This window comes from Nocardia sp. GP40, assembly GCF_050434125.1.
Classification (GTDB): Bacteria; Actinomycetota; Actinomycetes; order Mycobacteriales; family Mycobacteriaceae; genus Nocardia; species Nocardia albiluteola.
This window is the reverse complement of sequence record NZ_JBNPVW010000006.1, coordinates 55,991-167,804: the sequence shown is the minus strand read 5'-3', so window position 1 is coordinate 167,804 and position 111,814 is coordinate 55,991. Positions and strand designations below refer to the sequence as shown.

111 protein-coding genes and 4 pseudogenes (2 of these 115 cut by a window edge) are annotated in these 111,814 nt (G+C 68.0%); 54 read left to right on the top strand and 61 right to left on the bottom strand.

Annotated elements, in window-relative coordinates; genetic code table 11:
- From ABH933_RS19690 to ABH933_RS19670, 5 genes are all read right to left on the bottom strand, one after another.
- Positions 1–862: the 5' portion of a LacI family DNA-binding transcriptional regulator gene (locus ABH933_RS19690; protein WP_429423648.1), read on the bottom strand. It extends 209 nt beyond the left edge of the window; 862 of the gene's 1,071 nt are visible here — the first part of the coding sequence; it begins with the start codon at positions 860–862; its stop codon lies beyond the left edge, outside the window.
- Between the two features lie 86 nt (positions 863–948).
- The gene (locus tag ABH933_RS19685) at positions 949–1,857 is read right to left on the bottom strand and encodes a cyclase family protein (RefSeq protein WP_429423647.1); all 909 of its coding nucleotides are present in this window, start codon (positions 1,855–1,857) and stop codon (positions 949–951) included.
- Positions 1,858–1,867: 10 nt separating this feature from the next.
- The gene (locus tag ABH933_RS19680; protein ID WP_429423646.1) at positions 1,868–2,341 is read right to left on the bottom strand and encodes a VOC family protein; all 474 of its coding nucleotides are present in this window, start codon (positions 2,339–2,341) and stop codon (positions 1,868–1,870) included.
- 8 nt (positions 2,342–2,349) lie between these two features.
- Positions 2,350–3,129, bottom strand: coding sequence for an SDR family NAD(P)-dependent oxidoreductase (locus tag ABH933_RS19675; RefSeq protein ID WP_429423645.1), 780 nt, complete (start codon positions 3,127–3,129; stop codon positions 2,350–2,352).
- 31 nt (positions 3,130–3,160) lie between these two features.
- Positions 3,161–4,498, bottom strand: a complete 1,338-nt coding sequence (locus ABH933_RS19670) for a class-II fumarase/aspartase family protein (RefSeq protein WP_429423644.1) — start codon at positions 4,496–4,498, stop codon at positions 3,161–3,163.
- Positions 4,499–4,679: 181 nt separating this feature from the next.
- On the opposite strand from ABH933_RS19670, the gene ABH933_RS19665 reads away from it, so the two are divergent.
- From ABH933_RS19665 to ABH933_RS19635, 7 genes and pseudogenes are all read left to right on the top strand, one after another.
- On the top strand, positions 4,680–5,621 hold the full coding sequence (locus ABH933_RS19665) for a thiamine pyrophosphate-dependent dehydrogenase E1 component subunit alpha (protein WP_429423643.1): 942 nt from the start codon (positions 4,680–4,682) through the stop codon (positions 5,619–5,621).
- The gene (locus ABH933_RS19660) at positions 5,614–6,588 is read left to right on the top strand and encodes an alpha-ketoacid dehydrogenase subunit beta (protein WP_429423642.1); all 975 of its coding nucleotides are present in this window, start codon (positions 5,614–5,616) and stop codon (positions 6,586–6,588) included. Before ABH933_RS19665 ends, ABH933_RS19660 begins: the two co-directional genes overlap by 8 nt.
- Positions 6,589–6,644: 56 nt before the next feature.
- Positions 6,645–7,934 (top strand): MFS transporter, encoded by a 1,290-nt coding sequence (locus tag ABH933_RS19655; RefSeq protein ID WP_429423640.1) that lies wholly within the window; start codon positions 6,645–6,647, stop codon positions 7,932–7,934.
- 28 nt (positions 7,935–7,962) lie between these two features.
- Positions 7,963–8,262 carry an antibiotic biosynthesis monooxygenase family protein gene (locus tag ABH933_RS19650; RefSeq protein WP_429423639.1) on the top strand — a complete coding sequence of 100 codons (300 nt, stop codon included), beginning with the start codon at positions 7,963–7,965 and terminating at the stop codon, positions 8,260–8,262.
- 23 nt (positions 8,263–8,285) lie between these two features.
- Positions 8,286–8,594: pseudogene (locus ABH933_RS19645) on the top strand (ABC transporter permease); the annotation flags it as partial.
- A 119-nt stretch (positions 8,595–8,713) separates the two neighbouring features.
- The gene (locus ABH933_RS19640) at positions 8,714–8,851 is read left to right on the top strand and encodes a hypothetical protein (RefSeq protein WP_429423790.1); all 138 of its coding nucleotides are present in this window, start codon (positions 8,714–8,716) and stop codon (positions 8,849–8,851) included.
- Between the two features lie 369 nt (positions 8,852–9,220).
- A complete protein-coding gene (locus ABH933_RS19635) occupies positions 9,221–9,916 on the top strand; it encodes a GntR family transcriptional regulator (RefSeq protein ID WP_429455056.1) in 696 nt (231 codons plus the stop codon).
- A gap of 49 nt (positions 9,917–9,965) precedes the next feature.
- On the opposite strand, the gene ABH933_RS19630 is transcribed toward ABH933_RS19635, so the two are convergent.
- Both ABH933_RS19630 and ABH933_RS19625 read right to left on the bottom strand, forming a co-directional pair.
- The gene (locus tag ABH933_RS19630; RefSeq protein WP_429423637.1) at positions 9,966–10,277 is read right to left on the bottom strand and encodes a hypothetical protein; all 312 of its coding nucleotides are present in this window, start codon (positions 10,275–10,277) and stop codon (positions 9,966–9,968) included.
- A 94-nt stretch (positions 10,278–10,371) separates the two neighbouring features.
- A pseudogene (locus tag ABH933_RS19625) lies at positions 10,372–10,752 on the bottom strand (amidohydrolase family protein); the annotation flags it as partial.
- A 26-nt stretch (positions 10,753–10,778) separates the two neighbouring features.
- On the opposite strand from ABH933_RS19625, the gene ABH933_RS19620 reads away from it, so the two are divergent.
- Positions 10,779–11,042 carry a winged helix-turn-helix transcriptional regulator gene (locus tag ABH933_RS19620; protein ID WP_429423636.1) on the top strand — a complete coding sequence of 88 codons (264 nt, stop codon included), beginning with the start codon at positions 10,779–10,781 and terminating at the stop codon, positions 11,040–11,042.
- Between the two features lie 36 nt (positions 11,043–11,078).
- Here the strand turns inward: ABH933_RS19620 and ABH933_RS19615 are convergent, their stop codons facing one another.
- The gene (locus tag ABH933_RS19615) at positions 11,079–12,347 is read right to left on the bottom strand and encodes an MFS transporter (protein ID WP_429423634.1); all 1,269 of its coding nucleotides are present in this window, start codon (positions 12,345–12,347) and stop codon (positions 11,079–11,081) included.
- 286 nt (positions 12,348–12,633) lie between these two features.
- Here ABH933_RS19615 and ABH933_RS19610 point away from each other — a divergent pair, with 286 nt between their 5' ends.
- From ABH933_RS19610 to ABH933_RS19600, 3 genes are read left to right on the top strand one after another with little or no spacing between them, the layout of a single operon-like run.
- A complete protein-coding gene (locus ABH933_RS19610) occupies positions 12,634–13,080 on the top strand; it encodes a GntR family transcriptional regulator (RefSeq protein ID WP_429423633.1) in 447 nt (148 codons plus the stop codon).
- Between the two features lie 23 nt (positions 13,081–13,103).
- The gene (locus ABH933_RS19605; RefSeq protein ID WP_429423632.1) at positions 13,104–13,358 is read left to right on the top strand and encodes an FCD domain-containing protein; all 255 of its coding nucleotides are present in this window, start codon (positions 13,104–13,106) and stop codon (positions 13,356–13,358) included.
- Between the two features lie 55 nt (positions 13,359–13,413).
- Positions 13,414–14,229 (top strand): COG4705 family protein, encoded by an 816-nt coding sequence (locus ABH933_RS19600; RefSeq protein WP_429423630.1) that lies wholly within the window; start codon positions 13,414–13,416, stop codon positions 14,227–14,229.
- A gap of 82 nt (positions 14,230–14,311) precedes the next feature.
- Here ABH933_RS19600 and ABH933_RS19595 read toward each other — a convergent pair whose 3' ends face one another.
- Together ABH933_RS19595 and ABH933_RS19590 are read right to left on the bottom strand one after the other, a co-directional pair.
- Positions 14,312–14,650 (bottom strand): DUF4387 domain-containing protein, encoded by a 339-nt coding sequence (locus ABH933_RS19595; protein ID WP_429423628.1) that lies wholly within the window; start codon positions 14,648–14,650, stop codon positions 14,312–14,314.
- Entirely contained in the window at positions 14,643–16,016 is a 1,374-nt protein-coding gene (locus ABH933_RS19590; protein ID WP_429423627.1) for an acyclic terpene utilization AtuA family protein, read from the bottom strand. Before ABH933_RS19590 ends, ABH933_RS19595 begins: the two co-directional genes overlap by 8 nt.
- A 235-nt stretch (positions 16,017–16,251) precedes the next feature.
- Here ABH933_RS19590 and ABH933_RS19585 point away from each other — a divergent pair, with 235 nt between their 5' ends.
- Complete coding sequence (locus tag ABH933_RS19585) at positions 16,252–17,121, top strand: transposase (protein ID WP_429455055.1); 870 nt, start codon at positions 16,252–16,254, stop codon at positions 17,119–17,121.
- Between the two features lie 537 nt (positions 17,122–17,658).
- Here the strand turns inward: ABH933_RS19585 and ABH933_RS19580 are convergent.
- Positions 17,659–18,036, bottom strand: coding sequence for a DUF2784 domain-containing protein (locus ABH933_RS19580; protein WP_429423626.1), 378 nt, complete (start codon positions 18,034–18,036; stop codon positions 17,659–17,661).
- Between the two features lie 224 nt (positions 18,037–18,260).
- On the bottom strand, positions 18,261–19,754 hold the full coding sequence (locus tag ABH933_RS19575; protein ID WP_429423625.1) for an SDR family NAD(P)-dependent oxidoreductase: 1,494 nt from the start codon (positions 19,752–19,754) through the stop codon (positions 18,261–18,263).
- Between the two features lie 325 nt (positions 19,755–20,079).
- On the opposite strand from ABH933_RS19575, the gene ABH933_RS19570 reads away from it, so the two are divergent.
- Together ABH933_RS19570 and ABH933_RS19565 are read left to right on the top strand one after the other, a co-directional pair.
- Positions 20,080–21,225, top strand: coding sequence for an acyl-CoA dehydrogenase family protein (locus ABH933_RS19570; RefSeq protein ID WP_429423779.1), 1,146 nt, complete (start codon positions 20,080–20,082; stop codon positions 21,223–21,225).
- A 43-nt stretch (positions 21,226–21,268) separates the two neighbouring features.
- Positions 21,269–21,922: a TetR/AcrR family transcriptional regulator gene (locus ABH933_RS19565; protein WP_429423778.1), complete on the top strand. Its 654-nt coding sequence runs from the start codon at positions 21,269–21,271 to the stop codon at positions 21,920–21,922.
- Between the two features lie 140 nt (positions 21,923–22,062).
- On the opposite strand, the gene ABH933_RS19560 is transcribed toward ABH933_RS19565, so the two are convergent.
- From ABH933_RS19560 to ABH933_RS19540, 5 genes are all read right to left on the bottom strand, one after another.
- Positions 22,063–23,118 carry a DNA polymerase domain-containing protein gene (locus ABH933_RS19560; RefSeq protein WP_429423624.1) on the bottom strand — a complete coding sequence of 352 codons (1,056 nt, stop codon included), beginning with the start codon at positions 23,116–23,118 and terminating at the stop codon, positions 22,063–22,065.
- 76 nt (positions 23,119–23,194) lie between these two features.
- The gene (locus ABH933_RS19555) at positions 23,195–24,280 is read right to left on the bottom strand and encodes an ATP-dependent DNA ligase (protein WP_429423623.1); all 1,086 of its coding nucleotides are present in this window, start codon (positions 24,278–24,280) and stop codon (positions 23,195–23,197) included.
- A 121-nt stretch (positions 24,281–24,401) separates the two neighbouring features.
- The gene (locus tag ABH933_RS19550; protein WP_308166753.1) at positions 24,402–24,794 is read right to left on the bottom strand and encodes a cold-shock protein; all 393 of its coding nucleotides are present in this window, start codon (positions 24,792–24,794) and stop codon (positions 24,402–24,404) included.
- A gap of 38 nt (positions 24,795–24,832) precedes the next feature.
- The gene (locus ABH933_RS19545) at positions 24,833–25,948 is read right to left on the bottom strand and encodes an SPFH domain-containing protein (protein ID WP_429423622.1); all 1,116 of its coding nucleotides are present in this window, start codon (positions 25,946–25,948) and stop codon (positions 24,833–24,835) included.
- A gap of 15 nt (positions 25,949–25,963) precedes the next feature.
- Complete coding sequence (locus tag ABH933_RS19540) at positions 25,964–26,200, bottom strand: hypothetical protein (protein ID WP_215919713.1); 237 nt, start codon at positions 26,198–26,200, stop codon at positions 25,964–25,966.
- Between the two features lie 227 nt (positions 26,201–26,427).
- Here ABH933_RS19540 and ABH933_RS19535 point away from each other — a divergent pair, with 227 nt between their 5' ends.
- Complete coding sequence (locus ABH933_RS19535) at positions 26,428–27,966, top strand: DHA2 family efflux MFS transporter permease subunit (RefSeq protein ID WP_429423777.1); 1,539 nt, start codon at positions 26,428–26,430, stop codon at positions 27,964–27,966.
- A 105-nt stretch (positions 27,967–28,071) separates the two neighbouring features.
- Here ABH933_RS19535 and ABH933_RS19530 read toward each other — a convergent pair whose 3' ends face one another.
- Complete coding sequence (locus ABH933_RS19530) at positions 28,072–29,613, bottom strand: MFS transporter (RefSeq protein ID WP_429423621.1); 1,542 nt, start codon at positions 29,611–29,613, stop codon at positions 28,072–28,074.
- Between the two features lie 53 nt (positions 29,614–29,666).
- On the opposite strand from ABH933_RS19530, the gene ABH933_RS19525 reads away from it, so the two are divergent.
- Entirely contained in the window at positions 29,667–30,407 is a 741-nt protein-coding gene (locus ABH933_RS19525) for a TetR/AcrR family transcriptional regulator C-terminal domain-containing protein (RefSeq protein WP_429423620.1), read from the top strand.
- Positions 30,408–30,421: 14 nt separating this feature from the next.
- On the opposite strand, the gene ABH933_RS19520 is transcribed toward ABH933_RS19525, so the two are convergent.
- The 7 genes from ABH933_RS19520 to ABH933_RS19490 all read right to left on the bottom strand — a co-directional run bounded on the left by ABH933_RS19520 (position 30,422) and on the right by ABH933_RS19490 (position 40,367).
- Positions 30,422–32,020, bottom strand: a complete 1,599-nt coding sequence (locus ABH933_RS19520) for an NRAMP family divalent metal transporter (protein ID WP_429423776.1) — start codon at positions 32,018–32,020, stop codon at positions 30,422–30,424.
- Positions 32,021–32,220: 200 nt separating this feature from the next.
- Complete coding sequence (locus tag ABH933_RS19515) at positions 32,221–33,552, bottom strand: magnesium transporter MgtE N-terminal domain-containing protein (protein WP_429423619.1); 1,332 nt, start codon at positions 33,550–33,552, stop codon at positions 32,221–32,223.
- 172 nt (positions 33,553–33,724) lie between these two features.
- Entirely contained in the window at positions 33,725–35,059 is a 1,335-nt protein-coding gene (locus ABH933_RS19510; protein WP_215919719.1) for a nitrate/sulfonate/bicarbonate ABC transporter ATP-binding protein, read from the bottom strand.
- Between the two features lie 13 nt (positions 35,060–35,072).
- A complete protein-coding gene (locus tag ABH933_RS19505) occupies positions 35,073–36,809 on the bottom strand; it encodes an ABC transporter permease (protein WP_429423618.1) in 1,737 nt (578 codons plus the stop codon).
- Between the two features lie 37 nt (positions 36,810–36,846).
- A complete protein-coding gene (locus tag ABH933_RS19500; RefSeq protein WP_429423617.1) occupies positions 36,847–37,560 on the bottom strand; it encodes an MgtC/SapB family protein in 714 nt (237 codons plus the stop codon).
- 196 nt (positions 37,561–37,756) lie between these two features.
- Positions 37,757–38,404 carry a TetR/AcrR family transcriptional regulator gene (locus ABH933_RS19495; RefSeq protein ID WP_215919725.1) on the bottom strand — a complete coding sequence of 216 codons (648 nt, stop codon included), beginning with the start codon at positions 38,402–38,404 and terminating at the stop codon, positions 37,757–37,759.
- Positions 38,405–38,495: 91 nt separating this feature from the next.
- Positions 38,496–40,367 (bottom strand): Na+/H+ antiporter, encoded by a 1,872-nt coding sequence (locus ABH933_RS19490; RefSeq protein WP_429423616.1) that lies wholly within the window; start codon positions 40,365–40,367, stop codon positions 38,496–38,498.
- A 538-nt stretch (positions 40,368–40,905) separates the two neighbouring features.
- On the opposite strand from ABH933_RS19490, the gene ABH933_RS19485 reads away from it, so the two are divergent.
- Positions 40,906–42,297 carry an FtsW/RodA/SpoVE family cell cycle protein gene (locus ABH933_RS19485; protein WP_429423775.1) on the top strand — a complete coding sequence of 464 codons (1,392 nt, stop codon included), beginning with the start codon at positions 40,906–40,908 and terminating at the stop codon, positions 42,295–42,297.
- A gap of 145 nt (positions 42,298–42,442) precedes the next feature.
- On the opposite strand, the gene ABH933_RS19480 is transcribed toward ABH933_RS19485, so the two are convergent.
- The 5 genes from ABH933_RS19480 to ABH933_RS19460 all read right to left on the bottom strand — a co-directional run bounded on the left by ABH933_RS19480 (position 42,443) and on the right by ABH933_RS19460 (position 48,673).
- Complete coding sequence (locus tag ABH933_RS19480; RefSeq protein ID WP_429423615.1) at positions 42,443–43,783, bottom strand: pyridoxal-phosphate dependent enzyme; 1,341 nt, start codon at positions 43,781–43,783, stop codon at positions 42,443–42,445.
- Positions 43,783–45,309, bottom strand: coding sequence for an alanine racemase (locus ABH933_RS19475; protein ID WP_429423614.1), 1,527 nt, complete (start codon positions 45,307–45,309; stop codon positions 43,783–43,785). The genes ABH933_RS19480 and ABH933_RS19475 overlap by 1 nt, the downstream gene beginning before the upstream one ends.
- Complete coding sequence (locus ABH933_RS19470) at positions 45,306–46,598, bottom strand: heavy-metal-associated domain-containing protein (RefSeq protein WP_429423613.1); 1,293 nt, start codon at positions 46,596–46,598, stop codon at positions 45,306–45,308. The genes ABH933_RS19475 and ABH933_RS19470 overlap by 4 nt, the downstream gene beginning before the upstream one ends.
- Entirely contained in the window at positions 46,595–47,842 is a 1,248-nt protein-coding gene (locus ABH933_RS19465; RefSeq protein WP_429423612.1) for an aminotransferase class V-fold PLP-dependent enzyme, read from the bottom strand. The genes ABH933_RS19470 and ABH933_RS19465 overlap by 4 nt, the downstream gene beginning before the upstream one ends.
- 303 nt (positions 47,843–48,145) lie before the next feature.
- Positions 48,146–48,673, bottom strand: coding sequence for a DUF2599 domain-containing protein (locus tag ABH933_RS19460; RefSeq protein WP_215919732.1), 528 nt, complete (start codon positions 48,671–48,673; stop codon positions 48,146–48,148).
- Positions 48,674–48,801: 128 nt separating this feature from the next.
- Between ABH933_RS19460 and ABH933_RS19455 the strand changes: the two genes are divergently transcribed.
- Positions 48,802–49,896, top strand: coding sequence for a TerD family protein (locus tag ABH933_RS19455; protein WP_429423611.1), 1,095 nt, complete (start codon positions 48,802–48,804; stop codon positions 49,894–49,896).
- A gap of 92 nt (positions 49,897–49,988) precedes the next feature.
- Here the strand turns inward: ABH933_RS19455 and ABH933_RS19450 are convergent, their stop codons facing one another.
- Complete coding sequence (locus ABH933_RS19450) at positions 49,989–51,710, bottom strand: GMC oxidoreductase (protein WP_429423610.1); 1,722 nt, start codon at positions 51,708–51,710, stop codon at positions 49,989–49,991.
- A gap of 152 nt (positions 51,711–51,862) precedes the next feature.
- On the opposite strand from ABH933_RS19450, the gene ABH933_RS19445 reads away from it, so the two are divergent.
- The 4 genes from ABH933_RS19445 to ABH933_RS19430 all read left to right on the top strand — a co-directional run bounded on the left by ABH933_RS19445 (position 51,863) and on the right by ABH933_RS19430 (position 56,463).
- Complete coding sequence (locus tag ABH933_RS19445; RefSeq protein ID WP_429423609.1) at positions 51,863–52,573, top strand: TetR/AcrR family transcriptional regulator; 711 nt, start codon at positions 51,863–51,865, stop codon at positions 52,571–52,573.
- Positions 52,574–52,628: 55 nt separating this feature from the next.
- The gene (locus tag ABH933_RS19440) at positions 52,629–54,557 is read left to right on the top strand and encodes an LCP family protein (protein ID WP_429423608.1); all 1,929 of its coding nucleotides are present in this window, start codon (positions 52,629–52,631) and stop codon (positions 54,555–54,557) included.
- Positions 54,558–54,602: 45 nt separating this feature from the next.
- On the top strand, positions 54,603–55,262 hold the full coding sequence (lexA, locus tag ABH933_RS19435) for a transcriptional repressor LexA (RefSeq protein ID WP_429423607.1): 660 nt from the start codon (positions 54,603–54,605) through the stop codon (positions 55,260–55,262).
- Between the two features lie 139 nt (positions 55,263–55,401).
- Positions 55,402–56,463 carry an alpha/beta hydrolase gene (locus ABH933_RS19430; protein WP_429423606.1) on the top strand — a complete coding sequence of 354 codons (1,062 nt, stop codon included), beginning with the start codon at positions 55,402–55,404 and terminating at the stop codon, positions 56,461–56,463.
- A gap of 82 nt (positions 56,464–56,545) precedes the next feature.
- On the opposite strand, the gene ABH933_RS19425 is transcribed toward ABH933_RS19430, so the two are convergent.
- From ABH933_RS19425 to ABH933_RS19415, 3 genes are all read right to left on the bottom strand, one after another.
- A complete protein-coding gene (locus ABH933_RS19425; protein ID WP_429423605.1) occupies positions 56,546–57,892 on the bottom strand; it encodes a family 1 glycosylhydrolase in 1,347 nt (448 codons plus the stop codon).
- A gap of 224 nt (positions 57,893–58,116) precedes the next feature.
- On the bottom strand, positions 58,117–59,427 hold the full coding sequence (locus tag ABH933_RS19420; RefSeq protein WP_429423604.1) for a delta-60 repeat domain-containing protein: 1,311 nt from the start codon (positions 59,425–59,427) through the stop codon (positions 58,117–58,119).
- A gap of 232 nt (positions 59,428–59,659) precedes the next feature.
- On the bottom strand, positions 59,660–60,265 hold the full coding sequence (locus ABH933_RS19415; protein ID WP_215919743.1) for a TetR/AcrR family transcriptional regulator: 606 nt from the start codon (positions 60,263–60,265) through the stop codon (positions 59,660–59,662).
- Positions 60,266–60,564: 299 nt separating this feature from the next.
- Here ABH933_RS19415 and ABH933_RS19410 point away from each other — a divergent pair, with 299 nt between their 5' ends.
- The gene (locus tag ABH933_RS19410) at positions 60,565–62,007 is read left to right on the top strand and encodes a carboxylesterase/lipase family protein (protein WP_429423603.1); all 1,443 of its coding nucleotides are present in this window, start codon (positions 60,565–60,567) and stop codon (positions 62,005–62,007) included.
- Between the two features lie 70 nt (positions 62,008–62,077).
- Here ABH933_RS19410 and ABH933_RS19405 read toward each other — a convergent pair whose 3' ends face one another.
- Together ABH933_RS19405 and ABH933_RS19400 are read right to left on the bottom strand one after the other, a co-directional pair.
- A complete protein-coding gene (locus ABH933_RS19405; protein ID WP_429423774.1) occupies positions 62,078–64,099 on the bottom strand; it encodes an ArnT family glycosyltransferase in 2,022 nt (673 codons plus the stop codon).
- A 91-nt stretch (positions 64,100–64,190) separates the two neighbouring features.
- The gene (locus tag ABH933_RS19400; protein ID WP_429423602.1) at positions 64,191–64,673 is read right to left on the bottom strand and encodes a hypothetical protein; all 483 of its coding nucleotides are present in this window, start codon (positions 64,671–64,673) and stop codon (positions 64,191–64,193) included.
- A 225-nt stretch (positions 64,674–64,898) separates the two neighbouring features.
- On the opposite strand from ABH933_RS19400, the gene ABH933_RS19395 reads away from it, so the two are divergent.
- Entirely contained in the window at positions 64,899–65,255 is a 357-nt protein-coding gene (locus ABH933_RS19395) for a hypothetical protein (RefSeq protein WP_429423601.1), read from the top strand.
- A gap of 515 nt (positions 65,256–65,770) precedes the next feature.
- Positions 65,771–66,880, top strand: coding sequence for an alanine dehydrogenase (gene ald, locus ABH933_RS19390; RefSeq protein ID WP_215919747.1), 1,110 nt, complete (start codon positions 65,771–65,773; stop codon positions 66,878–66,880).
- A gap of 62 nt (positions 66,881–66,942) precedes the next feature.
- Here the strand turns inward: ald and ABH933_RS19385 are convergent, their stop codons facing one another.
- Positions 66,943–67,440, bottom strand: a complete 498-nt coding sequence (locus ABH933_RS19385) for an Lrp/AsnC family transcriptional regulator (protein WP_245401409.1) — start codon at positions 67,438–67,440, stop codon at positions 66,943–66,945.
- Between the two features lie 116 nt (positions 67,441–67,556).
- Here ABH933_RS19385 and ABH933_RS19380 point away from each other — a divergent pair, with 116 nt between their 5' ends.
- The 3 genes from ABH933_RS19380 (at position 67,557) to ABH933_RS19370 (ending at position 70,986) form a co-directional block, all read left to right on the top strand.
- A complete protein-coding gene (locus ABH933_RS19380; protein WP_429423600.1) occupies positions 67,557–68,012 on the top strand; it encodes a MarR family winged helix-turn-helix transcriptional regulator in 456 nt (151 codons plus the stop codon).
- A 24-nt stretch (positions 68,013–68,036) separates the two neighbouring features.
- Entirely contained in the window at positions 68,037–69,440 is a 1,404-nt protein-coding gene (locus ABH933_RS19375; protein WP_429423599.1) for an MFS transporter, read from the top strand.
- Positions 69,441–69,807: 367 nt separating this feature from the next.
- A complete protein-coding gene (locus ABH933_RS19370; RefSeq protein WP_429423598.1) occupies positions 69,808–70,986 on the top strand; it encodes a damage-control phosphatase ARMT1 family protein in 1,179 nt (392 codons plus the stop codon).
- A 126-nt stretch (positions 70,987–71,112) separates the two neighbouring features.
- Here ABH933_RS19370 and ABH933_RS19365 read toward each other — a convergent pair whose 3' ends face one another.
- The 3 genes from ABH933_RS19365 to ABH933_RS19355 all read right to left on the bottom strand — a co-directional run bounded on the left by ABH933_RS19365 (position 71,113) and on the right by ABH933_RS19355 (position 73,236).
- Positions 71,113–72,150, bottom strand: a complete 1,038-nt coding sequence (locus ABH933_RS19365; RefSeq protein WP_429423597.1) for an LLM class flavin-dependent oxidoreductase — start codon at positions 72,148–72,150, stop codon at positions 71,113–71,115.
- A complete protein-coding gene (locus ABH933_RS19360; RefSeq protein WP_429423596.1) occupies positions 72,147–72,656 on the bottom strand; it encodes an SRPBCC family protein in 510 nt (169 codons plus the stop codon). The genes ABH933_RS19365 and ABH933_RS19360 overlap by 4 nt, the downstream gene beginning before the upstream one ends.
- 79 nt (positions 72,657–72,735) lie before the next feature.
- Complete coding sequence (locus tag ABH933_RS19355) at positions 72,736–73,236, bottom strand: winged helix-turn-helix transcriptional regulator (RefSeq protein ID WP_429423595.1); 501 nt, start codon at positions 73,234–73,236, stop codon at positions 72,736–72,738.
- A gap of 289 nt (positions 73,237–73,525) precedes the next feature.
- On the opposite strand from ABH933_RS19355, the gene ABH933_RS19350 reads away from it, so the two are divergent.
- Positions 73,526–74,128, top strand: coding sequence for a dihydrofolate reductase family protein (locus tag ABH933_RS19350; protein ID WP_429423594.1), 603 nt, complete (start codon positions 73,526–73,528; stop codon positions 74,126–74,128).
- Between the two features lie 94 nt (positions 74,129–74,222).
- Here ABH933_RS19350 and ABH933_RS19345 read toward each other — a convergent pair whose 3' ends face one another.
- The gene (locus ABH933_RS19345) at positions 74,223–75,971 is read right to left on the bottom strand and encodes a sensor histidine kinase (RefSeq protein WP_429423593.1); all 1,749 of its coding nucleotides are present in this window, start codon (positions 75,969–75,971) and stop codon (positions 74,223–74,225) included.
- Between the two features lie 206 nt (positions 75,972–76,177).
- On the opposite strand from ABH933_RS19345, the gene ABH933_RS19340 reads away from it, so the two are divergent.
- Entirely contained in the window at positions 76,178–76,669 is a 492-nt protein-coding gene (locus ABH933_RS19340) for a pyridoxamine 5'-phosphate oxidase family protein (protein WP_429423592.1), read from the top strand.
- On the opposite strand, the gene ABH933_RS19335 is transcribed toward ABH933_RS19340, so the two are convergent.
- Positions 76,657–77,304, bottom strand: coding sequence for a response regulator transcription factor (locus ABH933_RS19335; protein ID WP_429423591.1), 648 nt, complete (start codon positions 77,302–77,304; stop codon positions 76,657–76,659). The two genes, ABH933_RS19340 and ABH933_RS19335, sit on opposite strands and share 13 nt — an antisense overlap.
- A 248-nt stretch (positions 77,305–77,552) precedes the next feature.
- Positions 77,553–77,885 (bottom strand): hypothetical protein, encoded by a 333-nt coding sequence (locus tag ABH933_RS19330; RefSeq protein WP_429423590.1) that lies wholly within the window; start codon positions 77,883–77,885, stop codon positions 77,553–77,555.
- A gap of 612 nt (positions 77,886–78,497) precedes the next feature.
- Here ABH933_RS19330 and ABH933_RS19325 point away from each other — a divergent pair.
- Positions 78,498–79,997 (top strand): flavin-containing monooxygenase, encoded by a 1,500-nt coding sequence (locus ABH933_RS19325; protein ID WP_429423588.1) that lies wholly within the window; start codon positions 78,498–78,500, stop codon positions 79,995–79,997.
- 121 nt (positions 79,998–80,118) lie between these two features.
- On the top strand, positions 80,119–80,541 hold the full coding sequence (locus ABH933_RS19320; protein WP_215919770.1) for an organic hydroperoxide resistance protein: 423 nt from the start codon (positions 80,119–80,121) through the stop codon (positions 80,539–80,541).
- A 97-nt stretch (positions 80,542–80,638) separates the two neighbouring features.
- Here ABH933_RS19320 and ABH933_RS19315 read toward each other — a convergent pair whose 3' ends face one another.
- Complete coding sequence (locus ABH933_RS19315) at positions 80,639–81,970, bottom strand: glycoside hydrolase family 1 protein (RefSeq protein ID WP_429423587.1); 1,332 nt, start codon at positions 81,968–81,970, stop codon at positions 80,639–80,641.
- A gap of 163 nt (positions 81,971–82,133) precedes the next feature.
- Here ABH933_RS19315 and ABH933_RS19310 point away from each other — a divergent pair, with 163 nt between their 5' ends.
- Together ABH933_RS19310 and ABH933_RS19305 are read left to right on the top strand one after the other, a co-directional pair.
- Entirely contained in the window at positions 82,134–84,410 is a 2,277-nt protein-coding gene (locus ABH933_RS19310; protein ID WP_429423586.1) for a molybdopterin-dependent oxidoreductase, read from the top strand.
- A gap of 352 nt (positions 84,411–84,762) precedes the next feature.
- Complete coding sequence (locus ABH933_RS19305) at positions 84,763–85,452, top strand: TetR/AcrR family transcriptional regulator (protein WP_429423585.1); 690 nt, start codon at positions 84,763–84,765, stop codon at positions 85,450–85,452.
- Here ABH933_RS19305 and ABH933_RS19300 read toward each other — a convergent pair.
- Positions 85,440–85,811 carry a hypothetical protein gene (locus tag ABH933_RS19300; protein WP_429423584.1) on the bottom strand — a complete coding sequence of 124 codons (372 nt, stop codon included), beginning with the start codon at positions 85,809–85,811 and terminating at the stop codon, positions 85,440–85,442. The genes ABH933_RS19305 and ABH933_RS19300 overlap by 13 nt on opposite strands.
- 64 nt (positions 85,812–85,875) lie before the next feature.
- Complete coding sequence (locus ABH933_RS19295; RefSeq protein ID WP_429423583.1) at positions 85,876–86,343, bottom strand: MarR family winged helix-turn-helix transcriptional regulator; 468 nt, start codon at positions 86,341–86,343, stop codon at positions 85,876–85,878.
- 203 nt (positions 86,344–86,546) lie between these two features.
- Between ABH933_RS19295 and ABH933_RS19290 the strand changes: the two genes are divergently transcribed.
- From ABH933_RS19290 to mgrA, 3 genes are all read left to right on the top strand, one after another.
- The gene (locus ABH933_RS19290) at positions 86,547–86,867 is read left to right on the top strand and encodes a DMT family transporter (protein ID WP_429423582.1); all 321 of its coding nucleotides are present in this window, start codon (positions 86,547–86,549) and stop codon (positions 86,865–86,867) included.
- A gap of 50 nt (positions 86,868–86,917) precedes the next feature.
- Entirely contained in the window at positions 86,918–87,334 is a 417-nt protein-coding gene (locus ABH933_RS19285) for a DMT family transporter (RefSeq protein WP_429423581.1), read from the top strand.
- A gap of 109 nt (positions 87,335–87,443) precedes the next feature.
- Entirely contained in the window at positions 87,444–88,487 is a 1,044-nt protein-coding gene (gene mgrA / locus ABH933_RS19280) for an L-glyceraldehyde 3-phosphate reductase (RefSeq protein WP_429423579.1), read from the top strand.
- Between the two features lie 24 nt (positions 88,488–88,511).
- Here the strand turns inward: mgrA and ABH933_RS19275 are convergent, their stop codons facing one another.
- From ABH933_RS19275 to ABH933_RS19265, 3 genes are all read right to left on the bottom strand, one after another.
- The gene (locus tag ABH933_RS19275; RefSeq protein WP_215919779.1) at positions 88,512–88,679 is read right to left on the bottom strand and encodes a hypothetical protein; all 168 of its coding nucleotides are present in this window, start codon (positions 88,677–88,679) and stop codon (positions 88,512–88,514) included.
- A 392-nt stretch (positions 88,680–89,071) separates the two neighbouring features.
- Entirely contained in the window at positions 89,072–90,283 is a 1,212-nt protein-coding gene (locus ABH933_RS19270) for a site-specific integrase (protein WP_429423578.1), read from the bottom strand.
- A gap of 296 nt (positions 90,284–90,579) precedes the next feature.
- A complete protein-coding gene (locus ABH933_RS19265; protein WP_215920368.1) occupies positions 90,580–90,900 on the bottom strand; it encodes a YbjQ family protein in 321 nt (106 codons plus the stop codon).
- 249 nt (positions 90,901–91,149) lie between these two features.
- Here ABH933_RS19265 and ABH933_RS19260 point away from each other — a divergent pair, with 249 nt between their 5' ends.
- Positions 91,150–91,710 (top strand): ArsR/SmtB family transcription factor, encoded by a 561-nt coding sequence (locus ABH933_RS19260; RefSeq protein ID WP_429423577.1) that lies wholly within the window; start codon positions 91,150–91,152, stop codon positions 91,708–91,710.
- Between the two features lie 23 nt (positions 91,711–91,733).
- Positions 91,734–93,170: an alpha/beta hydrolase gene (locus ABH933_RS19255; RefSeq protein ID WP_429423575.1), complete on the top strand. Its 1,437-nt coding sequence runs from the start codon at positions 91,734–91,736 to the stop codon at positions 93,168–93,170.
- 71 nt (positions 93,171–93,241) lie between these two features.
- Here the strand turns inward: ABH933_RS19255 and ABH933_RS19250 are convergent, their stop codons facing one another.
- Positions 93,242–94,615 carry an FAD-dependent monooxygenase gene (locus ABH933_RS19250; protein ID WP_429423574.1) on the bottom strand — a complete coding sequence of 458 codons (1,374 nt, stop codon included), beginning with the start codon at positions 94,613–94,615 and terminating at the stop codon, positions 93,242–93,244.
- Positions 94,616–94,650: 35 nt separating this feature from the next.
- Here ABH933_RS19250 and ABH933_RS19245 point away from each other — a divergent pair, with 35 nt between their 5' ends.
- Positions 94,651–95,337 carry a TetR/AcrR family transcriptional regulator gene (locus tag ABH933_RS19245; protein WP_429423573.1) on the top strand — a complete coding sequence of 229 codons (687 nt, stop codon included), beginning with the start codon at positions 94,651–94,653 and terminating at the stop codon, positions 95,335–95,337.
- 128 nt (positions 95,338–95,465) lie between these two features.
- Positions 95,466–95,795, top strand: a complete 330-nt coding sequence (locus ABH933_RS19240; RefSeq protein WP_429423572.1) for a hypothetical protein — start codon at positions 95,466–95,468, stop codon at positions 95,793–95,795.
- A 19-nt stretch (positions 95,796–95,814) separates the two neighbouring features.
- On the opposite strand, the gene ABH933_RS19235 is transcribed toward ABH933_RS19240, so the two are convergent.
- Positions 95,815–97,026 carry a pyridoxal phosphate-dependent aminotransferase gene (locus ABH933_RS19235; RefSeq protein WP_215919798.1) on the bottom strand — a complete coding sequence of 404 codons (1,212 nt, stop codon included), beginning with the start codon at positions 97,024–97,026 and terminating at the stop codon, positions 95,815–95,817.
- A gap of 93 nt (positions 97,027–97,119) precedes the next feature.
- On the opposite strand from ABH933_RS19235, the gene ABH933_RS19230 reads away from it, so the two are divergent.
- Positions 97,120–97,698, top strand: coding sequence for a winged helix-turn-helix transcriptional regulator (locus ABH933_RS19230; RefSeq protein WP_429423571.1), 579 nt, complete (start codon positions 97,120–97,122; stop codon positions 97,696–97,698).
- 54 nt (positions 97,699–97,752) lie between these two features.
- Here the strand turns inward: ABH933_RS19230 and ABH933_RS19225 are convergent, their stop codons facing one another.
- The 4 genes from ABH933_RS19225 to ABH933_RS19210 all read right to left on the bottom strand — a co-directional run bounded on the left by ABH933_RS19225 (position 97,753) and on the right by ABH933_RS19210 (position 99,655).
- Positions 97,753–98,607 carry a class I SAM-dependent methyltransferase gene (locus ABH933_RS19225; protein WP_429423570.1) on the bottom strand — a complete coding sequence of 285 codons (855 nt, stop codon included), beginning with the start codon at positions 98,605–98,607 and terminating at the stop codon, positions 97,753–97,755.
- Positions 98,600–98,956 (bottom strand): VOC family protein, encoded by a 357-nt coding sequence (locus ABH933_RS19220; protein ID WP_429423569.1) that lies wholly within the window; start codon positions 98,954–98,956, stop codon positions 98,600–98,602. Before ABH933_RS19220 ends, ABH933_RS19225 begins: the two co-directional genes overlap by 8 nt.
- A complete protein-coding gene (locus tag ABH933_RS19215) occupies positions 98,953–99,132 on the bottom strand; it encodes a ribbon-helix-helix protein, CopG family (protein WP_215919804.1) in 180 nt (59 codons plus the stop codon). The genes ABH933_RS19220 and ABH933_RS19215 overlap by 4 nt, the downstream gene beginning before the upstream one ends.
- A gap of 76 nt (positions 99,133–99,208) precedes the next feature.
- Positions 99,209–99,655, bottom strand: a complete 447-nt coding sequence (locus ABH933_RS19210) for a nitroreductase family deazaflavin-dependent oxidoreductase (protein ID WP_429423568.1) — start codon at positions 99,653–99,655, stop codon at positions 99,209–99,211.
- A gap of 107 nt (positions 99,656–99,762) precedes the next feature.
- On the opposite strand from ABH933_RS19210, the gene ABH933_RS19205 reads away from it, so the two are divergent.
- Genes ABH933_RS19205 through ABH933_RS19195 form a run of 3 tightly spaced genes read left to right on the top strand, consistent with a single transcriptional unit; the run spans position 99,763 to position 101,014 of the window.
- Positions 99,763–100,383, top strand: a complete 621-nt coding sequence (locus ABH933_RS19205; protein WP_429423567.1) for a TetR/AcrR family transcriptional regulator — start codon at positions 99,763–99,765, stop codon at positions 100,381–100,383.
- Positions 100,384–100,412: 29 nt separating this feature from the next.
- Positions 100,413–100,772, top strand: a complete 360-nt coding sequence (locus ABH933_RS19200) for a hypothetical protein (protein ID WP_429423565.1) — start codon at positions 100,413–100,415, stop codon at positions 100,770–100,772.
- On the top strand, positions 100,769–101,014 hold the full coding sequence (locus ABH933_RS19195; protein WP_429423564.1) for a hypothetical protein: 246 nt from the start codon (positions 100,769–100,771) through the stop codon (positions 101,012–101,014). The genes ABH933_RS19200 and ABH933_RS19195 overlap by 4 nt, the downstream gene beginning before the upstream one ends.
- A 6-nt stretch (positions 101,015–101,020) precedes the next feature.
- On the opposite strand, the gene ABH933_RS19190 is transcribed toward ABH933_RS19195, so the two are convergent.
- Positions 101,021–101,908: an alpha/beta fold hydrolase gene (locus ABH933_RS19190; RefSeq protein WP_429423562.1), complete on the bottom strand. Its 888-nt coding sequence runs from the start codon at positions 101,906–101,908 to the stop codon at positions 101,021–101,023.
- A 152-nt stretch (positions 101,909–102,060) separates the two neighbouring features.
- On the opposite strand from ABH933_RS19190, the gene ABH933_RS19185 reads away from it, so the two are divergent.
- Positions 102,061–102,627, top strand: a complete 567-nt coding sequence (locus ABH933_RS19185; RefSeq protein ID WP_429423561.1) for a dihydrofolate reductase family protein — start codon at positions 102,061–102,063, stop codon at positions 102,625–102,627.
- 74 nt (positions 102,628–102,701) lie between these two features.
- Here the strand turns inward: ABH933_RS19185 and ABH933_RS19180 are convergent, their stop codons facing one another.
- Together ABH933_RS19180 and ABH933_RS19175 are read right to left on the bottom strand one after the other, a co-directional pair.
- Positions 102,702–102,944, bottom strand: coding sequence for a hypothetical protein (locus tag ABH933_RS19180; protein ID WP_429423560.1), 243 nt, complete (start codon positions 102,942–102,944; stop codon positions 102,702–102,704).
- Positions 102,945–103,053: 109 nt separating this feature from the next.
- Positions 103,054–103,302, bottom strand: a pseudogene (locus ABH933_RS19175) (recombinase family protein); the annotation flags it as partial.
- A 321-nt stretch (positions 103,303–103,623) separates the two neighbouring features.
- On the opposite strand from ABH933_RS19175, the gene ABH933_RS19170 reads away from it, so the two are divergent.
- The 4 genes from ABH933_RS19170 (at position 103,624) to ABH933_RS19155 (ending at position 106,863) form a co-directional block, all read left to right on the top strand.
- The gene (locus ABH933_RS19170; protein WP_429423559.1) at positions 103,624–105,171 is read left to right on the top strand and encodes a serine hydrolase domain-containing protein; all 1,548 of its coding nucleotides are present in this window, start codon (positions 103,624–103,626) and stop codon (positions 105,169–105,171) included.
- Positions 105,172–105,266: 95 nt separating this feature from the next.
- Positions 105,267–105,848 (top strand): hypothetical protein, encoded by a 582-nt coding sequence (locus tag ABH933_RS19165; RefSeq protein WP_429423789.1) that lies wholly within the window; start codon positions 105,267–105,269, stop codon positions 105,846–105,848.
- Positions 105,764–106,060, top strand: coding sequence for a CPBP family glutamic-type intramembrane protease (locus ABH933_RS19160; RefSeq protein ID WP_429423773.1), 297 nt, complete (start codon positions 105,764–105,766; stop codon positions 106,058–106,060). The genes ABH933_RS19165 and ABH933_RS19160 overlap by 85 nt, the downstream gene beginning before the upstream one ends.
- Before the next feature lie 17 nt (positions 106,061–106,077).
- Positions 106,078–106,863, top strand: coding sequence for a MerR family transcriptional regulator (locus ABH933_RS19155; RefSeq protein WP_429423558.1), 786 nt, complete (start codon positions 106,078–106,080; stop codon positions 106,861–106,863).
- 7 nt (positions 106,864–106,870) lie between these two features.
- Here ABH933_RS19155 and ABH933_RS19150 read toward each other — a convergent pair.
- Positions 106,871–107,200: pseudogene (locus ABH933_RS19150) on the bottom strand (Tn3 family transposase); the annotation flags it as partial.
- Between the two features lie 252 nt (positions 107,201–107,452).
- Here ABH933_RS19150 and ABH933_RS19145 point away from each other — a divergent pair.
- The 4 genes from ABH933_RS19145 to ABH933_RS19130 all read left to right on the top strand — a co-directional run bounded on the left by ABH933_RS19145 (position 107,453) and on the right by ABH933_RS19130 (position 109,468).
- A complete protein-coding gene (locus tag ABH933_RS19145) occupies positions 107,453–107,881 on the top strand; it encodes a Mu transposase domain-containing protein (RefSeq protein WP_429423557.1) in 429 nt (142 codons plus the stop codon).
- A gap of 136 nt (positions 107,882–108,017) precedes the next feature.
- A complete protein-coding gene (locus tag ABH933_RS19140) occupies positions 108,018–108,428 on the top strand; it encodes a nuclear transport factor 2 family protein (protein WP_429423556.1) in 411 nt (136 codons plus the stop codon).
- 142 nt (positions 108,429–108,570) lie between these two features.
- Positions 108,571–108,861 (top strand): hypothetical protein, encoded by a 291-nt coding sequence (locus tag ABH933_RS19135; protein WP_429423555.1) that lies wholly within the window; start codon positions 108,571–108,573, stop codon positions 108,859–108,861.
- The gene (locus ABH933_RS19130) at positions 108,854–109,468 is read left to right on the top strand and encodes a TIGR03086 family metal-binding protein (RefSeq protein ID WP_429423553.1); all 615 of its coding nucleotides are present in this window, start codon (positions 108,854–108,856) and stop codon (positions 109,466–109,468) included. The genes ABH933_RS19135 and ABH933_RS19130 overlap by 8 nt, the downstream gene beginning before the upstream one ends.
- Positions 109,469–109,704: 236 nt before the next feature.
- Here the strand turns inward: ABH933_RS19130 and ABH933_RS19125 are convergent, their stop codons facing one another.
- On the bottom strand, positions 109,705–110,379 hold the full coding sequence (locus ABH933_RS19125) for a dienelactone hydrolase family protein (protein ID WP_429423552.1): 675 nt from the start codon (positions 110,377–110,379) through the stop codon (positions 109,705–109,707).
- Positions 110,380–110,488: 109 nt separating this feature from the next.
- A protein-coding gene (locus tag ABH933_RS19120; RefSeq protein ID WP_429423551.1) for an MFS transporter crosses the window boundary here: on the bottom strand, positions 110,489–111,814 show its 3' portion. 135 nt of this gene lie beyond the right edge of the window; only the last 1,326 of its 1,461 coding nucleotides appear in the window; the start codon falls outside the window, past its right edge; the stop codon is at positions 110,489–110,491.

Genomic DNA, 111,814 nt, shown 5'->3' with positions numbered 1-111,814 from the left:
GGGGCATGTCGTGCACGGCGATGACAGAGATGTCCCGGGGGACGGAGAGTCCTCGTTCGTGGATGGCGTGCAGCGCGCCGACTGCGGAGGCGACGTTGGCGACGAATACCGCGGTGGGGGGTTGCGGGGCCGAGAGCAGCTCGTCCATGGCGGTGGCGCCGCCCGCGGGTGTGTAGTCGGCGTGGGAGATCAGGTCGGGGGTGGTTGCCAGCCCCGCGGTGGCCATGGCGGACAGGTATCCGGCGCGTCGTCGGTGGGCGGTGTCGGCGCCAGCCGGTCCGGCGAGGTGGGCGATGCGGGTGTGTCCGAGGGAGACGAGGTGGTCGACCGCGATGTGGCCGGCGCGTTCGTCGTCGAGGATGACGTATCGGCGTGAGCCCTGGGTGCGTCTGTTGACCAGTACCCAGGGGATGTTCGAGGCTCGGAGTTGTTCGAGTTCGTGTCCGGTTTCTTCGCCGGCGAACAGCAGTCCGTCGACGCGGCCCTGCCCGATGAGTTCGAGGTAATGGGGCAGGGCGAACCGGACACCGGCCGAGCTGGCGGTCATCAGTGCGTAGCCGAGTTCGCCGGCGGCGCGTTCGGCGCCGGTGATGATCTCGGCGTAGACGGGGTTGGCGAAGTCGGGGATGAGCAGGCCGAACATGTAGGCGCGGGCGGTGCGCAGGCTGCGTGCGGCGGCGTTGGGGCGGTAGCCGAGCCTGTCGATGGTCTGCTGGACGCGCAGGCGGGTTTCGGGGCGGATGCTGAGGTTGGGGTCGTTGTTGATGATGCGGGAGACCACGGATCGGTCGACCCCGGCCAGGTGGGCGACGTCTTTGAGCGTGACTTTGGGTGGCCGTGCCGTTTTCGGCGTCTCGGGCATACCCTGCCTTTCGTCCCACTGGTCGGGTACTGCCCACCCTAGAGCAGCAATTCCGTACCGCCGGTAGTCAGGTTGCCGGGTTCGGGTCAGAACAGGCACAGGGGGTTGACCGGGCAGCCGGTGGCTCCGCGGATGCGCAGCGGCGCGACGGTCAGCAGGAATTGGGTGGTGTGCAGTTCGCCGCAGACTTCGACGAGTTCGGTGAGGCGGGGACAGTCCAGCAGCACCAATCCCATTGCCACCAAACCGATTTGGTGTAGCGGGAGAGGGACCGCGGTGCTGGGGTAGGGGATCCGTTCGACGCAGTCGCCGCTGTAGACCGCCACTTCGCGATCGTGCAGCCAGGGCAGGCAGTCGGCGTGCAGGCCGGCGCGCACGGCGGGGTTCTCGGTGCCGTGCTCGGCCTCGCGGCGTTCGAGCCCGACGTGGACGAACACCGCGTCCCCGCGGGTGACGGTGGTTCCGGTCAGTTCCTCGGCGGCGGTGAGCTCGGCGGCGGTGACCGTCTCCCCGGGGTCCAGGTAGGCGGCGCCGCGCACGGCGGTGATGTCCAGGAGCACACCGCGGGTGACGATGCCCTGGCGTTGGGCGTATATCGAGCCGGCGCGCAGCCCGTCGGGGCGCATCACATGCTCGGCGCGACGGCCGTTGTAGGCGTTGCCTTCCCAGAACACGTGGGTGACGGCGTCGAGGTGGGTGACGGCGAAGCCGTGTGTTGCCAGTTCGATGCTGTCCAGTGCCGAGGTCGGTGGGGTGGCGTCGAACAGCATCCGGTGCCGCAGGGGGTCGGTGTTGAGCTGGTCGGCGACGGTGGACATATCGCGCCCGATCGATACGCTGCGGCCGTGGGTGACCAGGGCGGCTGCGGCGGCACGGGTGTCGTCGGTGATGTAGTTCAGGGTGCCGAGTTCGTCGTGAGGGCCCCATTTTCCGGTGTTCGAGCAGCGGTCGAACAGGGCGATGAGTTCGTCGTCGGTCATGGTCGGGCTGGTCATGGCCAGGTCCTCATTTCGGTAGCCGGTGTGCGGGTGGTTGCACCATTTCGAGCACGATCTGGTCGGGATCTTCGAAGTAGCAGGTGTATCCGCCGGTGTTGACCCCAGCGGTGATGTCGTTGGGCGGGGAGTAGAAGGTGACTCCCGCTGCGGTCAGCGCCTGATAGCGGGCGTGGATGTCGTCGACTGCCACGGCCAGATGCGCGGCGCCGGGGTTGCAGATCTCGGCCTCGCCACGACTGCCGACGGGCTGCAGGTACTGCACCAGTTCCAGGTCGTGGCTGGACAGCCCGCGGGGCTGACCGGGCACGACCAGCTGGGCGATTCGCAGGTGCGCGTCGGGGTAGCCGACCAGGCGGCGGGTGTAGTCGTTGCTCTGTTCCTGGGTGAGGATCAGCTCGAATCCCAGGTGGCCGGTGTAGAAGTCGATCGAGGTGTCCAGATCGGCGACGGTGAAGCTGAAGTGCCAAACTCCGTGCAACATGGTGTCCCTCAATTCATTTCCAGGCCGCCGCAGACGTTGAGGGCCTGCCCGGTGATGGTGGATGCCGCGGGTGAGAGCAGAAACGCTGCGGCCTCGGCGATTTCGGTGGGAGATACGATGCGGCCCAGCGGGATCTGGGCTGCCTGCCGGGCGAAGGATTCCTCGGCCGTGATGTGGTTGATCTGGGCGCGGCGCTCGTGGATCGCCCGGGTCATCTCGGTGTCGACCACGCCCGGGCAGACGGCGTTGACCGTGATCTGGGACGGCGCCAGCGCCAGCGCGGCGGACCGCACGAGGCTGATGACACCGGCCTTGCTGGCCGCATAGTCCGCGGCGGTGGGTCTGCCGCTGCGGCCGGCGATCGAGGCGATCGCGACCATGGCCCCGCCGCCGTGGTGTTGTGCTCGTCGCGCGACGGTCTGGAACAGCAGGAAAGTCCCCTTGAGGTTGACCGACATCGTTGTGTCCCAGCCGGTTTCGTTCAGTTCGAGGAACGGCTGATCGCGGATTATGCCGGCCGCGGATACCGCCAGGGTGATCGGTCCGAGATCGTCCTCGGTGCGGGCCACCGTGTCGTGCACCTGCTGGCTCGAGGTCACGTCCATCGCGTAGGCGCGGGCGAGCCCGCCGGCGGCGGTGATCAGCTCCGCGGTGGCGCGGGCGGGTTCACGGGCGATGTCGGCGACCGCGACGCGGGCGCCGTGGGCGGCGAGCAGGGTCGCGCACGCGCGTCCTATTCCGCCGCCCGCGCCGGTGACGAGCACGGTCTTTCCGGTGAAACGGTCCACCGAACCTCCTTGTTCTGGGGCTGATCGAGGGTCACGGGCGGGTATGCCACAGGCCCAAGGCTGCTTCCACGGCCTGGTAGGGCTGACCGAGGTAGGAATCGGGGGTCAATTCTTCGACCGTATCGGCGATGTCGGCGGGCAGTTCGGCACGTATCGCACTGTGCAGGGCCTGCCCGGTACTGCGGCATCGGGCCGCGGCCAGATAGACGATGTCGTGTGCTTGTTCGCGGCCGATGCGTGGGGCCAGGTTCATCATGTAGGCCTCGGCCAGCACCAGCCCGCCGTCGGCGTTCAGGTTGGCGCGCATCGCGGTGGGAAATACCTGCAGGCCCGTGGCGATCGACGTGGCGGTGCGCAGCGCGGCGGCGCCCAGGCACACCAGCTGCGGCAGGACCTGCCATTCGGCCTGCCACTCCCCGGCGGCACGCTCGTGGCCCGCCTCCATGATCCGAAACAGTGCCGAACTCAGCGCGCCGGCGGTGATGGCGGCGCCGATCACCGCCTCGGACTCGATCGGATTGGCCTTCTGCGGCATCGTGGACGACGCCCCGCGGTGATGGCCCGCCGCCTCGGCCACCTCGCCGATCTCGGTGCGGGACAGGTCGACCACCTCGCGCGCGAACCGCGCACAGGTGCCCGCGAGCAGCGCGCAGACCGCACCGAATTCGGCGAGCCCGTCCCGGGCGACATGCCAGGCAACCTCGGTGGTCGAGAGCCCGAGCCGTCGTGCGACCGCGGCGCGTAACCCGGTCGCGTGCTCGCCGTAGGCGGCGGAGGTACCGGCCGCGCCGAACAGCGACACGACCGCTGCCCGCGTTCGTGCCGCGGCGAGGCGGTCCCGATGCCGGGCGAGCTCGGCCAGATAGGTGGCCAGTTTCGCCCCGAGCGTGGACGGCACGGCCTGCATCGCGTGGGTGCGCCCGGCGATTACCGTGCCCGCATGTGCCTGGGCCAGTCGTGCCAGTGCGTCACCGAACTCGCCGAGCAACACACCCAGCCGTTGTGCGGCGGCGTCCAGTTGCACCGCGAGCCCGGAGTCCATGATGTCCTGGGTGGTGGCACCGTAATGCACACGACCCCGATGAGCGTGCGGCAGCGCGGCATCGATCTGACGGACCAGCGACAGGATCGGATATCCGACGGTGCGGGTCTCGTTCCAGAGCCGATCGCGATCGATCGTGTCGAGCTTCGCGGCGGCGGCGATCGCCTGCGCGTCGGCGGGTTCGACCACGCCGAGATCGGCCTGGGCGGCGGCGAGCGCCACCTCGACCCGCAGCCACGACCGGATCGTTTCCTGCTCGGAAAATATCCGGGTCATCGGCTCGTCGCCGTACAGGCCCAGCAGCATCTCGAACCGCTGCGTATTCATCACACTCCTTCGATCACCACGTAGTCAAACGATTGACTAAACGTACGTCGTCCAAGTATGGACTGCAAGGGTTAATGGGAGTTCAAATCAGACATTGCGTTTCGCGAAGCCCTGTGTTTAGGTAGGTCAATCGTTTGACTTGCAATGTGCGGTTGCCGTCGTTCACCCAGTGGAGGTGCCTGTGACCAACAATCAACTCTCGGCCGATCTGCACGCGATGTGGCGGATCAGAGCGTTCGAGGAGAAGATCCAAGCCCTGCACAAGGCTGGTGATGTTCCCGGTTCGGTGCACCTGTGCATCGGCCAGGAAGCCGGTCCCGTCGGAGCCTGTGACGCACTCGGCGCGGCCGACGCACTGTTCGCGACCTATCGAGGCCACGGATGGGCGATCGCTCGCGGAACCCCGTTACGGCCGCTGTTCGCCGAATTGCTAGGTCGCGCGACCGGAGTGAACGGCGGCCGCGGCGGTTCGGCGTACTTCAGCGCCCCCGAATACGGGTTCTACGGGGAGAACTCCATCGTGGGAGGGGGCGCGTCGCACGCGGTCGGCGCGGCGTTGGCTGGCCGCTACGACGGTACCGGCCGCCTAGCGATGTCGGTATTCGGTGACGGTGCCATGAATCAGGGCGCGGTGTACGAGGCGATGAACTTCGCGGCCGCCTCCGGTCTGCCGGTGCTGTTCATCTGCGAAAACAACCGGTACTCGGAGCTGACGCCGATCCGGGAGATGGTCGCCAACGAGCAGTTGACCGACCGGGCGACCGCACTGGGAATCCGTGCTCGCCGCATCGATGGCAACGATCCGGCAGTGATCCGGGCCACGGTCGCCGAGTTCGCCGCTACCGCGCGTGACGGCGGCGGGCCGGGCTTCATCGAAACCGTCACCCAGCGGCTGGTCGGTCACTACATCGGGGATGTGCAGCAGTACCGCCCACCCCGAGAACTCGACGCCGACGCCCTGATCGAGCCCATCGCTGTCGTGACCGCCGAACTCGTCCGCACCGGCATCGATGCCGCCGCCATCGAGCGCGCCGCACGCGAGGAAGTCGACCTCGCCGCCGGGCAGGCACTCACAGATCCGGTCGCCGACCCTGCCACCGCGAAGGAGCACCTTTATGCCTGAGCTCACCTATGCCGGTGCGGTGAACGCCGCGTTGCGCCGCTGCCTGCAAGAGATCCCCGAAACCCTGCTCTACGGCGAGGACGTCGCCAAACCCGGCGGCGTGCACGGAGTGACCCGCAGATTGTGGAAAGACTTCGGCGACCGCGTGTTCGACACCCCGATCAGCGAATCGGCGATCCTGGGCTCGGCGGTCGGCGCCGCCATGATGGGCCGCCGGCCCATCGTGGAGATCATGTGGGCCGATTTCTTCTTCGTCGCGTTCGATCAGATGATCAACCAGGCCGCCAACGTTCGCTACATCTCCGAGGGCCGCCTGACCGCACCCCTGGTGGTGCGCACCCAGCAAGGGAATTCGCCCGGTGCGTGCGCGCAGCACTCGCAGAACATCGAGGCACTGATCACCCACATCCCGGGCCTGCGAGTCGCGATCCCATCCACACCACAGGACGCGTTCGACCTCATGATGTCGGCCGTGCACTGCGACGACCCGGTCGTCGTCATCGACAACCGCACCCTGTACCTGGGCGAGAAGCAGCAGGTCGTCACCGACGGGCCGGTGCGCCCGATCGGCGGAACCCGGCTGCATCGCACCGGTTCGGCCGCGACGATCGTGACCTGGGGCGCCATCACCCACCAGGTGCTCGCCGCCGCGGACCGGCTGGCCGCGGACGGCACCGCGGTGACTGTGCTCGAGACACCGTGGCTGAACCCGTTCGATCACGACGCGGTCCACCAGATGCTGGACGGCACCGGCGGCAGACTCGCTGTCGTCCACGAGGCGAACACGACCGGCGGATTCGGCGGTGAGGTGATCACCCGCGCCCTCGAAGCGGGCGCCCTGTCCGGCCGGGCACTGCGGATCGGCGCCGCCGACACCCGCATCCCCGCCGCCCGCCCACTCGCTGCGGCACTGATCCCCGGCGCCGACCGGATCTACACCGAGCTCGCGCATTTCACCGCCGCCTGACACCGCCGGCGGCCTTTTCCGCGGGTCCATCCCGCACGTTCTACCTGGAGTCGACGATGACGACCATCCGCTACCGCGTGTTCGCGATGAACTTCACCGCCAGCCTGATCAACTACGGGGATCGAGTCGCCTTGTCGGTGGCCGCGCCGTTCATCCTGGCCGAATTCCACTTCGCGCCCGCATTGTGGGGCGTCATCCTCAGCGCCTTCTTCTGGACTTACTCACCCTTCGCGCTGCTGGGCGGGTTCATGGTGGACCGGATCGGCCTCCGCAAGGCGTACACGATCTGCATGCTCGTATGGTCACTGACCATTCCCCTGACCGCTGCCGCATGGAACGCCTCCTCGCTGATCGTGGCCAGGTTGCTGTTCGGCGCAGGCGAAGGCCCACAGGCTCCGATCAGCACGACCCTGACCGCGAACTGGTTTCCCAAACGGCAGACCTCGACCATGCTGAATCTGGCGCAGTCCGGAACCACGATCGGACCGATCATCGCCACCCCGTTGGTCGTGTGGTCCAGCACCACCATGGGGTGGCGTCCGACCTTCGTCATCCTCGGCGGATTCGGCGTGCTGTGGAGCGTGGCCTGGTGGTTCATCGCCCGCGACCGCCCCGCCGATCACCCCCGCGTTGATACCGCCGAACGCGCCTACATCACCGCCGACCATGACGTCACAGAAGCCGCGACATCCGGTCCGGACAGCACGCCACGATTCTGGTCACTGCTGCGCCAGCCGCACGTGCTGGCGTTGTCGATCGCGTTCTTCGCCTACTCCTGGGTGCTGTTCATGTTCCTCACCTGGTATCCGACGTACCTGGTCAGCGCCCGCGGAGTACGCAAGACCGACCTCGGCGCGATCGCCACGATCCCCTGGATCGCCGCGACGGCCGGACTCATCCTCGGAGGCCTCGTCGCCGACCGGCTGGTCATCCGAACCGGCAGCCTTGTGCAACCACGCAAATGGATGATCATCGGCTGCCTCATCGCGGTCGCGGTATGTTTCGGGCCCTCACCATTCGTGCGCTCGCCGACCCTCGGCCTGGTGCTGGTCTGCGTCGCCATCTTCTTCCTGCTCGCCAGCTACCAGTACCAGGCACTGATCGTCGCCCTGACCGCCCCCGGCTACACCGGCCGCCTCGCGGGCACCATCCAAATGTGCTCCACACTGGCCGGCATCCTGGCACCGATCGTGACCGGCGCCGTGGTCCAGACCACCGGAAGCTACACACCAGCCTTCCTGATCGGCGGGGCCCTCGCGCTCGCCGGAGCCCTCGCCGTACTGATCCTGCTGCGCCGGCCACAACTGGATCCCGCGCCGCTGGCCCACACCTCGGCGATGGCATAACCCCGACCCCGCACACCCGGAAGAAGCCATGACAGTTCTGGAAATTGCCGTCATACCCGTGAACACCGACGCGGGCGAACAAGCCACACACGCGATCATCACGGGAGCCGAACTCGTCAACAGCGATCACCGCTGCCACAGTGTGACGGTCGTCCGGGGCGTCGAAGAGCCCGGCAAGATCATCCTGCTCATCGAATGGGCCAGCATCGAGGCCCATAACGCATTCCGCGCCAGCGACACCTACCGGCAATACCGGGCAGCGATACAAGACCACCTATCGGGAACCCCGGCCTTCAGCCACTACGAAACCCTCGCCCAACTGACCTGATCGACTCGGCCACGGCCCGCCGGGGCGTCGATCTGGTGCAGCGCCTGGTCGTCCCGCGGATCGCGGCGATGATGCTGGTCGCTCCGCTGCTCAACATCCTGATCGTCGTGGTCGGCATCGTGGCGGGTTTCGTCGCGGCCGTGGCGGCGCTGAATGTCACGCCGGGCAGCTATTGGGCGTCGTTCGGCGCCTTCACCACGCCGCTGGATATCTGGGTGTCGGTGATCAAGGCGCTGATCTTCGGTTTCCTGGTGGTGGTCATCGCCTGCCAGCGTGGACTGGAGGCCAAGGGCGGTCTGCGCGGGGTCGCCGACGGCGTCAACGCCGCGGTGTTCTGGTGCGGCACAGCAAGCATCCTGAAGCAGGAATCATCGAGTTTTCTCCCACCTCCTGGCTGGCGTTCCTGCACGAGGTTCGGTTGGGCGCGGGCAGCCGAAACGGCAGCGCCAGCGTGACATTCGATGGCACCGACGCACTCGTCGAAGCGCCCGCGACCGGAGTGTGCCTTCAATTCGACGAAGGTGAGTGGACCGCGTTCGTCGCCGGGATCGCGCGCGGTGAGTTCGACACCGCCCGTTTCGGGCAGTAGCGGCTCATGTAGGGTCGCAAAACTCGTGGCGGAATCTCAGAAGGTTTGGCGGTGGCGTGGCGGTTCCGCCGCGATTCTGAGATTCCGCACTCTTCGCTGGCAGATCGGCACGCTCGGTCGGGTTCCCTTCTGGCAGTTGTCATCTGCCCTATGAGTTCGCCGACCCGAAGGCGCCGTGGTTCGCTCATCGACCCGCGCCAGCTCAGCGCATGCTGGCGAACTGCAGTACTTGTTCGGCGGCGGCTACTCCGACGGTCGGCTGGATCCGGCACGGCAAACTCCGCGCACATCGACGGCCACGTAGGCTATAGCAAACAGCGGTACGAGGTGATGGGAAGTGGGTGGTGGTCGGTGAATGCGGAGTCGGAGATGGTGGCCCTGCCTCGGGTGGGTTCGTTGGCCGATCGGGCGTATGAGTCGCTGCGTGAGCAGATCGCCACGGGTGGTCTGGCGCCGGGTGAGCGGGTGACCGAGCGGGGGCTGGGGATGCGGCTGGGGGTCAGTGCGACGCCGATCCGGGAGGCGTTGCGCCGGCTCGAGCAGGAGCGTCTGCTCGAGCGGATCTCCGCCCGTGAGGTCAGGGTGGCCGAGCGGTCCGAGGAATCATTGCGTGAGCTGATGTATACCGAGGCCGTATTACGTGCTGCGGCAGCACGTTTCGCGACCATGAAGATCACCGATGACACCCTCGAGGAGATGGACCGCTTGGTCACCGAACTCGAGCACGAGCCGCGCCGCGGCGACCCTGATCATCAGCTGGAGCTGGCCCGCCGGTTCGACAGGCTGCTGATCGCCGCGGCGGGCAACGATGTCGTGGCCGGGTTCCTCGATACCGTGGCAGTGTTCGGATGGTCGGCGCGAGTACGGACGGTGCGGGCGATGCACGCCGAGGATCCGGGCATCGGCCTGGGCCGGATCCGCGATCACCGCGAGATCCTCACTGCGCTGCGGGCCCGCGACCCCGACGCGGTGGAGACCCTGGTGCGGGGTCATCTGGTCGCCGCGATCGACTACCTGCTGGCCCATGCCATGGATATGGATACAGCGCGCGTACCCCAATTTTGATAGGCACCGGCCGATCGCTGCAGACCTGTGGCGATGTGTCGGCGATGATTCAGTGGTGATGGGTTGTGTCCGGCCCGGCGAGCGAGCGGATGCTCGCGGTTCGGGCGGGATCGGAGCCTGCGCCGGTTTCGGAGAAGCCCTGTGCCCACAGGTGGCCGTGCAGGGCCAGTTCGTGGGCCATCCGCGCCATTTCCCCGGCGGTATAGGGTGTTCCGGCTTCGAGCCACCACATCATGAGGTTCAGAATCTGTCCCGTCCAACTGCGCGCCACCACCTGAAGCGGGATGCGGGCGTGGGCGTCGAGGCGTTCGACGCGAGCGGTGAAGATCCGCTCGGCGGTGTCGGCGGCCTCGTCCAGCAACGCGCGTAACGGACCGCCGTCGCCGGTTCCACGCAGGACGACCCGGCCCGAGCCGGTCCAGGGTCTCGACCGTGCCGGGGAACCCGGACATACCGGCGTGGATGGAGATGGGCAGCCCTAGTTCGCGGGCGAGTTCGAAGTCGCGTTCGGTCTCCTCGGGTGTGCTGAACGCCGGGCCCCGCAACGCCAGGCCCATGCGCAGCCGTCCGGCGGTGTGCTCGGCGAACCGTTCCCGGTGGATGCGGCGAGCGTCGGCGCTGTAGCCGGTGAAATCCTGCGGGCCGCCGTGCAGGAATATCCCGCGGATCCCGGAGTCCTGCAGGGCCTGCACGTTCGCGTCGGTGTGTACGGGACTCGGGAGGTTGTGCGACCAGTCGGCGACGGTGGTGATCCCGGCGTTCAATGCCTGCAATGCACCCCACAAGGTCCCGGCATAGACGTCGTCGGGACCATAATGCGGCGCGAGGTCCCGCAGGACCGCCGAGACATATCCGGCCAGAGTTGCATCGCACGACCGAGGGGATCACCCATCGCATGCTCGCCAGCACGCTGCGATACCTCGAGCGCGATGGGCTGGTGACCAGGACCGTGTATCCGACCGTTCCGCCGCGAGTGCAGTACGCATTGACCGGCTCCGGGCGGAGTCTGCACGACATCCTCGAGCACCTGGTGCAATGGACCCAGGACAACATGGACCTCATGCTGCAGGCCCGGGTCCAGTACGACGCGAACGCCGAATCCCAGGACCAGGTGCACCTCACGTGACAACTCGTCGGAAATGCGTTCGAGCGCGGTGTCCGGTCAGATGGTGTCGAGTGAGGCGTTGTTGGTCCGTGGTCCCAGAATCCGGACGGTAATGGTCATGACGACGAGCAGTACTGCGAAGGCGCTGTACAGCCCGCCGGGACCGATCGCCGACATGAGTGTGAGCGCGGCCAGCGGTAGTACACCGGCGATCAGCCGCGACGCCGAATAGGGGATGCCGATCGAGGTGCTGCGGTTGGCCGATTCGAACAGTTCGGCCTGGTAGATATGGGTGACGTTGGATTGGACGACCGAGCTCAGGGTGGTGGCGAATCCGGCCACGAGGACCAGAGCCGAGGTGCTGGCGAAGCCGAATGCCAGGCCGGATGCGGCGAACACCAGCGAGCTGGCGATGAGCAAGGCGCGGCGCTCGAAGCGTTCGGTGAGATACACCGATACCAGTGAGCCCAGGGGGTAGCCGATCGCGCTCAGCGCCGAGTAGGTCAGGGAGTGAGCGACGTCGTATCCCTTGGCCAGCAGTACAAGCGGTGCGATCGTGGCGAACCCGTAGAACCCGATCGGCCCGAGGGTCTGCATCACCCAGACCAGGATCGCGCGAAGTCGGTAGGTCGCCGGCGAAAGTGGGGCCGCGGCCGCCTCGGCCGCGGTCAGTACCACCTCGGGGGGCGCGGGGAGTGGCCGGTCGGCGGTGACGTGCAGCTCGATTTCGCGCAGGGTGCGCTCGGCCTCGGAGGCGCGGCCGATGGCGGCGAGCCATCGTGGTGATTCGGGGAGGTGGCGTCGTGCCTGCCAGACGGCAAGCCCTCCCAGTGCGGTCATGATCAGCAGCCAGCGCCAGCCGTCCAGGCCGGCGATCGTGCCGTGGGCGAACTTGGCCAGCACGCCGGCGATCGGCACCGCGAGCATGCCGAAGGTGTAGCTCCAGGCGATGCTGCGGCCCCGGGATCGGGCGGGCAGCAGTTCGGACAGGTAGGTGTCAACCAGGGTCAGCTGCGCGCCGAGCCCGACACCGGCCAATACCCGCAGTACCAGAAATACCGCAAGGTTCGGCGACAGCGCGGTGGCGAGTGAAAAACCGCAGTAGACAAGCAGATTGAGCTGGAACATCCGGCGACGCCCCAGCCGGTCGGCCAGCGGCGCCAGCAGGCTCGAGCCGAACATCTCACCGATGAATACCGATCCCGCGACCAGGCCCAGTTGCGTGGTCGACAGCGACCACTGGTGTTGCAGCAGAACCCCGAAGAAGCTGCCGAGCGCGACCTCGAACAAGTTGAAGAACGAGCCCAGCCCGATCAATAACACCATCCGGCGATGCCACCGGGACATCGGCAATCGATCCAGGCGTGCGCCGATATCGAGCACGAGGCTATACGGCGCTGGTGGAGGAGCGGGTTCTGTCGCATCATCGATCGACCTTTCCATGACATACATGCTATAGCAAATAGCTCCAGGGATCCTGGCGGCATCCTGAGAATCGCTCGGGCTCGGCCCGCGCATCCGTCGCCGGGTCGGCAGGAGAGACGCCCGATCGAGAGATGCTATAATCTATAGCAAATAGCGAAGGCTGCGATGGATCGAAAAGGCGGTAGGCGTGGCGGCGGAGGCGGAGATGACGGCCCTGCGGCGGATTGAGTCGTTGGCCGAGCGTGCATACCGGGCGCTGCGTGAGCAGATCGCCGTGGGCGGGCTGGCGCCGGGGGAGCGGTTGACCGAGCGAGGGCTGGGGATGCGCCTGGGGGTCAGCGCGTCTCCGATCCGGGAGGCGCTGCGCCGCTTGGAACAAGAACGCTTGGTCGAGCGCGTGTCCCCGCGTCAGGTTCGGGTCGCCGAGCACTCCGAGGAGTCGTTGCGGGAGTTGATGTATGTCGAGGCTCTCTTGCGGGCGGTGGCGGTACGGTTCGCGACCACGAAAATCGCCGCGCGCGCGCTCGAGGAGATGACTGTGCTGGTCGACGAGCTCGAACACGATCCTCGCCGCGTCGATCCGGAACGTCAGCTGGTGTTGGCGCGCAGGTTCGACGAGTTGACGAGTTACTGACCGGCGCCGCAGGTAACGACTTCGTGGCCGGCTTCATCGACACCGTCTCGGTGTTCGGCTGGGCCGCGTGGGTCGAAGCGGTGCGGGCCATGCACACCGACGACCCGGCGATCGGGTCGCGCCGGATCCGCGATCACCGCGAGATCCTCGCGGCGCTGCGGGCCGGCGACAGCGACCAAGTCGAGGCATTGATGCGCCGGCATCTGATCGGCGCGATCGATTACCTCACCGCGCACGCCCGCGTGAGCGGCGCCGCCGGCGACGGGGCGCCCTCATGACCGGTCGGCAACACCTGCCCCCGGCCCCCCTTCCTATCACTGCTGGAGCCCTGCGATGAACCCTTCACCAATCAGTTCTACCGACTCGGTCGTGCCCGGGGCCGACTCGGTCCGGGCTGGGCTGAGCAAAGTACCCGAAATCACCGCGCTGTTCTGGGTGATCAAGATCCTCACCACCGGTATGGGGGAGACCCTTTCGGACTTCCTGCTGACCCAGCTGACCAGCACGATGTCGATGCGAGCGGTTGCGATCGGAGTGTCGGCGCTGATACTCGCGGTCGCGTTGATCGTCCAATTCCGTCGCAGCAGGTACGTGATCGGGGTCTACTGGTTCGCGGTCGTGATGGTCAGCGTGTTCGGCACGATGATCGCCGATGTGGTCCATGTCGCGCTCGGTGTGCCCTACGCGATCTCGGCTCCGGTGTTCGCCGCGGTGCTGGCAGGGGTCTTCGTGTGGTGGCATGCCGCGGAGAAGACACTGTCGATCCACACCATCACCACCCGGCGCCGTGAAGGGTTCTACTGGGCCACGGTGATGGCAACCTTCGCTCTCGGTACCTCCGTCGGAGACCTGACCGCCACCACCCTGCATCTGGGCTACCTGTCATCGGGGGTGTTGTTCGCGGTCGCGATCGCCGTGCCCGCAATCGCCTACCGCTGGGCCGGGCTGGGCGCGATACCGGCGTTCTGGTCCGCCTACGTCCTGACCCGCCCCTTGGGCGCCTCGGTCGCCGACTGGATGGGTACGCCCCCGAGCCGCAGCGGCCTGGGCTGGGGAACCGGGCCGATCAGCCTGGTCTGGGCCGCAGCGATCCTCGCACTGGTGATCGTCCTGGGGCGAGCCGGCAAGCGCCGCAGCCCACAATCCTGACCGTCAGCGCCTGAGCGCGCGCGGTCTACAGGGGAGGAGGGCCGGGCAACCCGGCCCTCCTCCTCGATTGCGGGCGGAGTACTTATTTGTTCCCTACCGGTGCGAGCGCCAGGTTGGCCAGGGGCAGCGGTTGCTGCCCGGAGTGCATGTCTCGATCGGCGAAGCTTCCCTGCACCACCGGGCGCGGGAAGGACACCTTGATCACCCGCAGCGTGGGCAACCGGTAGAGGTTGATGTCCTCGGGGTCGATCTGGTAGCAGTCGGCGACCATCTCTGCGGTGAGCGCTCCGGGTGCGGCGGCCCGCTGGTAGTCGGAGTCGTTGGCGAAGAAGACATCCAGGGTCAGCCAGAACGGGCCGGCGTTCTTCGACCGCATCAGATGGGCCAGCTCGCCCAGGGTGGGGGTATCGGTATCAGGCATGGTGCACCTCGCTGTATTCGGTGCGGAACAGTTCCGCAGGTGTATCGACATCGACGGCGTGGTTGAGGACGAATTCATAGACGACACCGCGCTCGATCTCGGCGGGCGAGGTAGAGAACGCATACGTGGGCAGGTATTCCATCCCGGGTAGCGGCAGATGTAGCAGCAGCGGGTTGGCGATCTTCGCGATGCTGGTGGATGTTTCCTGATCGGCCGCGCGCACACGTAACTGGACTCCGACCTCGCGGGGAGCAGTGTGCTGCGGCTCGAGCGGCCCGAGGATGGCGTCGGCGCCGTAGCAGCGTATTTCGCTGTTGTAGGCGTCGGTATCCAGGCCGAGCGTGTCCTGAACTCGTTGGGCGAGAACCTTTTCCAGTAATGCGGTCCACGTGGACAGGTCGGCCAGGATCTTCGGGTCGCGGATGCCGACCAGGGACATCGTCTCGAACCCGGCGGGCGCGCTGCCTTCGAGTTTGATCGTGTACTGCTCGTCGCGGAATTGTGCCCCTTCCACGCGCACCCGCCGCTCGTCCAGGGCGGTGTAGGTGGCCGGCGAGGTGTCCAGCGTGCCCGAGGGCTCACGCAGCCGGAACGGGTCGAAATTCTCGTACAGCATGTGCGCGGCAACCGAGGTGGGTGTGGTCGCGGAATGCTCATCGAGCGACTCGATGGTGAACCCGTCCCGGTCGATGTCTACGAGCACTCCCACCAGTGGATTGAGGGTGCACAGTCCGCCGCACTCGGTGGTTTTGGCCGCATGCAAGGCCGGCCCCGGCGGCAGGTTTCGCAGTAGTGCCAGCGCCGTGAGCGGCGTGGTGTCGGTTGCACGCCCGGTCAGCACGACCTGCGCGCCGTCGCGGATCGCGTCGGCGATCAGCTCGCGGCCCAGCATGCCGACGACGTGCGCACACGAGCGCAGCGTGTCGGCCTGCAGCGGGCCCTGCGGAGGCAGCGGCTTGATCCGGCCGGCATCCAAAGCCGAGAGCAGCACATCGATGTTCTGATCGCTGTAGATCTTGGCCAGCCGGAACGACAGCCGCTCGGCCGCGGCGATATCGGTCACCATGTCCGCGACCCAGTCCACCCCGGCGTCGGTGCCGCCGGTCCCGCACGAGCTGATGATCAGCGGTATCCCCGCGCCCACCGCGGCGGTCAGCAGAACCTCCACATCGCGGCGCACGGCCGCAGCGCTGGTCTTGGCCACCCCCGCCCCCAGGTAGTACGGCCCGGAATCGGTGGAACCAGCGTCCACGACGATCGCGTCGGCGCCCGATTCGATGCCGCGAGTGATCGACTCGACCGGAAAGCCGCCACCGAGCATGCCGGTCGGCACGATCACCCGCAGACGGTCACTGGTACTGCTCACGATGGACCTCTTTCGTCGCGCTCTTCGCTGTCGACCCCATCCTACTATTTGCTATTTGCTATAGCGACTGGCCGTCGCCTGGGACAAGATGTCAGGCTTCGAGATTGCCAGTGGCGCTCCGGACCGCTGATGAGCCCTTGGCAACGATCACCCCGACATCCGAGCCGGATAAACCGGATCAGAGCAGGTCGCTGCTATATCCGACCGAATCGTCAGTGCTACCGGAACCCCCCGAGTGGAAGGCACCGGCGCCTACGGTGCGGGATTGGCCCGCGTGCTGCGCGAGCACCACATTCCGGTGGTAGAAGTCGATCGTCCCGACCGCAAGACTCGCCGCTTCCAGGGCAAGTCCGATCCGATCGACGCCCTCGGGGCCGCACGCACGGCCCTGGCCGAAAACCGCACCGGCACACCGAAACAACGCGACGGCCGGGTCGAAGCACTCCGCAACCTCCGCATCGCCCGCCGGTCCGCGGTTGACCAGCGCGCCGACGCCCAACGCCGCATCAAGACACTGATCGTCACCGCATCCCAGGAGTTGCGCCAGCAGTTGCGCGGACTACCGGTGAGCAAGCTGATCGCCACATGCGCAGGCTTCGACCCCGACCATGCCGACCTCGCAACCCCACGCACCGCCGCCATGATCGCGTTGCGCTGCCTGGCACGCCGCCACCAGCAGCTCTCGACCGAGATCACCGAACTACTTGCTCGGCTGGTGGCAGCCATCAACCCGAATCTGGTCGCGGCCCACGGCGTCGGCGCCGACACCGCCGGTCAGCTGCTGGTCACCGCCGGGGAGAACCACCACCGAATCCGTTCCGAGGCTGCGTTCGCGATGCTCTGCGGGGTCGCCCCGATCCCCGCGTCCTCCGGCAAGACCAACCGGCACCGACTCAACCGCGGCGGCGACCGTCACGCCAACTCCGCGCTCTACCGCGCCCGCCTGCGCTGGGATCCCCGCACCCGCGCCTACGTCGAACGACGCACCAAAGAAGGCATGTCCAAAAAAGAAATCATCCGCTGCCTCAAACGCTACATCGCCCGCGAGCTCGTCGAGCAGATCATCCACCGCGGACCACAGCAGCCGCCACTGCTCAGGCGGTGATCCGAGCAGCTGCCGCTAGATATCGGAATCGCTGGGCTCCACTCCGGCACGACACCGATGCGCATACCGCATCGGCGCCCGGACGGTCCGTCGCCGGTCCCCGCGATCACGACCGAACGTGTCACCGCGTTGCCAACCGGTCATCTCGAGAGCAGCCGTCGTCTGTCGGCTCGGCGGCCGGCCGTCGACGTCACCGAGATCGGCGATGCCAGCGCCGAACAGGCGCGAGCCCGGTCCATTCGAAGCGCGGCACCCGGCGAGCCAGTTTGCCGAAGAGACCCTGTTCGGCCAGCTCGGATGCCATTCCCAGTAAGCCAAGAGCATGCCAAGACAGGACGGAACGAGCCGGATCAGGCGGCACAGGACGGACGAAACGACGCCGGCCCGCCGTCGACCGACGATGCTTCGCGTCCTGAGTTCCGGGCCCGCGGCGGCGATCACCGACTCGGGATCACCACCGCGTCGATCCCGACGATTCAGACCCGAGGCCAGGCCGAATATTGCCTCGACCTGTGCAAACGTATCGATCCTGGTCGCCTACCGGGCCGCCAGCCCCGGCCGGCGATGCCGGGCCCGCAACTGGAACCCGAACCAGGACACCGCGATCGCGATCACCACCAAAGCCCGCACCAACTCCAGATCACTGCGCGGGTACAACACGCCGGTGATGTAGTAGTCGATGAATCCGCTCGGCGGCAGCCCGGCCTCCCCGGCCCGTAGCCGCGCCCAGTTCTCCAGATGCGTGAGCGGACAGGACAATCCGAAAACTATCGTGCTGAACCCCCACCCGAACGCCGCCAGATGCGTCCAGATCGTCCATCGCCACCTCCACGCGATGAAGCCGCCCAACACCACGTAGGCGACGAAGAGAAAATGAACCCCTGCGGTGATATCCGCCAGCAGCCGGTACATCATTCCTCCAGGGTAGGCGTCGATCTTGCCCACCCCGGCCAGGCGTGATCGTTTCGATGCGATCCGAGGCTCATGCACTCGGCCTCGGAGGCAGTGCGGCCGAGAGAGTATCGGTTTGGAAGATACCGGTATGAAAATATGCGAATTGTGGCATGTTAATCCGATGATGCCGTTGTGAGCCCGGAAAGAATGTTGCGGCTCCAGCCGACAAGACGGGGCCGCGCGGGCTACCAGTTCGAGGACTCGTAGTCCTTGAGGAAGCAGCCGTGCAGGTCCTCGCCGTTCTCGCCGCGCACGATCGGGTCGTAGACGCGCGCCGCGCCGTCGACGAGGTCGAGGGGAGCGTGGAAGCCCTCCTCGGCCAGGCGGAGTTTGGTGTAGTGGGGCCGCTCGTCGGTGATCCAGCCGGTGTCGACGGCCGTCATCAGGATGCCGTCGGCCTCGAGCATTTCCGCCGCGCTGGTGCGGGTCAGCATGTTCAGCGCGGCCTTGGCCATGTTGGTGTGGGGATGGCCGGGCCCCTTGTACCCGCGGGCGAAGACGCCCTCCATCGCCGAGACGTTCACGACGTATTTGCGGCGGGCGGGGGCGGCGGCCATGGCGGGCCGCAGACGGGAGATGAGAATGAACGGGGCCACCGAGTTGCACAGCTGCACCTCGAGCAGTTCGGTGGCGTCGACCTCGGCGACGGTCTGCACCCAGCTGTTGGTGTGCGCGAGATCGGGCACGAGGCCGCCCGCGTCGATGGCCAGCCCCTGCGAAATGCGTTCGGGCGTGGCCGATCCCGCGACGAGCGCCAGCTCGGTGACCTCGGCCGCGGAGAGCGCGGGGGCGAGGGAGGCGGTCAGTGCGGTGGGGTGCGCCTGCATTGTCTTGCCGAAGGTGACGGTGTCGGGCAGCTCGCCCACGGGCAGCGGACCGGATTCGGCCTCCACCAGCGCCCCGTAGGCGCCGGCTGAGCGGCGCACCGTCTGCGCCGCGTTGTTGATCAGGATGTCCAGCGGGCCCTGCGCCGCGACGTCCTCGGTGAGCGCGACGACCTGGGCGGGATCGCGCAGGTCGATGCCGATGATGCGGAGCCGGTGAATCCAGTCGGCGCTGTCCGGCTGTGCGGTGAAGCGCCGGATGGCGTCGTTGGGGAAGCGGGTGGTGATCGTGGTGTGCGCGCCGTCGCGCAGCAGCCGCAGGGCGATGTACATGCCGATCTTGGCGCGCCCGCCGGTGAGCAGGGCGCGGCGGCCGCGCAGGTCGGTGCGGGCGTCGCGCTTGGCGTGGCTGCGGGCGGCGCAGTCGGGGCACAGCTGGTGGTAGAAGGCGTCGACGCGGGTGTAGCGCTGCTTGCAGATGTAGCAGGGGCGGGCCTTGAGCAGGGTTCCGGCGCTGGCTCCGGAGGCGTTGGAGGACAACGGAATTCCGGCGGTCTCGTCGTCGATGCGGCTGGGCGAGCCGGTGGCGGTGGCGTGGACGACCGCGCGGTCGTTCTCGGCGACGGCCTCGCGCGCGGCGATGCGGCGGCGGCGCTTGAGCATCTTGAACATGTGGCCGACCGCCCGCTGCACGCGCACCGAGTCGGGATCCTCCTTGTCCAGCTCGCCGACCTGGTCCAGGACCTTCAGGCAGATCGCCAGATCGTCGGGATCGATGCCGGGAGCCGCGGTGCCGGGGGTGTCGACGCTGGGCGAAGCGGTGGCGGTATCGGTCGTCGTCTCGTGCTCGGCCATCGTGATGCGGGGACATTCCTTCGTGCGTGCGGATTATGGGCGTACACATTGTCGCATCAGTGCGGATGTGCCCCCGCACACGGCGGAGGCGGACCCCGCGCGCGAGGTTGTTGACATTGCGCCAATAGTGCGACACGCTGGTGCGCAGGATCGGCCCACGCCGGTCCGGCACGAGCGGAAGCGGATGCTGAGCGGCTGCTTCGCGCCGGTGGCGCGGCGGCCCGTCGGTCCCGCACGAGTCGTCCGAGGATGCGATGGCAGCGCCCCCGGGGATGCGGCTGTGGTCCGCTCGCGCCCGATGAGCACAGCACGAGAGGTGAGCCCGATGGCGCGCGCGGCATGGAGCGACGACGAAGTGGAGGCCGTGCGGGAGCTGGCGAGGGACTTCTTCGCCAAGGAGGTCGTGCCGCACGAGGAGAAGTTCGTCGCGCAGGGCCATCCCGACCGCGAGCTCTACAATCGTGCGGGTGGGCTCGGCCTGCTGTGCGCGGCCATCCCGGCCGAATACGGCGGTGGCGGAGGCACTTTCGCGCACGAGGCGGCGATCATCGAGGAGCAGGCGTTCATGGGGGACGGTGCGCTGGGCATGCCCGTGCACTCCTCGATCATCGCGCCCTACATCGCCCACTTCGGCACCGAGGAGCTCAAGCGGCGGGTGCTGCCGCGCGCGGCGAGCGGGGAGATGGTGCTGGCGATCGGCATGACCGAACCCGGCACCGGCTCGGACCTGCAGGCCATCAAGACCCGCGCGGTGCGCGACGGCGACGAATACGTCATTACCGGCTCGAAGATCTTCATCTCCAACGGCTGGCTGTGCGACGGCATCATCCTCGCGGTCAAGACGGACCCGACCAAGGGCGCCGCGGGGGTCTCGCTGATCTTCGCGGAGGTCGGCGACGACACCCCCGGGTTCACGCGGGGCCGGATCCTGTCCAAGATCGGCGGGAAGGGCCAGGACACCGCGGAACTGTTCTTCGACGGGCTGCGGGTGCCAGTGTCGAATCTGCTGGGCGAGGCCGAGGGCCAGGGCTTCTATCAGATGATGCAGCTGCTGGCCCAGGAGCGGCTGGTGACCGCGATCATGGCGGTGGCGATGATGGAGAAGGCCGTCGAGCTGACCGTGGAATACACCAAGGGCCGCGAGGCGTTCGGCAGGCCGCTGTTCGCGATGCAGAACACGAAATTCGAGCTGGCCGAGTGCACGACGATCGCGCGGGTGAGCCGCACCTTCCTGGACGATGCGATCGGCAAGCATCTGCGCGGCGAACTCGACATTCCCACCGCCGCGATGGCGAAATACTGGCTGACCGATCAGTTGAGTATTGTGGTGGACCGTTGTCTGCAACTGTTCGGTGGCTATGGATATATGACGGAGTACCCGATTTCCCAGCTCTACACGGGCGCCCGGATCCTGCGTATCCTGGCCGGTTCGAACGAGGTGATGAAGGATCTCATTGCCCGGTCACTCTGATTCCCGGCTCCTGAGCGTGGCCGAGGCCGATACCGTCGTCTCGATGGGCGGGCCCTCCGTGGTGGCGCGAGCGCCCGGCTCCGACGCCGGCGGCGCGGTGCGGCGGCGCCTGGATCCCGACGAACGCCGCGCGCAGATTCTGGCCTGCGCGATCGACATGTTCGGCGAGCGCCCGTACGCGGCGGTCTCGACGGCCGAGCTCGCGCAGCGGGCCGGCGTGGCGCGCGGCCTGATCAACCACTACTTCGGTAACAAGCGCGACCTGTATCTGGCCGTGGTGCGCCGGATGGTCACCCTGCCGCGGCCCGGAAAGATGGTGATGCCGACCGGGACGGCCCGCGAGCGCGTGGACGCGACCGTGGCCTGGCTCCTGGACGTCATCGGCGAGCACGGCAGCACCTGGGTCAAGGTGATCGGCCACGAGGGCATCGGGGACGATCCGGAGGTGCAGCGCCTGCTCGACGAGGCCGACGATGCGGCGGCCGAGCGGCTGCTGGAGATGGTGGGCCTGCGCGAGTCCCGGCATTGCGCCGAGCTGCTCGCGTTCGTGCGTTCCTACGGCGGGATGGTGAAAGTCGCTGGGCGCGAATGGATCGTCCGCGGCACCCTCACCCGGGAGCAGGTCCACGCGCTGTTGTCGGACATGCTGTACACCCTGGTCGCAACCTCGTTCCCGAAGACGGACGAGGCGGACTGACGCGTCGCGCGCAAAAGATCGTTGCAATCGGCTCTGCGCCAGTGGATCCCCGCCGACAGGATATCGGGACAGTGGGCCCGTGGATACCGGTTCGGGGGCGCCGAGGCGGCGGCCGAGCCGGACCGCCTCGGCGAGGCGGCTTACTCCTTGCGGGCCTTGCTGGGTTGTACGCGCGGCGGCTCGTCGGGCATTTTCGGGTAGACCGGGGGCCAGGGGGCGTCCATGAGGCCCTCGGCGAGGTCGCGAGCTGACATGTCCAGCAGCGGTGTGAGGTCCTGTGGGGTGCGATCGGCCCAGGGATCACCGAGCTCGGCGACGCGGGCGGGGACCGTGCTGAGCGTGAGTTCCTCCGGGACAATGGAATCGAGCTCGCTCCAGGCCAGCGGCGTGGAGACCTGGCCGCCGACCTTGGGGCGCACGCACCAGGCGCCGAATACCGTGCGGTGCGGGGCATTCTGGTTGTAGTCGACGAAGACGCGGGACCCGCGCTCCTCCTTCCACCAGGACGCGGTGATCTCCTCGGGGTGGCGGCGCTCGAGGGCGCGGGCCAGCGCCACCGCGGCCGCGCGCACCTGGTAGCCGTCCCATTTCGGCTCGAGCAGTGCGTACAGGTGCAGCCCGCGCGAGCCGGATGTCTTGACGCGCACGTCGATTCCGAGCTCGGCGCACAGCTCGCGGGTGTGCACCGCGGCGCGGCGCAGGTCGTCGAAGCCGATGCCGGGGGAGGGGTCCAGATCCACCCGCAGCTCGTCGGTCACCCCGGTGGGTGGCAGCACCGCGCCCGCGGCATCGTGCACGGGCGGGGCGGTGCTGACCTCGGCGGCGCCGGCATGGGTAGGCCAGACGTGAAAACCCAAGCAGCCCAGGTTGACCGCCCACAGGATGTGCGCCATATCGGCGGCGACCAGGGCGTCGCTGGTGGTGCCGTTGGGGGTGGACACCACGGTGGTCTGCAGCCAGTCGGGTACCGATTTCGGCACCCGCTTCTGGAACCAGGACTTGCCGCCCGCCCCCTCGGGGTAGCGCTCGAGCAGGACGGGGCGGTCGCGAGTGGTGCGCAGCAGCGGCTCTGCCACGGCGACGTAGTAGTCGACCAGGTCCTTCTTGGTCTCGCCGTGCTTGCTGAAGTAGACCTTGTCCGGATTGGAGATCGGCACCACGTGGCCGTCGATCTCGACTTCGATTGTGGCGCTCATGATTCCACCTCGCTGGCGCTCGGCTCCATCGTGCGCGCCGCGCGCTGGCTCTTCGGTGCACTCCGCTTCGCTGCGTTCACTTTTTCGCCGCCCGCGCGAAGATGCCGGCGAGTTCGGCGGGTGCGACCTCGTCGAGCTGGGCATAGGTGCACGACTGCGGCGTGCGGTCGTCCCGGAAGCGCACCAGGCGCCCGCCGTGCCGCAGTCGGCCGGCCATGACGTGCTCGTACCGGACCTCGGCCACCAGTTCGGGGCGCAGTGCCTCCCAGGACAGATCCTTGGTGCCGGTCCAGCGGCTGACCCCGCCGGGCATCTTTCCCTCGGCCTTGGCCTGGGCGGCGGCATCGGCCCACATCCTCCAGGGGTGGTCGGTGAGCGCGTCCTTGCGCAGCGGCTCGAGCTCGGTGACCAGGGAGGCGCGGCGGGCGGCGGTGAAGCTGCTGGCCACGCCGACGTGATGCAGGGTGCCCTCCTCGTCGTACAGGCCCAGCAGCAACGATCCGACGCCCTGGCCGTCCTTGTGCCAGCGGAATCCGGCGACCACGCAGTCGGCGGTGCGCTCGTGCTTGACCTTGACCATCACCCGCTTGTCCTGCAGGTACGCCAGATCGCCCGCCTTGACCATCACCCCGTCGAATCCGGCGCCCTCGAATCGGGTGAACCAATCCTGGGCCACCTCCGGGTCGGTGGTGATGGGCGTCAGATGCGCGTGTGGGATGGAATTGTCGACGATGGTCTCGAGGATCCGGCGGCGTTCGGTGAATGGTTTGCCGGTCAGATCCTCGTCACCGACGGCGAGCAGATCGAAGGCCACGAAACTGGCCGGAGTCTCCACCGCGAGTTTGTTGACCCGGGACGCGGCCGGGTGCAGCCGATTCTGCAGGGTGTCGAAATCCAGGCCGTTCTCGGTGACCACGACGACCTCGCCGTCCACGACGCACCGCTGCGGGAGTGCCTGTTTCAGCAATGTCACCAATTCCGGGAAATATCGGGTCAGTGGGCGATCGTTACGGGAGCCGAGCTCGATCTCGTCGCCATCGCGGAACACAATGCAGCGGAATCCGTCCCATTTGGGTTCGTAGAACAACTCCGGATCGTGTGGCAATGCGGAAGCAGATTTGGCCAGCATCGGTTTGACGGGTGGCATGACCGGTAAGTCCACGCGATCCTCCTCGAGTTCCGACTTCTCGATCGGTAGACGGGACGGGCGAAGTCAATTCATCGCCCGGACCCGTCGTTCGTGAAGATCGTATGTGGTGGCACCGACAGAGTCGGGCAACCAGCTAGTTCTCCAGCCACCCGTGCTGCTCGGCGAAGGCTGCCAGGCGCTCGCGGATGGTGATGATCTCCCCGGCGGTCAGCGCCGGGCTCGCATCCAGCAGCAGCTCGGTGATGAGCCGCTTGTGCTCGGCGGGGGTGAGCGCGCCGGAAGTGCGTTCGCGATTGCGGTGGCGGGGCGCGGCCGGCGGCTGACCGCCCACCAGGGTCAGATTGACCGCCTTGGGCCCGCGGTCACCCTCGGTCACCTCGAATTCGAATACCCGCCCCTGACGTAGTTCGTCCTCGTCGAGCCCGATGTCGTTCACATGAACGAACACATCGGGGCCGCCGTCTTCCGGGCGGATGAAACCGAACCCTCGCGAACTGTCGAAGGACACCAATTTCCCTATCGACACCTACACCCGCTCCTCGTTGCCGTCACTGTGCCGTCACTCTAACTGTCGTGATGCTCGTTGTCGGGGGATTCACCACTGCTGGAGAGCGCCTTCTGCAGCGAATTGAACACGGTCAGGCCCTGGCCGACCATGCCGTTGATCAACTCGCCGACGCCGTCCGGTCCGTTGAGCACCGTGAGATTGGCATTGGACAGGCCCGTCGCGGCCTGTTTCACGATTTCCGGGAGCTGCTCGATGAGCAACTGGTCCAGCGCGATGCGATTGTTGGACGCGGCGGCCTCGGCCTGAATGCGGGTGCGGTCGGCCTCGGCCTGCGCGAGCACCCGCACGCGCTCGGCCTCGGCCTGGGCGGGCTTGACGACCTCGGTCTGCAGCTGTTGTTCGCGCAGGTTGGCCTCCTTGCGGGCGCGCTCGGCCTGCGCGGTGAGCACCTCCTGCAGCGCGATCGCCTCCGCGAGCGGCCCGGCCTGCGCGGCCTCGGCCTTTGCCTTGTCGATATCGCGCTGGTATTCGGCCTGCAGCACGGAGGTCTGGCGCTGGTATTCGGCCTGCTTGCGGCGCGAGGCCTGTTCGGCCTCGGCGGCGGCCTGCGCGGCGGCGGCCTGGGCGATTTGCGCGTCGCGCTGCACCGCGGCATTGTGCGGGGCCGCCAGGGCCGCGATGTAGCCCAGGTTGCCGTCGTCGATGGACTGGATCTGCAGCGAGTCGACCCACAGGCCGATATTGCTCATCTCGACCTTGGAGGCGACCAGCACCTCGTCGGCGAGCTTCTGGCGCTCGCGGATGATCTCCTCCACGGTCATCGAGCCGATGATCGAGCGCAGGTGCCCGGAGAAGATGCGCCCGGTGAGCACCGACATCTCACGCTCCTGTTCGGACAGGAAGCGTTGCGCGGCATTGACGATGGATCCGGTGTCGTTGGCGACCTTGAACGCGATCACCGCGCGCACGTCGAGCTGGATGGCCTGCTTGCTGACGCAGCGCTCCTGGATCTCGGCCTCGTACATGGCCAGCGACAGGTAGCGGACCTTGCGGAAGAACGGCATGACCCAGGCGCCGTGCCCGGTGATCACCTTGAACGGCGCGCCGTCTCTGCCCTTCCCGCCGCTGACCAGCATCGCCTCGTCCGGATCGGGCACGTGGTACCCCAGCACTGTTCTCTCCCTTGGCTATGTGATTATTTCTCCGGGCCCGAGGTCGAGCGGAATCCACGGAACGACATCGACGATGCGGCCCGGATGCGCCTCGACGACCAGGACGGTGGCGCCCCGGTCGATGGGCTCGGTAGACCGCGCGATGTAGCTCTCTGTCCCCCCTCGGATCGCGACCAGGACCTCCCCGAGCGTGCCTGCGCCCCGGATCGGCGATGTGAGCGTACCGGTCAAACCCTGCACCGGGTCGGTCATCGCATCGAACTCCTTGGCAGGCAACGGTCTACCGGGTTCACCGGTACATTGAGCCTACCGCCGCCCGGTCTCGGCGTAGCACCGAATCGTAGCCTTGCGCGTCGGGTTTGTCGCGCCCATATGTTTCGGGTCCCGCGACTCCGGCAACCCCTCACGGTTGGGGAAAATTGCCCCTGGTGATTCCGGCGTGGCCGTGCAACGCTTAAGCGGTGAACCCCCCTCCGGATATGCGGGCCACGGAGCAGGTCCCGGCGTCCGACAAAATCGATATCGCCGTGTTGAAGGTCGCCGGCGTGGTGGTGCTCGGCGCCATCATGTCGATCCTGGACATCACCGTCGTCACCATCGCCATTCCGACGTTCCAGAGCACCTTCCACACCGCCTACACCAGCGCCGCCTGGTCGATGACGGGCTACACGCTGGCGCTGGCCACCGTGATCCCGTTGACCGGCTGGGCCGCGGACCGTTTCGGCACCAAACGCCTCTACATGATGGCGCTGAGCTTCTTCGTGATCGGCTCGGTGCTGTGCTCGACGGCATGGAACATCGAGTCGCTCATTGGATTTCGCGTAATCCAGGGCCTGGGCGGCGGCATGCTGATGCCGCTGGGCATGACGATCATGACCAAGGCGGCCGGGCCCGAGCGCATCGGCCGGGTGATGGCCGTGCTGGGCGTGCCCATGCTGCTGGGGCCGATCCTCGGGCCGATCGTGGGCGGCTGGCTGATCGGGGTGCACTGGTTCGGGATGGCCGGCTGGCACTGGATCTTCCTGATCAACCTGCCGATCGGCATCGTCGCGCTGATCCTGGCGTACGTGGTGTTCGCCGCGGACCGGCCCGAACCCACCCAGTCCTTCGACTTCGTCGGCATGCTGCTGGCCTCGCCCGGCCTGGCGCTGTTCCTGTACGGAGTGTCCTCGATTCCGCAGAAGCACACCGTCTTCGCGGCGGGGGTGCTGATTCCCGCGCTGATCGGGCTGGCGCTGCTGGCGGCGTTCGTGCCGCATGCGCTGCGTGCGGAGCATCCGCTGATCGATCTGCATCTGTTCCGCAACCGGGCGCTGACCTTCGCGGTGCTGACGATGGTGTTCTTCGCCGTGGCCTTCTTCGGGTCCGGGCTGCTGCTGCCCAGTTATCTGCAGCAGGTGCGCGGGCTGTCCGCGCTGCATTCCGGATTGATGCTCGCCCCACAGGGTTTGGGCGCGATGCTGACGATTCCGATCGCGGGCCGGCTGGTCGACAAGATCGGTCCCGGCAAGATCGTGATGACGGGCATCGTGGTCATCGCGATCGGCACCGCGTTCCTGACCCAGCTGCACGCGGACACCTCGTATGTGGCGCTGATCGCCGCGCTGTTCGTCATGGGCCTGGGCATGGGTTGCACGATGATGCCGGTGATGTCCGCGGCGATTCAGACGCTGACCCAGGCGCAGGTGGCGCGGGGCTCGACGCTGATGAACATCGTCAACCAGACCGCCGGTTCCATCGGCACCGCGACGATGTCGGTGATCCTGACGAACCTGTTGAACGGCAAGCCCTTTGCCCAGCCCGCGATCGCCTCGCACTTCAATCCGGAGATCGCGGCCAAGCTCCCGCCCGCCGCGATCCACGAGGGCCTGCGGCAGGCCGCGTGGGCGTTCTCACACACCTACATCGTGGCGGTGGTGCTCATCGTGATCACCCTGATCCCGGCGTTCTTCCTGCCACGGGTCAAGGCGCCGGCGCCCACGGAGCAGGTCGATGCCCCGATAGTCATGGGGCACTGAGTATTTCGGGGTGAACCGGGCCGGCATGTTCGCGACGAACATGCCGGCCCGGTTCGTTTCGGGGCCCATGACGGCGGCAAGGAGGCCATCACGCGCCCCGATGGGTCACTCCGGCGCTGTTGCGGCGTCGGCGGGGGCGCCGGCCGGTACGGGCTTGCGGGCGCGCAGCAGGAGCAGGCCCAGCAGCGCGGCGGCGAGGCTGAACCCGGCGCTGATCCACGCGCCGGAGTGCATCGCGGCGGCGAAGGCCGTCTTCGCCGGGCCCTCGAAGCCCAATTGGAATGCCGCGCCGATGGATTCGCGCGCGGCAGGCGGTGCGCTCGCGGGCATGTGCGAGGTGAACATGCTCGCCAGCACGCTGCCCAGCACCGCAATGCTGACCGCGTTGCCGACCTGCAGGATGGTGTCGTTCATGGCCGAGCCGACACCGGCGTGCTCGAGCGGGACCGCACTCAGGATCGAGGCGTAGGCCGCCGGGCCGGCCAGACCGCCGCCGACGCCCATGATCATCATGCTGGCCAGCACCCACGCATAGCTGTCGGCATTGGCCAGCACCACGAAGGCGCCGCCCATGACGAGCAGTCCCGCGACGATGAGCGTCTTGTTGCTCAGCTTCTTGCCCAGGGTGGCGCCCAGGCCGTTGAACACCGTGGCGGCCACCGCATAGGGCAGCAGCGCCCAGCCCGCCTTCATCGGCCCATAACCCAGCACGAACTGCACGTACTGGGTCAGCATCAGCAGCACCGCACCCATTCCGAAGACCATCAGCAGCAGCGTGAGACATGTGCCGGAGAAGTCGCGGCTGGTGAACACCTTCAGCGGCAGCATCGGGTGCGCGGAGCGATGCTCCCAGTAGGCGAACCCCGCCCCCGCCACGACGGCCAGCGCGATCACCGGAATGTTCCATTCGCGCTGAATGATCACGTACACCGTCGAGGACAGCGCGACGATCGAGAGCACGACGCCGACCAGGTCGATCGGGCGCTGCTGGCCGTACGTCTCGGGCATGAGCGTCACCGCGGCGATGATCGCGATGACGGCGACCGGGATGTTCAGCACGAACACCGAACCCCACCAGAAGTGCTGCAGCAGAAGCCCGCCCAGCGTCGGGCCCAGCACGATGCCGACCATCGAGACCGTCGACCACGCGGCCATGGCCTTGCGGCGCTCCTGCTCGTCGAAGGTGGTCATCAGGATGGACAGTGTCGAGGGCATCAGCAGTGATCCGCCGACGCCCATCGCGATCCGCGCCGCGATCAGCTGCCAGGGCGCAGTGGCGAAGACCGCCAGCAGCGAGGCCGCACCGAACAGGGCCAGGCCCGTGATCAGCATGCGGCGCCGGCCGAAGCGGTCCGAGAGGCTGCCCGCCGTCAGCAGCAGCCCGGCGAAGACCAGAACGTAGGCGTCGAGGATCCACTGCACGTCCGACGGCGTGGCGTGCAGTTCGCGGATCAGTGGCGGGATGGCGATATTCAGGACGGTGCCGTCGATCATCAGCACCAGCAGGGACAGGCAGAGTGCGACCAGCACCCACCAGCGCCGCGGGTCGCGCTGCGGCGACTCGGTCGGCTCTGTGCTTACCCACCCCGCCGACTCCGCAAGCTCCGTCGGCTCTCCATCCCCGGGAAGGACGTCATTCGATTTCACTCGCACAGCGTACGATAAACTCGAACGGTGTACCAGTGAATTAAGGTGGACCAGTGACCAAGCCTTTTGCCTCGGTATGGACCCGTGAACCGCGGCAACCGAAGAGTTCCGGCTTACGTCGCGAGCAGATCGTCGCGGCCGCGCTCGAACTGCTCGACGCCGAGGGACTGGACGCGCTGAGCATGCGCAAGCTCGGCGCGAAACTGGGGGCGGGTGCCACGAGCCTGTACTGGTACGTGGCGAACAAGGACGAACTGCTGGAACTGACCATGGACCAGATCTGGGCCCTGGTCGAGGTCCCCGATCCGGACCGGGCGTCCTGGCGCGAGGCATTCACCACCTTCGCCTACAGCTTCCGCACCACCCTGCTCGAGCATCCCTGGGCGGCGCAGCTGGTGGGCCAGCTGCCCAATGTCGGCCCGAACTCCTTCGCCCTGACCGAACGCCTGCGCCGCGCCTCGACCGAGGCCGGGTTCACCGGCATCGACATCTACCTGGCCACCAGCACGGTGATGAGTTTCATTCTGGGCCAGGTGCTTCCGGTGCTCAGCTACCAGAAGTCCAGGCACGGACAGGAATACAGCGCCGAGAGCCTGATGGCCACGGTCGTCGAACTCGCGGCCGACTACCCGCAGCTACGCGCCGATTATGCCGAGATGCCCTCGGACCCGGAGGTCGCCCGCGCCATCGCGTTCGACTTCGGCCTGCTGAGCGTCCTGGACGGGCTGGAGGCGCGCCTGACCGCGGCGAGGACCGATGCGACCGCGGTGCAGGGACACCGGACGCAGGGATAGCGTCCGCCGGCCGGTCAGCCCCGGCCGAGCTGGATCGCCTTGACCAGCAGCAGGATCGCCCCGACGATCAGATAGGCGCGTAGCGCGAGCATGCCCAGTTTCGTTCCGGCCGACCAGGTCACGGGTTCGAGCAGGGTCAGCGGCGGCATGCGCCAATGATCCTTCTCGGCCGGGTCGATGACGGGCACGGGCTTGGCGGGCGCGGGGAAGCGGCGTTGCATCCAGCGCAGCACGACCGCGGCGAGCAAAGCTAGAGCCACCAGCACGACGGCCAGATAACCCGCGGTCGCGGTCACGTTCAGATGCGGGAACAGTGTGGTGGCCATCAGGATTCCCGACAACAGCAGCAGCACCCCGACGATGAACACCGCGACGACATTGAGCCAGGCCTTGTTCACCCACGGCCCGAGCACCTGCGGGTCGTTGCACAGCAGCAGCAGGAACACGCTCGCGCTGGGCAGCAGCAGACCGGCCAGGGCCTGTACGGCGGTGGTGATCAGACCCAGTGGCGCGCCGGGGATCAGCACGATCACCGCGGCGAGCACGACCATCGCGATGTAGGAGACATAGAACTGCTTCGCGTCGCGGAATCCGCGGTGCAGCGAATGCTTGATGCCGAACACGTCGCCGAAGGCGTAGCTGGTCGCCAGGGTCACCGCGGCCGCGCCGATGATCGAGGCATCCAGCAGCACGATCGCGAAGAACGAGCCCAGCGTGGAGTCGATGCGGCCCAGCAGATGCGCGATATCGCCCGCGTCGATGAACTTGCCGACCGCGTTGTTCGTGCGCGCGGCGTAGTCGGCCGTCATCATCAGTGCCGCCGCCCCGATCACCACGACGAACGCGCCCAGCGTGGTGTCGGCGCGCTCGTAGCCGATGAACCGCGGCGTGATGCGCTTGTCGACGATATTGGACTGCTGGAAGAACAGCTGCCACGGCGCCACGGTGGTGCCGACGATCGCGATGATCAGCAGCACCCCATCCGAGCTGAATCCGCCCTGCACCCCGGGCACGACGAAATCCCGTGCGGCATGGACCCAATGGGGGTGCGACATCAGCAGCATCGGGATCTGCAGCAGGGTGATCGCGATGAAGACGAACATCGCCCGCTCCCAGCGGCGGAAGCTGCCGGAGGCCATGATGACCACCAGCGCGATCGCCGCGATCGGCACGACGATGTACTTCGACACCCCGAAATACTCCGAGGCCAGCGAGATTCCGATGAATTCGGTGACGATGGTCAGGAAGTTCAAGACGAACAGATCACCGACGGAGAACCAGCCCCAGCCGCGGCCGAACCGCTCGTTGATCAGCCGGGCGTGGCCGATGCCGGTCACCGCGCCCAGGCGCACCACCATCTCCTGGTTCACGATAAGCACCGGGATCAGCAACAGCAGCACCCACAGCAGGCTGTAGCCGTAGTTCTGCCCGGCCTGGGCGTAGGTGGCCATGCCGCCCGCGTCGTTGTCGCCGACCATGACGATCAGACCCGGGCCGACGATCGCCAGCAGGGTCAGGGCCCGGGTGCGCAGGGTGCGCGGATGCTCGGTGTCGGTGACACTGATCTTGCCGAACGCGCCCTCGATGTCGCCCAGGTGCGCGGAGTCGAGCACCGCCGAGCGGCGGGCCGCGGGCGCTATCGGCGCTTCCGCCGGATGCGGCGGTGGCGGCGTGTCCGAACGCGGCGGCGCGAGCGCGTCCGGTGCATCCGAGGCCGCCGCGGGTGCTGGCGATCCAGCGGGCGCGGTCGCCGGACCGGGCGCAGCGGTGTCGGATTCGCTTGACGTGGAACGTGTTTCGCCGGTACCGCTCATTACTGCCCCGTGCCATCGAGTGCCGCGGCGTCGGTGCCCCGGGTCGATCCGGACATTGTCTCAGCCTCTCGGACGGGGCGGGGCGCGGGTTCGCGCCGGCGCCAGTCCTCGGGAATGGTGGCCTCGAGAATGTCGTCGACGGTGACGACACCCAGCACCCGATCGCCGTCGTCGACGACCGGAATGGTGTAGAGGTTGAAATCGGCCATCAGCAGCGCGATATCGGTCATGTCGGCATCGGGCGCGACCCGCACCGGATCGGAGTCCATCAGCTCGCTCACCGGCGTGCCCGGATCGGACTGCAGCAGCCCGATGATCGAGACGACCCCGGCCAGCCGCCCGGCCTCGAGCACATGCACCTTCAGCAGTGCCTCGGATTGCAGGCCCTTCGCCGCACCCACCACCGAAAGCGCCTGCGCCGCAGTGGTATCCGGGGCACACGAGGCGAAGTCCACGTTCATCAGCCCGCCCGCGCTCTCGGGATTGAAGCCCAGCAGCGTGATCACCTTGGTGCGCTGGCCCGCGGGCATCAGGTCCAGCACCTTGCGACGGCGCGACTGGCGCAGATCGGCGACCGCGTCCGCGGCGTCGTCGGCGCGCATGCGGCCCAGCAGCGCAGCGACCTCGGTATCGGACATGTCATCGAGCAGGCGGCTGGCCTCGTCGGGATCCAGCTCCTCGAACACGTCGGCCTCGAGCTCCGGGTCGCCGTGCACCGTATCGAGGAGCTCGCCGCGTTCGCGCTTGTCCGCATCCTCGAGCAGGTCGGCGATCTGAGCCGGTTTCAGCGCTCGTACCCGGCCGCTGACCCGGCGCGTCGTCATCGACTGGCTGTGCCCGATGAGCGGTTCGAACGCCTTCCAGTCCCGCGCGGCATGCCCGTCACCCGCCTTGATGAGCCCGAAAAACCGTGCGGGACGGCGGGTGTCCAGGCGCGCGAGCACCCAGCCGTGGCCGGTATCGTCCAGCTCGACGTCGTAGGCGCGGACCAGCTCGGCCGCGGCCACATCGATCAGCCGGTGCCCGAGGATGTCCGCGCGCAGCAGCACCTCGCCCTCGCGGCGCTCGAACCCGCGCAGGTCGACCTTGTTGCGGGACAGCACGAGCCGGTCCGCCCCGAACTCGTGGATGTGGTCGGAGGAGACGAACACCTCGCGCCCGCCCATCCCGACGACCGCGCCGGTGACGGGGGGATAGGCGTCTCCGCCGGGCAGCCGCACGATCAGGTCGTCGACGCGGCCGATGTCGTCACCGGACTTGGAGATCACCGGCGACTTGAGCAGCTCCGAGAGCTGGATGGTGCGTTGCTGCGGGGATGCGGGCTCGGTCATCTGACGGTTCTCCTGATCGGTGTCCCCGGATGCCGGTGATCAACCGGGGATGGTGAGTCGGCGGAGCTTGCGGAGCCGGCGGGGTGGGTGGGCATTGTAACCATGCACTGTGGCCAGCGCTGTTGTACGACAGATTAACCAATGACGGGTGGCCGCAGTCCGAACAGCGGACTCAATCCCAGCCGTCGCGCACCGCGGCGAACTCGTCCGCGGCGCGGTCGGCGGTGATCTCGTCGTCGTCGGCGTCGTAGTCGTACAACTCCGCGTAGCGGCCCCAGTCGATGGCCAGATCGAGCTGGCGGCGCGCGTCCTCGGCGGAGAAACCGCGGCGCAGCAGATCCAGGAAGAAGCCCGCCCGCAGCTTGCCGTCCTGGCTCCCGGCCAGGCCCTTGCAGATGGTGCGCACCAGCGGCGCGCGGTGGCGGGCCTGCTCGGCGAAGATCTTCTTGCTCTCCTGGATGTCGGCGGTGGTGTAGCGGATGCCGATGTCGGTGAGGGTGATGTCGCCGGACTCCACGGTCACGAAACCGAGCATCGCCGCGGCGTCGACCAGGGGCAGTAGGTCGTCGATCTCGAAGTTCAGGGTGTCGGCGATCTCGGGCAGGTCCGCGCGGCGGCCGTTGGCGTACACCAGCTCCACCAGACCGGCCAGCCCGCCCACGGTGGCGTCGGGCAGCGGCTGCGCGGTCGGGGTCGCCTTCTCGGGCTCGGGCTGAGGCTTGGTGGTGTCGCGGCCGGTCAGCAGGCCGTAGATCTGGTCGACCAGCGCCTCGAAGCCGGCGGTGCGGCGGTCGCGCGGGCGCGGGGTCGTGACCGGGATGTCGGCGATGATCCGGCCCGGATTCGAGCCCAGCACCACCACCCGGTCCGCCAGCAGCACCGCCTCCTCGATGTTGTGGGTGACGATGCAGACCGATTTGGTGGGGAATCCGTCGGTCTCCCACAGGTTCACCAGTTCGGTGCGCAGATTCTCCGCGGTCAGCACGTCGAGGGCGGAGAACGGTTCGTCCATCAGCAGCAGATCCGGCTCGAGCACCAGGGCGCGGGCGAATCCCACGCGCTGGCGCATGCCGCCGGACAGCTCCTTGGGGTAGGCGCTCTCGAAGCCGTCCAGGCCGATCATGTCGATGGCCTCGAGCGCACGCTTGGCGCGGTCGGCGGGCTTGACCCCGCGCGCGGCCAGGCCGAGCTCGACGTTGTCCTGCACGGTCAGCCACGGCATCAGCGCGAACGACTGGAAGACCAGCGCCGCACCGGGATTCGCGCCCTGGAGTTCCTTGCCGCGGTAGCGGACGTGGCCGGTGGTCGGCGCGATGAGCCCCGCGATGGTGCGCAGCAGCGTGGACTTGCCCGAGCCCGAACGACCCAGCAGCGCAACGAATTCGCCGTCGCGCAGCGTGAGAATTATGTTGTCGAGCACCTGCAGCTTGTCCCCGGCCGCGCCCGTGAACGACTTGCCGACGCCGTCGATCTCGAGCAGCACCTCGCCCGCAGCGGTGGTTGTCATCAATGCACTCCTGTCACAACGAGTATCGGCGTTCGGCCAGCGCGTACAGCCGGCGCCAGAACAGTCGGTTGATGCCGACCACGTAGACGGCCATCACCACGACGCCGACCCAGATGCGCGGCCAGTCACCCGATCCGGTGGCCTGCGCGATGTACGAGCCCAGGCCCGCGGCAATGAGTGTGTGGCCGTGATAGGTGACGATCTCGGCGACGATGGCGGCGTTCCACGCCCCGCCCGCTGCGGTGATCGCGCCGGTCACATAGCTGGGGAAGATCGCGGGCAGGATCAGCCGGCGCCACCACAGCCCGCGCGTGAGCCGCAGATTGGCCGCGGCCTCGCGCAGATCGTTCGGCACGGCGGTCGCCCCGGCGATGACGTTGAACAGGATGTACCACTGCGAGCCCAGCGCCATCAGCAGCGTGCCCGCCCAGTTCAGGCTCGCGCCGGTGGCCACCAGCACGGCGGTCACCAACGGGAACAGGAAGTTCGCCGGGAAGCTGGCCAGTACCTGCACCACCGGCTGCGCGAACCGCGACACCCGCGGATTCAACCCGATCCACACCCCGATCGGCACCCAGATCGCGCTGCACAGGATCAGCAGCACGATCACCCGTATCAGCGTCAGCGCGCCGAGCCCGAGCGCGTGCGCGACCTCGCCGAATCCGCAACTGTGCTGGATGTAGGTGACGATCTCGTAGCAGCCCCACACCACCAGCGCCAGCATCACCGTCGAGAACACCACGTCTCCCGCGCGCCGCCGCCCGGACGTGACCAGCAGCGGATACTCGGCCAGGCCGAATACGGCCATCGCCCGGTCCAGCGGGTAAACGATCGGCCCGAAGATCCGGCCCAGCAGGTCCGAGACTTGCGAGCGTCGCAGCAGATCCAGGGTGATGCTGCGCGGCGCCTCGGCGGCCTCGGACTCCTCGAACCGGAAGCGCTCGGCGAATGCGGTCAGCGGCCGCCAAAACAGGATGTTCACGCCGATAACCAGCACGATCATCACCCCGATCGCGATCAGTACCTTGCCGGTCGCGCCCTGCTCGGTGGCCGCGGCGACGTACGAGCCGATGCCGGGCAGCGTGTAGGAGTGGTTGTTGACGCTGATCGCCTCCGAGGCGGTCAGGAAGAACCAGCCGCCGCCGAAACTCATCATCGCGTTCCACATCAGCGGCACCATCCCGCTGGGCAGGTCCACCCGCCAGAACCGCTGCCACCGCGACAGCCGCAGATTGCGGGAGGCCTCGTCCAGATCGCGGGGCTGGGAGACCAGCGAATGGTAGAAGGCGAAGGTCATGTTCCACGCCTGCGAGGTGAAGATCGCGAAGATCGAGGCGCACTCCAGGCCCAGGGACGATCCGGGGAACAGCGCGATGAACGCGGTCACTGTCACCGACAGGAAGCCCAGGATCGGCACCGACTGCAGGATGTCCAGGATCGGCAGCATCACCAGCCGGGCGCGGCGCAGCCGGGCCGCGGCGATGGCGAAGACGAAGGTGAACAGCGTGGAGAAGATCAGCGCGATGAACATCCGCAGCAGCGAACGCGCCGCGTAGTACGGCAGCTCGGACGGGTTCGTCGAGACCGGCGGGCTCTGGACGTTCTTGTCGAACGGCACATTGAGGCCCTGGGAGATGTGCACGATGATCCAGATCAGCACCGCCGCGCCCGCGAACACCGCGACGTCGGCCAGGCGGGAACGGGGCCGCTCCAGCGCGCCGCGAGACGGATAGGAACGCGCGGTGGTCATCGATACTCCTGTGCGAGCGGGTGATTCACGGCGGGCATCAGTGCTCCACCTCCGGGGTGGCAGTGTGCGGGATGCTCCAGCCGACGCTGGTGACCGAGGGCTCGAGGCTCAGCGCGCTGACCGCCGACTCCATCTGCCGGTCGTCGCGTTCGTCGCCGATCAGCTCGGCGGTCACCTCGACCTGCCCGGCGCCGGCGTTCTTGCTGGAGATCGAGACGAGCCGGAAGCCGGTGCGGCTCAACGCCTGCACCAGTAGCGCCCGCACATGCGCCTCGTTGGCGTCGTCGGTGACCGCGGCGAACTGATACTGCGCGAGCTGCTCGGTGCCCGCGGTCGGCTGGCGGTCGACCGCGCGCCCGATGTACCGCATCACGGTATTGACCGCGACCACCACGATCGTTCCGGCCAGCGCCGTGCCGTACATGCCCGAGCCCGACAGCGCGCCGACCGCGGCCGAACACCACAGGGTGGCAGCGGTATTGAGGCCGCGCACGCTCAGGCCCTCGCGCATGATGACACCGGCGCCCAGGAAGCCGATGCCCGAAACGATCTGTGCGGCAACGCGTGTGGGGTCGGCGGAGGTGCCGTGGAAGCCGTGCGCGGACAGCAGGACGAAGAGTGTGGAGCCCGCGGCGACCAGGGCGTTGGTCCGCAGACCGGCCATCCGGGCCCGGTATTGGCGCTCGATGCCGATGACCGCGCCGAGGCCGACACCGGCGCCCAGGCGGAGCAGCATTTCCACCGTCGTCATGTCGTACTCCCGATGCTTCGATGCGCGCACTTCCGTGCCGCAGGCTACCGGGTGATCAGGCGGGCGGCAGGATGTGGAAGTGGTCGCGGGGTGAATAGTTGGCAAATGAGTCCGTACTATCACCATCGGGCATGTCGACCACCTCCTCGGGCTCTCGATCTTCGCGTCCCGCTACGCTGCGGTTCGGCTCGGTCGCTCAGCTACGGTACATGGTCCGGTAGGCGGTGATCGTTTCGACCACGTGATCGGCCAACTGGTCCCGGGTCGCCCGCAGGGTGCCGTTGAGCCACGCCGACAGCATTCCGGCGTTGCCCGCCGCCATCGTCAGCGCGGCGAGCCGCCGTTGCGCGGGATCCTCGATGTGGATGAACAGGTGATCCTGGATCAGCCGGGTGAACGCGGGCATCACGGCGATCGTGGTCTGCCCGGGCCCGGTCGTGGAGTACGGCTCCACGAAGAACAGCCGCGACTTGCGGGGATCCTCGAGCACCGCGTCCACCAGCGCCTCGGCCAGGGCCCGGATGCGGACGGGGGTGTCGGCGCCGGCGAAGGCGGTCATGGGCCCGAGGAATTCGGTGGCCACCTCCCGGTAGAGCACGTCGAGCAGGTCGTCCCGGGTGGCGAAGCTCTCGTAGAAGTAGCGGTCGGTCAGGCCCGCGCGGCGGCACACCGCCCGCATGGTGACCGCCCCGGCCCCACCCTCGCCGATGAGATCCAGCGCGGCCTCGAGCAGGGCGGTGCGGCGGGACTCGCGGCGTTCGGTCAGGGTGGTGCCGCCCCAGATGCGGGGTCCGCCGACCGCCTCGCCGGGTGTGTTCGCGCCGGAGTCCTGACCTGTGTGCACGTGCCCCAGATTATCGGGCGCGCGCACCGGGCATCGCCACAGTGGACCGGTCGGGTGCCACCGATCGCCGGGTGGGGTACGGCGCGACGGGTCAGCCGAGCAGTTCGTCGACGTAGCACCAGCGCCATTTCTCGCCGGGCTCCACGCTGCGCATCACCGGATGCCCGGTCGTGGCGAAATGGCGGGTGGCGTGGTTGCCGACGGACGAGTCGCAGCACGCGACGTGCCCGCAGGACAGGCACATCCGCAGATGCACCCAGGTCAGGCCCTCCTCGAGGCATTCGCCGCACGCCTCGGGCACATCCGGCACCCGCACGTGCGGCGCGTGCCGCAGGTGCTCGCAGCCCGCGGCCTGCGGGCCGCGCAGCGGATCCTCGGGCTGATCCTGCGCCTCGGTGACCCGATCGATGGTGGATTCCTCGATATCGAGTGTGGCCATGACGTGTTCGAGGACCTCGTGATCGAGGGTGCCCGAATCGCGCACGCGCAGTACGGCTTCGCGCTCGGCCGCGAGCATCGCCAGGCGCAGGCGGCGGTATTCGCCGCTGGGCGTGATACGCACCGATTCCGCGCGGCCCAGCTGCTCCCAGGCGGCGTTGGCCCGGCGGGCCACCCGATCGCGGAGCGCGGCAACAATTTCCGGTGGGGTTTCGGGCGCGATCTGCTCCTCGAGGGCGATCAGTCCCGCGGCGGTGGCCTGCTGGAGCAGGTTGGCCTGCTGCAGCGCGTCCTCGGCCCAGCTGGGTCCGCGCAGCCGCAGCAGCCGCACCAGCGCGGGCAGCGAGATGCCCTGCACCAGCAGGGTTCCGCCGACGACCACCAGCGCGAGCAGCTTGAGCGTGGCCAATTGCGGTGTGTCCGAGGGCAATAGCAGCGCACCGGCCAGGGTGACCACGCCGCGCATCCCGGCCCAGGACACCACGGTCGGACTCGTCCACGGCGGCCGGGGCTTACCCTGAGGGCGCCCCTCGACCAGCCAGATGAGGTAGGTGAACGGATAGACCCACAGCGGCCGCGCGACCACCACGGTCACCAGCACCGCCACGCAGGTCAGCAGCAGCGTGCCGTGGTCCAGGCCGCTGGACCACGCCTGCTCGAGGATGTGCCGCACCTGCAGGCCCATCAGCAGGAAGACCGCGTTCTCCAGAATGAATTGGATGGTGCGCCAATTGGTCCGCTCGGCCACCCGCGAGGCGGCGGTCTGCCACACCGGCGCGCCCTGTCCCAGGATCAGCCCGCACACCACCGTCGCGATGACACCGGACGCGTGCGCGGCCTCGGCGGGCAGGTAGGCCGCGAACGGCGCGATCAGCGAGAGGCTGGTGTCGAACACCGGATCGGTGATGCGCCGCCGGATCAGGGCCAGCACCATCGCGGCGACCGCGCCGATCGCGGTGCCGCCGACGGTCGCCAGCAGGAACGAGCCCCCGGCCTGCCACACGCTGAACGCCCCGGCCATCGCCGCCAGCGCCGTGCGCAGCGCGACCAGCGCGGTCGCGTCGTTGAACAGCGCCTCGCCCTCGAGCAGCGTCACGATGCGCCGCGGCATCCCCACCCGGCGTGCGATCGCGGTCGCGGCTACCGAATCGGGCGGGGACACGATGGCGCCGATCGCCACCGCCACCGCGAACGGCACCCCCAGCAGCGCATGCACAACGGCCGCGACGGCGAACGCGGTGAACAGCACCAGCCCCACCGACAGGCTCACGATCGAGAGCTTCTTGGGCCGGAACTCGATGAGCGAGGTGCTGATCGACGCGGTGTACACCAGCGGCGGCAGCAGACCCAGCAGCACGATCTCCGGATTCACCGAGACCTCGGGCACGAACGGCAGATACGAGGCACCGATGCCGACGACGGTCAGCAGCAGCGGTTCGGCCATACCCATCCGCCGCGCCAGCGCCGCCATGCCGACTGTGACGGCGACCAGCGTCACCAACCCGAATGCGATATGCACACTCATATCGTGCCAGGACTGAAACGTGCGGATGTAAGAGGTTCGCGCTGAGCGGATGCGCGCGGCGCCGGAGGATCGGGGCCGGGCCGCACGCGACAGTCGTGGGGTCGCGCTGCGTGAGCGGTTGGCGGGCGCGGGATGAGGGTGTCGTCGGCACCGGGAATGCGCGGGGGCGCCGAGGAGAGTGTCGTCGGTGTCGGAACGGTGGCCGGGTACGGATGGGGGTGTCCCGTTCGATCGGGCGCGCGCCGCAGTTGCGCCGATGGCATTTCTGCGCTGTGCGCGGGTGCGTAGCGTGTCGCCGTCACGGACCGAAATCGTGGACCCGCCATACTGGTATGCGTGAGTGAGCTCGAGAGCGAAGCATCGACATCGTGCGTGGTGTGGGCGGCGGGGCCGAGCGCCGGTGAGGTGCGCCGTTGAACGGGTCCGTATGCGGTGTGGGCGACGTCGCGGGACGGCCGGCGCGGCTCGGTGAGGTGCGGCGGTGACCCCGGGGCGTGAGGCCGTGCCCTCCGGGCCGATCGTGACGGTGTCGGGGCCGATGAGCCGCCGCAATCCGCGGCGTTCGGAGCTGGTGCTGTGTCTGGCGGCGGTCGCGATCGTCGTGGTGGCGGCCGTGGCAATGGCGTCCGCGACCGGCGGCGGCCTGGGGTCGCTGCGCTGGTCGCTGGTGGTGTTCGCGGGGCTCGCGCTGCTGGCACACCTGGCGGTGCGGGTGTTCGCGCCGCAGGCCGATCCGGTGCTGCTGCCGTGCGTGGTGCTGCTCAACGGTCTGGGTTTGGTGCTCATCGACCGGCTGGACCGGGCCGCGGCCGCGCTGGCGGCCTCGCAGGGCGATCCCGTGCCGTCCTCGGACGCGGCGCGCCAATTGATCTGGACCGCAGCGGGTATCACGCTGTTCGCGCTGATCCTGGTGCTGGTGAAGAACCATGCCCAGCCCGCCAAGTACGCCTACACCTGCGGCCTGGTCGGCCTGGTGGCGCTGCTGATGCCCGCGGTGCTGCCGTCCTCGATCAGCGAGGTCAACGGCGGCAAGAGCTGGATCAGGTTCCACGGCTTCTCGATTCAGCCCGGTGAGTTCGCCAAGGTGCTGCTGCTGATCTTCACCGCCGGATTCCTGGTCGCGAACCGGGATCTGTTCAGCACCGCGGGCAAGAAGATGCTGTGGTTCACCGTGCCGCGGCTGCGGGATCTGGGGCCGCTGCTGCTGGTGACGTTCGTGTCGGTGATCGTACTGGTCTACGAGAAGAACCTGGGCTTCTCGCTGCTGGTGTTCGGGACCGTGCTGGCCATGGTGTACATCGCCACCCAGCGCGCGTCGTGGCTGGTGATCGGCATCGGGATGTTCGCCGTCGGCGCGGTCATCGCCTACAACCTGTTCGCCCACGTCCGGGTGCGGGTGCAGGTGTGGGAGGATCCGTTCGCCAGCTACTACACCAACGGATTCCAGATCGCGCAAGGCCTGTTCGGGCTGGGTACCGGCGGGCTGTGGGGGGCGGGCCTGGGCGGGGGGCGTCCGCAGGAGGTGCCGTTCGCGAACACCGACTTCATCATCTCGACCATCGGCGAGGAGCTGGGCCTGTTCGGCCTGACCGCGGTCATCGTGCTGTTCACCATCATCACGCTGCGTGGCTTCAGCGCGGCGATGACCACCCGCGATTCGTTCGGCAAGCTGCTGGGCGGCGGGCTGGCGTTCTCGATCGGCTGGCAGCTGTTCGTCGTGGTCGGCGGCGTCACCAAGCTCATCCCGCTGACGGGTCTGACCACGCCGTTCATGTCGTACGGCGGATCCTCGCTGCTGGCCAACTACGTCATCATCGCGCTGCTCATCCGGATCTCCCACGACGCGCGCAGCGCACCCGCGCCCGCGCCGCCCCCGGTGGCGCCGATCGCCGAGGCGATGACCGAGCACATAGCCCGTCCGCCGAGCTGACGGGAGTTGCGGCCTTATGGGCGCTGTCGGCGAAGCCGTCCGAAGACCGCGCACGGCCGGAGCGAATGCGGAGGTACGCCTGATGGGCGCTGTCGGCGAAGCCGTCCGAAGACCGCGCACGGCCGGAGCGAATGCGGAGGTACGCCTACTCCGCCCGCGGCGCGCCCTCCAGTGCCTTGCCCGCATCCCGCCAAGCGACGATGCCGCCGTCCAGGCTGCTCGCGTCGTATCCGGCGCGGCGGGCGACGGCCGCGAACCGCCGCGACACCTCGCCGACCGGGCAGACGAAGACCAGTGGCCGTGACGGGGAGAACGGAATGCCCTGGGCCAGCATGTCGTCGAGCTGGTCGTCCCGGATGTTCAGCGCGCCCGGCACGTGCCCGATCCGGTAGGCCATCGCGCCCCGGGTATCGACGATGATCGGATGCGTTGCGGCGGTGAGGCGTTCGAGCTCGTCGGGGGAGACCGACGGCACGGCGGCGAGCTCCTGCGCGTCCGGCGCGGGTGGACGGGTGTCGTTGCGGCCGAACAGGTCCGGCCGGCGCTTGCGAATGTACGACACGTAGGGCTCGAGCCGGTCGCAGACGATGATCACCGCCACCACCGGGCGGTCGGTCGTGATCGTCGAATAGTCCAGCGCCCCCAGCAATTCCAGCGCCGCGGCATAGGTTGCCCCGCTGGTGGGACCGGCCAGAACGCCGTAGCCGGTGGCCAGCTCCAGGCATCCCTCGATCGCCGCGGCGGAGGTCACGGTCATGACGCGGTCGTAGAAGTCGGGCTGGAACAGTCCCACCTCCCACATCTCGGTCTCGAACCGGATGCCGGGAATGAAGTCGCTGCGCTCGGACACCACCGCGATGGTGCTCAGCTCCGGATGGTGCTTGCGCAGATAGCTCGCCGTGCCGCGGGTGGACCCGGTGGTGCCCAGACCGCCGATGAGGTAGTCGATTCCGGAGCCGTCGGTGCCGGCGAGGTCCTCGTGGATCTCGCGGCCGGTGCCGTGATAGTGGGCCTCGATATTCTTCTCGTTGGTGTACTGCGACGGGTAGAAGTAGGTCCCCGGATGCCGGGCCATCGTCGATTCGATTTCGGAGTACACATTGTTGGGCGTGGTGGGGTCGGGGCATTCGGACAGCCCTGGCAGCTCCTCGATCTCGGTGCCGAACATTTCCAGCAGCTCGCGCACGTCGTTGATCTTGATGCGGTTGGTGACCGCGCGCAGCCCGACGCCGCGCATGGCGCCGAGAATGCGCAGCGCCTTGGCGGTATTGCCGCTGGAGGCTTCGATGAGAGTCTGCCCGCGCGCGGCGATGTCGTCGTAGTCGTCGCGGATCATCCCCCATGCCACCCGGTCCTTGACCGAGCCGAACGGGTTGGCGGACTCCAGCTTTGCGTAGAGCTCGACATCGGCCAGCCCGTGCACGGCAGGGTCCAGGCGCAGCAGCGGGGTGTTGCCGATGAGTTCGGTGATGTGGTCGTAGCGCATCAGGCGTTCCCGTCGATGGTGTCAATGGGGTCGGGCTCGTAGTCGAGGTCCCGGCAGATCTGGAAGGCGCCGGACCGATACGCGACAGCGAGTTTGGGCGCGGGCGGGTGCATCGAGGCCGTCGCCGCCGACAGATCCATGTGGTAGGCGGCCGTATTGGGGAACACGACCAGATCGCCGGGCCGCGGGCGGGCATCGAGCCAGACCTTGTGGTTGGTGATCAGATCGCGTTCGAGGCAGAGTCTTCCGGCGAAATACACACCGACGGGACTCTCCTGGTCGGCAACCGGCCGCAGGGTGGGCAGGGCGTCGCCGCTCGCGCGCCTGCCGCCGCTGTGTGCCGCGGTGTACAGGGGCTGGGCGGACTCGCGATGCGCGTCGCTGGGCAGCACCAGCGGATCCACCATCACCTCCTGATCGGCGGGGGTGACGGTGTCGCGGGCCAGATCGAGATTGACCAGGACGCTGCCGTCGGCGGCCTCCTTGACGAATTCCACCCGGGCCACGGTGATTCCGGCGTGGTCGACCAGCGCCTTGCCGGGCTCGAGCCAGATCTCCAGCAGATTCTCCGTGGCGAGCTGGACCAGGTTGCGCCCATCGTGCGCGTCCAGCGGCGCGGTCAGCAGCTCGGCGAGCATGCGGGTGGCGGGCTCGGTATTGGCGTACTTGTGGAAGATCGGGATGCCGTGCACCCCGGTGTCGTCCACGTGGTAGCCGAAGGTGTTGCGGCCCCAGACCATCTTCTCGCCCCGGTCCAGCAGCGATTCGCGCAGCGCGGCCACGTAGCCGTCGAACCGCTCGACGTCGGCGGTGAACACCTGCCGCAAGCCGCCGCCGATGTCGAGCACCGTGGGGGTCAGGCCGTACGAGTAGGCGAGTTCGATCAATTCCAGGCAGGCCTGCACCGCGCGCAACCGCTCCGGGATCTCGCCCGAGTCGAGGTGGAATGCGATGCCGCGCAGGGTGAGCCGGCCGCGATGCGCCGAAAGTACCTGCAGCGCCTCGTCAGCCTCGCGCAGTGGGATGCCGAACCGGCTCACCGCGCTGCCCGCAAACCCCGACACCCGCAGCAGCACGGGCACCTTCGCGCGGTCGCCCGCCAGCTCGGCGATGCGCCGCAATTCCCAGAGGTTGTCGACATTGACGGTGACACCGGAATCGATGAGTTCGCGCAGGAACGACTCGCCCTTCGGGCCGGTTACCTCGATCCGCATCGGGCCGAATCCGGCGTCGACGGCGGCGGCCAGTTCCTGTGCCGAGGCAACGTCGATGGCGATTCCCGCGTGTTCGGCGGTGCGCAGCAGCGCGCGCGACCGGTTGACCTTGTGCGCATAGCAGATTCGGTACCGCGGCGGATGCCGGTCCAGCACCGCGCGCAGACGGCTCAGATTCTCCGCGTACACCTGCGGAAACAGCAGATGGGCCGGGGAACCGAAGCGGATCAGCGCATCCTCGGCCGCACCCGGGGTGTCCAGGAACGCGCGCACCAGGGGATGGAGCTTCGCGGGTAGGGCGGGGGCGCTCACGGGGCCGTCCCGCGGAGCTGCTCGGGTGCGGCATCACCCACGGCGCCGTTCGGCCCCGGCGCGGCCCGCGTCGGGTTGTAACCGCTGTCGCGCAGGGCCTCGAAGGCGCGGTGGAGGTTGCGGGGGCTGCGGAAATCGGCCCGCACCCGCTTGCTGATCAGGTCGATGTCCTCGACCTCGATGCGCATCGATTCCAGCACCCCGGTGATGGTGCGCACGCAGTGTTTGCAGTTCATGTCCGGGACGTAGAACACCTGGTTCTCGGCCTCGGAATCGTCGTCGTCCGATTCTGCCCGGCGCACCTCGGTGAGGGTGATCCGGGCGACCGCGGCGGTGAACTCCTCGACGAAGCGGTCCACCACGACCGGCAGCACGCTGTAGTGCTCGCTCTCGAGCTGATGCGGCATCGCGGCCAGGCAGGCCGGGCGGGTGCCCGGGGGCAGCAGGGCGTACTGGCGCGAGATGAGATCCAGTTCGTCGTGGTATTTCTCGATCGCCGCCGGGACGGACATGCCCTCCAGCGTGGTGGCGCGGCGCATGACAGCGTGCGCGTCGGCGATCGTCGCGTCCTTCATCGCCCGCAGCGTGGCCACGGTCTCGGCGGTGTAGCGCACGGTGCCGTCGTGCTGGGTCACGAACATCACCGGGACCATCCCGCGCCGATAGGTCGAGGCCTGCAGCTCCCAGTACCAGCGGGTGGCCACGGCGCCGAAGATGCCCGATTCGCGCATGCCGTGGGCGAATTCGGCCGGCGTGCGGTACGGCGTGAAGCGCGCCAGCAGCGCGTGCTGCGCCAGCGCTCTGCCGGTCGCCTCGATGCCCACGCGGAAGATATCGATCGGATCGTGGTCGGTGGTGGTGCCCTCGAGCGCGGCGCGGTCGCGCGGTGAGAGCGCCGAAATATGGTCGGCCAGAGCGGAATCGGCCTCGATCGCATGCCACAGCACCAGCACCGCCTCGCGCATCGCGATCGGGACGATCGGGCCCAGCCCCCGGGCCTGGTAGTGCCCGGTGTTGGGAATGCCGTCGCTGTCGGTCCAGGCGACGCGATGGGTGGCCGTGCCGACCTGGTCGGGGCGGCACGGCCGCATGAACCGCTCCAGATACATACGCTGGGACAGCGTCAGGTGGCTATTGGGTTCGGAACGCATTGCCGCGCAGGTGTAGTCGATCCGCAGCGGAGCCGAGGGGGAGCGCGCGCCGCCGAACAGCCCCGGGCGGGCCAGGTCCGCCAGCACGCGCGAGGCGGCACGCCGGTCGTACCGGGGTTGCGGCAGGCTGCTGGTCATGTTCCGACCTCCATCGCGATGGTGCCGACACACCGGACGAATCGGTCGATCTCGTCCTGGGTGTTGTAAATGTGGGTGCTGACTCGCACCGAATCCTCCTCGGCGGCATGGGTTCCGCTGGCTGGCACGCAGTGCGCGCCGGTGCGCACCAGAAATCCGTCCTGGGCCAGCACGAATCCCAGGTCCGTGGAGCCGATGCCATCGAGGGTGAACGATACTGTGCCGTAACCGATCTCGCCGGGAGCATGGGCCGGGCCGGGGGTGAACTCGAGCCCTGGCAGCGGGCGCAGGCCGTCGATGAGCCGGCGGGTCAGTAGGCGGTTGTGTGCGGCGATGGCATCGAGCCCGATCTCGTCGAGCACGTCCAGGGCCGCGCCGAGGGCCAGGATGCCGGGGATGTTGTGCGTGCCACCCTCGAGCCGCTCGGGCATCGCGCGCGGGGCGAGCGCAGAGTCGCCCGGCGCCACACCGGAATTGCCGCCGGGCAGGAACGGGGTGAGCCGATCGTGCACGCGGCGAGCGCAATACAGCACGCCGGTGCCCGGGGCGCCGAACATCTTGTGTGCGGACAGGACCGCGAAATCGGCGCGCAGCGCGGCCACATCGAGGGGGAGATGCCCGCCGCTCTGGCTGCAGTCGAAGCACAGCAGCACCCGCGGATCGAGGCGTCCGCGCAGCTGCTCGAGGGTGTTGCGAGCACCGAAGACGTGGTGCAGGTGGCTTACCGTGACGAGCCGGGTGCGTGGCGACACCTTGGCGGCGATGTCGTCGGTGTCAGCCTCGCCCAGTTCGGTGGTGCGGTAAGGGATCAGGCGCAGCGTCCGCCCGAACCGGGCCAGGGTGTCGCGCAGGTGCAGCCAGGGATACACGTTGGAGGCGTGATCGCGTGGGCTGTAGAGGATTTCGTCGCCGTCCTCGAGATTTGCCAGGCCCCACGACAGCGCTACGGCGTTCAGTCCCGCGGTGGCGCCGGGGGTGAAGACGATTTCGTCGGGGGCCGCGCCCACCAGCGCGGCGGCCTGCGCGCGCACCCGCTCGATCGCGCGGGTCAGGCCGGTGGCCCACGGATGGGTGCCGCGCCCGGCGTTCGCCGTGTGCGTTCCCAGATAGTTTGTGACGGCCGCGATCACGGATGCGGGTTTCTGCGTGGTCGAGGCGCTGTCCAGGTATACCTCGGGCGCCGCGGCGAGGGACGGAAACATCGAGCGCACGGTCTCCGGGGAGATCGGACGGGTGCGTGGCACCGACGTGGCGTGTGGGGCAGCGGTGGCCTCGGACGGGCGCGGCGCGGGTTGCGTACCTCCGGCTGGGCGTGCCACCGGCGCGGGCTCGTGCCGGTCCGCAGGGGCTACCCGAACCTCAGGCGGAGCGGGGGAAGACCTCGACGCAGGTGACCACAAACGTGACGCTCCCTTCGGCTCGTACGCTCCGACCCAATCCACGATACGCACATTCGGCCGGGTGTTCGAAGGTTCTCGCCGACAACGTTTTTCGCCGGGGCTCGGGACCGCTGCACCGACTCTGCAAGAAGGTGAGGGATTTTCGGGCTATTTGCCGGGAAGATCCGGACCGCCCGGGTTACACAGCGCCTTCACGGTTGCGTCGTATCCCACTGCGGGGCGCCAGGGTTCCAGATTCCAGTCCGGCTTGTCCGGGGCGACCAGCCGGGCCCACTGCCAATGGCACTTGAACTGGTCGTACATGCCGGGAGTGTTCGCGTCGGGGGCATCGGTGAGCACCTCGCCCCAGGCCCGGTCCAGCGCGGGCGGATACGAGTCCTTGCGGCCCGCCGGGGTCGGATAGACATGGAGCCGGCGCCCGTCCGAATCGGTGGTCCACCGAGTGTGGTCGATCAGCTTCGACGAGGCATAGGCGTCGGTGGTCGGGATGGCCGGGCCCGACGTCGTGGCGGCGGCCTGCGGGGCGGACGGCGGTGCGACGGTGGAGCCGACGTGGCCGATCGCCACGGGCGCGGACTCGTCGGGCGCCCCGCAACCACCGACCACGAACACGGCGGCAAGGAGTGCGGCCGCGACGGGCGTCGCCGCGCCCGCTCGTCCGATTCCGTACCTCATGCTCGATCCCCGATCCGTGATGCCTCGCGTTTGCCACCGTACCCGGGCGTCCGTCGCGTGCCCGCCGGGGCTGCCCCGGTGTGCCCGTCCTGCCCGGAATGTCGGTGCGTTGCACGTAGAGTGGATGCGTGGCCGCGCAGCTGACCAAGGGACAAATCGACCAGCTGACCGTCGACGACCTCACCGTGTCGGTCCGGCACGCGGAGGCGATCGATGTCTCGGCGCTGTTACTGAATGGAGCCGGGAGGGTACGCGGGGAGAACGATCTGGTCTTCTACAACCAGCCCGCCGGCCCCGGCGTGCGGCTGGCGTCCGGGCAGCCGGGGATGTCGATCGCCCTGCGCGCGCTGCCGCCGGACATCGATCATGTCCGGGTGGTGCTGACCCTCGAGGATCCGCAGGCCCATTTCGGCGACTATCCGGCGCCCTGGGTCCGGATCGAGGGCGCCGGCGGGCGGATGGTGTACGAGTACGAGATCGACGAGCTGGACCAGGAGTCCACGGTGATCGCGTTCGACCTGGACCGGGTCGGCGCGAGCTGGCAGCTGCGGGTGCTCGGGCACGGCTATCCCGCCGGGTTCGCTGCCCTGGTGATGGGGCACGGCGTGCACATCGGCCCGGCCGGCGGCCAGGACGACGGCGCCTATCGCGGTCCAGCGGTGCTGGAGGCCGGCCAGGAGGTGGCCCTGCACGAGATCCGCAAGGGCGAGCTCGCCATGGTGAAGATGGCGCTGGGCTGGGATCCGGTGCGGGTGCACGGCGCGCGCGGCATGCGCAAGGTCGAGATCGATCTGGACGCCTCCGCGCTGCTGTTCGTCGGGCACAACCTCGTCGACGCCGCGTTCTTTCAACAGCTTTCGGCGCGCAACGGCACCGTGCGGCACTCCGGTGACAATCTCACCGGCGAGGGGGAGGGCGACAACGAGGTCATCACCGTGGATCTGGCGCGGTTGCCGCAGCAGGTGACCGCGGTGGTGTTCGTGGTGACCTCCTACGCCGGGCACACGTTCGAGCGGGTCCGTAATGCCTTCTGGCGCATGATCGACGGCACCTCCGGCGCCGAGCTGGCCCGCGGCAGTCTGCGCTCGGGCGGCCAGCACACGGGCATGGTGGTGGCGAAGGTCTACCGCGACGACGGCATCTGGCGCCTGGGCGCTATCGGCGCACCCATCGAGGCGGGCCACCCGGTCGAGGCCGTCCCGCAGGTCACGCCCTACCTGTAAAGGCATTCGATGCGCACCTGCATGGCATGCGCGAACGCACGCCATGCAAAGTTGCATCGACTGCCGAAAATGGCCGCTTTTTCGAGCGGCACTCAGGCGCTGTCGCGGTTGGCGATCTCCACTATGGGCAGGACCAGGGCGGCGGGGGCCGAGGCCGGGACGACCGGTGTGTTCGGTGCGACGGGGGAAATCCGCTCGTAGGCCGCGCCCTGGGCGGGCCGGGTGTCCTGCTCGCCCTTGTTCGGCCACATCGCCGCGGCGCGCTCGGCCTGGGCGGTGATGGTGAGCGAGGGGTTCACACCGAGGTTGGCCGAGACCGCCGCGCCGTCGACCACGCTCAGGGTCGGGTAGCCGTAGACCCGGTGATACGGGTCGATCACGCCGTGCTCCGGATCGGCGCCGATCGGCGCGCCGCCGAGGAAGTGCGCGGTGAGCGGGATGTTGAACACCTCGCCCCAGCTCCCGCCCGCGACGCCCCCGATCTTCTCCGCCACGCGCCGGGTCACGTCGTTGCCCGCCGGGATCCAGGTCGGATTCGGTTGGCCGTGGCCCTGTTTCGAGGTCATCCTGCGCCCGCCGAGCAGCCCGCGCTTGGTGTAGGTGGTGATGGAGTTGTCGAGATTCTGCATGACCAGCGAGATGATGGTGCGCTCGCTCCAGTGCCGGACGTTGGCCATGGTGAGCAACTGCGCCGGATTGCACAGCACCACCCAGAGGAAGCGTAGCCAGCGCGGGATGCGCCCGCCGCCGTCGACCATCAGCGTCTGCAACAGGCCCATCGCATTGGAGCCCCGGCCGTAGCGCACCGGCTCGATGTGGGTGTCGGGGGTGGGGTGGATCGAGGAGGTGATCGCCACGCCCCGGGTGAAATCGACGTCCGGATCGACCGTGCGGGTGGCCGCGCCGACGATCGATTCGGAGTTGGTGCGGGTCAGCTCGCCCAGCCGCGGCGAGAGACCGGACAGAATTCCCCTGTCCCGCATGGCGAACAGCAGCTGCTGCGTGCCCCGGGTGCCCGCGGCGAGCACAACGTGCGAGGCGGTGAACGACCTGGGAGACTTGCGGATCCAGGCGCCGGTGCGCTCGGTGTCGATCCGCCACGTGCCCGCGGCGGACGGGTGCACCGCGGTGACCGTGGTGAGCGGGAAGACCTGTGCCCCGGCCTTTTCCGCGAGATACAGGTAGTTCTTGACCAGGGTGTTCTTGGCACCGTGGCGGCAGCCGGTCATGCATTCGCCGCATTCGATGCAGCCGGTGCGTTCCGGGCCCGCGCCGCCGAAATACGGGTCCGGGACGGTCTTCCCGGCCTCGCCGAAGTACACCCCGACCGGTGTCTGCACGAAGGTGCCCCCGACGCCCATGTCGTCGGCGACCTGTTTGAAGACCTCGTCGGCGGGGGTCATGTGCGGATTGCGCACCACACCGAGCATCTTGGTGGCCTGCTCGTAGTAGGGCGCGAGTTCGGCATGCCAGTCGGTGATGTCGCGCCACTGCGGATCGGCGAAGAACGGCGCCGGCGGAACGTAGAGGGTGTTGGCGTAGTTGAGCGAGCCGCCGCCCACGCCCGCGCCGCCCAGGATCAGCACGTCGCGCAGCAGATGGATGCGCTGGATGCCGAAGCAGCCGAGCTTGGGGGCCCAGATGAACTTGCGGAGATCCCAGCTGGTCTCGGGCAGCTCGTCGTCGGCGAACCGGCGCCCGGCCTCGAGGATGCCGACCCGATACCCCTTCTCGACAAGTCGCAGCGCGGTGACGCTGCCGCCGAATCCGGAGCCGACGACTAGCACGTCGAAATCGGTATCCCGCTGGGTCATGTTCTCGCTCCTCGAGGGTCTGTCGGCGATGACCGGGGTAACGCTACTATCAAGTAGCTTTCGCTTGTTGCAGTAGGTTTGCAATAAACCGAACGGAAGGAAGCACTGATAATATTTGCGTGCACCGCTCTCTGTATGGCACAGTGGAGAGCATGACCGCCACTACGCCCCGTGCGCGGGCTCGCGCACGCACCATGGAGGACATTGTCCGGATCGGCCGCGAACACCTCGCGATCCACGGCGCCGCGGCGCTGTCGTTACGGGCGGTCGCCCGCGACCTGGGGGTGGTGTCGTCGGCGGTGTACCGGTACGTGCGCAGCCGGGACGAACTGCTGACCCTGCTGGTCGTCGACGGCTACTCCGAACTCGCCGACGCGGTCGACGCCGCGCTGGCCGCCGCACCGGACGATCCGCTACGGCGCTTCCGGGCCGTGGCCCGCGCGCTGCGCGAGTGGGCGGTCGCCGAACCGGCCCGCTACGGATTGCTGTACGGCACACCGGTTCCCGGATACGAGGCGCCCGCCGAGCAGACCGTCGCGCCGGGCGTGCGCGTGATGGCCACCATGCTGCAGATCGCCGAGGCGGCCTACCGCACGGGCGCCCTGACCGCACCGGATCCGGAGCCGCCGGTGGCGGAGGCGCTGTCCGGCGACCTCGGCCGTATTCGCGACGAGATGGGCATTGCGACGCCGGACTGGGTGCTGACCCGGGCGATCTCGGTGTGGAGCGGGCTGATCGGCGCGGTGAGCGCGGAGGTCTTCGAGATGTTCGGCGGCGACAGCTTCACCGACCCGGCGGACGTTTTTGAGCATCAGATCGGCAACCTGGCCGCCATGCTGGGATTTTCCGCACCTTTTGACTGATTTTCCGCGCGGCTGGCAATCCTGCAGCAGCCGGAGTGTGAGATCGTAGGACGCGATGAAAGACGACACCCAGCCGAACCCGGCCGTCGACTCTCCGTCCGAAGACCGCGACGGGGCCGAGGCGTCACGGGACGAGGCGCCCGCGGAGCGGTCGTACGTGGCGCCGACACCCGCCGAGCGCGCCCGTCGGTGGGCGCCGCCGCCCGTCGAGCCCACGGACGGCCCCGGCCCGGCCGAGGGCGCCCCCGCCGAAAGTGCCGCGCGCACGGAGAGTTCCGTGCCCGCCGGTAGCCCGGTGCTCGCCGACATCGCGGGCGACACCGGAAACGCTCCCATCTCGGCCCCCGCCGTGGTGCGCTCGGGCCGCCGCGCCGGTCGCCGAACCTCCCGTCCGCGTCGTACTTCCGCGCCCCGTGCCGCGAAACGGTGGGGGGCCTTGAAGATCGCGGGCCGGTCCCTGGCCGCGCTCAGCGCCGTCGCGGTCATGGCGGGCACCGGCGCCCTGTATTACGCCGAGCGCAGCGTGAATCAGGGCTTCACCCGTTCCTTCGCGATCAGCAAGCAGGACGCCGCGGCCCTCGACGGCGACCTGAACATCCTGCTCATCGGCCTGGACACCCGCAAGGACCAGAACGGCCGGGACCTGCCGAAGAACGTGCTGGACCAGCTGCACGCCGGAGACGGCCAGGAGGGCGGCTACAACGCCAATTCGCTGATCCTGGTGCACATTCCGAAGGATCTGAAGTCGATCACCGCCTTCTCCATCCCGCGCGACGACTACGTGCCCGTGTCCGGAATACCCGGCTACAACCACGCCAAGATCAAGGAGGCGTACGGGCTGAAGAAGGCCGCGGTGGAGGACAAGCTGATCGATCAGGGCGTGAAGGATCCGGTCGAACTGGAACAGAAGGGCCGCGAGGCCGGACGCGAATCGATCGTCGCGAATGTCAAGGCGCTGACCGGCGTTCCGATCAATCGATTCGCCGAGATCTCGCTCGTGGGCTTCTACGATCTGGCCAACATCCTGGGCGGGGTCGACGTCTGCCTGAACCACGCGGTCGACGACACGTACTATTCCGGGTCGGTGTTCCCGGCCGGTCGCCAGCATCTGGACGCGGCGAACGCGCTGTCGTTCGTGCGTCAGCGGCACGGCCTGGACAACGGCGACCTCGATCGCACCCACCGCCAGCAGGCGTTCCTGACCTCGGTGGCCAAGCAGCTGAAGGATTCCGGGACGCTCACCGATCTCGGCAAGCTGCAGGCCCTGGTCGACGCCGCGCAGAACGATATCGTGCTCTCGCAGGGCTGGAATCTGCTGGATTTCGCGCAGACCATGGGCAAGACGGGTTCGATGCCGATTCAGTTCCGCACGCTCCCGATCAAGGGCTACGACGTCATCGACGATCAGGACGTCAATATCGTGGACATCCCATCGATCCGCAAGACCGTGCGCGCGGCGTTCGGGGTGCGGGCCCCGCAGTCGACGACGCCGAAGGCGATGCCCACCGGCATCGTTGACGTCCTCAACGCCGGCGCGGGCACCGGGGTGGCCGGGAAGGTGTCGGCCGCGTTGGCGGCCAAGGGATTTCACACAGGCCACGTCGGCAACGCGAACTACTCCGACGGCTCGACCTCGGTGGTCTACTTCGGCTCGGGCGCGGACACCGCCGCCGAGCAGGCCGCGGACATGCTGGGCGGCCTGCCCACCGCGGCCTCCTCCGGCGTCCCGGACGGGCACGTGCGGATCGTGATCGGCAGCGACTTCACGATGCCGGACGAGCTGACGGCCACGGATTCCGCCACCGGCACCGACTTCGCATCGAGCACCGATTCCGCCGCGAGCACCGATTCTTCGTCGAGCGCCGCCGACAGCGAAACATCGTCGTCGAGCTCGACCTCGGTCAGCACCTCCGCCAACCCGAATGCCGACTCCGGCAAGCCGGTGACCACCACGATCGGATCCGACATTCCCTGCGTGAATTGAGCAGCCGGGCGCTTCCCTCGCAGTGACGGCGTTTAGGATTCCGGCGTGACCGGATACGACGACGATGCCTTCGAGCACCTCGACACCTCGACGTTGCCGCCGCGGCAGCAGCGGATTCTGGTGGCCATCCGGGATTCGGTGGTGCGGCACGGGTATCCGCCCAGCACGCGGGAGATCGGGCAGGCAGTGGGGCTGCGGTCGGCCTCGACCGTGTCGCGGCATCTGAAGGCGCTGGAGGACAAGGGTTTTCTGCGCCGCAGCGACAGTGTCACCCGGCCCATCGACGTGCGATTGTTTCTGCGGGGTACGGCCGCGCCGGAGCGGGACCGCGACTCGGTGGACGTGCCGGTGGTCGGCGATATCGCGGCCGGTACGCCGATCCTCGCGCAGGAGCACGCCGAGGACGTCATGACGCTGTCCCGTCAGCTGGTGGGGCGCGGCACGGTCTTCGGGCTGCGCGTGCGCGGCGATTCGATGATCGACGCGGCGATCTGCGACGGCGATATCGTCGTGGTGCGCCGCCAGCAGGAGGCCCAGTCGGGGGAGATCGTGGCCGCGATGATCGACGGCGAGGCGACGGTGAAGGTATTCCGCCGCCGCAACGGGCACGTATATCTCGAGCCCCGAAATCCCGCGTACCAGGTCATCGACGGTGATTCCGCGGTGGTGCTGGGAAAGGTCGTTTCGGTGATGCGCCGAATGTGAGATATGGGCGAATTCACTCGGGGCCGCGAATCGCATTGTTGTGTGAAACATGGCCGGTTCGCTGAACGATTATCGGTGAACTAGAGTTCCGGTCGAGAGTTCGGCTGGTAAAGGCAGGGTCGGGACAACGGAGGTTTACGTGGGACGTCGGATTCGGATCGCAACGGCTGCTGTCGCAGCCCTGTTCGCGGGGTTATCGACGGTGGTGGCGGCGGGACCGGCGGCGGCCGCGACCGATCCGCTGATCGCCTCGGGCCACCCGGCGGCCAGCCCGGTCGCGCCGGATGGCTCCAAACTCTTCGACTTCGCCGTGGTCGACGGCCAGCATCTGAAGCTGAGCGTGTTCTCCGCCGCGATGAACAAGCCCGTCAGCGTCGAGGTGCAGCGCCCCAAGGACGCGTCGGTGCCGCGCCCGACGCTGTATCTGCTCAACGGCGCCGGCGGCGGCGTCGACAACGCCAGCTGGGACGCGCAGGCCCCCGAGGCGCTGAAGTTCATGTTGGACAAGAACGTGAACGTGGTGCAGCCCATCGGCGGCGCCTGGAGCTACTACGCGGACTGGCGCGCGAGCGACCCCAACCTCGGGGTGAACAAGTGGCAGACGTTCTTCACTCAGGAGCTGCCGCCGATCGTCAACGGCGTGCTGAACACCAACGGCGTCAACGCGATCGCGGGCCTGTCCACCTCGGGCACCTCGGTGCTGGAGCTGGCCATCGCCAAGCCGGGCCTGTACAAGTCGGTCGCCGCGTACAGCGGATGCGCGCAGATCAGCGACCCGATCGGCTACCGGTTCGTGAACCTGGCCGTGAACGTCTGGGGCGGCGGCAACACCGTCAACATGTACGGCCCCGAGCACGACCCGATGTGGGCCGCGCACGACCCGTATGTGCACGCCGACCAGCTGCGCGGCCTGAACCTGTTCGTCTCGAGCGGCTCCGGCCTGCCGGGCAAGTGGGACACCCTCAACGGCCGGTACGCGCTGCCGGGCGTCGGCGGCCTGGCCAACCAGCTCATCATCGGCGGCGTGATCGAGGCCGCGGTCAACGGCTGCAGCCACAACCTGCAGGCCAAGCTGAACCAGCTGGGCATCCCGGCGACGTACGATTTCACCCCGACCGGCACCCACTCGTGGGGTTACTGGCACGACGACCTGATCAAGTCGTGGCCGGTGCTGGCGAAGGGCCTGGGCCTGCCCGCGTAAGGGCTGCGTCCCACCCCTGAAGTACTGCACAGCGATGCCCGGCGCCGACTGATCGGCGCCGGGCATCGTGCTGTGCGGGCCGCTACGCCGCAGGATGAACGCCCCAGGTGGACAGCGGAACCGGATGGTCGCAGCTGCTCGGCGGGTCCACCTTCGAGCAGGCGACCGGTGCCCTGGTCGGGCGGTATCCGGCGGGTACGCCGCCGCTGCGGGTGAGTGCCGCGTATGCCTCGACCGCGTCGGTCGGCGTGCGGGTCAGGCCCGGATCGGAGGTGACGTTCACGGTGTACAGGCCGAAACGCGGTGTGTAGCTGCCCCATTCGTAGTTGTCGGTGAGGCTCCAGTAGTTGTAGCCGATCAGGTTCATGCCGTCGGCCTTGGCGCGCTGCAGCCAATAGACGGTGTCGCGCAGATGGTCCGCGCGGGTGTAGCCGTCCGGGCGGGGCTTGCCGTTCTCGGTCGGCATGCCGTTCTCGACCACATACAGCGGCTTGTTCGGATATAGCTTGGCGTAGTGGTTCAGCGCGTAGTAGATGCCCTCGGTCTGCAGCGGCAGCTGCCACATGCCGGGCGCGCCGGCCGAGCTGCCCGCGGCGGTGGTCCCGGGATCCGGGCCGAAATAATAGTCCACGCCCAGGAAGTCGAGTTTGGCGGCGACCCTGTCCACAAACGGCTGGTTCACCTGGGCCTCGGCGCCGGGTACGAATCCGAGATTGCTGGTCACCATGGCGCCGGGCTGGTTCTGGTGGATGAAGTCGTAGATCTCGTTGTGCGCCTGCGCGAGCCGGTCCCGCATCGCGGGAGCGTCGTCCTGCTTCAGGGCGCCGATGCGCAGCTCGGTCCCGATGTAGGCCGACGGCTCGTTGATCGTGACCCAGATCGGATTGCGGGATGCGTAGCGGCCCACTACCTTCCGGGCATTGGCCAGCCAGTCCTGCGCCATGCCCGGATTGCGCCAGCCGCCGCGGTCCGCGGCCCAGCCCGGATAGACCCAGTGGTCCAGGGTGAGCATCGGGCGCATGCCGGCGCTCGCGATGGCATCGACGATGCGGTCGTAACCAGCGAACGCGGACTCGTCCCAGGCGCCCGGATGTGGTTGCACGCGTGCCCATTCGATGCTTATGCGGTACACCTTCACGCCCAGCTGCGCGGCATGCGCGACGTCGTCGGCGTAGTAGTCCAGGAACCGCACCGCGTCCAGATAGGGATCGGCCTTGCCGGCGGCGATGTATCGAGTCCAATTGCTTTCGGGCGCATGGCCTTCGGTCTGAAAGCCGGACGAGGCCACGCCCCAGAGGAATTCGTCGCCGAGCGCGGGCAGTTCCCCGGGTCGCGCGGGCGGCGCGGCGGACGAGCGGACGGACGCCAGGAGCGTCGCGGCCGCGGCCGTGCCCGCGGCCAAGAACTGCCGACGGTTCGACTGTCGCATACAGCAAGCGTAGCTGCGTAATTGCTGAAATTCCGTCGACGGACCGCGTGTCGCGTGCGGGGCGGATCGGGACCGCGCGCACCTGCACGGTGTGTCGGCCCGGGCGAGCCGCGGGCCCGGCGGTGGGGCAGCGCTGCCGACTGGCACGGCAGCGCTGCCGGTGCGACCGTCGCATGGCGGTGAGCGTGCCGATCCGGCGGCAGACCGGCCGGGATCGACGCAGCTCAGTCGTGGTAGCGCAGCGCGACGAACGTGTCGGCGTGCGCCGGGCTCTGCGTGGAGCCGGCGACGACGATGGCGCCGTCGTGCTGGATAACCACCGCATTGCCGTGGTCGGCCTTGGTGCCCAGGTCGGTGGAGACCCTGCCGCCCTGGCCGAAGCCGGCGTCGATCTTGCCCTCGGTGGTGTAGCGGGCCAGGGCGATGTTGTCGCCGGTGGAGGTGCCATGGCTGGTGCCCACCGCCACGATGTCACCGCTGGGCTCGATCCCGACCGCGGTCGCGTCGTCGGCCTTGCCGCCGAAGTCGGTGGTCACCGTGCCGCCCGTACCGAAGGCGGTGTCCTGCTTGCCGTTGGCCAGGTAGCGCACGAGCGCGAAGTTCTCGCCCTGTGCGGGGTCGGGATTCACGGTGGATCCGGCGACCACGATCTTGCCGTCCGATTGCAGCGCAACGGCATTGGCGTGGTCGGCCTTGGTGCCCAGGTCGGTGGAGACCTCACCGCCCTGTCCGAAGCGGGTGTCGAGCTTGCCGTCGGTGGTGTAGCGGGCCAGGGCGATGTTGTCGCCGGTAGCGGTGCCGTGGCTGGTGCCGACCACGATGATCTTGCCGTCGGGTTCGATGGCCAGTGCCTGCGCGTCGTCGGCCTTGCCGCCGAAGTCGGTGGAGACCTTGCCGCCCTGTCCGAAGCTCGGATCGAGCTTGCCGTCGGCGGTGTACCGGACAAGCACGAAGTTCTCGCCCTGCGCGGGGTCGGGATTCACGGTGGATCCGGCGACCACGATCTTGCCGTCCGATTGCAGCGCAACGGCATTGGCGTGGTCGGCCTTGGTGCCCAGGTCGGTGGAGACCTTGCCGCCCTGTCCGAAGCCGGTGTCCGGCTTGCCCGCCGGGGTGTAGCGCGCGACGGCGATGTTGTCGCCGGTGGCGGTGCCGTGGCTGGTGCCCGCCGCGACGATGTCGCCATTGGGTTGCACGGCGACGGCATTCGCGTCGTCGGCCTTACCGCCGAAATCGGTGGATATCCTGCCGCCGTCGCCGAAGCCGGTGTCCGGTTTGCCGTCCGCGGAATAGCGGATCAATCCGAAGTTGTCGCCCTGTGCCGGGTCGTGGACGACGCCGGCCAGCACGATCTTGCCGTCGGACTGCACCGCCGCGGCGTGGGCCTGCGCGGCCTCGGAGCCGAAGTCGGCCACCGCCTTGCCGTCGGAGCCGAAGCCGTAGTCGAGTGTCCCCGTGGCCGGGGTGGAGCCGCTGGAGCTCGAACACGACGCCACCGACAGGGCGAGCATCGCGCCGAAGCACAAGCGGCTCAAGTCCTTTCGGGTGGAGTGTTCTAGTACTGCACGCAACATCTGAGCTACCTCGTTTCAGTGATGAATGGGGGTAGGGCGTCGTGCGGTAGAACCTCGAAAGCCCGGACAGTATGGCTGCCGCCCGGGTGTCTGTGGTGCGGTATGAACACGTTGCAGGGGGTGACGGCGGCGGAAGTGTGCTGGCTCCCAGCCCGACACGGCATGTCGGGGCGCGTGTCGGAAATTCGGCGGGCTAGCTTGCCGCGACCGAAATACGCGCGATGACCTGATCGATGTAACCGCGGAACAGTCCGGGCATGTCGACGCCGGTGGGATCGAGCAGCCACTGCAATTGCAGCCCGTCCATCATCGCGAACACCTGCCGCGCGATGGCCGCGGCATCGATCCCGGGGGCGAGGGTGCGGTCGGCGACACCGGCCTCGAGCGCGCTCACCAGGTACCCCTCGAGGGCGCGGTAGCGCCGCACGGCCCAGTCGTGCGCGGGATGCCCCTCGGTGACGGCCTCGCCGGTCACGACGGTGAACAGCCGGACCAGCCCAGGCAACTGCGCGTTGTACTCCACCAGCGTGGCCAGGCGTTCCAGGGCCGCCGCGCCGCGCAGTTCCTCGCCGAAACCCAGGCGTTCGGCATCGAGCCGGTCGCGGTGGTCGAGCACGGCGGCCAGCAGCGCGGCCTTGGTGGGGAAGTGATGCAGCAGACCGGGCTGGGACAGTCCGCACCGCTCGGCGATCTCGGCGATGGAGGCCCCGCGAAATCCGTTCTCGGCGAACGTCTTCAGGGCGACGTCGAGAATGCGCTCCTTACGCGCGTCGCCGTGCGGGCGGCCGGATGTGGACATGGCTGAACCCTAGCACGACCCGCCGATGTAACCGACCGGTCACTCTGTTAGCGGGTCGGCGCGGGGGCGCACACCGCGGTGCAAGTACACCTGCGAGAACGAATGAGCCAGGGCTGCAAGAGATTCGGGACTATTCGCTCGCGTTCTGGCAGGATGTGGAGGCGTGAGTTGGCAGCGTCGCTGCCGAGGGTGTCCGTGCGCTCGTGGCTCGCGCGCGGAGGCGTGGAACGAGTGGGCCGGGCCGGCGTGCGATAGGGCGGAAGTGTCGCGCTGCGGTGCTCGTGCCCGAAGGAGAACGCATGAGTACTGTTGTCGAAACCGTCGCCGGCACGGTTCGGGGGGTCGCGGAACCGGTGGGCGCGTACGCCTTTCGAGGGATCCCGTACGCGGCATCCCCGGTCGGTGAGCGCAGGTTCGCGCCGCCGCAACCGCATCCGGGCTGGGCGGGTATTCGCGATGCGGCCGCCGCGGGCCCCGCGGTGCCACAGTGGCCGTCCCGGCTCGAGCAGGTGATGGGCCCCCGGATCCAGGACTGGGACGAGCAGGGCTGCCTCACGGTGAACGTCTGGGTGCCGCAGGAGGTTTCGCCGACCCCGCGCCCGGTGCTGCTGTGGTTCCACGGCGGGGGATTCACCAGCGGCAGCGGCGGCTGGGACTGGTACGACGGGGCCCGGCTGGCCGCGCTGGGCGGCATCGTCGTGGTGACGGCGAACTACCGGCTCGGCCCCCTGGGTTTTCTCCGGCTGCCGGAGGTGGACAATCTCGGCTGCCGCGATCAGATCGAGGCGCTGCGCTGGGTGGCCGCCAATATCGCGGCGTTCGGTGGAGATCCGGACCTGATCACCGTCGGCGGGCAGTCCGCGGGCGCGTTCTCGGCGCTGGCGCTGGCCCTGGACCCCGCGACGCAGAGGCTGGTGCGCCGGGTCATCGGGCAATCGGGCCCATTGGGGTTGCCGCCGCAGGATCCGGACGAGGCGGCGGAGACGACCGAGAGATACCTGGCCCTGCTGGGTATTCCGGCGGGCGGTGATCCGCTGCCGCGACTGCGCGAGGCTCCGGTGCTGGAGCTGCTGTACGCGTATGCGCGGCTGATGCTGGAGACCGGGGCGCCGGGCCGGATCGCGCCGCCGCTGTACCCGGTGCTCGGCGGGGCGGGGCAGCCCGGAGACTGGCGCGAGCTGGTGCCCGACGGGGGCCTGGCGGGCAAGGACGTGCTGCTGGGCACGACCGCCGACGAGACGACGGCGTTTTTCGCGCTGAACCCGATGATCCAGACGCTCACCGCCGAGGCGGCGCGGGAGCTGCTGGGCGCGCTGGACCCGGAGTCCGGCGCGGCCCGGTACCGCCGCTTCGCCGCCGAACATCCCGGTGCCCGTCCGGCGCAGGTGCTGACCGCCGCGGTGGGGGAGGTGACCTTCGGTGACGACCTGCTGACCCTCGGGGTCGAGCTTGCCGCACAGGGCAATCCGGCCTACATCTACCGGTTCACCCGCCGCCCCGAGCCCGATCGCTTCGGCCTCGGCGCGGCGCACTGCGCGGATCTGCCGTTCCTGTTCGGCAATTTCGAGAGATTTCCGAATTCGCCGATGCTGGGCGCGGTATCGGACCGGGACCGCGCCCTGGCGGCCCGATTCGGCGGTGCGCTGGCGGCCTTCGTGGCCACGGGATCGCCGACCGGTCCCGGGCTCGAGCCGTGGAAGCCGTGGCTGCCCGGAGCCGCACCCGAAATCCGGGTGTTCTGAGCAGCATTCGCCCGAGACGGCAACGGGCCGGAACCGCCCCGCGGGCAACTCCGGCCTGTTGCGTACCGGCTCAGTGTGACGGCGCCATCAGGTTGTAGGCGACCAGCCCGTCCATCTTCTGACCGGTGTAGTGCTGCGAGACCCAGTTGTAGATGTCGACGTTCCCCACCGGATGCCAGACCCCGGCGCCCGGATCCTGCTGCGGCGCCTGCTGTTTCGTCGCGGTGGGGGTCTGTGTGTCCTTGCCGTCCGGCTTCTTCTTCCACGAATCGGGCAGCTTGACCTCGGGCGCAAGGTAATACGTGACCTGGTGGGTGCGGACCATGTCCTGGAACTGGGCCAGCGTGGGCACCGGATCCTCGGAGGTGAACCCGCCCATCGCGATCACCGAGGTGCGCGTGGACAATTCCAGGCCCGAGGCCGGCCCGGAGCGGTCGATAGCGGCGGACCACCTGGTGTGGGTGTGCTCGAGCATCGAGAGCAGCTGCGGTGGGTAGTCGCCGCCGCCCATGAACATGCCGAACACGTGCCGCATCTGGGAGAACGCGGCGGGCATGTCGTCCTTCTGGGCCGGGCCGACCGAGGGGCCGCCGCCGGTGTGCGACTGCGGCAGCGTGACCGCGGCGTAGGCGGTGGATCCGGCCAGCGCCGCGACCGTTCCGACCGCGACCAGCACCGCCGTGGCCCGTCCCCGCGCCCGGCGCGAGAGCGCGGGAATCGCGGTGAGGATCAGCCCGGCCGCCGCGATCACGGTGACCGCGAGGACCATCCAGCGCAGCCACGGCTGCCAGCCCGAATTGCGGTGCAGCAGGACGAATCCCCACACGCCACCGGCGAGAATCAGTGCGGCCGAACCCAACCGGCCCAGCATGCCGTCGCGGCGCCGCCACATCTCGTGCATGCCCAGCGCGAGGGTGCCCGCGATCGCGGGCGCGATCGCCAGGGTGTAGTAGGCGTGCATGCCGCCCTTCATGCCCGCGAACGCGGCGCCGTCGATGAGCAGCCACAGCCCGAAGGTCAGCGCAGCGCCACGCACCATGTCCGTGCGCGGGGCCCGGCTCCGCGAGATCAGCACCAGTACCAGGGCGAGGATCGCGGCGGGCAGCAGCCAGGAGATCTCGAATCCGATCTCGCCCGTGAAGAGGCGGGCGGGGCCGCCGGCCCCGCCCCACGGCCCACCGTGCCCGCCGCCGAAGCGCGGGAATTCGTAGCCCGGCGGCATCGTCGCGAACATCTTGCCCGCGCCCATGTGGTTCTGACCGAGGTAGCGGGCGAAACCGTTGTAGCCCAGGACCAGATCCATGAACGTGTTGTTCGTCGACCCGGCCAGATACGGGCGCGAGTCCGCCGGCCACAGGATGGTCAGCAGCACATACCATCCGGAGGAGATGACCAGCGCCGCCGCCGCGGCCAGCAGGTGCGCCAGGCGCTTGCCCAGCGAGGTCGGCGCGACGATCAGATAGGCCAGCGCGAGCGCGGGCATCACCATCAGCCCCTCGAGCATCTTGGCCAGGAACGCGAAACCCAGTGCGATACCGGCGAATACGATCCAGCGCAGGCTCGCCGCGCGCAGCGACCGGATCGTGCAGTACGCACCCGCGGTCATCAGCAGGACCATTACCGCGTCGGGATTGTTGAACCGGAACATCATCGCCACCACGGGCGTGACCGCCAGTACCGCGCCCGCGAGCAGACCCGCGCCGCGGCTGTCGGTCGCCCGGGTGACCGCGCCGTACATGAGCGCGACGGCGGCGACCGCCATCAGGGCCTCGGGGATCAGCATGCTGGCGCTCGAGAAGCCGAACAGCTGGCCCGAGATCCCCATCACCCACTGCGAGACGGGCGGCTTGTCGACGGTGATGAAGTTGCCCGGATCCAGCGATCCGAACAGCACGGCCTTCCAGTTCTCCGAACCCGCCCAGGCCGACGCGGCGTAGAAGCCGTTGCCCATCGCGTTGACGGTGATGTTCCACAGGTAGGCCGCGGCCGTGCCGAGCAGTAGCGCGGCGAGCCCGATGCGCTCCCACAGGAGGGCGGGGCCGAGTACTCGTTCGGGAACGTCAGCGAGGGGAGGGGAGGTCGATTCGGGCATGGCCGTATCGGCAGTGGTCGCTGTCACCGAGCCAGCTTGTCCGGCCGATCGGTGAGAATTCTGGCCTGGGCCTGTGAGAACGCTGTGAATCTCAGCGGAAGATATCGTTGATGATGTCGTCGCCGATGCCGAATCCGGCGCCCATCGCCATCGCGCTGCCGAACGAGCTGCCCAGGAACCGGTGCAGCATGCCGCCACCCTGCTGCGGGTATTGCTGCGGGTAGCCGGGCTGGGGCTGCGCGTAGCCGGGCTGCGGCTGGTATTGGGGCTGCGCCGGATACTGCTGCTGCGGATACTGCTGCTGCGGGTAACCGGCCGGTGCGATCTGCGCGATCTGGTTGACGTGGTTGTCGACCAGCGCGTGCACCGACTGCATCACCTGCGCGGCCTGCGTCTCCTCCTGGTGCACCGACAGCGCGGCCTCCTTGAGGTCCAGCAGCCATTCACGGGCGTTCTGATCCCCGGCGGCCGCGGCTGCCTGAAGTTTGCCCGCCAGGGTCTGGAACATCTGCGCGGTCTGCTGCGCCTGCTGCTGCAGGGCGTTCCAGTCCCGATCAACAGTGTCGGCATCCATACCGGCGATGCTACGCCGCAGGTTGCTGAATCGAGGCCGCAAAATAGCAGACCCGTGCCCGCGGTGTCGGAAGCACACCCGGCCGGGGACATCGAGGGAGACCCCGATGCGAAATGGTGGCACGAATCGGCATCCGGTCGCGGGACGCGCGCGGCGGCGCTTATATTGGCCCGGGGACAACCCGTTGGGGGATTGCCGAATTCACCGCTCACCGAAGGAGACCCGTTGCGCCGCATCCTGTTCACCGTGCCCGCGATCGTCGCACTCGCCGCCGTACCCGGCCTGGCCGCCGCGAATGGGCTCGGCGCCTCGGGCGTCCGGGTGCAGGCACTGGAAATGGGCCAGAACTTTCCGGTGACCGGCCTGGGTGCCTCGGTGACCCCGTGCTCCGGCGGCCGGGCCGCCGCGACGGTCACCACGGGCGCGGACGGCGCGGCGACCGCATCGGTCCCACTCGGCTGCTACCGGGTCGTGGTCACCACGGTTCCCGCGGGCTGCTCGCTGGACGGTCCGAATACCGTCCAGGTCGGCACCTTCCCGGGGGTCACCCCGTCGGCCGTCTTCCACGTCCGCTGCGCGTAGCGCATACGAGCGAGGGAGCCCGGACACCGGATCCGGACTCCCTCAGCGGTGCCGGAACACCCTCGGACGCAACACTTCGTGCGCGCAGTGCCAGGCCCTACTGCCGGGCGATGTCCGAGAGCCAGCCGTGCAGCCAGGTGGTGGTGGCGCCGGAGTTGTCGACCACGTACGACGGATAGGCCTGGTGCACCGAGGATTCCAGGATTCCGGCGCACGCGCTCGCAGATCTTGATTGCCGGATGTCAGCCAAAACCTGCGGCGTTGCACGGGCGACGGGCCGACACCTCGCGACGGCCGGATGTCCGACGCGGCGTCGCGCCGGGGGACGCCGGGGGTTCGGCCGAAGAAGGTTCGGCCGAACCCGATCGTCGGCGACCGTTGTCGAGGATTCAGATAGAAAAATGGACAGTTTGAGAATTAAATTCACTGTTCTAGCGCTCAGCCTGCAGATTCTTCATACTCGCTGTCGAAAGGTGGCATCCATCACCACCACCGCTCGATGACGAGGAGAACCCATGAAGATCGGCATCCCCCGCGAGGTGAAGAACCACGAGTACCGCGTGGCGTGCACCCCGGCCGGGGTTCGCGAGCTGACCGCGCGCGGGCACGAGGTGTATCTCGAGGCCGGGGCGGGCGTCGGGTCGGCCTTCGAGGACGACGCGTACAAGGTCGCCGGTGCGCGCGTGCTCGATACGGCCGACGCGGTCTGGGACACCGCCGATCTGGTGTTGAAGGTGAAAGAGCCGGTGGCACAGGAGTATTCCCGGATGCGCGCGGGGCAGGTGCTGTTCACCTACCTGCACCTGGCCGCGTCGGTAGAGTGCACCGACGCGCTGCTGAAGTCGGGCATCACGTCCATTGCGTACGAAACCGTCACCGGCCGTGACGGATCGCTGCCGCTGCTGGCCCCGATGAGCGAGGTGGCCGGTCGGCTGGCCCCGCAGGCGGGCGCCTACCACCTGATGCGCAGCGGCGGCGGGCGCGGCGTGCTGATGGGCGGCGTGCCCGGCACCCGGCCCGCGAACGTCGTGGTGATCGGCGCGGGCGTGGCGGGGCGCAATGCCGCGGCCATCGCGGTCGGCATGCACGCCGAGGTGACCGTGCTGGATCTGAACATCGCGCCGCTGCGCGAGCTGGACGCGCAGTACCGGGGACAGGTGCGCACGATCATCTCCAACGCCCACGAGGTGGAAAGCGCGGTGCGCGAGGCGGATCTGGTCGTCGGTGCGGTGCTGGTGCCCGGCGCGAAGGCCCCCAAGCTGGTCTCGAACGAGCTCGTCTCGCAGATGAAGCCGGGCTCGGTGCTGGTGGACATCGCGATCGACCAGGGCGGCTGCTTCGCCGATTCGCGCCCGACCACCCACGACGACCCCACCTATCGGGTGCACAACTCGGTGTTCTACTGCGTGGCCAACATGCCCGGCGCGGTGCCCTACACCTCGACCGTCGCGCTCACCAATGCCACACTGCCGTACGTGGTTTCGCTGGCCGACCGCGGCTGGCGCGCGGCCACGGCGGCCGATCCGGGCCTGGCCGCGGGCCTGAGCACGCACGCCGGTGAGCTGCTGTCCGAGTCGGTCGCGGCCGCGCACGGCTACGACTTCCGCACGGAGGCGGTCGCCTAAGCGCCGCAACGGATTTCGTCCGCCCGCGTCATCGCGGTCGCAGCTGCCGGGCCCTGGGGGCCTCAGCGCTGGGGCCACAGGCGCGGGCGGACGTGCTCGAAGATCAGGATCGTCTCGGTGCGCTCCACGGCCGGATGCGCACTGAGGTGTTCCAGCACGAACAGGCGCAGCCCCTCGGAGTCGGCGGTGGCGACGTGCACGAGATAGTCGTCCGCGCCGGCGATGAAGTACACGTTCAGGACCTCGTTCAGCGCGCTGAGCTGTTCGCCGAACTCGGCCAGGTGCGGGCGCGCGTTGGGCTGGACCCGCACCGCGATCATCGCCTGCAGGCTGCGCCCGACCGCGACCGGATCGATATCCGCGTGAAAGCCCCGGATCACCCCGCGCTCGACGAGCGCCCGCACCCGGCCGAGGCAGGTGGACGGCGCGATCCCGGCCGCGGCGGCCAGCGCGTTGTTGGTCATCCGCCCGTCCCGCGACAGCTCGTCGAGCAGGATGTGATCGATCTCGTCGAGGGGGACGGGCGTCCGCGGGACCGCGGGCCGGTCGGATGTGCGCATACTCGACACGATACCGAAGATCATTCGGCGTAGCTTTCGGGACGATGAAGATTGTTCGCGAACCGAACTGCACAGGCGAACTGGACAGTTCAGACTGAATAAAGTATGGTCCAGGCATGGACCAGAATCCCGGCGACGTCTCCGAGTCCGCCGCCCGCGCCTCGCGCGAGCTCCGGACCCTCGTCGGCCGCCTGCGTCGTCGTCTCATCGAGCTCTCCGACAATCGCGAACTCACCCCGACGCAGACCGCCGTGCTCTCGCGGCTCGGCAAGCACGGAGACGCGTCGGCCAGCGAGCTGGCCGCGGCCGAGCGCGTGCGCCCACAGTCGATGGCCGCCACCCTCGCGGTGCTCGAGCAGCGGGATCTGATCCGGCGCCGTCCCGATCCGGAGGACGGCCGCAAGCAGCTGGTATCGCTGAGTCCGGCGGGCCGCGAATTCTTCGACGATCGTGCGCGAAGCGGGCGGGAGTGGCTGACCGGGCAACTGGAGTCCCGCTTCACCGAGCCCGAGCGGCAGACCGTACTGGAGGCGCTGGCCCTGCTGGAACGGTTGATTCAGCCCGACCAGTAAAGGGGTGGGCCCTTGCCTCCCGTCATGGACCGCGTCGTCGCGCCGCTGCGCCGTTTGCGCGGCGGCGAGGACGGATTCGATCGCCGACTGATCGCCCCGATGATCCTGGGGTCGATCCTGAATCCGGTCAACTCCTCGATCATCGCGGTATCCCTGATCCCGATCGGCCGCGCATTCGGCGCGCCGCCCGCCCAGACGGCCTGGCTGATCTCCGCGCTGTACCTCGCGACCGCCGTCGGCCAGCCGGTCGTCGGCCGTCTGGTCGATCTCTACGGGCCGCGCAAACTATTCCTGATCGGCACCACGCTGACGGGCATGGCCGGACTGCTGGGTACCCTGTCGCCGAACCTGGGCGTACTGATCGCGGCCCGGGTGATCCTCGGATTCGGTACCTGCGCGGGCTATCCCGCCTCGATGTACCTGCTGCGCACCGAGTCCGAGCGGACCGGACGCAACAGCCCGGCCGGCATTCTGACCGTGCTGGCCGTAGCGAATCAGACCATCGCGGTGATCGGCCCATCGCTGGGCGGGCTGCTGATCGGCCTCGGCGGGTGGCGTGCCACCTTCGCGGTGAACATCCCGCTGGCGATCGCGGCGTTCGTCACCGCGCGGCTGCGGTTCCCGGATGTGGTTGCCCCGCAGCGAGGGTCGCGTTCGGGGATGCGGATCGACCTGCCCGGAATCGTGGCCTTCGCGGCGATGCTGGTCTCGATGCTGCTGTTCCTCATGACACCGCGGCTGTCGAATCTGTATCTGCTCGCGATCGCCGCGGCGGCCGCGCTCGCGCTGGTGGTGCGGGAGTTGCGCACCGTGGAGCCGTTCATCGACCTGCGGGTGCTCGGCGGTAATCCGGCGCTGGTGGCCACCTACCTGCGCACGGTGCTGGCGGCCACGGTGTCGTACTGCTTCCTCTACGGATTCACCCAGTGGCTCGAGGACGGCCGCGGCCTGAGCGCCTCGGCCGCGGGCCTGGTGCTGCTGGCCACGTTTGTCACCGCGATCCTGGTGTCCACCACGACCGGTCGGCGGCCTCAGATCCGCGGCAAGCTGATCGTCGGTGCGGTGGTCCAGGTCGCGGGGTGCGCGCTGATGCTGACCCTGCACGCCCACAGCGCGCTCTGGATGCTGATCGGGCTGGCGTTGGTCGTGGGCGTGCCGCAGGGCCTGCTGAGCCTGGCCAACCAGAACGCGGTCTACCATCAGGCGGATTCGGCTCGGATGGGTTCCTCGGCCGGGCTGCTGCGGACGTTCATGTATCTCGGCGCGCTGGCCGCATCCAGCGCCGACGGCATGGTCTTCGGGCACTCGGCCGATACCGCCGGACTACACCGCCTGGCCATGTTCACGCTGGTGGTCTCGGGTCTGCTGCTGGTGCTCACGGTGGCGGACCGATCGCTGGGGCGGGTGGGCGCGGCCGAGAAGGGCTGAAAATGCCACGAGATTAGCTGAATGCTCGCTAAGCTCGGTGTGTCTCGATGATCGAGACGGCTCCATGGGGCGGGCCGCGATTGCCCCCGCGGCCCGCTTCGCCATGTGTACGGACATTCTGCGGGAGGAAAATGCAGGCGCCGGCCGATCCGAGATCAGCTGCTGTGCGGCTACTTTGGCAGATCCGGGCGGCGGGGTACACCGTCGAGGAATTCATCGCGCTGCTGCGGGTCGATCCGTTCTTCGATACCGCCCCCCTCGCGCCGGTCCAGGACTTTTGGACCATTCCTCCGTCGCACAGCGAGTGTGCTGATCGATTGCCGAATCGCGGTTAGGTGCCTGGACGCCGATGAGACAGGATCGATCCATGACCGATGCGCCGCCGATCCTCGCCGGAATTCCGGGCACGTTCCCGCACAGCGTCTTCCACGAGCGCCATCCGCTGCTGATCGAGCAGGTGATCGCGGGGCGGCCCTATGCGCCCGCGCAGCGCGCGGCGCTGCACCGCCTGCTCGGCGAGAGCACCACGGGCGTGATCGAACACATCGACACCGCCGCGCCGGACCTGTCGCACTGGCTGGCGTGGGGTCGGGAGATGTGGGGCCGCCCGTGGTCCGAGGCATCGTTCCTGTGGGCGGAGAGCTACTTCTACCGCCGCCTGCTCGAGGCCGTCGGCTACTTCGACGACGGGGTGTGGCGCGGCGTGGATCCGTTCGCGCCCAAGAAGTACGCGGAACTGCGCACACCGGAGACGGCCGCGGAGGTGTCCGCGCTGGCCCGGGTGTCGGGCGCCCCCGACCACGCGGCGCGTCAGGCGCTGCTGGCCGCGGCGCTGTGGGGCAATCGGGCCGATCTGGGTTTTCTGCTCACCGCGGCGCGGGACGGCGCGGAGGTCACCGAGCGGGCGCCATCGGAGCGGGGCCTGCTCGCCGACGACAGCGCGGTGCTGTGGGCGGCCCTGGAGGCGGCGAGCGACCCGGCGGTTGCGCTGATCGCCGACAACGCGGGCCGCGAACTGCTGCCCGATCTGGTGCTCGCCGATCACCTCCTGGACACGGGCCTGGCCGCCCAGGTGGTGGTGTACCTCAAGCCGCAGCCCTACTACGTCTCCGACGCCACCATGGGGGATCTACTGGCCGTGCTGCGGCTGCTTCGCGCGGCCGCCGACCCGCAGGCGCGGTTGATCGGCGAGCGGCTGTGGGCGGCGCTGAGCGACGATCGGCTGGTGCCGCGCACCCACGAATTCTTCTGCGCCCCACTGACCTACCATGAGCTGCCCGGGGATCTTTTCGTCGAGCTGTCCGGTGCGGAGATGACGATCCTCAAGGGGGACCTGAACTACCGCCGCCTCGTCGGCGACCGCTACTGGCCGCCCACAACGCCTTTCGGCGAGCTGGTGGGTTACTTCCCGTCCCCGGTGACGGCGTTGCGCACACTGAAATGTGATGTTGCGGTCGGGTTAGCGGAGGGCAGGGCGGAAGAACTCGATGCGGTGGACCCCAATTGGCGTACCAGCGGCGACTACGCCGTGATCCACTGTGCGTGATCCCGGACAACGCGGCCTCGTTCCGGTGTGTTCGCGGCGGTCCGGCGCGCTCTCGGCCGGGATCGACTGTGTGCTGCGATGGATTCCGGCCGAATCCGTGCCGGACCGCCGCGAACGCTCTGCGACTCAGCCGATTTCGCGGACCAGCTCGATACCGCGCCCGAGTGCCGCGAGCTTGTCGTCGAGGGTCTCCCCGGCGGGGTACATGCGCACGGTGTCCACGCCCGCATCACGCCAGACCCGAAGGCGTTCGCGCACCATCGGTTCGGTGCCGATCAGAGTGGTGGCCAGCACCATCTCGTCGGTGACGAGGGCGGCGGCGCCCTCGCGATCCCCGGCCTGCCAGCGGTCCCGGATCTCGCCGGTGACCCCGGACCAACCCTGGCGGCCGTAGGCGGCGTTGTAGAAATTCGTTCCGGCGCTGCCCATCCCGCCGATACTGAACGCCAGTTCCATCGTGCGGCCCCGGATGTGCTGGCGCATCCGGTCCTCATCGTCGAACAGCGCGATCTCGGCGCCCTGGCAGATGTCCAGATCGGCGCGGGTGCGCGCGGAGGCGGTCAGCCCGGCATCGAGATGGTCGAAGTAGGCGTGTGCCCCCTCGGGCACGAAACTGGTGCCCAGCCAGCCGTCCGCGATCTCGCCGGTCAGTTCCAGCATGCGGGGGGAGAGGGTAGCGAGGTAGATCGGGATGTCCGGGTTGGCGGCCTTGGACAGCCGCATCGGGCGGGCCTCGCCGGGCAGCGGGATCTGGAATTGCTTGCCGGAGAACGAGATCTTCTCGCCCGCGAACACCTGGCGCACGATCTGCACGGTCTCGCGCATGCGGGTCAGCGGACGCTCGAAGCGCACTCCGTGCAGCCCCTCGATGACCTGTGGCCCCGAGGCGCCCAGGCCCAGCAGGAAGCGCCCCCCCGACAGGTCCGCGAGTGTGAGCGCGGCCTGCCCGATCGCCACCGGGGTGCGCGTGCCGAGCTGAATGATGCCCGATCCCAGCAGGATCCGTTCGGTTCGGGCGGCCAGATAACCCAGGACCGACGGGGCGTCCGAACCCCACGCCTCGGCGACCCAGCAGACGTCCAGGCCCATCGCCTCGGCCTCGACCACGAAATTCAGTGTGTCCCGGGTATTGTCGGAGACCTCGACGGTCGTCGCGGTCCTCACCGTGCCTCCGTGCGGGCCTTGATCGCGGCGAGCGTGCCGGTCATAGCGGTCTCGAACTCCCGCATCCGGACGAAAACGATTTTCTCCTCCTTGTCCGGCATCGCGTCGATTGCCCGCGAGAGGCCCGAGCGGGCCGGGCCCATGCGCACCCACTGCCGCAGCACGGTCCCGCCGTCGCGCGGGTCAAGGGTGAAACGCCATGTCGCGGTGGGATTCTCGGGATCGCTGACCGCCCAGGCGAAGGTGTGGAGGGGATCGCATTCGATCACATGGGAAGTCGTCGACCATTCGCCCAGCGACGGGTGGGCACTGCTGCCGAGGAAGGTGTTGCCGATCGCGGGGCCGGTAGCCCCGCCCAGCCAGTGCGCGGACCGCAGCTCATCGCTGAACTCCGGCATGAGCGTGATGTCCGAGACGATCTCCCACACCCGCTGCGGTGGGGCGTCGATCCAGGTCTCGACCTCGACGGTCGGACCGTCGGCGTACTTCGCGCCGGTCCACTCCATGCTGATCACCTCTCTCGCGGCATGCGCTCCCGAGATAGTCTCGTAATTAGACTTAGCATGTCAACCCCTGTTTAGACGCCTAGTCGGCGGCGAAACGCCGCACGATATCCGGTCGCGTGGCCAGCTGCTGCGGATATCCCGGACCGATCCGCATCCGGGATTCCGTGGCCGGGAGTTCCTCCCCGCAGTGCTCGCACACCACCTGCGCCCGGGTGTCGTGCCCGCAGCGCGTGTGGTGAACCACGACGGGCGGCCCGTCGTCGCTCGCCAGCCAACGGTCTCCCCACCGGGTCATGGCCAGCAGCACGCTCCAGAAATCCGCGCCCATCTCGGTGAGCACGTATTCGTACCGCACCGGTTCGTTCTGGTACGCGCGCTTTTCCAGCAGCCCCTCGGCGACCAGGCGCCGCAGGCGCTCGGCGAGGGTGGTGCGCGGAATGCCCAGCTGCTCCTGGAACTCGTCGAAGCGGCGGATGCCGTAGAAGCATTCGCGGAGCACCAGCGGCGTCCACCAGTCCCCGAGCAGATCCATGGTGCGCGCGACCGAACAGGGCCAGCGGGCGAAGGAGGTCCGTCTCATCATTCGAGAATACCGGGTCCAGGAATCAAACTTCGCTGGTTGACGGCGTTGATTCAGCGGTCCGGCAGCGAGCGAGGCAGTCCGAACCAGGGCAGCGCGGTGTTGTCGAAACGGACCATGCCGCTGATCCGATCGCCGGTGAGGGTCAGGACGTAGGCCTGCCTCCCATTCCTGTTTCGAGTATGGACACGGCCGGCCGGGCGAAGTGGGCGGCCCGAGGTGCGCCCAGTTCCGCGACGGGCCGGTGTCTATCCCCGTGACAGTTCGCACTACGCAGAGGAGCACCGTCATGGGAACGATCGCCGTCTTCGAGAACGTCTCGCTCGACGCCGTCACACAGGATCCGACCGGGGATGAGGGACTCAACAGCGCGGACTGGCGGTCCGTGCTCACTGCGGCCGACCGCGACGCCTGGAACCGGCTCATCCTCGAGGATGCGCTGCGCGCACAGGCCCTGCTGCTGGGGCGCCGCAGCTACGAATTCTTCGCCGCCCGCTACCCCCGGCGCAGCGGCCCGCTGGCCGAACGCATGAACGGCATGCCCAAATACGTCGTCTCGGGCTCCCTCACCGATCCGGCCTGGAACAATTCGACCTTACTGAAAGGGGAAGCGCTGGAGGAGATCTCGGCGCTGCGCCGGGCGTTCGACGGGGAGATCCGCGTCTACGCCAGCTCGGCGCTGCTGCCCATGCTGATCGAGCACGAGCTGGTGGACGAACTGCGGCTGGTGGTCTTCCCGGTATTGATGGGCGTCGGCGCTCGGATATTCGACCGAACGGGCGAACCCGCGCCGTTGTCGCCGAAACCCTTGCGCCTCGTCGATATTCATCGCGTCGGCGATGCGCTGGCCGTACACACCTACGCGCCCATGCGGGAGGGCGGGGCCGATTAGCCTCAGGCGCGGGATCGGTCGTCGAAATGCAGGTCCAGGGTCGGTGCGCCGAATCCGTTGAGCGAGACCGTCGCTGACACCGGTGGATACCCGTTCAGCGCAGCGGCACGGACCAGTACACGCGGGTGCCGGCCGATGGTGCGGTGCTTGCCCGCACGTCGAATCGCCCACCCGATTGCTCGGCCCGGCGGCGCAGACCGTCCAGCCCACCCGGCTCGGGCCCGCCGCCGTCGTCGGTGACGATCACCGTCAGATCGTCCGCCACGCCGATCTCGACGTCGATCCCCGTCGCCCCGGACTGCCGCGCGGCATTGCGGACCGCCTCGCGCACAACGGCTTCCACATGCTCGGCCAGCTCGTCGCCGACCACCGACAGCGGCCCGTTGACCCGCAGCGCGGTCCGGAGTTCGCCGTAGGCGCCCTCGCGCCGAATCGTCATCTCGAGGCGTTCGCGCAGCTGGGTGCTTTGCTGGTCGCCGCCGTGCAGTTCGAAGATGGAAGTGCGGATCTCCTGCACCACGTCCTGCAGACCGTTGGCAATGCCGGTGAGCAGGTCCCGCACCTCGGTCGACTGGGTGCGCGGAATGGTCGCCTGCAGGCTGAGGCCGATAGCGAACAATTGCTGGATCACATGGTCGTGCAGATCGTGGGCGATGCGGTCGCGGTCGGTGAGGATGTCGACCACGCGCATGCGTTGCTGCGCCTGGGCCAGCCGCATCGCCAGCGCCACCTGATCGGTGAATGTCGTTGCCAGCTCCACGATTTCGGCGGTATAAGGCGCCGCACCAGCCTCGCGAAGCACCGCCAGCACGCCGAGGGTGGAACCGGAGGTGAGGAGCGGGACGATCAGCGCGGGACCGGCATCGGGCAGCAGGTCGGCCAGATCGGCGGGGGCGGCGTCCAGGGCCGCGGCGGTGCGCCCGAGAAAGGCCGCGCCGATGGTCGTCCCCTCGGTGCTCAGCGGACTGTCCGGCCGCAATCCGGGGCCGGGCCCGGACCACTCGGAAACCACCAGTTCGGTGATGTCCTCGAGGGCGCTGTCCGGATCCGGTGCCACCGCGAGAAATGCGCGCAGGGAATGGGTGAGGGTGCGGGCGGTGTCGGTGAGATGCGCCAGCACTTCACCGCTGGGCGTGCCGGCCAGCAACTCGGTGGTGATGTCGCGGGTGGCGGCGATCCACGCCTGGCGGGTGCGTGCGGACTCGAACAGGCGGGCGTTGTCGATCGCGATGCCCGCCGCCGCGGCCAGCGCCTCGGCGATCACCTTGTCGTCCTCGCCGAACGGGAGCTGATCGGATCTGTCCACCAGATAGAGGATTCCGAAGGTCTCGTCGCGAATGCGTACCGGCACGGTGAGAAACGATCGGCTCGGCGCGAATCCGGCGGGGCGTTCGTCGGGGCCGACGCGCCGCACTGGATCCGGGAAAACCCCTAGCGCGCCGAGTCGTTCGGGGGGCGTGCCGTTGTGCTCCCGGGCGACCCCATCGCTGTCCTGGCAGATGAACCGGTGCAATCGCCGGTCATGGCCGTAGACCGCGAGCGCACCGTATTCGGCATCAACCAGGGCGGTGGATGCCCGTACGACGGTGCGGAGCGTGTCGTCCAGATCCAGGATCGAATTGATCGCGAGCATGGCCTCGACGAGCGCGTCGATCCGGTCGCGCATGTCGATGACCTGGTCGACGCGATCGCGGACCTCGGCGAGCAGTTCGCGCAACCGCAGCTGGGACAGCGTCTGGCGGACCGAGTACGAGCCGATGCTGGAGGGTTGCCCGGGTCGCGTCGTCACCTCGGACGGTACGACTTCGGGGGGCTGTTCTGCCGGCTCGGGCAGTTCGGCCATCTGGGCAATCCTGACGATCGGCGGGACCACGCTGGCGCGTCGAATCATACGCCCGGCGTGTCATTTTCGATCTTCATTGCGCAGATGTCCGGCGTCCGAGCTGAAGGGGACCTTGTTCTCTGTCGGCGCCGGCCCCGCCGATGATCGGATAGGGATCAAGGGGTTCCGGGCGTATCGGCGCCCGACAGATTGGAGGCGGTCGCGACGTGGTGTGGATCGAGTGGAACTCCAACGGCGAGATCGCGGAATCGCTCGCCGGCTATCGCGGCGGCCCGGAGAGCAGTGTCGTGATCGACCTCGACCGCGCCGAGTCGATGCAGTTGATCGCCGAGACGCCCTACGGGCGGGTGGTGTTCACCCGCGACGCGCTCCCCGCCATCCGGCCGGTGTTCCATCTGGTCGAGGAGGGCCAGATCATCGTGCGCACCCGCATCACCTCCCGGCTCACCGGCACGGTGCGGCCGGAGACCACCGTGGTGGTCGCCTACGAGGCCGACCAGATCGACCCCGCGACGCACACCGGCTGGGCCGTCGTGGTGACGGGCCTGGCGCATCCGATCACCGACCCGGCCCGGGTCGCCCGGTACGAAAAGGTCCTGCGGCCGTGGATGGACCGGAATATGGATTCGGTGATCGCGATCGAGCCGACCATGGTCAACGGCATCCGGCTGCTCGGGCCGTGCGGTCAGGACGAATGACGTTGCCCACCATGAAGTTTGGACGCGTAGACCGCCGCCTGAGTGCGGCGCTCCAGGCCCAGTTTGGTGAGCAGGCGCGAGACATAGTTCTTGACGGTCTTCTCCGCCAGGAACATCCGCTCGGCGATCTGACGGTTGGTCAGGCCCTCGCCGAGCAGGTCCAGCAGTTTGCGCTCCTGGTCGGTGAGCGAGGCCAGGGGGCCGTCGGTCTCGGTGCTGCTGCGCAGCCGCGCCATCAGCGCCGCGGCGGCGCGATTGTCCAGCAGCGAGCGGCCCGAGCCGACCTCCTTGACCGCGCGCGCGAGTTCCATTCCCTTGATGTCCTTGACGACGTAGCCGCTGGCACCGGCGAGGATGGCGTCCATCATGGCCTGTTCGTCGGTGAAGGAGGTGAGGATCAGGCAGCGCAGGCCCTCGAGCTTGGACAGCAGCTCGCGGCACAGTTCGATGCCGTTGCCGTCGGGCAGGCGCACATCCAGGACGGCGACGTCCGGTCGCAGCGCGGGTACGCGCGCCATGGCGGTGGCCACGTCGCCGGCCTCTCCGACGACGTTCAGCTCCGGGTCCTCCTCGAGCAGGTCTACCAGGCCGCGACGCACGATCTCGTGGTCGTCGACGAGGAACACCTTGATCATCGGTGGTGTCCAATCTCCGTGCGGTAGTTACCGCAACCATAGTCCGTCCACAGCGCCCGCACACCCCACTTACTGATCTTGGTTGGTCGGCGGTCACGGGTCGTGGCGGCACGGGGTGTGGAGTGTCCGGTTCACACGAGCCTCGGCCGCCGGGGTGGCGCACCCGGCAGGGTCCTGTGTCCGTCCGTTGTGGGACCAAAGTCCCGGTGCCGAAGTTCCGGATATCCGACTTGTGATGTCGCCCAGCGCTATTCGCTGCCGGCGGTGGGATGGGGTTCGCAGTGGCGGGCGAGCTCGAGCATCTTGGCGCGATATTCGCCCGGGGTGATCCGTCCGGACAGCCGCGCCGCCAGCAACGTGTTCTCGGCGGTCAGCGCGGGCCAGACCTGGGTGGGGGAGGCCCACTCGATGGTGAGCTGGGCGTCCACCTCCGGGGCCGGATCGCGCGGTGTCGGCGGTGTGGGCCGGGCTGGGGGTTTGTGCAGGTGGATGCGGTGAATCCGCCCGGTGATGCGCAACGCGATCATGCACCAGGAGACCAACACGGCCATCGCGCACCCGGCGAAGATAACGATGTCCATCCCTCATCACCTCGTGCCTCAAGGTTACTTCGAAAAGATGTGCCCGCGAACGGTTTCCATCCAAAGATCAGAATCCGTTGGCGGATCGTTGCGACCGGGGCGTCATCGACGGTCACGGGCCGAGTCTCGGCCCGCATCTCGGTGCTTCGCAGGCGGTTGCGATAGATCCAATGCCCATATCTATACAGGAATATGCGCATTGGAATATGCGATTTGGATCGATCGTGTTTCGTCGGCCGGGGGAGCGCCTAGCACCTCCAGTGCAGGTTAGGCCTGGAGAGCTCGACGACGAGCGCGGTGGGGTAGGGGCGAGGTGACCCGACTCGGGCGAGGACGGGGGCTTGTCGTAATCGCGGCCGGCGACTCCGAGGCTGGAAGGCCGCAGGTCGCCGTCCGATTGTGGAGACTGTCGAATAGGTAGATAACAAACTGCGGTACCGACCTATGCGCATTTATACATGAAACTCAACCTCTTCAATCAACAATGCAAAACCCTGCACCGACAGGGAAGTGGCCGTCGAGGAACTAGACGTAACCGCAGATAACATGTAATCTGCGGGTGTGCCCGGTCAAGGTCGTCCGGGCAGGTCTTCCACGGAAACGGATACCTCAATGGCGCGGCATGTCGACGTACTGATCATCGGCGCGGGTCTGTCGGGAATCGGCATGGCCTGCCATCTGACCCGGGAGACGTCCGGGCGCACCTACACGATCCTGGAGCGCCGGGAGGCCATCGGCGGTACCTGGGATCTGTTCCGGTATCCCGGTATTCGGTCAGATTCGGACATGTACACCTTCGGGTACGGGTTTCGCCCGTGGACCGGCACCAAGGTGCTCGCCGACGGGCCGCACATCCGGCAGTACGTCGCCGATACGGCGGCGGAATACGGTGTAACGGACCATATCCGCTTCGGCCGGCGGGTCGTGCGGGCGAGCTGGTCGAGCCGGGAGCAGATCTGGACCGTCACCGCGGTCGACGAGCGCAGCGGCGAAACCGAGGAGTACACGAGCAATTTCCTGGCCGGCTGCACCGGTTACTACGACTACGACAACGGTTATCGCCCGCATTTTCCGGGTGAGGAGATCTTCCGGGGGCCGATCGTCCATCCGCAGCACTGGCCGGAGGATCTGGACTACCGCGGCAAGCGCGTGGTCGTGATCGGCAGCGCGGCCACGGCGATCACACTGATCCCTGCCATGTGCGACGAGACCGCGCACATCACGATGCTGCAGCGTTCGCCCACCTACATCACCGCGTTGCCGGCCGATGATCCGGTCGCCGTCGGATTGGAGGCGGCGAAGGTTCCCACCGCCATTGCGTACCGGACCGGGCGCGCACGCAATATCGCGCTGCAACGGGCGAGTTTTCAGCTTTCCCGGACGAATCCGGGGCTCGCGCGCCGGCTGCTGCTGGCCGCGGTGCGCGCGCAGGTGGGCTCGGGAATCGACATGCGGCACTTCAGCCCCTGCTACAACCCGTGGGATCAGCGGTTGTGCGTGGTGCCGGGCGGCGATCTGTTCCGGGTGCTGCGCTCGGGGCGCGCCTCGATCGAGACCGACCGGATCGAGACGTTCACCGAATCGGGTATCCGGCTCGCGTCGGGCCGAGAGCTCGATGCCGATATCGTCATCAGCGCAACGGGTTTGACGGTGCAGATGCTCGGCGGTGCGGAGCTGGTCGTAGATGGTGAGCCGCTCGCGACGCGGGATCTGGTGTCATACAAGGGGACGCTGCTGGGTGGGGTGCCCAATGCGATGATCGTGCTGGGCTACACGAACGCGTCGTGGACCCTGAAGGCGGACTTGGCCGCGGAATACTTCTGCCGCCTGCTCGAACACATGAAGTCGCGGGGATATTCGACCGTCGTCGCAGTGCCGCAGGAGGGGGACAGGTCCGAGCAGTCGGTGATGGGCGGGGCCCTGACATCGGGCTATATTCAGCGCGGGGATGCGGTGATGCCGCGGCAGGGGACGCGCGGGCCGTGGCGTGTGGTGAACAACTACTTCCGGGATCGGAAGTTGTTGCGCAAGGGCGCGATCGAGGACGGGGTTCTCGAATTCGGGCGGCGTGGAGCGGATGTGCGTCAGGCGCCGGAATCGCAATCGGCCTGATCGGCGGTGGCCGGTCGGATCTCGGCTGGACATCTGCTGCGGCGCAAGATATATGTTGTGCCCAATAATATTGCTCACTAGGGTATCGGTCGTATCGACCCGTGCTCTAAGGAGAATCTGAATGAACGTGGTGTACACCGCGGAGGCGCTGGCCACCGGTGACGGGCGCAACGGCCACGCCAGGACCGCCGACGGCACGCTGGATCTGGATCTGGCCCGGCCCAAGGAGATGGGCGGCAGCGGCGAGGGCGCGAATCCGGAGCAGCTGTTCGCGGCGGGCTACGCGGCGTGCTTCCACCAGGCGGTCAAGGCCGTGGGCGGCAAGGGGAATTTCGATACCGGCGATTCGGCGGTCGGCGCGAAGGTGGGTATCGGGCCGAACGAGTCGGGTGGGTTCCAGCTGCGGGTGACCCTCGAGGTGTCGCTGCCGAATCTGTCGCGCGAGCAGGCCCGTGAGGTCGCCGACAAGGCGCATCAGATGTGCCCGTACTCCAATGCCACGCGGGGCAACATCGAGGTGGACGTGCTGATCGCCGAGGACTGAGTCGCGTTGTCCGACATCGGGTCCCGGGCATGCGGGAATCCGGTGTTGTTCCGGCCGGGGGCGCAATCGCGTTCCCGGCCGAAACGGTTCGGGAAACTCAGCCGGGGATCGTGACGGGGTCCGCACAGCTGTCCGGCGCATCGACCAGCGAGCAGGCGACCGGCCTGCGGGTCGGCCGGTATCGGGCGGGCACGCCTGCCGCGCGGGTGATTTCGGCGTAGGCGGCGACCGCGTCGGTGGGGCGGCGGGTGAGCGTGGGATCGGTGAGCACGTCCACCGTGTAGAGGCCGAATCGCGGTGTGTAGCTGCCCCATTCGTAGTTGTCGGTGATGCTCCAGTAGTTGTAGCCGATGACGGGCATGCCGTCGGCCTTGGCGCGCTGGATCCAGTAGATGGTGTCGCGCAGGTCGTTGCCGCGGGTGTAGCCGTCGGCGCGGGGCTGTCCGTTCTGGGTGGGAATGCCGTTCTCGACGATGTAGAGCGGTTTGCCGGGGAAGCGGCGGGTGTAGTACTCGAGTGCGTAATAGATGCCCTCGGGCTGGAGTGGCATTTTCCAGAGGGCGTCGAAGTCGACGTTGCCGCTCAGGAGCGATTGCGGGCTGTAGCCGTAGTAGTAATCGATGCCGACGTAGTCGAGTTTGGCTGCGATCGCATCGAGCATGGGCCCGTTGGCGACCGGTTCGATGGTTCCGGCGACATAGGCGATATTGCTGGTGACCTGCGCTCCGTGCTGGCGCTGGTGAATGTAGTCATAGATGCTGTTGTGCGCCTGGGACAGTCGCTGCTGCATCGCGGGGATCTGCAGCGGGGACAGCTCTCCGTTCTGGGTTTCGTTGACGATGTAGAAGGCGGGCTCGTTGAAGGTGATCCAGAGCGGATTGCGGGATGCGTAGCGGTCCACCACTTTTCGGGCGTTGGTGAGCCAGAGCTCGACCATTCCGGGGTTGCCCCAGCCGCCGCGGTCGGCGGCCCAGCCGGGGTAGACCCAGTGGTCGAGGGTGAGCATGGGGCGCAGGCCATGGGCGGCCATGCTGTCCAGGACGCGGTCGTAGAAGGCGAAGCCGTTCTCGTCCCAGGTGCCGGGGCGGGGCTGGATTCGTGCCCATTCGATGCTGATGCGGTAGACGCCGACGCCGAGCTGCCGGGCGAGGCTGATATCCGAGGCGTAGCGGGTGTAGAAGTCGGCCGCGTCGTGGTAGCGATCGTAGCTGGCGTTCTTGGCGACATAGCGGGTCCAGTTGCTGTCGGGGGCGTGGCCCTCGCATTGGAATCCGGCGCTGGCCACGCCCCAGAGGAAGTCGCTGCCCAGCGGCGGCACGGTCGCGGGGGGTGCGGGCCGGGCGGCGGCGATGGCGGCCGGGCCTGCGAGCGCGGCCGCGGTTCCGGCGGCGAGGGCAGCCAGGGCGTGGCGTCGGCTGAGCGGGCGCATCGAACTCCTCTGCGTGGGGTGTGCGGGTGGTCGTGCTGAGACGCTAGCTGTCACGTCGGCGGCTAACCGAGTGATCGCTCGGTGTGCTGCCATTCTGTGCTCGAAGTGGTCGCTTGTCCAGTGTCGCCACGGCGGAGGCGGCGTTCCTCGCTACGGTGGTGTCATGATCACGCATCTGACGCACTGGGGAGTGTTCGAGGCCGTCAGCGATGGCCACCGGCTCACGGAGGTGCGGCCCTGGGCGGGAGATCCGGAGCCCACGCCGCTGATCGAGAATGTGGCTTCGGCGCAACATCATTCGACTCGGATCTCGCAGCCGTACGTGCGCCGGGGCTGGCTCGAGCAGGGGCCGGGAGCTCCGGGCCGGGGGACGGATCCCTATGTGCCGGTCTCGTGGGAGCGGGCGAGCGAGCTGCTGGCGGGGGAACTGCGGCGGGTGTACTCCGAACATGGGGCCGAGGCGGTGTACGGCGGGTCCTACGGGTGGGCCAGCGCGGGGCGGTTCCATCACGCGCAGAGCCAGGTGCACCGGTTCCTGAACTGCCTGGGCGGCTATGTGCGGCACGTGAACAGCTACAGCGTGGGAACCTCGACGGTACTGCTGCCGCACATCCTCGGGGATCTGTGGTGGCTGCTCGAGCACGGCACGTCCAAGGAGGTGCTGGCGCGGCATGCCGAGTTCGTGGTCGCCTTCGGCGGGCTCTCGCCCAAGAATTCCGCGGTGACGCCCGGCGGGGTCTCGGGCCATCACGCCCGTGGCTGGGTGGCCGCGGCGCGGGCGCGCGGGTGCCGGTTCGTCTCGGTCAGCCCGTTGCGCGACGACACCCCGGGCGAGGCGGATGCGGAGTGGGTCGCGCCGCGCCCGGGCACCGATGCTGCGCTGATGCTGGCGCTGGCACACGTGCTGGATGCCGAAGGCTTGGCCGACCGGGATTTTCTCGATCGATACACGGTGGGCTTCGAGCGCTTCGCCCGCTATCTGCGCGGCGAGCCGGACGGTGTGGTGAAGGATCCGCGATGGGCCGCGGCGATCACCGGCGTGCCCGCGGAGCGCATCGCGGCCCTGGCCCGGGAGATGGCCGCCGCGCGCACCTTCGTCACCGTGAGCTGGTCGCTGCAGCGTGCCCGGCACGGCGAGCAGCCGGTGTGGCTGGGCGTGGTGCTCGCGGCGATGCTGGGCCAGATCGGGCTGCCCGGGGGCGGCTTCGGGCACGGCTACGGGTCCTCGGCGATGGTGGGGGAGCCGAAACGGCGGCTCTCGCCCCCGGGTCTGCCGCAGGGCAAGAATCCCGTTCAGGCATTTATTCCGGTCGCCCGCATCGCCGATATGCTGCTCAATCCCGGTGCGGGTTACGACTACAACGGCCAGCACCTGGTGTATCCGGATATCCGGCTGGTGTATTGGTGCGGGGGCAATCCGTTCCACCACCATCAGGATCTGGCGCGGCTGATCGAGGCGTTCGACCGGCCCGAGACGATCGTGGTGCACGATCCGTTCTGGACGGCCACCGCGCGCCGCGCCGATATCGTGCTGCCCTCGACGATGACGATCGAGCGCGACGATTTCGGCGCGGGTAGCAACGATCGCATGTTCTTCCCGATGCCCGCGCTGACCGGTCCGCACGGCCAGGCCCGCGATGATTACACGATTCTGTCCGAGGTCGCCGAAAGGCTCGGTGTCGGTAAGGAATTCACGCAGGGTCGCACCGCGCGCGAGTGGCTGCGCGAGCTGTACGAGCAGTGGCGCGCGGGCCTGCGGGTCCCGGAGATTCCGGATTTCGACGAGTTCTGGGCCGGTCCGGGGCTGGATCTGGGCGCGGCCGAGGCCGAACAGGTGGTTTTCGCCGATTTCCGCGCCGATCCGGATGCGCATCCGCTGCGCACCCCCAGCGGGCGGATCGAGATCTTCTCCGAGACCATCGACGGTTTCGGCTATGCGGACTGTCCCGGGCATCCGGTGTGGCTCGAACCCGAGGAGTGGCTCGGAAGCCCTGCGGCGCAGCACTTTCCGCTGCAGCTGATCGCCAATCAGCCGCGCACCAAGCTGCATAGCCAGCTGGATGTCGGCGCGCACAGCCAATCGGCCAAGGTGTCCGGCCGCGAGCCGGTTCGCTTGCACCCGAGCGATGCCGCCGCCCGCGGCCTGCGCGACGGCGACATCGTGCGCATCCGCAGCGCCCGCGGCAGTTGCCTGGCTGGCCTGGTGATCTCCGAGGCGGTGGGCCGCGGCATCGCCCAGCTGTCCACCGGCGCCTGGTACGACCCCGACCCGGCCGATCCGAGCTTCTGCCGCCACGGCAATCCGAACGTCCTGACCGCCGACCACCCCTCCTCGACACTGAGCCAGGGATGTACCGGCCAGCTGAGCCTGGTGCAGATCGAGCCGTATCGCGAACCGGCGCCGGACGTCACCGTCACGCGCCCGCCCGTCACGGCGTGATCAGCGCGCGGCTGGGTGTCCTGTCGCTCGTTCTCCGAAAGAGCGTGCAGCGCAACGAGTCGCGACACCTGTTCTGATCTGCGGTCAGGTAGCCCGCTGCCGGAGCGTCGAGCCCGATCTTGCCCCCGGCCACCAGCTGCGGGACCAGGGGCGCGGTAGAGATCTTGCCGTTGCTGGCAATCCGGACGCGCCCGTCGAGCGGCGGCTTCGCGGTCCCGCCGAGCTAGGCCAGCCCGGCACTGCCGGCCCACTCGCCCCGCTCATCGTTCACGCGCAGTTTTCGTGACGGTGGAGGACCCGGCGGACACGGCGTTCCCGAATTTGGCGTTGGGGCTGGGTACAGTGACCGATTGTGGCGCGAGAGACCTTGACCAGGGAGCAGATCGTCACCGCGGCGGTCGAGGTGCTCGATGCCGAGGGTGTCGACGGACTGAACGTGCGCCGTCTCGGTACTCAGCTGGGCGTGGCGTCCACGGCCATGTACTACCACGTCAAGAACAAGGAAGAGCTGGTCACGCTGGCCGCCGACCTGGTGTGGCAGGAGATCGCACTTCCCGATCCCGGGCGCGGCGAGTGGCGTTCGGCCGCTGCGGCATTGGCGCGCGAGGTGTACGGGATGATCGGCCGGCACTTCTGGTTGTTGCCGGCCATGAGCACACACCTGGTCTACGGTCCGGGCAAGGCGCGGTTCGACGAATGCTGCCTCGGCGTCTTCGAGGGCGCGGGCTTCTCCGGAGACGATGCGGATCATGCCTCGGCGACCGTGCTGATGTACGTGATCGGTGCGGCCCACGGCTCGGCCGCGGAGCAGGCCTGGCGGGCGCGATTGCGGCGCGACGGCGCCGAGGAAGCGCCCCGGATACGTGAGACGTTGACCTACGTCACCGACATCGCCCGGCAGTTTCCCCGGCTCCGCGCCCGCCTGGCCGCGTCGGAGTCGAACGACGTCGAAACACTTTCCAGCGACACCAGTTTCGAGTTCGGTCTGCAGACCGTGCTCGATGGCCTGCAGACCCGGCTCGAGGCCGGTCAGGAGAAGTAGCGGTCGCTCGCGGGCAGCGCCAGCAGGACGATCACCGCCACCGAACCCGCGGTGGCGAGCAGCCACCGCGCCACTGTGGCCGGTCGGTACCAGGACGGCAGCCGCCCGAGCTCGTTGCCGCTCAGGGTGAGAACGCCCAGCACCACCAGGGCGGCCGCGATGGCATAACCGACGAAGAATGCCGACCGCCCCTCGGTCAACCGGACCCCGTGCTCCGCGAGCACCTCCGGAGCCACTTTCTGCCGTGCCGCCGCCGCATCCACCGCCCGCTGCGCGCGGGGCCCGGCAGTTCGGTAGGCGAGAAGCATCACCACGAACATCGCCGCCAACAGCAACTGCAGCACGTACAAGCTAGCCATGATTTTATCTTTGTTCAAGAGTTGAGCTGGGCCCCCGGCTCGTCGCGTTCGGGCCCGCGATCGTTCAGGGCATTGCGGCGATGATCTCGCGCAGGCTGGTCGCGGCTTCCGGAGTGGAGAACTCCTCGATGCTGGCACGCAGTGCGCTGTCATAGATTCCGGCGGCGGCTTCGAGGGTCTCGAGGCCCTTGTCGGTGATACCGGTGTAGACCCCGCGCCTGTCGATCTCGCAGGTGCGGCGCTCGGTCAAGCCGGTGTTCTGCAGTCGTGAGACCAGGCGCGATACCGAACTCTGATTGAGGCCGGTGGCCTCGGCGAGCTCCTGGATGCGCAGCTCGCCGAGCTCGTTGTCCGAGAGTGCGCGCAGCGCAACGAATTCGGAGAAGGTGATGTGGACCGCGTGCTGCAGTTCTCGCTCGATGCGTCCCTGGACGGCGGTGTGCAGCAGCGACAACGCCATCCAGCGCTGTCCGTCGGGGGACAGGGCGTCGGTATGCGTCGACGATGGTGGCACCGACCGGGTAGCGCTCATGCGACTGTTCCTTTGCTCGCCCCGAAACCAGTATGCGCATACATCCATTTCTCGGGCAAACCCGCGTTCGGGACGGAACGGTGCCCGGGGGCTCGCATTGAAACGGGTTGCCCAGACGCGGAGTGAACCGCTACATTTCCATGTATGTACATGTATCTATTTGCTGCGGCGGAGAATCCGCAGCTCAACCGGAAGGATCGATCGTGAACTGGCTCTACCTCGCGATTGCGGTGGCCTTCGAGATCGTGGTCGCCATCGCCGCCGGCAAGGCCGAGGGCTTCAGAAACCTTCGGTGGACGATCGCCACGCTGGTCAGTGGTGGCGCGGGTACCTACTTCCTGAGCCTGGCGCTGCTCACCTTCGACGTCGGTGTCGGCTACGCGATGTGGACCTCAGTGGCGGGGATCGGGATCGTCGTGCTCGGGGCCCTGCTGTTCGATCAGCGCCTCACCTGGCGCAAGGCGCTCGGCATCGCGATCATTCTCGGGGGAGTCGCCGGGCTGCAGCTCACCGGCGCCGCGTAGCGCGACCGAATCCGCACGCATCCACCTCACCGCATCGAAAGGACTCAACGATGTCCACCGGCATCGCTCATGACAGCAATCTCGGCGCCTGGCTGGTACTACTCCTGGCCGGAGGATTCGAGATCGGCTACGCCCTGTCCGTGGGCGGAAGTCACGGCTTCACCGTGCTGTCCTGGTCGCTCGTCGCGATCGTGTTCTTCCTGCTCACCCTCTTCGCCCTCAGTGTCGCCCTCAGGCACATCGACGTGGGTATCGGTTACGCGGTCTGGGCCGGAATCGGTGCGGTCGGGGCCGCGCTGCTCGGGCCCGTCCTGTTCCGCGAAACCCTGAGCCCTGGCAAGGCATTCTGGCTGGCGGTCATCATCGCGGGCGTGGTGTGGCTGAAGCTCGCCGACCGGCCCGGTAAGGCGCCCGACCCGTCGTCGGCCCACGCCGAGGCACCGCTGCCGGACCCGCACGGTACCTGACACCCGGCCGGCGACGCTGCCGGTGCGGTCGCACCGGCAGCGTCGCCGTTGCGGCGGCGACCGGCACGGTCCCGTGTTTGAATGATCGTGCCGAATGGAAAGGATCGCGATGACCTACCGTGCTGAACCCACCCGCTACGACGGCTCGATGCAGTACCGCCGCACCGGCCGGTCCGGGCTGGATCTGCCGATGCTGTCGCTGGGCTTCTGGCACAACTTCGGGGATGATCGCCCGTTCGCGGTGCAGCGCGAGATCGCCTTGCGCGCATTCGATCTCGGCATCACGCATTTCGATCTGGCTAACAACTACGGCCCGCCGTACGGTGCGGCCGAGATCAATGCGGGGCGGCTGCTGCGGGAGGATCTGCGGGCATATCGCGACGAGCTGATCGTCTCGACCAAGGCCGGGTGGGACATGTGGCCCGGGCCCTACGGGCAGGGCGGTGGCTCCCGCAAATACGTGCTGGCCTCGCTGGATCAGTCGCTGTCGCGACTGGGACTGGATTACGTCGACATCTTCTACTCGCACCGCTTCGACCCCACGACTCCTCTCGAGGAGACCGCCGCGGCGCTGGATACCGCGGTGCGCCGGGGCAAGGCGCTGTATGTCGGCATCTCCTCCTACGACAGCGAGCATTCGGCGCGGATGGCCGCGATCCTGCGCGAGCTGGGCACCCCGCTGCTGATTCACCAGCCGTCGTATTCGATGCTGAACCGCTGGGTGGAGACCGAGGGCCTGCTCGACACCGCCGCGGCCGAGGGATTCGGGATCATCGGCTTCACCGCGCTGGCCCAGGGCCTGCTGACATCCAAATACCTGGACGGGGTCCCGGCGGGATCGCGTGCGACGCAACACAAGTCGTTCCAGAACGACCTGCTGACCGACGCCATGATCGATCGCCTGCGCAAACTCGACGCCCTCGCGCAGCGTCGCGGCCAGACCCTGGCCCAGCTGGCGCTGGTGTGGGCGCTGCGCGATCCGCGGGTGACCTCCCTGGTGATCGGCGCGTCCTCGGTCGGCCAGCTCGACCAGAATGTCGCGGCCCTGGGCAACGCGACGCTGAGCCCGGAGGAGCTGAACGAGATCGATGCGCTGCTGGACGACGACGGCGCGGTCGACCTGTGGCGTTCCGCGCGGCAGGGGACGCTCTAGCGGAAAAGCGCGCGGGGGTAGTGGCTAGGACCCCTTCAGGAATCTGAGGTAGAACGCGCCGAATATCAGGACGATGCCCACGTTCACCATCAGGCGTGCCCAGAAGTGCTGGCGGAAGAACAGAACGTCGAGCCCGACCACGACGACCACCATTGCGAGCACATAGAGCACGATGGTTGCCTTTGTTCCCATGTGGGGGAGGGTACCCGCGTTCGCCGCACCATTCCGGGGCCGCGAAAAGAAGTTATGCGGCGTACATGTGGTCGTCTTCGCGGCGTTGAACGGCGGTGTAGGCGATTCATTCGCGCGATCGGCTCACGCGCTCCGGTTCAGCCCGGGTAATGAGTGCTGCGAGTGCATTCGTGCACGAGGTGAATTGCGCTGGGCCGGGGGACCTTGGGATCTGTTCCGCCGGTGGGTACGGCGGTACGCTGCCCGCACCGCATGGTCTGGCGAGCGTCTACGGCGATCGGCTCACACGCGCCTGAACGATTCGGCTCGGCGTTATTCTGCGGTGAAGGCCGAGCGGGCAGCCGTATGCGCGAGACGTGCGTCGTTGCATCACATCGCCCGGCAGTGCGGGCTTACAGCCCGAGGCGAGTGACGGCGTTGTCCTCCAACGGATTCGCGGTCCGGATATAGCCGTGCACCGTGCGCGGATTGGCCCAGCGCCCCTGGCGCATGATTTCGCGGTCGCTGGCGCCGCCGAGCGCGGCCTGGGTGGCGAAACCGGCGCGCAGCGAGTGCCCGGAGAACAGCTCCGGATCCAGGCCCGCCTTGGCCGCATAGCGTTTGACGAGTTCGGCGACCGCGCGACCGGACATCGCGGTGGCGGCGATCGTCCCGTGCCGCGAAATCGACGGAAACAGCGGCAGTTCCGGGTCGGTCAGGGTGGTGCCGGTGAATCCGTGGCAGCGGTGGATGGCCGGGTCGGTGGCGGGCAGATGCTCGAGCCAGGCGCGCAGGCCGGCGGGGCCGTGCTCGATGTGTGCCTCGCGCAGTCGAATCCAGTCCGCGCAGGCGCAGACCGGGCAGGTGCGCGGGCGCTGGCCGCGGGGCAGGGCCACGCGCTGTGCGGCGACGCCGGTGGGGTCGGTCTTGGTCGCGGGCAGCTGGATCAGCAGGATCGGTTCGCCGCTGGCGTGGTCGGTGTCCACGCGGATGTCGGCCAGGCGCAGGCCCGCGATCTCGCTGCGGCGCAGCGCACCCGCGAAACCCACCAGCAGCACTAGTGCATCGCGGCGGCGGGCCGGTTCGGTCGGCCAGCCGGGCTCGGGCAGCCCGTCCAGGAGTTGCCCGAGGGTGTGCAGCAGCACCGGGCGCTTGCGATGCGGCTGGGTGCGGCGGGTGCGGCGGATGCCGCGCAGGGTCAGCCGCACCACATCCGAACGGGTCGGGGAGGCCAGGCCGTTGGCCGCGTGCACGGCGGCGATGGCGGCGCTCTTGCGTTCCAGGGTGGCCGCGCCGAAGGCCCAGCCGCCCGCGGGTTTGCGGGCATCGGCGGCCGCGGCCAGATACACCGCGACGTCCAGGGGATCGGCGGGCAGCGCCACGCGGCCCTCGCCGGCGCACCATGCCGACCAGGCGATCCAATCGGATCGATAGGCGCGCACCGTATTCGGCGACTGCGAGGCCTCGAGATAGCGGCGCAGCGCGGCGGCCTGCTCGTCATCGAACCGCTCGCGCACCCGTTGCAGCGCAACCGCATCCACCAGCACGCTGCGCACCCCGCGCCGCAGCTGCGACCGCACCGGCTCGGGCACCGCCATCTGTCCGCTCTCACCCGCTGTGCTCATCGCCGCCCACCGTACCGCGCCGGCGCCGGTCGAACGGATCTCCCGGGCCCGGTTTCGATGATGGCAACCGGAATTCGTGACGGCTCGTATCGGCGCGAGATGAGGAAGTCGAGGCTGGCGTGGGAGATCCGGTCGGCGTCGAGGTGGGCGCCCTCGCGAATGACGGTGGACGGTGCGGGGAATCGGCCGGTGGCGAAGGTCCGCTCTAGATGGGGTGGTCGTTGCCCCGCCGGGCGCGGAGGCAGCGCCCGTGGCCGCGCGTCATCGTGCCGCGGTCGATCAGCTGACCTTCCGCTCTACAGCTTGCGGATCCTGACCGCGGTGCCGTACGCACAGATCTCCTGGCCGTCGCCGCCGAAGTCGTTGGCGTCGAAGCGCATTGCCAGCACGGCGTGCGCGCCTCGCTCCCGGGCATGCTCGATCAGTCGCTGCTGAGCCTCGATTCGGCTGTCGTACAGCATCTTCGTCATGCCCTTGAGCTCGCCGCCGAACATCGACTTGATCCCCGCCCCGAGCTGCGAGCCCAGGTTCCGGCTGCGCACGGTCAGCCCGAAAACCTCACCCAGCACCTCGACCACCTCGTATCCCGGCAGATCGTTCATCGTGCTGAGCAGCATCGCGTCCGCATCGGTCTGCGCGCCTGCGTCGATCTCGTTGACACTCATGTCCCGTCCCTCCTGAAGTCGATCTTTCCCCTCGATCCTGGGCAATCCGCGCCGATCCCGCATCGCCCCCAGGTCTCGATCGGGGTCATCCTTTGGTCGCTGCCCTGGTATGACTCACCGCTGTCCTGGGGTTGCACGAAGCGAGCAGCTGGTTGCAAAGAATCTTTGCAAAGACTCTTTGCCTGAATTAGGCTGGCTGTCGTGGCCGATCAGCCCTTCCCTCAGACGATTACCGACGTGGCGGTGCTGCGACTGCTCGCGCATCCGGTGCGCCGCCGCATCGAGGAGCAATTGCGCCGGGGGCCGGTCACGGCCACCACTCTCGCGCAGGCGTTGGGCGAGAGCACCGGGCTTACCAGCTATCACCTGCGGCAGCTCGCCAAATACGGGTTGGTCGAGGAGGTTCCGGAGCTGGCCACCGGCAAGGAACGCTGGTGGCGCGCGGTCCCCGGCGACCGCCGGTTCCCGCCGTACAGCGCGCAGACCGCCGACATGCGCGCGGCGACTGCGGAAATGAGCCGCAACAATCTCGCCGAACTCGTCGAGCTCTACGAAGTATTCGAAAGGCAGGCGCCCGACCTCGGCGAGTGGGCCGATGCATTCCTGTTCTCCCGCGCCACTATTCGCGTCGATCTGCCGCGGCTGCGGGAGTTCTTCGAGGAATACATCCAGCTCGTCCAGCGCTACGGCCTCGCTGCCGACGACGCCGGAGAAGAGCGAAAACCCGTGCTGGTAAGGCTCTTCGGGTTTCCCGAGACCTGAGCCGGCTTCGAAAGGCAACAAACATGCGTTCTCCGCGATCCCGCGTCCTGGCCCTGCTGGTGATGTCGTTCATCGTGCTGTTGACCCCGGCCGCCGGTGCCGATCCCGAATCCGGCACTGTCTCGTCGCCCCCGGGGCGGGACGTCACCTTCACCGGCGGTGGCGGGCTGCGGCTACACGGCACGGTAATCGCATCGGCTGCACCGCATTCCACCGCACCCGGCATCGTCCTTGTCGGCGGTTCCGGCCCCGGGCCCCGCGCGGAATACCTCGCCGAGGCCCGCGCCTTCGCCGCGGCCGGAATCACCACGCTGATCTACGACAAACGAACCACCGGCTACTCGCGCACCCACCGCGACCTGAATCTGCTCGCCGACGACGCCCAGGCCGCGCTCGAAACGCTGCGCCACATACCGGGAGTGCGGCCCGACCGGGTCGGGCTGTGGGGATTCAGCGAGGGCGGCTGGGTCGTACCACTGGTCGCTGCGAGATCCGCCGACGTCGGATTCCTGGTCACACTCGGAGCCCCCGGGTTCACGCCGTTGCGCACCCAGACCTGGAGTCTGGCCGAAACCCTGCGCCACCACGGCGATACCGGTCCGCTCGCGGCCACCGTCGAGGGGCCCGCCGCCCGACTGGTCGGCGAGACCGGGGCGTTCCCCGCGGCCGAATTCGATCCCCTCCCGGCACTGCGCGGCGTGCACGTCCCGGTACTCGCACTGTGGGGCGATCACGACGTGCAGGCCGTACCCGCGGAAAGCGCTGCGGTGCTACGGAATACGCTCACCGGATCCGATTCGGTCACCATTCGCTTCGTAGCCGGCGCCGGCCACAACGGGCGCTCGACCACCGACGGCTTCGACCGCGTCGGAGCCCCGGCGGGTCCGGGTGCGCCGAAGGGCGCCTTCGCTCCCGGCTACCTCGATGCCATGACCACGTGGGTCGACCAGGTCGCGAACGGCACCCCACCGGTCTCCTCGGCGCAACCGTACCCGGCTCAGTTCCTGTCGAGCGTCGACCCCGGCCACGGCTGGTGGACCTCGGCGTGGGTGCAGTCGATCGTGCTGGCCATGGTGCTGGTGGTCTTCCTCGGATACCTGCCGGTGTCGTGGATGAACCACCGTCCCCATCCCGCCCGCCGATCCGCCCGCCGATCCGCCCGGCTGCTGGCAGTGTGCGGGCTGGGCTCGATGGTCGCGACCGTGGTGTACGTGGAGTCGATCGTTGCCGACGATGCTCGGACCGTCGGCCCGGTGGTTGCCGGCCGACCGCTCGAATGGCTGATACTGCAGGGCCTCGCGGTACTGACCGCCGTGCTGCTGGTCGTCACCGCGAGCACTGCGGTGCGCGGCCGGAACGAGGTAGCCACCACGTCACGCGCCGGGCTCGGCGTCTTGCTGGTCACCGGGTGCGCCTGGCTGGCCTGGGCGATCACCTGGGGGTTGTTCTCGATCCGATGATCGCGGACGGGGGGGGGGGGGGCGTCCGAAGCTGCTTCGAACCTCGTGGGCTGCGATAGTGCGCGGGCGCGTCAGCTGTACAAGCGGCTCACGAAACCGTCGGGGCGGACCAGCACCGTCCCATACGGCCAGCCGTCCACGAGGTGCACCGGAACGTCGGCCTCTATGCCGGGATCAGCCGTGAATACGCACCACCGCGATCCGATGAGATCCAGCGTGGACACCCCGTCGGCCACCCACATATGCGGTAGGCGCGATCCTGGGGACCCGTCGAGGTTGAGGGCGACGTCCTCGGTGGAGGGAAGTTCCGCGCCGCCGTACCGGTAGCCCAGGTGCACCACCGGCGCGTTGATCGCCCCTGCCGCCTTGCGCGCCGCTGCCATGTCCTTCCCCCAGTGCAGGGACGGATCGTTGAACCGCAGGCGCGCCTGCTCCATCGTCATCAGGGCCACCGGATGGCGTTCGGTGTGATAAGTCTCCAGCAGCTCGGGCCCGGCCTCACCGCGCAGCACATGCGCGAGCTTCCACGCCAGATTGTGCGCGTCGGCGATGCCGGCGTTCAGCCCGAACGCGCCCAGTGGCGGAATCGCATGCGCCGCGTCGCCCACCAGGAAGACCCGCCCGACGGACAGGCGATCGGCCACCTGGCCGCGCCCCCGGAACCTCAGCACACTGCGAATCTCCACCTCGATCGACGGGGCGCCGAGCGCGGTGCGGATGAGCTCGGGAGTCGGTTCGGTAGCGAGCCCGGTGAGGAACACCCATTCGCGTTGGCCGTCGACGGTCACCAGTAGGCCGGGCGCGTCCGGATGCTCGATATTGCACATGGCGAACGGTTCGCGCGGATGCAGATCAGCGCGGAACAGGACGCTCGTCGTCTCCCTGCCCATCACACCGGGACCGGTGAGGCCGACGCCGAGGACCGTCCGGACCCGGCTGCGCACCCCGTCGGCCGCCACCAGGTAGCGCGCTCGCACGACACGCCCGTCGGACAGGCTCGCGGTGACGCCGTCGGAGTCCTGCTCGAACGAGTCGAGCGCAACGCCGAACTCCACGTCGCCGGCGTTGGTGATCAGCACACGGTCGAGCAGGTTCTGTCCGCATGTGCCGCGGATACGGGCCGGTGTGTAGGTGAGTTCGGCCGCGGTTTTCGCCTTCCACTCCACGCCTTCGGCGAAGTCGGCCTCGGCGAGCGTGCGCCCCCGGATCTTCCCTGCCCGCAGGTCGACCGCTACCTCGTTGACCGCCTGATCCAGGCCCACCTCGCGCAGGATCTCCACGGACCGCGACCCGATGCCGGTGGCCCTGGGGTGGGGCGAGAGCTCCGGCTTCTCGTCGACGACCAGGGGCTTGACGCCGTGGTGGCACAACAGCACCGCCAGCATCAGTCCGACGGATCCGCCGCCCGCGATCAAAACATCAGTGGGTACAGTGTGCCCGTTCATGGGCACACTGTACCCGCTTCTGTAGACTCATGTCCATGTCGCTGATCTGGGAGCGTGACCCGTACCGGTCGAAAAGGCAGGCCCTGAGCGTGGAGCGCATCGTGGCCGTGTCCGTCGCCATCGCCGACACCGAGGGGGTCGACGCGCTGTCGATGCGCCGCGTCGCCGCCGAACTGTCGACCGGCACGACCACGCTCTATCGCTATGTGGACAGCCGCGACGACCTGCTCGACCTCATGGCCGATGCGGTACATGACGACCATGCGCCGCTGACGGGAGATTGGCGCGCCGACCTCGAGGCGTACGCCCACCACGAACGCGAGCTGTGGCTGCGGCACGCCTGGCTCGCCCCGCTGCTGGCCACCCGGCCATCGCTCGGCCCCAACTGGTTGCGCGGCCTGGAACACGCACTCACCGCAGCAACGCCGCTGACCTCCGACATCGCCGCCGCAGCCTCGGCCGTCGGGCTGATCAGGGACTACGTGCGCGGCGCGGTCATTCGCGAACTCGCCGAGAAACAGACCCAGCAGCGCACCGGTCAGACCGAGGACCAATGGCGCGCCGCCGTCGCCCCCTACATGCGCAAGGTCATCGACAGCGGCGCATATCCCTCGGTTTCGGGCATGATCAAATCCGCCGACCTGAGCCCGGCCGAACAGTTTTCGTACGGGTTGCGCCGGATCCTCAGCGGGATCGCGGACTCGCAGCAGAGGGCGCAGTGATCACGAGCGTGTCGAGGCCGAAGAGGGCGCAGTGATCACGAGCGTATCGAGGCCGACCCGGTGTGATACACCCGCTCCGAAGGCGATTCACTCGGGATCCGGCTCCGGCATATGGTGAACTGATTCCCATGACTCGCACCGTGCTCTACGACGACGGCCTGGTCGAGCTCGACCAGGAGGGCATCACCCTGCGCCGCTACTACTTTCCGTGGGCCGGGAGCAAACGCATCCGGTACTCCGACATCCACGGCGTGCAGCAGCATGAGATGGGCACCTGGACCGGTAAGTGGCGGCTGTGGGGCAGCGGCGATCTGCGGCACTGGCTGCCGCTGGATGTGAATAGGCCCCGCAAGGACATCGCGATCGAGCTGGACCTGGGCGGATACGCGCGGCCGACGTTCTCGCCCGAGGATCCCGCGCGGGTGACAGCGCTGCTGAGCGAGCACGTCGGGGGCTGACTTCGCCCGGGGCGCATGGCTACTGGCGATAGGTCGCCAGGAATCGGCCGATGCGTTCGATGATGGCCTCCAGGTCGTCGGCGTGGGGGAGGGTCAGGATCCGGAAGTGGTCCGGGCGCGGCCAGTTGAACCCGGTGCCCTGCACGATGTGCAGCTTTTCCTGGAGCAGCAGATCCAGCACGAACTGCTCGTCGTCGTGGATCGGGTACATGTCCAGATCGATGCGCGGGAAGGCGTAGAGCGCCCCCTTCGGGGTGACGCACGAGACGCCGGGGATCGCGTTCAGGGCCTCCACGGCGCGGTCGCGCTGCTCGCGCAACCGCCCACCGGGCAGCGTCAGGTCGAAAATGCTCTGATGCCCGCCCAGGGCAGCCTGAATCGCCTGCTGCGCAGGAACATTCGCGCACAGGCGCAGGCCCGCGAGCATCGTCAGGCCCTCGAGGTAGCTCTGCGCGTGCTGGGTGGGGCCCGAGACGACCAGCCAGCCCGAGCGGAATCCGGCGCACCGGTAGCTCTTGGACAGCCCGGAGAAGGTCAGGCACACCAGATCCGGCGCCAGCGAGGCGGTGGCGGTGTGGGTGAGGTCGTCGTAGAGGATCTTGTCGTAGATCTCGTCGGAGAACACCACCAGGCTGTGGCGTCGGGCGATCTCGAGGATCTGGCGCAGCACCTCGGGCGGATACACCGCGCCGGTGGGATTGTTCGGATTGACGATGACGATCGCGCGGGTGCGGTCGGTGATCTTGGCCTCGATGTCGGCCAGATCCGGGTACCAGTCGGAGGATTCGTCGCACAGGTAGTGCACCGCGCGCCCGCCGTTGAGGGTGGTCGCGGCGGTCCACAGCGGGAAATCCGGCGCGGGGATCAATACCTCGTCGCCTGTCTCCAGCAGGGCGGTCAGCGCCATCATGATCAACTCGGAGACCCCGTTGCCCAGGAACACCTCCTCCACGTCGACCCCCTGCACACCCAGGGTCTGGTAGTACTGCACCACCGCGCGCCGCGCGGGCAGCAGTCCCTTGGAGGTGCAGTAGCCGCTCGAGGCGGGCAGGGCACGCACGATGTCCTGCAGGATCTCCGCGGGCGCCTCGAAGCCGAACTGCAGCGGGCTGCCGGTGTTGAGTTTCACCACGTGGTGGCCCTCGGCCTCGAGGCGCGCGGCGTGTTCGGCCACCGGACCGCGGATCTCGTACGACACACCGGCGAGCTTGCTCGACTGCTTGAGCTGCATGAACGTCCCTCCTTGAAGTTGCTGACGCACACTCTACTTGGAAATTCCAAGTTTGCACTTGGAATTTCCAAGCGTTCGGCTACAGTGAGGATCGTGCCCCGCCGCAACTATGACCACTACTGCTCGGTGAGCCGCGCCCTCGAGGTCGTCGGCGACCGCTGGAGCCTGCTGGTGGTCCGCGAATTATGTTCGGGCCCCAGGCGATACAGCGATCTGTTCGCGGACCTGCCCGGCATCAGCACCGACATACTCGCGGCCCGCCTGAAGGATCTCGAGCACGACGGCATCCTGACCCGCCGCCGTGTCGGCCCGCGCGCGGCCACCGCGGTCTACGAGCTGACCCCCTCCGGAGCCGCGCTGCGCCCGGTGCTCGCCGCGCTCTCGGACTGGGGCACCGCACGCCTGGGTCCGCGCCGCACAACCGATGCGATGCGGGCGCACTGGTTGGCACTGCCGCTGGGCCGCGCGGTCGCGAACGAGGTGCCCGACGGCACCGTCACCGTGCGCATCGGCGAGGCGGCGTTCCACTACGTCATCACCGAGACCGGCATCACCCATCACGACGGCCCCGCCACCACCCCGGACCGCGAATACCGGCTCACCCTGGACGACGCCATCGATATCGCACAGGGCACGCACCCCCTGCCCGAAGCGGTGGCAAGCAGCGAATAGCCTTACACCCGAGGGTGATCGGTGCGGACGATCGATGCCTGCGATGCGCGGGCGTCAGAGGGTAGCGATCAGCAGTTCCTCCGAACCGGCCGGGCGCAAGCCGTCGGTGCGGTCGTGGAGGTAACGGTTCGTCAGATCGGCGGCCGCGGCGGTCCGCGCTTCACCGAATCCCGCTTCCCCGGCCAGATCCCGGAATTGCGCGGGGGAGTAGAAGCTGATGAACGGTGTGCCGGAGGCCTGCGCGCCGCGCTGGGCGTACTCCCGCAACGTGCGCTCGGCCGGATCTATCAGATCCATCGGGAGCATATAGGTCATCGCCAGCGTGGATCCCGGTGCGAGCGTGGCGATCTGGCGCAAGGTGGCGAGATTCGTCTCGTGGGTGAGATACATCGACACACCGGTGGAGGCCACGACCGCGGGGCGTGCCGGGTCGAAACCGGCCGCCAGCAGTCGCTCCCACCAGGAATCGACCTCGAAATCGCAGGGGACCAGCCGCAAACCCGGGGGAACGCCGAATCCGAGCTCCTCGAGCCGCTGCCGCTTCCAGGCCTGCGGCTCGGGCTGATCGATCTCGAAAACCGTGACGGCCGAGGCGATCTCGGGGCGGCGCTGGGCGAAGGTGTCCAGCCCCGCCCCGAGCAGGACGTACTGCTCCACCCCGCGCCCGGCCTGCTCGGTGATCAGATCCTCGATGAACCGCGCCCGCGCCACGACCCAGGCGCGCATCGGTGCGGTGGATGCGGGATCCATGTCCCCGCGCTCACGCCAGCCGTCCGCGGGATCGACCAGGCGCAGCCCGATGTCGTCCTCCAGCACGTGCGGGGCTGGGTCGACCAGGGTGTGCAGGGCGCGCCACAGCGCGACCCGGACCGCGGTGTCCTCCGGTGCGAGTACCCGATCCTCAGGCATGGTCGCGCTCGATTCCGGGTGCGGCCTGCAGCGTCCACAGCCGGCCGTCGGGATCGCGGACGGTCATCTCCTTCGTCCCGAAGTGGGTCTCCTCGAAATCGGTGACGACCTCGGCGTCGCCGTCGAAGCGGACCGCCGCGGGATCGGGAACCCGCAGCACCAGCTGTGTGGTGGGCTCCTCGTGCGGGACCTCGGCCACGAAGATGTAGGGCCCGTCGCCGTTGCGGAACAACCCGGAGTTGTGATCGGTGGTGAAATCGGGTTCGTAGCCGACGGCCTGCATGAACCGTGCGGCCTTACCCCAGTTGCGGGTGGTCAGGTAGACCGCCTCGATGCCCTCTGTCGTCATGCTCGTTCCTTTCCGGACGGTGCGTCGTCTGCGGGGGCGGCGTCGTCGAGATAGGCGCGCAGCGCCTCGGCCACCAGCGCCGACAGCGACTGCCCGGACTCGATGGCCCGGAATTTGACCTGCTTGATCAGCTCGACCGGCAGATACACGTTGAACTGCTTCACCTCGTCGCCCACACCCCGACCCTAGCATGCTAGCAAGCTAGCGTGCAACGGGATGTGGGGCTCCGAATCGTGTTCTCGGGCGACGGCCTCACACCGTCTCGACCCGGAACACCGCGATCCGCTCGGCGCTCGCGGCGACGTCGTCGGGCGACGGGCTCGGAGACAGGCCATTGTCGGCGTAGCGCTTGCCGACGCTGGCCGGGCTTTCGGTCACCAGTTGACGCAGCACCGGACGGCGCGCCTCGACCGGCAATTCGACCAGCCGGGCCAACCGCGAGCGGCGGCCACGGGTCAGGGTGACCTGGTCGGCGGCCCGGGCGTTGGCCACCCAGGCGGCCTTCGGGAAGGCCTGCACGATGTAGTGCTGACCCGCCACCGGCACCACCGCGATCGCGAACGTCCGTAGTTTGCCGGTGCGTCGGCCGGCGAGGGTCAGCAACTGCATCGGGCCGAACGCTATGCCGACTCGCTGCAGCCCGATCATCATGAAGTTCGCGGCGTTGACCAGGCGTCGCTTGCTTTGCTGGCTCGACATGAGCTGCACCTCCGGTGGGTAGTGAGTGTTTACTAACCGAGTGTGGGTGAGTACTTGCTAACCTGTCAAGAGATGATCGGACATGCCGACGCCGCAAGGAGGACAGGATGAGTGCAGACGCGCAGGCGGCATCGCCACGGGCACGGTCGACCCGGATCCGGATCCTCGATGCCGCCTCCACGGTGATGACCGAGCGCGGTCTGGCCAATGCCACCACCAAGGAGATCGCGCGCACCGCAGGCTTTTCCGAGGCCACGCTGTACAAGCACTTCCAGGACAAGGAGGAGCTGTTCCTGACCGTCATGCGCGAACGGCTGCCCGCCGAATTCGTGGGCTATCTCGCCGCGCTGCCCGGCCGGGCCGGTGACGGTTCGGTCAGCGGTCGGCTGCGGGAGGTTGCCGCCCGGGCGGTGCCGTTCTATCGGGAGCTCGCGCCGATGCTGGGCGCGGCGTTCGCCCAACCGGACCTGCTGGCCCGGCATCAGGAAGCGTTGCGCGCCACCGGATTGGGCCCGCACCTGGCCCTCTCGGCGCTCGCGGACTACCTGCGCGCAGAGCAGCGCCTGGGCAGGCTCACCGGGAAGGCTCAACCCGACATGCTCGCCGCGCTGCTGCTCGGCGCCTGCTTCCAGCGCGCCTTCCTGATCGCGTTCGAAGGCGAGCATCTCGCCGATCGGCCCGCCGACGAGTTCGCCCGCAGCCTGGTCGACAGCCTGTTATCGGAGTAGCGGGGTGTCTCCCGGGAAGTGCTCGGGCCGTGGCGAAGATTCCGTTGACCGTACGGGTGAGCCCGGAATACCGGGGGACCGCGCAGCGGATTGGGGCAGGCATGAGGAGTCACGAGATCTTCGAATTGGGTGATTTCGCGATCGGCGGCACAACGCTGCCCGATGCGCGGCCGGCCTTCCGGACCTACGGCGAGCTGAACGCGGACAACTCCAACGCGATCCTCTTCCCGACGTGGTTCGCCGGCACGCACGAGGCCAACGAGTGGTTGATCGGCGAGGGCAAGGCGCTGGATACGGCGCGGTATTTCGTGATTGCCAGCGCCGCTACAGCGACACCGACATCACCCGCGTCGCGCTCATCCAGATCTGGCAGAACACCGGACAGATGAGCCTCGACGACATCGCCGCCGTATTCGCCGGCAGCCAGACCTCGACCGATTGGCGCACCCCGGTCCGCAACCGCGTGTCCGCGATCGAACAGGCCGTCGAACAACTCCACATCGCCAAGCACTACCTGGAACACATGCTCGGCTGCCCCCGCGACAACCCCGTCGACGACTGCCCCAAACTGCGCGCCGAGATACGCGAGCACGGCGAAATCGGCCTACGATCGCGGGGGCTGCGCCAGTAGCGGCGATCAGGTGGTGGCGCGGAGGTGGGGCAGCAGGTGTACGGCCACCTCGGCAGGCCGTTCGGCCTGCAGGAAATGCCCGCACCCGGGTAGCTGGGCGTGGGTGGCGCCCGCCTGCTTCGACATGATGGCCTGCAGGGTAGGGGACATGCACCCGTCGTGGGCGCCCGCGAGCGCCAGGGTCGGCACCGCCGCGGGGGGCGCGCCCAGGATTCCGTGGAATGCGCGGGTGGCGGGGCGCTGCACCGTGAACAGCGAACGGTAGTAGCGCGTCGCGGCCCAACCCAGCTCGCGGTCGGTGAAAACCGCTGCGGTGTGCGCGAATTCGGCGTCGGTGAACTCCCAGTCCGGCGACCAGCGTCGCCACAGCCGGCGCACGAAGGCGGCATCGTTGCGGGCCAGCAGCCGCGGGGCCGCGCCGGACTGCATGAGCGGGATGTAGGAGGACAGGACCGTCTGGCGGGGGAGCAGGCGCAGGATGTCCGGTGCGAAACCGTCCCCGATCGGCGGTATCGCCAGCAGTGTGAGTGAAAGCCACTGCTGCGGTTGCTTTTTGGCGAGAATCATCGCCGCGAACGCGCCCCAGTCGTGGCCGATCAGATGCGCCGGCGGCGCGCCCAGGTGTTCGTGCCAGGCCTCGATGTCAGCGGCCACCGCCATCAGGTCGTAGCGGGCGTGCCGATCCGCCGAACCGCGGGTGTATCCGCGCAGCCACGGCGCGAGCACCTGATACCCCGCCTCCAGCAGCAGCGGAATCAGCCCGTCCCAGGTGTGTGGGGTATCCGGAAACCCGTGCAACAGTATCACCAGCGGTGCCTCGGGCGACCCGGCATGCCACGCCGACAACTTGAGCCCGTCACGGCCCAGGGTCACTGTCGTAGCGCCGGACGGCATGCGAGTACCTCTTCTCCACCGGTTCGGACGATACCCGTCACGCTAGAACATGTTCTCGTTTTTGGCCAGAAGTCTCCCGTCGACTGCGCCGAGCGGTCGATATCTCGTGTGGCGTCGCGATGAGTTTTGCCCTCCGGTGCAGTCTGACCTCCATGGGCACACTCATCTATGGCTTCAACGTGTCGGTGGACGGGTACATCGCCGACGCGCAAGGCCGCATCGACTGGTCCGAGCCGAGCGAAGAACTGCATCAGTACTGGAACGACTTCGAGCGGGAGACCGCCCTGTCGTTCTACGGGCGGCGGATCTACGAACTGATGTCCGCGTACTGGCCGACCGCCGACCAGGCTCCGGACGCCACCCCCGTGATCGTCGACTTCGCCCGCATCTGGCGCGACATGCCCAAGGTCGTGTTCTCACGCACCCTGGAGTCCGTCGACTGGAACTCCCGCCTGGAACGCGGCGACCTGGTCGAGGTGGTGAGGAAACTGAAAGCCGAAACCGACGGCAGACTGGAGGTGGCCGGCGCGACGCTGGCCACGCCGATCGTGCAGGCCGGACTGGTGGACGAGTACCGGATCGTGGTCACGCCCACCGCCGTGGGTGGCGGCACCCCGTTCTTCCCGACACTGCCGTCATGGATATCGCTGCGACTGTTGGAGAACCGCACCTTCCCGGGCGGCACGGTCCTGCTGCGCTACGAGGCGAAACACGACTGATCGGACATACATTGCCAGGGGACGAGTTGCAGGCCGCGGCGATTCGGCGACGGAAAGTCCGTGCCTCCGGGCTGCTACCCGGTGATCAGCCCGCCGAACTCGGCGTCGATCGGAATGGGACTGTCCATCGTCGACCGCCGGGTGTGCAGGGAGGCGAGATGGTACCGGCCTTCGGAGAGCCGGTACTCCTCGATCAGCTCGACTCCGTCCTTCGCCTCGTTGAGGAAGACGATCAGGTAGGTCGGTATCCCAGCGGCCGCATAGGTGGCCTTTTTGTCGACGGTGTCGGTTCGAAACGAACTATCCGGTGACACCACCTCGACGACCAGGGGGGTTCCGGTAGTAACCGGGCGGAAAACAATGACAATGGCGTGACCAGCGGTGATGGCGTGTATTCGGTGTCGGGGTCGCCGAAGGCGTCGGAATTCAGGCTCGTGGTGGGGTGCCGCTGATGATGCGGTGGATAGTGGAGCGGCCGACGCTATATTCGTCGGCGAGGTCGGCCAGGCTCGCGTCGTTGTCGGGGTCATGGTAGCGGCGGTGGATCGTTTTGCGTGCTGCGAGAGGCAGTTTCGGCTGTTTGCCCTTGAGGCGGACTTTGGCGCGGGCCTTGGCCATGCCTTCGCGGGTGCGCAGGTGGGCCAGGTTGGCCTCGAATTCGGCGACCATGGCCAGGGTTTGCATGGTGGTCAGTACGACCTGTCGCCCGGTGACGGCCACTGCGGCCGAGGTGACCGCGGCGAGCGCGTTGTCCAGTCCGGTGCGGTTGCGGCGGGTGGATCATCCTGCACGGCAAGGGCATTGGGCACCGCATGCCTGTCGGCTGCGCTATCAGATGCCTGCTCCGAAGCTGTACCTGACCCGAGCGGCCCCAACCTGTAAAGGGTCTTGCTATGAGCTAGATCACGGTTGCAGTTGACCTTAGGTCAGGGTGGACGCTCCTCTCATCGGCACGAAGCCGACCGGGACACAGCCGATCCAGAGGAGCAAACCACCATGTCGATCGCCCTTTCTTCCCAGGACAAGAGCACCTTGCGGACCGCCGCGTACGGTGCGGTGTCGCTGATGGCCGCCGCTACCGGTTCGCCCCGCAGAACCGCCGCGAACGCGACTATCGCCCTGACGTCAGCGACCGGTCTGATCGGCCACGTGCTGGCCGCGAACGCCAAGGACATCGAACTGAAGGGCAAGACCGTCGCCGAACTCGCCGACCGGGTACTGCCTGCGCTGACCGCGGCGATGAATCTGCTCGGCGAGCAGGATCCGACGGAAGCCGACAATTTCCGCGGCACCATCCAGCGCGTTCTCGATGCCGCCCAGGGTGATTCCGAAAAGCCCAGCGCCACAATGGCCGAGATGGCTCGCAAGGTCGCCGCCGCCCTCGATGCCGCCGATCTGGCGGCCGGGGCAGCGGTGCCGAATGCCGTTGCTGGACAGGATCGCCCGGAGCTGCAGCGGGTGATCGAGGAGATCGTCGAGTCCGGGTTTGTGGGGGTGTCGCTGCGGGTGAACGACGAGCGGGGCGAGTGGGTCGGCAGCGCCGGGCTGGCCGAGCTCGGCGGGACCGCGAAGCCGCCGATCGACGGGCATGTCCGAATCGCCAGCAACACCAAGACCTTCACCGCTACCCTGGTGCTGCAACTGGTGGCAGAGGGCAAGATCGGACTCGACACCCCGGCGGTGGACTACCTGCCCGAGTTCGCGCTGGACGAGGCGATCACCGTGCGAATGCTGTTGCAGCACACCAGCGGGATCTTCAACTTCACCGGCGACATGTACGGCGATGGGACGGTGGTACTGGGGATCCCCGCCCCCGGTACCCCACTGGGTGAGAAATGGGTGGATCACCGGTTCAAGACCTACCGGCCGCAGGAACTGGTGGAGCTGGCACTGTCCAAGCCCACGCGTTTCGCGCCCGGCACGGGCTGGAGCTACTCCAACACCAACTACGTGCTGGCACGACTGCTCATCGAGAAGGTCACCGGCCGGTCCTTCGCCGAGGAGATGCGCGGACGAATCCTGGGCCCGCTCGGGCTGTCGGACACCGTGGCGCCGGAGACTTCGCCCGAACTGCCCGAGCCGCATGCCCACGCCTACTACCGGTACGAGCAGGACGGCACCGAGAAGATCGTCGACGTCACCCGCCACAACCCTTCTTGGAATCCCTGTGGTGGTGACATGATCTCGACCACGCGAGACCTGCACACATTCATCTCCGCGCTGCTGCGCGGTGAACTGTTGCCGGCCGAGCTGCTGGCTCAGATGTGCACGCCGCATCCGACGGGCATCCCGACCATGGACTACGGCCTCGGGGTGTTCGTGCGGGACCTGGGTGCCGACGGCGGCATCGTCATCACCCACAACGGCGGCCACGCGGGCTACGCGACGCTGATGTACAGCACCCCAGACGGCGGCAAGACCATGGCCGCCGCCCTGACCTGTGTCGACGACTCGGCCATGTCGATCGGCATGCCGTTCCAGAACGCACAGCAGCGGCTGCTTGCCGAGGTGTTCGGCGGCGGGCAGACCGATCTCGCTGACTAGCAAGCGATTCCGGGCCGCACCGCACCGAACCGACTCGGTTCGGTGCGGCCGGGCCGACCCACGTCCAAACACGAACTGCTCAAGGAACTTTCGTCATGCACACCCTGGAAAACACTCAACCGACCGGACTGGTCGACCGGCTGCTCGGCGACCGCCACTCTCTGCCGCTGTCGGTCATGCTGCATCTTGTCCCCGGCGTCCTGATTGTCGCCGTCTACCTGCTGGTCGCGCAACCGTTCGTCGACGCCGTCGGCTATCCGGTCTTCCTCGGCTGGGCGATCGCCTTGTGCCTGGTGCTGATACCGGTCCTGGCGGGGTTGGCGTGGCTGGGCCTTTGCCGCAACGGCCGCTTCTCGCTGCACGGTGTGCTGCATTACATCGACAGGCCGGTCCCGCGCGCGAGGCTGCCAGCGATGGTCGCCGGGCTCATCGCGTGGATGATGGTGCTCGGGTTCGTGCTGGCACCGCTGAACAACTTCTGCAAGCGCTTCTTCGCCTGGCTGCCGTACGGGAACACCGGCGGCAGCGGCAACAACACCTACCTCGACCTGCACGGCTACTCGCATTCGATGCTGCTCACCACCATGGTGATCTGTCTGCCACTGACCGGAATCCCCTGCCGCTCATCGAGGAGCTGTACTTCCGCGGTTTCCTACTGCCGCGCATCCCCCCGCTAGGTCGAGGGGCACCGGTATTCAACACGGTCCTATTCGCGCTCTACCACCTCTGGTCACCTTGGGTCTTCCTATCGCGGGTGATCTTCACATTCCCCGGGTACTGGTTGGCATGGCGGTACAAGGACATCCGGCTCTCGATCGGGATGCACGTCGGCGTCACCTCGATCGTGGCGACCCTCAGCACCCTCGCGTTCGCGCTGAGCTGGATCTGATGAGGAAAACTGGTCGAATGAGAAACGGAGTCACGATCGGGCAGGCGGCGGCATTCGTCGGCGTCACCGTGAAAACCGTGCGGCACTACCACAAGCTCGGCCTCGTCGCCGAGCCCGAACGCGACACCTCCGGCTTCCGGCGTTACGGATCAACCGAATTACTGCGGCTGGTACAGGTCCGCACCCTGGCCGCCGCCGGAGTTCCCCTCGCCGAGATCGGGCCCATGCTCGACGCCGACCCCACTTCATTCGCCACTGCACTCGCCGACACCGAGCGCCAACTCACCACACGCATCGACGAGCTGATCGCACGACGAGACACCCTCCACCGACTTGCCGACGGCGACCGCGCGCTCCTAGGGGACCGCGCGGTAACGCTACTGGAACGAATGCCGGCCCTCGGTTTCCCCGCTGACGAGGTAGCCGCCACCCGAGAGGGATGGGTACTGGCCAAAGCCCTTGTCCCAGAAGGCTTCGACGACTATCTGACCCACCTCGAGCAAGCCCTCGACGACCCCCACTACGTCGCTCTGATCCAACGCGCCGCCCAAGCCGCAACCTGGAAATCCGACGACCCGCGCATCGAAGAACTCGCCACCGCCATGGCCGACCACTACCTGGCCAACCCTGCCCACCTGAAAATCGTGACCGGCCTGCAAGCCCGCACCGAGGCCGCAACCCGATATCAGTTGATCGCCCAGCACGGACAACAGCAAGACTCGGCCCCCGACCGAGCAGTCGCACTGGTCGAAACCAAGCTCCGCTCCGCCGGCATCCGCATCCCCAGACCAAACACCCACTGACCTCAGATCAGAACAGCGTGTCACGGACCCGCAAAGGGCAGTAGCCAGTCGGACCGAGCTGGGCGAGTTCGGCGTCGATGTCGACCTCGATCGCGCCGAAGAAGTTGATGTTCTCGCTGTGCGCGGGTGAGATGTGGGCCGGCACATCGGCGTCTATCCGGCGGCCCTGACGGCGCATCCGCTCGACCGCGAGCCCGTAATACTCTGTCGTCCAGGCGATTACCGCATCCGTGGCCAAGGTCAGGCACCAGGCTTGTTCGGTCTGGGCTTCCAGATGATGGGCACGGAAGGCACCTTCGTGAGCATAGATGAGGCCACGTTTGAGGGCATGGATGGATGAGCGTTCTGCCGACCCGCCGCCGACAGCTTGCCGACCAGCAAGGCCACCGATTGGGTGAGCGGCGAGTGACGTTATGGTGCGCCTGGCTGGCCCGGTCACGGTTCCGAGTGGCGATCCCGGTGCTGGACAAGACCATTCCCAGTCGCCATCGGTGGTCACTACGGAACCATCATCCGCACCTGTCTGCCCGTCGACCCGGCCTCCGGACGCGGAGCCGAGAACACCGTGAAGATCGCCAAATGCGACCTGATGACCACCGAGATAAACCTGCGCGAGCACTACGCCTCGTTCGCCGAGATCGAAGCCGCTGCGATGCGTTCATGGCCGAGTTCAATGCCCGACCCCACCTGGAAACCCGCAGTGCCCCGCCACGTTCACGACAAAGACTCCACCATCCGCGTCGACCAGGTCCGTTACTCGGTGCCGCACCACCACGGCCAGGAAGTAATCGTCCGCTGGCACGGCGACGATCTCGTGGTAACCGCTCTGGTCGACGGCGTCGCCACCGAGATCGTCCGCCACCGTCGCTCCATCCTGGGCAACCCGGTGGTCCTCGACGAGCTCTATCCGTCCGCGCCCTGGGCGCCGCAGCTGTGGCGGGACGGTTGGCCGACGCCGATCTCCGATCGCCATGATCAAATCCGTTCACGGCACGGCACAGCACGGTCGTGGGTGTGACCCGGAAGTTTTCCTGACCCCGTCCAGGGTGTTCTGCTTTATCGGAAATCGATGAACGCGCCTATGAGAGTATGGAATACCGGCTATGTGAAATAGTCGTTTGTCGCATAGCGGCGCTGTCCGTAGTTTCGCCGATATGAGCACTACTGAGAACAAGGCACTGATCTGCAGCATTTTCGACGAACTGGCCCAGGGCAACGGCCGCGCGCTTACCGAAGCCATGTCCGAGGACTGCACGTGGACATTTCCGGGCCAGTGGTCCTGGTCGCGTAGCTGGGGCCCGAAATCCGTTGTGGTAGAGGGGCTTCTGCGGCCGCTGATGGCGCAGTTCAAGGGCGATTTTCGTATGGTCGCAGATCTGATCCTGGCCGATGACGATCGAGTGGTGGTGCAAGCACACGGTCGGGGCACCACCCTCGACGGCGCGACCTACCCGCAAATCTACTGCTTCATCTTCCGGATCGTCGATGGCCGCATAGCAGAGATCGTCGAGCATTGCGACACCGCTCTGGTCGAGCGGGTGCTGAAACCCCTGACCCCGGCCTGAGTTCGAACATCCCCGGGCGACGGCCCGGCGCCAGGGCGCCTGACTCGCAGAGGCACGCTGACGAGACGCGCCGGGCACGGTGCCCTTAGGTAGGCTTCCATCTACCTGCGAATGCAAACTGCACCGGCATCTTCGGGAGACAATGAACGAAATCCTCACCGAGGCCGACAGACTCGAAGACCCGGAGGCGGTGGCGGGCGCTGTTGTTGCAGATGGCCGGTCGGTGATCGGGGCGGTGTTGGTGCCGCAGCATGTGACGGGGATGGATGCCGCGGCGGTGCTGCCGAGCGACTTCATCGAAGGCGGCGACAGCAAAGGTCGCGGCATGCGAGAGCGGGACCATCCCTCGGCGATTGGCCGTTGTGACAAATGCGAGGTCCGATCTCCGCCGGTGCCGGACGTGGAAGGGAGGCAGGCTGTGTTGTGTGAGTGAGGTTTTCGACGGGATCATCGACCGGTTCGTGCTGGCGAGTGCCGAATTCGAGCGACGATTGCAGACGGTTCGGCCCGATCAATGGGATTGGCCGACACCTTGCACCGAGTGGAATGTGCGACAACTGGTCAACCACATGGTTCGAGGAAACCTCAACTACCTGCTGCTACTCGAGGGTGGCAGCCGCGATGAATTCCTGCGCCTGCGAGACGTCGATGCGATGGGCGACGATCCGATACTCGCCTACACCGAGTCCGTGCGGGACTGCCGTGCCGCGTTCGCTGTGCCTGGAGTCCTGCATCGGGTTTTCGACTACCCCATGGGGCAGGTTCTCGGGCAACAGGCTCTCGCTGTACGCACCACCGACACCGTCATTCACACCTGGGATCTGGCTCGGGCCATGGGTATTGAGGATGAACTCGACACCGACCTGATCGCCTGGATCGACAACCATCTCCACGAGATCTACGACGGGCTGGACGAAATGCCTACGTCCGTGGATACAACCCACCGGTTCTTCGCCGCACCCGGCAGTGTGAATACTGCCGCCGGGACGCGACAGGACCGGCTGCTACGGCTGATGGGCAGAAGCCCCGACATCCGCTGAGCGTCAATGTTATTCAGGGTTGCCTGCCGATGTCGGGGCAAGCCACAGTGGGCTGGCTTCGGAGCGGTTGCGGCGGAGCATCATCGCGTGAGCACCAGATCCCGTTCAGTTACACCACTACTGCCGTGTGCGACACGGGCGCGCCGGCCAGGGACTGCTCCAAGGCGAGCGAACCTGCGATGGCCTGGTGAGGCTGCGGGCAGTTGTGTATGCCGGATCGGATTGCCGGTGGAATCTCAGACGGTGGTGAGGGTTCGGTCGAGGAGTGGGAGCAGGCGGTCCCAATGGCGTTGTAGGGCTTCGGGGTTGAAGGCGTCGGTGTCGGACATGGTGTAGCCGTGGACGGTGTCGGGGTAGATCTCGGTGGTGTGGTCGATGCCTGCAGAATCGAAGGCCTGGTTGAGTTTGTCGATCGTCTCGGCGCGCATGTCGCCGACGGCGAGGCCGAGGTGGACTTGGGCGGTGAGGCGGGAGAGTTCCTGATGGGGGCTGTCGGGGGCGTCGGTGACGAGGAATCCGGGGTGGAATCCGGCCAGGGCGGCGACGCGGTCGGGGTGGGCTGTCGCGGTGCGCATTGCCAGGGCGGCGCCGAGGCAGTAGCCGATGACGCCGACGGATCCGGTGGCGGCTTCGGGCTGGGCGGTGAGGAATTCGAGGTAGGCGTCGGCGTCGCGCAGGACGCGTTCGGTGGTGTGTGCCTGGATCAGCGGCCACAGTTCAGCGATGATCGTGGGCCGGATCTCTTCGCTGATGTGGCCGGGGAGGGTGATCACCGGTGCGGGTGCGTGCCGGTAGTAGAGGTTGGGGACGAGCACGTAGTATCCGTGCGCGGCCAATTCGCGGGCCCTGTCCTTCAATTCGGGTCGCAGGCCGAAGGCGTCGGTGTACAAGCACTCCCGAAAGCCGGTCACCGTGGTCGGGGTAGGCGGCGAAGGCGTCGGCGTGGCCGTCTGCGGTGGGGATGTGCAGGGTCTTGGTGGGCATGGATTCTCCTGTGGTGGTATATGTTTCGAGCTGATGTCAGTGCGCGGCGGCCGGGGCGGGGTGTCGGTGCGCTGCAGCCTCGGGGCGGGGCAGGGCGTAGCTGATCGCGAAGGCGGCAGCGAGCAGCCCGACGCTGATCCAGAGTGTCTGTTCGAAGGCGTGGCTGTAGGCGGCCGGGCGATCTGTGCCAATGTTGTGGTGGAGTCCGCCGAAGAAGAGGGTGCCGATCGCGGCGACGCCGATGCAGGCGCCGAGTTGGCTGACGGTGTTGAAAAGGCCCGAGCCCGTGCCGATTCGATCGGGCGCGAGGTCGGCGAGGGTGAGCTGGGCGATGGGGGCGACGACCAGTCCCATGCCGGCCGCGCCGACCAGGATGCCGGGCAGTAGATCGAGTGTTCCCGTGTGGCTGTGCGCATGTGCGGCGACGGTGGCCAGTAGCGCCAGGCCGATGGCGGTGATGACGAGTCCGAGTTGGACTGTGCGCCTGCCGATCCGGGGCAGGAGCACAGTGGCGGCCAGTCCGGCGAACACGGTGACGGTGATCGACCAGGCCAGCATGGTCGATCCGGCGTGCAGCGGGCTCATGGCGAGTCCGCGCTGCAGGAACTGCATGACGGTGAGGAAGAACCCCATGATCGGCACCAGGAACAACAACTGGACCGCGAGCCCGCCCGCCAGGGAGCGCTTCGCCAGGACGGTTAGGTCGATGAGCGGCCGCCCGCCGCGCGCTGCGATGCGCCGCTGCCGGACATAGAGGAGAGCAAGCGCTGCCAGCCCGGCTGCGATGACCAGGTAGGCCCAGGACGGCCAGCCGGTGCCCGCCGATGCGGTGATGAGCGGGTAGATCACCAGTGCCAGACCGGAACCGGCGAGCAGGACCGACATCGGATCCAACTGCTGATCGTTGTCACGATGCCCATCGGGCAGCAGCCGGGCCGCGGCGATCGCGGCGAAGACGCCGACCGGGACGTTCACCCAGAAGACCAGTCGCCAGCCCTGCCCGGCGAGGTTCCAATCGAGCAGCACCGGTCCGAGGATCGGGCCGAGGGTCGCGGCGATTCCGGACAGGGCCGAGAACGCGGCCATGGCCGGCCCGCGTTCCTCTGTGCGATACAGCAATTGGATCTGCGAAAGCACCTGCGGAATCATGGCCGCGGCGAAGAGTCCTTGCCCGACTCGCGCCGCGATGAGCATGCCGGGGTCGATCGAGACCGAGCACAGCGCCGATGCGGCGGTGAATCCGGCGATACCGATGATGAACACGCGTTTGTGTCCCCATCGATCGCCCAGGCGGGCGCCGGCGATCAGGCCGGCGGCCAGCGCGAGGGTGTAGCCGGACAGCATCCATTCCAGCGCCGCCGG

What these genes read in the sequence shown, in the direction of transcription:
- ABH933_RS19685 (WP_429423647.1), bottom strand. Translation starts at nt 1,857, where the DNA reads ATGACCAGCCCGACCATGACCGACGACGAACTCATCGCCCTGTTCGAC.
- ABH933_RS19680 (WP_429423646.1), bottom strand. Translation starts at nt 2,341, where the DNA reads ATGTTGCACGGAGTTTGGCACTTCAGCTTCACCGTCGCCGATCTGGAC.
- ABH933_RS19670 (WP_429423644.1), bottom strand. Translation starts at nt 4,498, where the DNA reads ATGAATACGCAGCGGTTCGAGATGCTGCTGGGCCTGTACGGCGACGAG.
- ABH933_RS19660 (WP_429423642.1), top strand. Translation starts at nt 5,614, where the DNA reads ATGCCTGAGCTCACCTATGCCGGTGCGGTGAACGCCGCGTTGCGCCGC.
- ABH933_RS19655 (WP_429423640.1), top strand. Translation starts at nt 6,645, where the DNA reads ATGACGACCATCCGCTACCGCGTGTTCGCGATGAACTTCACCGCCAGC.
- ABH933_RS19650 (WP_429423639.1), top strand. Translation starts at nt 7,963, where the DNA reads ATGACAGTTCTGGAAATTGCCGTCATACCCGTGAACACCGACGCGGGC.
- ABH933_RS19635 (WP_429455056.1), top strand. Translation starts at nt 9,221, where the DNA reads ATGGTGGCCCTGCCTCGGGTGGGTTCGTTGGCCGATCGGGCGTATGAG.
- ABH933_RS19615 (WP_429423634.1), bottom strand. Translation starts at nt 12,347, where the DNA reads ATGGTGTTATTGATCGGGCTGGGCTCGTTCTTCAACTTGTTCGAGGTC.
- ABH933_RS19600 (WP_429423630.1), top strand. Translation starts at nt 13,414, where the DNA reads ATGAACCCTTCACCAATCAGTTCTACCGACTCGGTCGTGCCCGGGGCC.
- ABH933_RS19595 (WP_429423628.1), bottom strand. Translation starts at nt 14,650, where the DNA reads ATGCCTGATACCGATACCCCCACCCTGGGCGAGCTGGCCCATCTGATG.
- ABH933_RS19580 (WP_429423626.1), bottom strand. Translation starts at nt 18,036, where the DNA reads ATGATGTACCGGCTGCTGGCGGATATCACCGCAGGGGTTCATTTTCTC.
- ABH933_RS19575 (WP_429423625.1), bottom strand. Translation starts at nt 19,754, where the DNA reads ATGGCCGAGCACGAGACGACGACCGATACCGCCACCGCTTCGCCCAGC.
- ABH933_RS19570 (WP_429423779.1), top strand. Translation starts at nt 20,080, where the DNA reads ATGGCGCGCGCGGCATGGAGCGACGACGAAGTGGAGGCCGTGCGGGAG.
- ABH933_RS19565 (WP_429423778.1), top strand. Translation starts at nt 21,269, where the DNA reads ATGGGCGGGCCCTCCGTGGTGGCGCGAGCGCCCGGCTCCGACGCCGGC.
- ABH933_RS19560 (WP_429423624.1), bottom strand. Translation starts at nt 23,118, where the DNA reads ATGAGCGCCACAATCGAAGTCGAGATCGACGGCCACGTGGTGCCGATC.
- ABH933_RS19540 (WP_215919713.1), bottom strand. Translation starts at nt 26,200, where the DNA reads ATGACCGACCCGGTGCAGGGTTTGACCGGTACGCTCACATCGCCGATC.
- ABH933_RS19535 (WP_429423777.1), top strand. Translation starts at nt 26,428, where the DNA reads ATGCGGGCCACGGAGCAGGTCCCGGCGTCCGACAAAATCGATATCGCC.
- ABH933_RS19515 (WP_429423619.1), bottom strand. Translation starts at nt 33,552, where the DNA reads ATGACCGAGCCCGCATCCCCGCAGCAACGCACCATCCAGCTCTCGGAG.
- ABH933_RS19510 (WP_215919719.1), bottom strand. Translation starts at nt 35,059, where the DNA reads ATGACAACCACCGCTGCGGGCGAGGTGCTGCTCGAGATCGACGGCGTC.
- ABH933_RS19505 (WP_429423618.1), bottom strand. Translation starts at nt 36,809, where the DNA reads ATGACCACCGCGCGTTCCTATCCGTCTCGCGGCGCGCTGGAGCGGCCC.
- ABH933_RS19500 (WP_429423617.1), bottom strand. Translation starts at nt 37,560, where the DNA reads ATGACGACGGTGGAAATGCTGCTCCGCCTGGGCGCCGGTGTCGGCCTC.
- ABH933_RS19490 (WP_429423616.1), bottom strand. Translation starts at nt 40,367, where the DNA reads ATGAGTGTGCATATCGCATTCGGGTTGGTGACGCTGGTCGCCGTCACA.
- ABH933_RS19485 (WP_429423775.1), top strand. Translation starts at nt 40,906, where the DNA reads ATGAGCCGCCGCAATCCGCGGCGTTCGGAGCTGGTGCTGTGTCTGGCG.
- ABH933_RS19480 (WP_429423615.1), bottom strand. Translation starts at nt 43,783, where the DNA reads ATGCGCTACGACCACATCACCGAACTCATCGGCAACACCCCGCTGCTG.
- ABH933_RS19470 (WP_429423613.1), bottom strand. Translation starts at nt 46,598, where the DNA reads ATGACCAGCAGCCTGCCGCAACCCCGGTACGACCGGCGTGCCGCCTCG.
- ABH933_RS19460 (WP_215919732.1), bottom strand. Translation starts at nt 48,673, where the DNA reads ATGAGGTACGGAATCGGACGAGCGGGCGCGGCGACGCCCGTCGCGGCC.
- ABH933_RS19450 (WP_429423610.1), bottom strand. Translation starts at nt 51,710, where the DNA reads ATGACCCAGCGGGATACCGATTTCGACGTGCTAGTCGTCGGCTCCGGA.
- ABH933_RS19445 (WP_429423609.1), top strand. Translation starts at nt 51,863, where the DNA reads ATGACCGCCACTACGCCCCGTGCGCGGGCTCGCGCACGCACCATGGAG.
- ABH933_RS19440 (WP_429423608.1), top strand. Translation starts at nt 52,629, where the DNA reads ATGAAAGACGACACCCAGCCGAACCCGGCCGTCGACTCTCCGTCCGAA.
- ABH933_RS19425 (WP_429423605.1), bottom strand. Translation starts at nt 57,892, where the DNA reads ATGCGACAGTCGAACCGTCGGCAGTTCTTGGCCGCGGGCACGGCCGCG.
- ABH933_RS19415 (WP_215919743.1), bottom strand. Translation starts at nt 60,265, where the DNA reads ATGTCCACATCCGGCCGCCCGCACGGCGACGCGCGTAAGGAGCGCATT.
- ABH933_RS19410 (WP_429423603.1), top strand. Translation starts at nt 60,565, where the DNA reads ATGAGTACTGTTGTCGAAACCGTCGCCGGCACGGTTCGGGGGGTCGCG.
- ABH933_RS19405 (WP_429423774.1), bottom strand. Translation starts at nt 64,099, where the DNA reads ATGCCCGAATCGACCTCCCCTCCCCTCGCTGACGTTCCCGAACGAGTA.
- ABH933_RS19400 (WP_429423602.1), bottom strand. Translation starts at nt 64,673, where the DNA reads ATGGATGCCGACACTGTTGATCGGGACTGGAACGCCCTGCAGCAGCAG.
- ald (WP_215919747.1), top strand. Translation starts at nt 65,771, where the DNA reads ATGAAGATCGGCATCCCCCGCGAGGTGAAGAACCACGAGTACCGCGTG.
- ABH933_RS19385 (WP_245401409.1), bottom strand. Translation starts at nt 67,440, where the DNA reads ATGCGCACATCCGACCGGCCCGCGGTCCCGCGGACGCCCGTCCCCCTC.
- ABH933_RS19380 (WP_429423600.1), top strand. Translation starts at nt 67,557, where the DNA reads ATGGACCAGAATCCCGGCGACGTCTCCGAGTCCGCCGCCCGCGCCTCG.
- ABH933_RS19375 (WP_429423599.1), top strand. Translation starts at nt 68,037, where the DNA reads ATGGACCGCGTCGTCGCGCCGCTGCGCCGTTTGCGCGGCGGCGAGGAC.
- ABH933_RS19370 (WP_429423598.1), top strand. Translation starts at nt 69,808, where the DNA reads ATGACCGATGCGCCGCCGATCCTCGCCGGAATTCCGGGCACGTTCCCG.
- ABH933_RS19360 (WP_429423596.1), bottom strand. Translation starts at nt 72,656, where the DNA reads ATGGAGTGGACCGGCGCGAAGTACGCCGACGGTCCGACCGTCGAGGTC.
- ABH933_RS19355 (WP_429423595.1), bottom strand. Translation starts at nt 73,236, where the DNA reads ATGAGACGGACCTCCTTCGCCCGCTGGCCCTGTTCGGTCGCGCGCACC.
- ABH933_RS19350 (WP_429423594.1), top strand. Translation starts at nt 73,526, where the DNA reads ATGGGAACGATCGCCGTCTTCGAGAACGTCTCGCTCGACGCCGTCACA.
- ABH933_RS19345 (WP_429423593.1), bottom strand. Translation starts at nt 75,971, where the DNA reads ATGGCCGAACTGCCCGAGCCGGCAGAACAGCCCCCCGAAGTCGTACCG.
- ABH933_RS19335 (WP_429423591.1), bottom strand. Translation starts at nt 77,304, where the DNA reads ATGATCAAGGTGTTCCTCGTCGACGACCACGAGATCGTGCGTCGCGGC.
- ABH933_RS19330 (WP_429423590.1), bottom strand. Translation starts at nt 77,885, where the DNA reads ATGGACATCGTTATCTTCGCCGGGTGCGCGATGGCCGTGTTGGTCTCC.
- ABH933_RS19325 (WP_429423588.1), top strand. Translation starts at nt 78,498, where the DNA reads ATGGCGCGGCATGTCGACGTACTGATCATCGGCGCGGGTCTGTCGGGA.
- ABH933_RS19320 (WP_215919770.1), top strand. Translation starts at nt 80,119, where the DNA reads ATGAACGTGGTGTACACCGCGGAGGCGCTGGCCACCGGTGACGGGCGC.
- ABH933_RS19315 (WP_429423587.1), bottom strand. Translation starts at nt 81,970, where the DNA reads ATGCGCCCGCTCAGCCGACGCCACGCCCTGGCTGCCCTCGCCGCCGGA.
- ABH933_RS19310 (WP_429423586.1), top strand. Translation starts at nt 82,134, where the DNA reads ATGATCACGCATCTGACGCACTGGGGAGTGTTCGAGGCCGTCAGCGAT.
- ABH933_RS19300 (WP_429423584.1), bottom strand. Translation starts at nt 85,811, where the DNA reads ATGGCTAGCTTGTACGTGCTGCAGTTGCTGTTGGCGGCGATGTTCGTG.
- ABH933_RS19295 (WP_429423583.1), bottom strand. Translation starts at nt 86,343, where the DNA reads ATGAGCGCTACCCGGTCGGTGCCACCATCGTCGACGCATACCGACGCC.
- ABH933_RS19285 (WP_429423581.1), top strand. Translation starts at nt 86,918, where the DNA reads ATGTCCACCGGCATCGCTCATGACAGCAATCTCGGCGCCTGGCTGGTA.
- mgrA (WP_429423579.1), top strand. Translation starts at nt 87,444, where the DNA reads ATGACCTACCGTGCTGAACCCACCCGCTACGACGGCTCGATGCAGTAC.
- ABH933_RS19275 (WP_215919779.1), bottom strand. Translation starts at nt 88,679, where the DNA reads ATGGGAACAAAGGCAACCATCGTGCTCTATGTGCTCGCAATGGTGGTC.
- ABH933_RS19270 (WP_429423578.1), bottom strand. Translation starts at nt 90,283, where the DNA reads ATGAGCACAGCGGGTGAGAGCGGACAGATGGCGGTGCCCGAGCCGGTG.
- ABH933_RS19265 (WP_215920368.1), bottom strand. Translation starts at nt 90,900, where the DNA reads ATGCTGCTCAGCACGATGAACGATCTGCCGGGATACGAGGTGGTCGAG.
- ABH933_RS19255 (WP_429423575.1), top strand. Translation starts at nt 91,734, where the DNA reads ATGCGTTCTCCGCGATCCCGCGTCCTGGCCCTGCTGGTGATGTCGTTC.
- ABH933_RS19250 (WP_429423574.1), bottom strand. Translation starts at nt 94,615, where the DNA reads ATGAACGGGCACACTGTACCCACTGATGTTTTGATCGCGGGCGGCGGA.
- ABH933_RS19245 (WP_429423573.1), top strand. Translation starts at nt 94,651, where the DNA reads ATGTCGCTGATCTGGGAGCGTGACCCGTACCGGTCGAAAAGGCAGGCC.
- ABH933_RS19240 (WP_429423572.1), top strand. Translation starts at nt 95,466, where the DNA reads ATGACTCGCACCGTGCTCTACGACGACGGCCTGGTCGAGCTCGACCAG.
- ABH933_RS19235 (WP_215919798.1), bottom strand. Translation starts at nt 97,026, where the DNA reads ATGCAGCTCAAGCAGTCGAGCAAGCTCGCCGGTGTGTCGTACGAGATC.
- ABH933_RS19225 (WP_429423570.1), bottom strand. Translation starts at nt 98,607, where the DNA reads ATGCCTGAGGATCGGGTACTCGCACCGGAGGACACCGCGGTCCGGGTC.
- ABH933_RS19220 (WP_429423569.1), bottom strand. Translation starts at nt 98,956, where the DNA reads ATGACGACAGAGGGCATCGAGGCGGTCTACCTGACCACCCGCAACTGG.
- ABH933_RS19210 (WP_429423568.1), bottom strand. Translation starts at nt 99,655, where the DNA reads ATGTCGAGCCAGCAAAGCAAGCGACGCCTGGTCAACGCCGCGAACTTC.
- ABH933_RS19205 (WP_429423567.1), top strand. Translation starts at nt 99,763, where the DNA reads ATGAGTGCAGACGCGCAGGCGGCATCGCCACGGGCACGGTCGACCCGG.
- ABH933_RS19195 (WP_429423564.1), top strand. Translation starts at nt 100,769, where the DNA reads ATGAGCCTCGACGACATCGCCGCCGTATTCGCCGGCAGCCAGACCTCG.
- ABH933_RS19190 (WP_429423562.1), bottom strand. Translation starts at nt 101,908, where the DNA reads ATGCCGTCCGGCGCTACGACAGTGACCCTGGGCCGTGACGGGCTCAAG.
- ABH933_RS19185 (WP_429423561.1), top strand. Translation starts at nt 102,061, where the DNA reads ATGGGCACACTCATCTATGGCTTCAACGTGTCGGTGGACGGGTACATC.
- ABH933_RS19170 (WP_429423559.1), top strand. Translation starts at nt 103,624, where the DNA reads ATGTCGATCGCCCTTTCTTCCCAGGACAAGAGCACCTTGCGGACCGCC.
- ABH933_RS19165 (WP_429423789.1), top strand. Translation starts at nt 105,267, where the DNA reads ATGCACACCCTGGAAAACACTCAACCGACCGGACTGGTCGACCGGCTG.
- ABH933_RS19155 (WP_429423558.1), top strand. Translation starts at nt 106,078, where the DNA reads ATGAGAAACGGAGTCACGATCGGGCAGGCGGCGGCATTCGTCGGCGTC.
- ABH933_RS19145 (WP_429423557.1), top strand. Translation starts at nt 107,453, where the DNA reads ATGACCACCGAGATAAACCTGCGCGAGCACTACGCCTCGTTCGCCGAG.
- ABH933_RS19140 (WP_429423556.1), top strand. Translation starts at nt 108,018, where the DNA reads ATGAGCACTACTGAGAACAAGGCACTGATCTGCAGCATTTTCGACGAA.
- ABH933_RS19135 (WP_429423555.1), top strand. Translation starts at nt 108,571, where the DNA reads ATGAACGAAATCCTCACCGAGGCCGACAGACTCGAAGACCCGGAGGCG.